This window comes from Methylotuvimicrobium sp., assembly GCF_050611805.1.
Lineage (GTDB): Bacteria > Pseudomonadota > Gammaproteobacteria > Methylococcales > Methylomonadaceae > Methylotuvimicrobium.
Map to the genome: position 1 here is coordinate 1 of NZ_JBNGHF010000017.1, position 91,291 is coordinate 91,291.

At 47.7% G+C, this 91,291-nt stretch carries 89 protein-coding genes; 58 read left to right on the forward strand and 31 right to left on the reverse strand.

The genetic code is table 11. The features are described 5' to 3' along the window. Positions 1-141: 141 nt before the first annotated feature. The 15 genes from ACRJJO_RS10225 to ACRJJO_RS10295 are packed head-to-tail and all read left to right on the forward strand — an operon-like array spanning position 142 to position 13,348. Complete coding sequence (locus ACRJJO_RS10225) at positions 142-888, forward strand: TIGR03747 family integrating conjugative element membrane protein (protein ID WP_431065659.1); 747 nt, start codon at positions 142-144, stop codon at positions 886-888. A gap of 20 nt (positions 889-908) precedes the next feature. After that, entirely contained in the window at positions 909-1,406 is a 498-nt protein-coding gene (locus tag ACRJJO_RS10230) for an RAQPRD family integrative conjugative element protein (RefSeq protein ID WP_431065660.1), read from the forward strand. A gap of 1 nt (position 1,407) precedes the next feature. Continuing rightward, a complete protein-coding gene (locus tag ACRJJO_RS10235) occupies positions 1,408-1,644 on the forward strand; it encodes a TIGR03758 family integrating conjugative element protein (RefSeq protein WP_431065661.1) in 237 nt (78 codons plus the stop codon). Between the two features lie 60 nt (positions 1,645-1,704). After that, on the forward strand, positions 1,705-2,073 hold the full coding sequence (locus tag ACRJJO_RS10240) for a TIGR03745 family integrating conjugative element membrane protein (RefSeq protein WP_431065662.1): 369 nt from the start codon (positions 1,705-1,707) through the stop codon (positions 2,071-2,073). Positions 2,074-2,076: 3 nt separating this feature from the next. Then, entirely contained in the window at positions 2,077-2,463 is a 387-nt protein-coding gene (locus ACRJJO_RS10245; RefSeq protein ID WP_431065663.1) for a TIGR03750 family conjugal transfer protein, read from the forward strand. A gap of 9 nt (positions 2,464-2,472) precedes the next feature. Continuing rightward, entirely contained in the window at positions 2,473-3,111 is a 639-nt protein-coding gene (locus tag ACRJJO_RS10250) for a PFL_4703 family integrating conjugative element protein (RefSeq protein WP_431065664.1), read from the forward strand. Further along, complete coding sequence (locus ACRJJO_RS10255; protein ID WP_431065665.1) at positions 3,111-3,986, forward strand: TIGR03749 family integrating conjugative element protein; 876 nt, start codon at positions 3,111-3,113, stop codon at positions 3,984-3,986. The genes ACRJJO_RS10250 and ACRJJO_RS10255 overlap by 1 nt, the downstream gene beginning before the upstream one ends. Continuing rightward, the gene (locus ACRJJO_RS10260) at positions 3,987-5,399 is read left to right on the forward strand and encodes a TIGR03752 family integrating conjugative element protein (protein ID WP_431065666.1); all 1,413 of its coding nucleotides are present in this window, start codon (positions 3,987-3,989) and stop codon (positions 5,397-5,399) included. Continuing rightward, positions 5,359-5,805 (forward strand): TIGR03751 family conjugal transfer lipoprotein, encoded by a 447-nt coding sequence (locus ACRJJO_RS10265; protein WP_431065667.1) that lies wholly within the window; start codon positions 5,359-5,361, stop codon positions 5,803-5,805. Before ACRJJO_RS10260 ends, ACRJJO_RS10265 begins: the two co-directional genes overlap by 41 nt. After that, positions 5,805-8,633 carry a conjugative transfer ATPase gene (locus ACRJJO_RS10270; protein ID WP_431065668.1) on the forward strand — a complete coding sequence of 943 codons (2,829 nt, stop codon included), beginning with the start codon at positions 5,805-5,807 and terminating at the stop codon, positions 8,631-8,633. The genes ACRJJO_RS10265 and ACRJJO_RS10270 overlap by 1 nt, the downstream gene beginning before the upstream one ends. Beyond that, positions 8,620-9,102 carry a TIGR03757 family integrating conjugative element protein gene (locus ACRJJO_RS10275; RefSeq protein WP_431065669.1) on the forward strand — a complete coding sequence of 161 codons (483 nt, stop codon included), beginning with the start codon at positions 8,620-8,622 and terminating at the stop codon, positions 9,100-9,102. Before ACRJJO_RS10270 ends, ACRJJO_RS10275 begins: the two co-directional genes overlap by 14 nt. Beyond that, positions 9,099-9,995 carry a TraU family protein gene (locus ACRJJO_RS10280; protein WP_431065670.1) on the forward strand — a complete coding sequence of 299 codons (897 nt, stop codon included), beginning with the start codon at positions 9,099-9,101 and terminating at the stop codon, positions 9,993-9,995. Before ACRJJO_RS10275 ends, ACRJJO_RS10280 begins: the two co-directional genes overlap by 4 nt. Positions 9,996-10,038: 43 nt before the next feature. Beyond that, positions 10,039-11,403 (forward strand): integrating conjugative element protein, encoded by a 1,365-nt coding sequence (locus ACRJJO_RS10285; protein ID WP_431065671.1) that lies wholly within the window; start codon positions 10,039-10,041, stop codon positions 11,401-11,403. Further along, complete coding sequence (locus ACRJJO_RS10290) at positions 11,400-11,825, forward strand: hypothetical protein (RefSeq protein ID WP_431065672.1); 426 nt, start codon at positions 11,400-11,402, stop codon at positions 11,823-11,825. Before ACRJJO_RS10285 ends, ACRJJO_RS10290 begins: the two co-directional genes overlap by 4 nt. An 8-nt stretch (positions 11,826-11,833) precedes the next feature. After that, positions 11,834-13,348 carry a conjugal transfer protein TraG N-terminal domain-containing protein gene (locus ACRJJO_RS10295; RefSeq protein WP_431065673.1) on the forward strand — a complete coding sequence of 505 codons (1,515 nt, stop codon included), beginning with the start codon at positions 11,834-11,836 and terminating at the stop codon, positions 13,346-13,348. 5 nt (positions 13,349-13,353) lie between these two features. Here ACRJJO_RS10295 and ACRJJO_RS10300 read toward each other — a convergent pair whose 3' ends face one another. From ACRJJO_RS10300 to ACRJJO_RS10310, 3 genes are all read right to left on the reverse strand, one after another. Continuing rightward, positions 13,354-13,989 carry a hypothetical protein gene (locus ACRJJO_RS10300; protein WP_431065674.1) on the reverse strand — a complete coding sequence of 212 codons (636 nt, stop codon included), beginning with the start codon at positions 13,987-13,989 and terminating at the stop codon, positions 13,354-13,356. Positions 13,990-14,265: 276 nt separating this feature from the next. Then, positions 14,266-14,442, reverse strand: a complete 177-nt coding sequence (locus ACRJJO_RS10305) for a hypothetical protein (RefSeq protein ID WP_431065675.1) — start codon at positions 14,440-14,442, stop codon at positions 14,266-14,268. 8 nt (positions 14,443-14,450) lie between these two features. Continuing rightward, positions 14,451-14,765, reverse strand: coding sequence for a hypothetical protein (locus tag ACRJJO_RS10310; RefSeq protein WP_431065676.1), 315 nt, complete (start codon positions 14,763-14,765; stop codon positions 14,451-14,453). 194 nt (positions 14,766-14,959) lie between these two features. On the opposite strand from ACRJJO_RS10310, the gene ACRJJO_RS10315 reads away from it, so the two are divergent. Beyond that, on the forward strand, positions 14,960-15,457 hold the full coding sequence (locus ACRJJO_RS10315) for a toll/interleukin-1 receptor domain-containing protein (protein WP_431065677.1): 498 nt from the start codon (positions 14,960-14,962) through the stop codon (positions 15,455-15,457). A gap of 308 nt (positions 15,458-15,765) precedes the next feature. Beyond that, positions 15,766-16,056 carry a hypothetical protein gene (locus ACRJJO_RS10320; RefSeq protein WP_431065678.1) on the forward strand — a complete coding sequence of 97 codons (291 nt, stop codon included), beginning with the start codon at positions 15,766-15,768 and terminating at the stop codon, positions 16,054-16,056. Positions 16,057-16,180: 124 nt separating this feature from the next. On the opposite strand, the gene ACRJJO_RS10325 is transcribed toward ACRJJO_RS10320, so the two are convergent. The 8 genes from ACRJJO_RS10325 to ACRJJO_RS10360 all read right to left on the reverse strand — a co-directional run bounded on the left by ACRJJO_RS10325 (position 16,181) and on the right by ACRJJO_RS10360 (position 18,878). Further along, on the reverse strand, positions 16,181-16,339 hold the full coding sequence (locus ACRJJO_RS10325; RefSeq protein WP_431065679.1) for a hypothetical protein: 159 nt from the start codon (positions 16,337-16,339) through the stop codon (positions 16,181-16,183). Between the two features lie 111 nt (positions 16,340-16,450). After that, complete coding sequence (locus ACRJJO_RS10330) at positions 16,451-16,639, reverse strand: hypothetical protein (protein ID WP_431065680.1); 189 nt, start codon at positions 16,637-16,639, stop codon at positions 16,451-16,453. A gap of 43 nt (positions 16,640-16,682) precedes the next feature. Beyond that, on the reverse strand, positions 16,683-17,111 hold the full coding sequence (locus ACRJJO_RS10335) for a lysozyme inhibitor LprI family protein (protein WP_431065681.1): 429 nt from the start codon (positions 17,109-17,111) through the stop codon (positions 16,683-16,685). An 8-nt stretch (positions 17,112-17,119) separates the two neighbouring features. Continuing rightward, positions 17,120-17,572 (reverse strand): retropepsin-like aspartic protease family protein, encoded by a 453-nt coding sequence (locus tag ACRJJO_RS10340; protein ID WP_431065741.1) that lies wholly within the window; start codon positions 17,570-17,572, stop codon positions 17,120-17,122. A gap of 9 nt (positions 17,573-17,581) precedes the next feature. Beyond that, positions 17,582-17,878, reverse strand: coding sequence for a hypothetical protein (locus ACRJJO_RS10345; protein WP_431065682.1), 297 nt, complete (start codon positions 17,876-17,878; stop codon positions 17,582-17,584). A 28-nt stretch (positions 17,879-17,906) separates the two neighbouring features. Further along, positions 17,907-18,119: a DUF6794 domain-containing protein gene (locus ACRJJO_RS10350; protein WP_431065683.1), complete on the reverse strand. Its 213-nt coding sequence runs from the start codon at positions 18,117-18,119 to the stop codon at positions 17,907-17,909. 188 nt (positions 18,120-18,307) lie between these two features. Next, on the reverse strand, positions 18,308-18,694 hold the full coding sequence (locus ACRJJO_RS10355; RefSeq protein ID WP_431065684.1) for a hypothetical protein: 387 nt from the start codon (positions 18,692-18,694) through the stop codon (positions 18,308-18,310). A 25-nt stretch (positions 18,695-18,719) separates the two neighbouring features. Next, positions 18,720-18,878, reverse strand: a complete 159-nt coding sequence (locus ACRJJO_RS10360) for a hypothetical protein (RefSeq protein ID WP_431065685.1) — start codon at positions 18,876-18,878, stop codon at positions 18,720-18,722. Positions 18,879-19,239: 361 nt separating this feature from the next. Between ACRJJO_RS10360 and ACRJJO_RS10365 the strand changes: the two genes are divergently transcribed. The 17 genes from ACRJJO_RS10365 to ACRJJO_RS10445 all read left to right on the forward strand — a co-directional run bounded on the left by ACRJJO_RS10365 (position 19,240) and on the right by ACRJJO_RS10445 (position 38,804). Beyond that, the gene (locus ACRJJO_RS10365) at positions 19,240-20,172 is read left to right on the forward strand and encodes a tyrosine-type recombinase/integrase (protein WP_431065686.1); all 933 of its coding nucleotides are present in this window, start codon (positions 19,240-19,242) and stop codon (positions 20,170-20,172) included. A 51-nt stretch (positions 20,173-20,223) separates the two neighbouring features. Then, a complete protein-coding gene (locus tag ACRJJO_RS10370; RefSeq protein WP_431065687.1) occupies positions 20,224-20,967 on the forward strand; it encodes a hypothetical protein in 744 nt (247 codons plus the stop codon). Positions 20,968-20,969: 2 nt separating this feature from the next. Next, positions 20,970-22,052 carry a tetratricopeptide repeat protein gene (locus ACRJJO_RS10375; RefSeq protein ID WP_431065688.1) on the forward strand — a complete coding sequence of 361 codons (1,083 nt, stop codon included), beginning with the start codon at positions 20,970-20,972 and terminating at the stop codon, positions 22,050-22,052. 103 nt (positions 22,053-22,155) lie between these two features. Continuing rightward, a complete protein-coding gene (locus ACRJJO_RS10380) occupies positions 22,156-22,554 on the forward strand; it encodes a hypothetical protein (protein ID WP_431065689.1) in 399 nt (132 codons plus the stop codon). A gap of 31 nt (positions 22,555-22,585) precedes the next feature. Next, positions 22,586-22,840, forward strand: coding sequence for a WGR domain-containing protein (locus ACRJJO_RS10385; RefSeq protein WP_431065690.1), 255 nt, complete (start codon positions 22,586-22,588; stop codon positions 22,838-22,840). 116 nt (positions 22,841-22,956) lie between these two features. After that, positions 22,957-23,154 (forward strand): CopG family transcriptional regulator, encoded by a 198-nt coding sequence (locus ACRJJO_RS10390; protein WP_431065691.1) that lies wholly within the window; start codon positions 22,957-22,959, stop codon positions 23,152-23,154. 18 nt (positions 23,155-23,172) lie between these two features. After that, positions 23,173-26,694, forward strand: a complete 3,522-nt coding sequence (locus tag ACRJJO_RS10395; RefSeq protein ID WP_431065692.1) for a helicase-related protein — start codon at positions 23,173-23,175, stop codon at positions 26,692-26,694. A gap of 15 nt (positions 26,695-26,709) precedes the next feature. Next, entirely contained in the window at positions 26,710-29,601 is a 2,892-nt protein-coding gene (locus ACRJJO_RS10400; RefSeq protein WP_431065693.1) for a DUF1156 domain-containing protein, read from the forward strand. Positions 29,602-29,619: 18 nt separating this feature from the next. Further along, positions 29,620-32,415, forward strand: coding sequence for an ATP-binding protein (locus ACRJJO_RS10405; protein ID WP_431065694.1), 2,796 nt, complete (start codon positions 29,620-29,622; stop codon positions 32,413-32,415). A gap of 24 nt (positions 32,416-32,439) precedes the next feature. After that, positions 32,440-33,369, forward strand: coding sequence for a hypothetical protein (locus ACRJJO_RS10410; protein WP_431065695.1), 930 nt, complete (start codon positions 32,440-32,442; stop codon positions 33,367-33,369). Positions 33,370-33,378: 9 nt separating this feature from the next. Next, positions 33,379-33,930: a hypothetical protein gene (locus tag ACRJJO_RS10415; RefSeq protein ID WP_431065696.1), complete on the forward strand. Its 552-nt coding sequence runs from the start codon at positions 33,379-33,381 to the stop codon at positions 33,928-33,930. Between the two features lie 120 nt (positions 33,931-34,050). After that, a complete protein-coding gene (locus ACRJJO_RS10420) occupies positions 34,051-35,121 on the forward strand; it encodes a CBASS cGAMP-activated phospholipase (RefSeq protein ID WP_431065697.1) in 1,071 nt (356 codons plus the stop codon). A 15-nt stretch (positions 35,122-35,136) separates the two neighbouring features. Then, positions 35,137-36,177: a cyclic GMP-AMP synthase DncV-like nucleotidyltransferase gene (locus ACRJJO_RS10425; RefSeq protein ID WP_431065698.1), complete on the forward strand. Its 1,041-nt coding sequence runs from the start codon at positions 35,137-35,139 to the stop codon at positions 36,175-36,177. Continuing rightward, the gene (locus tag ACRJJO_RS10430) at positions 36,170-37,111 is read left to right on the forward strand and encodes an E2/UBC family protein (protein WP_431065699.1); all 942 of its coding nucleotides are present in this window, start codon (positions 36,170-36,172) and stop codon (positions 37,109-37,111) included. The genes ACRJJO_RS10425 and ACRJJO_RS10430 overlap by 8 nt, the downstream gene beginning before the upstream one ends. 36 nt (positions 37,112-37,147) lie before the next feature. Continuing rightward, positions 37,148-37,945, forward strand: a complete 798-nt coding sequence (locus ACRJJO_RS10435) for a ThiF family adenylyltransferase (RefSeq protein WP_431065700.1) — start codon at positions 37,148-37,150, stop codon at positions 37,943-37,945. Next, positions 37,942-38,421 (forward strand): Mov34/MPN/PAD-1 family protein, encoded by a 480-nt coding sequence (locus ACRJJO_RS10440; protein WP_431065701.1) that lies wholly within the window; start codon positions 37,942-37,944, stop codon positions 38,419-38,421. Before ACRJJO_RS10435 ends, ACRJJO_RS10440 begins: the two co-directional genes overlap by 4 nt. A gap of 20 nt (positions 38,422-38,441) precedes the next feature. After that, positions 38,442-38,804 (forward strand): hypothetical protein, encoded by a 363-nt coding sequence (locus ACRJJO_RS10445; RefSeq protein WP_431065702.1) that lies wholly within the window; start codon positions 38,442-38,444, stop codon positions 38,802-38,804. Positions 38,805-38,987: 183 nt separating this feature from the next. Here the strand turns inward: ACRJJO_RS10445 and ACRJJO_RS10450 are convergent, their stop codons facing one another. Continuing rightward, on the reverse strand, positions 38,988-39,086 hold the full coding sequence (locus tag ACRJJO_RS10450) for an SOS response-associated peptidase family protein (protein ID WP_431065703.1): 99 nt from the start codon (positions 39,084-39,086) through the stop codon (positions 38,988-38,990). Positions 39,087-39,277: 191 nt separating this feature from the next. On the opposite strand from ACRJJO_RS10450, the gene ACRJJO_RS10455 reads away from it, so the two are divergent. Next, entirely contained in the window at positions 39,278-39,838 is a 561-nt protein-coding gene (locus tag ACRJJO_RS10455; protein WP_431065704.1) for a recombinase family protein, read from the forward strand. A gap of 300 nt (positions 39,839-40,138) precedes the next feature. Here ACRJJO_RS10455 and ACRJJO_RS10460 read toward each other — a convergent pair whose 3' ends face one another. The 3 genes from ACRJJO_RS10460 to ACRJJO_RS10470 form a co-directional block, all read right to left on the reverse strand. Beyond that, entirely contained in the window at positions 40,139-40,294 is a 156-nt protein-coding gene (locus tag ACRJJO_RS10460; RefSeq protein ID WP_431065705.1) for a hypothetical protein, read from the reverse strand. Positions 40,295-40,438: 144 nt separating this feature from the next. Then, positions 40,439-41,071: a hypothetical protein gene (locus ACRJJO_RS10465; protein ID WP_431065706.1), complete on the reverse strand. Its 633-nt coding sequence runs from the start codon at positions 41,069-41,071 to the stop codon at positions 40,439-40,441. A 195-nt stretch (positions 41,072-41,266) separates the two neighbouring features. Beyond that, positions 41,267-42,190, reverse strand: a complete 924-nt coding sequence (locus tag ACRJJO_RS10470; protein WP_431065707.1) for a hypothetical protein — start codon at positions 42,188-42,190, stop codon at positions 41,267-41,269. 574 nt (positions 42,191-42,764) lie between these two features. Between ACRJJO_RS10470 and ACRJJO_RS10475 the strand changes: the two genes are divergently transcribed. Next, positions 42,765-43,202, forward strand: coding sequence for a hypothetical protein (locus tag ACRJJO_RS10475; RefSeq protein WP_431065708.1), 438 nt, complete (start codon positions 42,765-42,767; stop codon positions 43,200-43,202). Positions 43,203-43,245: 43 nt separating this feature from the next. Here ACRJJO_RS10475 and ACRJJO_RS10480 read toward each other — a convergent pair whose 3' ends face one another. Further along, the gene (locus ACRJJO_RS10480) at positions 43,246-43,389 is read right to left on the reverse strand and encodes a hypothetical protein (protein WP_431065709.1); all 144 of its coding nucleotides are present in this window, start codon (positions 43,387-43,389) and stop codon (positions 43,246-43,248) included. Between the two features lie 119 nt (positions 43,390-43,508). Here ACRJJO_RS10480 and ACRJJO_RS10485 point away from each other — a divergent pair, with 119 nt between their 5' ends. The 5 genes from ACRJJO_RS10485 (at position 43,509) to mobH (ending at position 51,600) form a co-directional block, all read left to right on the forward strand. Further along, positions 43,509-43,943 (forward strand): LexA family protein, encoded by a 435-nt coding sequence (locus tag ACRJJO_RS10485; protein ID WP_431065710.1) that lies wholly within the window; start codon positions 43,509-43,511, stop codon positions 43,941-43,943. After that, complete coding sequence (locus tag ACRJJO_RS10490; protein ID WP_431065711.1) at positions 43,943-45,238, forward strand: Y-family DNA polymerase; 1,296 nt, start codon at positions 43,943-43,945, stop codon at positions 45,236-45,238. Before ACRJJO_RS10485 ends, ACRJJO_RS10490 begins: the two co-directional genes overlap by 1 nt. 284 nt (positions 45,239-45,522) lie before the next feature. Next, on the forward strand, positions 45,523-46,506 hold the full coding sequence (locus ACRJJO_RS10495; protein ID WP_431065712.1) for an AAA family ATPase: 984 nt from the start codon (positions 45,523-45,525) through the stop codon (positions 46,504-46,506). Between the two features lie 9 nt (positions 46,507-46,515). Further along, complete coding sequence (locus tag ACRJJO_RS10500) at positions 46,516-49,041, forward strand: S8 family peptidase (protein ID WP_431065713.1); 2,526 nt, start codon at positions 46,516-46,518, stop codon at positions 49,039-49,041. Between the two features lie 687 nt (positions 49,042-49,728). Then, complete coding sequence (gene mobH / locus ACRJJO_RS10505) at positions 49,729-51,600, forward strand: MobH family relaxase (RefSeq protein ID WP_431065714.1); 1,872 nt, start codon at positions 49,729-49,731, stop codon at positions 51,598-51,600. A gap of 605 nt (positions 51,601-52,205) precedes the next feature. On the opposite strand, the gene ACRJJO_RS10510 is transcribed toward mobH, so the two are convergent. Then, entirely contained in the window at positions 52,206-52,433 is a 228-nt protein-coding gene (locus ACRJJO_RS10510) for an antitoxin (protein ID WP_017839973.1), read from the reverse strand. Between the two features lie 219 nt (positions 52,434-52,652). Between ACRJJO_RS10510 and ACRJJO_RS10515 the strand changes: the two genes are divergently transcribed. Further along, entirely contained in the window at positions 52,653-52,961 is a 309-nt protein-coding gene (locus ACRJJO_RS10515; protein WP_017839972.1) for a type II toxin-antitoxin system HigB family toxin, read from the forward strand. Continuing rightward, positions 52,951-53,310, forward strand: a complete 360-nt coding sequence (locus ACRJJO_RS10520; protein WP_431065715.1) for a helix-turn-helix domain-containing protein — start codon at positions 52,951-52,953, stop codon at positions 53,308-53,310. Before ACRJJO_RS10515 ends, ACRJJO_RS10520 begins: the two co-directional genes overlap by 11 nt. Before the next feature lie 259 nt (positions 53,311-53,569). Here ACRJJO_RS10520 and ACRJJO_RS10525 read toward each other — a convergent pair whose 3' ends face one another. Next, complete coding sequence (locus tag ACRJJO_RS10525; RefSeq protein ID WP_431065716.1) at positions 53,570-54,775, reverse strand: tyrosine-type recombinase/integrase; 1,206 nt, start codon at positions 54,773-54,775, stop codon at positions 53,570-53,572. 402 nt (positions 54,776-55,177) lie between these two features. Here ACRJJO_RS10525 and ACRJJO_RS10530 point away from each other — a divergent pair, with 402 nt between their 5' ends. Then, the gene (locus ACRJJO_RS10530; protein ID WP_431065717.1) at positions 55,178-55,555 is read left to right on the forward strand and encodes a hypothetical protein; all 378 of its coding nucleotides are present in this window, start codon (positions 55,178-55,180) and stop codon (positions 55,553-55,555) included. A 6-nt stretch (positions 55,556-55,561) separates the two neighbouring features. Here the strand turns inward: ACRJJO_RS10530 and ACRJJO_RS10535 are convergent, their stop codons facing one another. Beyond that, entirely contained in the window at positions 55,562-55,894 is a 333-nt protein-coding gene (locus ACRJJO_RS10535) for a DUF5615 family PIN-like protein (RefSeq protein ID WP_125218732.1), read from the reverse strand. Further along, positions 55,891-56,124: a DUF433 domain-containing protein gene (locus ACRJJO_RS10540; RefSeq protein WP_017839967.1), complete on the reverse strand. Its 234-nt coding sequence runs from the start codon at positions 56,122-56,124 to the stop codon at positions 55,891-55,893. The genes ACRJJO_RS10535 and ACRJJO_RS10540 overlap by 4 nt, the downstream gene beginning before the upstream one ends. Position 56,125: 1 nt before the next feature. Between ACRJJO_RS10540 and ACRJJO_RS10545 the strand changes: the two genes are divergently transcribed. Further along, the gene (locus ACRJJO_RS10545; protein WP_431065718.1) at positions 56,126-56,287 is read left to right on the forward strand and encodes a hypothetical protein; all 162 of its coding nucleotides are present in this window, start codon (positions 56,126-56,128) and stop codon (positions 56,285-56,287) included. A gap of 213 nt (positions 56,288-56,500) precedes the next feature. Here ACRJJO_RS10545 and ACRJJO_RS10550 read toward each other — a convergent pair whose 3' ends face one another. Beyond that, positions 56,501-56,623 (reverse strand): hypothetical protein, encoded by a 123-nt coding sequence (locus ACRJJO_RS10550; RefSeq protein WP_256360087.1) that lies wholly within the window; start codon positions 56,621-56,623, stop codon positions 56,501-56,503. Positions 56,624-56,966: 343 nt separating this feature from the next. On the opposite strand from ACRJJO_RS10550, the gene ACRJJO_RS10555 reads away from it, so the two are divergent. The 6 genes from ACRJJO_RS10555 (at position 56,967) to ACRJJO_RS10580 (ending at position 65,367) form a co-directional block, all read left to right on the forward strand. Continuing rightward, positions 56,967-57,635 carry a hypothetical protein gene (locus ACRJJO_RS10555; RefSeq protein WP_431065719.1) on the forward strand — a complete coding sequence of 223 codons (669 nt, stop codon included), beginning with the start codon at positions 56,967-56,969 and terminating at the stop codon, positions 57,633-57,635. 577 nt (positions 57,636-58,212) lie between these two features. Further along, on the forward strand, positions 58,213-59,616 hold the full coding sequence (locus ACRJJO_RS10560; RefSeq protein WP_431065720.1) for a KAP family P-loop NTPase fold protein: 1,404 nt from the start codon (positions 58,213-58,215) through the stop codon (positions 59,614-59,616). A gap of 138 nt (positions 59,617-59,754) precedes the next feature. After that, positions 59,755-61,257 carry an N-6 DNA methylase gene (locus tag ACRJJO_RS10565; protein WP_431065721.1) on the forward strand — a complete coding sequence of 501 codons (1,503 nt, stop codon included), beginning with the start codon at positions 59,755-59,757 and terminating at the stop codon, positions 61,255-61,257. Next, complete coding sequence (locus ACRJJO_RS10570) at positions 61,254-62,423, forward strand: restriction endonuclease subunit S (protein WP_431065722.1); 1,170 nt, start codon at positions 61,254-61,256, stop codon at positions 62,421-62,423. The genes ACRJJO_RS10565 and ACRJJO_RS10570 overlap by 4 nt, the downstream gene beginning before the upstream one ends. Beyond that, positions 62,420-64,813 carry an EcoAI/FtnUII family type I restriction enzme subunit R gene (gene hsdR, locus ACRJJO_RS10575; protein WP_431065723.1) on the forward strand — a complete coding sequence of 798 codons (2,394 nt, stop codon included), beginning with the start codon at positions 62,420-62,422 and terminating at the stop codon, positions 64,811-64,813. Before ACRJJO_RS10570 ends, hsdR begins: the two co-directional genes overlap by 4 nt. A gap of 284 nt (positions 64,814-65,097) precedes the next feature. After that, positions 65,098-65,367 (forward strand): hypothetical protein, encoded by a 270-nt coding sequence (locus tag ACRJJO_RS10580; protein WP_431065724.1) that lies wholly within the window; start codon positions 65,098-65,100, stop codon positions 65,365-65,367. A gap of 466 nt (positions 65,368-65,833) precedes the next feature. Here ACRJJO_RS10580 and ACRJJO_RS10585 read toward each other — a convergent pair whose 3' ends face one another. The 4 genes from ACRJJO_RS10585 to ACRJJO_RS10600 form a co-directional block, all read right to left on the reverse strand. Beyond that, positions 65,834-67,552, reverse strand: coding sequence for a hypothetical protein (locus ACRJJO_RS10585; RefSeq protein WP_431065725.1), 1,719 nt, complete (start codon positions 67,550-67,552; stop codon positions 65,834-65,836). A 32-nt stretch (positions 67,553-67,584) separates the two neighbouring features. Next, positions 67,585-68,673: a DUF4297 domain-containing protein gene (locus ACRJJO_RS10590; protein WP_431065726.1), complete on the reverse strand. Its 1,089-nt coding sequence runs from the start codon at positions 68,671-68,673 to the stop codon at positions 67,585-67,587. Between the two features lie 775 nt (positions 68,674-69,448). After that, positions 69,449-70,906: a hypothetical protein gene (locus tag ACRJJO_RS10595; protein ID WP_431065727.1), complete on the reverse strand. Its 1,458-nt coding sequence runs from the start codon at positions 70,904-70,906 to the stop codon at positions 69,449-69,451. Then, positions 70,906-75,816 carry an AAA domain-containing protein gene (locus tag ACRJJO_RS10600; protein ID WP_431065728.1) on the reverse strand — a complete coding sequence of 1,637 codons (4,911 nt, stop codon included), beginning with the start codon at positions 75,814-75,816 and terminating at the stop codon, positions 70,906-70,908. Before ACRJJO_RS10600 ends, ACRJJO_RS10595 begins: the two co-directional genes overlap by 1 nt. A 793-nt stretch (positions 75,817-76,609) precedes the next feature. Between ACRJJO_RS10600 and ACRJJO_RS10605 the strand changes: the two genes are divergently transcribed. From ACRJJO_RS10605 to ACRJJO_RS10635, 7 genes are all read left to right on the forward strand, one after another. After that, the gene (locus ACRJJO_RS10605; RefSeq protein ID WP_431065729.1) at positions 76,610-76,996 is read left to right on the forward strand and encodes a hypothetical protein; all 387 of its coding nucleotides are present in this window, start codon (positions 76,610-76,612) and stop codon (positions 76,994-76,996) included. 18 nt (positions 76,997-77,014) lie between these two features. Continuing rightward, a complete protein-coding gene (locus tag ACRJJO_RS10610; RefSeq protein ID WP_431065730.1) occupies positions 77,015-77,209 on the forward strand; it encodes a hypothetical protein in 195 nt (64 codons plus the stop codon). Between the two features lie 52 nt (positions 77,210-77,261). After that, a complete protein-coding gene (locus ACRJJO_RS10615) occupies positions 77,262-77,711 on the forward strand; it encodes a hypothetical protein (protein WP_431065731.1) in 450 nt (149 codons plus the stop codon). Between the two features lie 131 nt (positions 77,712-77,842). Next, the gene (locus tag ACRJJO_RS10620) at positions 77,843-78,025 is read left to right on the forward strand and encodes a hypothetical protein (RefSeq protein WP_431065732.1); all 183 of its coding nucleotides are present in this window, start codon (positions 77,843-77,845) and stop codon (positions 78,023-78,025) included. Then, on the forward strand, positions 78,022-78,168 hold the full coding sequence (locus ACRJJO_RS10625) for a hypothetical protein (protein ID WP_431065733.1): 147 nt from the start codon (positions 78,022-78,024) through the stop codon (positions 78,166-78,168). Before ACRJJO_RS10620 ends, ACRJJO_RS10625 begins: the two co-directional genes overlap by 4 nt. 856 nt (positions 78,169-79,024) lie before the next feature. After that, on the forward strand, positions 79,025-79,705 hold the full coding sequence (locus ACRJJO_RS10630) for a response regulator (protein ID WP_404360540.1): 681 nt from the start codon (positions 79,025-79,027) through the stop codon (positions 79,703-79,705). After that, positions 79,692-81,077, forward strand: coding sequence for a sensor histidine kinase N-terminal domain-containing protein (locus tag ACRJJO_RS10635; RefSeq protein ID WP_431065734.1), 1,386 nt, complete (start codon positions 79,692-79,694; stop codon positions 81,075-81,077). The genes ACRJJO_RS10630 and ACRJJO_RS10635 overlap by 14 nt, the downstream gene beginning before the upstream one ends. 262 nt (positions 81,078-81,339) lie before the next feature. On the opposite strand, the gene ACRJJO_RS10640 is transcribed toward ACRJJO_RS10635, so the two are convergent. The 6 genes from ACRJJO_RS10640 to ACRJJO_RS10665 all read right to left on the reverse strand — a co-directional run bounded on the left by ACRJJO_RS10640 (position 81,340) and on the right by ACRJJO_RS10665 (position 90,743). Next, a complete protein-coding gene (locus tag ACRJJO_RS10640; RefSeq protein ID WP_431065735.1) occupies positions 81,340-83,103 on the reverse strand; it encodes a DUF3300 domain-containing protein in 1,764 nt (587 codons plus the stop codon). A 318-nt stretch (positions 83,104-83,421) separates the two neighbouring features. Continuing rightward, entirely contained in the window at positions 83,422-86,472 is a 3,051-nt protein-coding gene (locus ACRJJO_RS10645; RefSeq protein ID WP_431065736.1) for an efflux RND transporter permease subunit, read from the reverse strand. A gap of 11 nt (positions 86,473-86,483) precedes the next feature. Next, entirely contained in the window at positions 86,484-87,551 is a 1,068-nt protein-coding gene (locus tag ACRJJO_RS10650; protein WP_431065737.1) for an efflux RND transporter periplasmic adaptor subunit, read from the reverse strand. 68 nt (positions 87,552-87,619) lie between these two features. Beyond that, a complete protein-coding gene (locus tag ACRJJO_RS10655) occupies positions 87,620-88,897 on the reverse strand; it encodes a TolC family protein (RefSeq protein WP_431065738.1) in 1,278 nt (425 codons plus the stop codon). After that, positions 88,884-89,498: a TetR/AcrR family transcriptional regulator gene (locus tag ACRJJO_RS10660; RefSeq protein ID WP_431065739.1), complete on the reverse strand. Its 615-nt coding sequence runs from the start codon at positions 89,496-89,498 to the stop codon at positions 88,884-88,886. The genes ACRJJO_RS10655 and ACRJJO_RS10660 overlap by 14 nt, the downstream gene beginning before the upstream one ends. 597 nt (positions 89,499-90,095) lie before the next feature. Next, a complete protein-coding gene (locus tag ACRJJO_RS10665) occupies positions 90,096-90,743 on the reverse strand; it encodes a response regulator transcription factor (RefSeq protein ID WP_431065740.1) in 648 nt (215 codons plus the stop codon). Positions 90,744-91,291 lie beyond the last annotated feature (548 nt).

The following is a 91,291-nucleotide window of genomic DNA, read 5'->3' on the forward strand; positions in this document are numbered from 1 at the left end:
TCGAAGGCGGCAATCTGTGGAAAATCCGCATGCCGCTGCCCTCCAAAAGCGACGATGACATGATGCCCAAAAACCTGCGCGAAGTGGCCGCCGAAATGCAGCGCCGTTATTTGACCAGCGACCATTGGTGGGCCGGCTGACATGGCGGAGCAAACCAAACGGCGGCCGGCGTCGGCGCAGCAAACCGCAGAGCAAGGCATTATAGCGACGACGCTGATCCGCTTACTCCAGATCGTGATGTACCTAATCCTGACGCTGGTCTTTTCGATTGTGATCGAGTGGGTAGGCATGGCGATCGGCTGGTGGGACGAGCCGGGAGCGGAGCACAGCGAACGCATGCTGCAACAGGAATTGCAGTATTTGAACCGTGATTTTCGGCAAAGCGCGATCGTCGAGAGCCCGATGCGCTTTGCCGAGCGATTTTCCCAAAATTTCTACGATCTGACCTTCAAAAAAACGGGCATTCAAGCCGCCGTGATTTGGTTGGCCATCCCGACCCAAGCCGGTTCAGGAAAAGTTCGAAAAAGTTTGCATCGTCTGTTTCAAATGGTCGAGGCCTACGTTCTGGCCGCCATGACCGTGACGCAGATATTCGGGGTGCGTCTGGCGGTATTGACCTTGGCAATGCCGGCCTTCGTCCTGTTGGGCGCGACGGGCTTGGTCGATGGACTGGTGCAACGCGACATTCGCCGCTGGAGTGGCGGCAGAGAATCGTCGTTCGTCTATCACTGGGCTAAAAAAGCGCTCTATCCGTCATTGATTTTGCCCTGGATCGTGTATCTGGCGATTCCGGTGAGCGTGCATCCCAATCTGGTCGTGCTGCCGTTCGCCGTGCTGTTCGCGGTATCGATTTTGGTGATGTCGTCGACGTTTAAAAAATATTTGTAACTTTTCCGAGAAGTCTTGCCATGTTACCCAAAAGACCCAGGCAGTTAGAGGATGCGTATAACAAAAAAAGAAACGCCGGTCAATCGGCCAAAAAACCCATCGGGATTTTAGTTAGGGTTTTCTGTGGCTTTTTTGGCATTTTGGCGCAAACAATAGCCGTCAAGCAATCACTACTCCGATCGAATCGCGAAGAGAGCCACATGATCCTAAAAATACCCAGTATCGCATGTATTGTTCAGCTTTTGCTTCTACTTGCTTGTCCTTTTTCGGCCTTTGCCGACAGCGACGCCGAGCGTACCTCGTTAGCCAAAATCAAGCATGAGATTGAATCCTTGAAGCCGTTGATCGCCGAAGCGAAAGCCCAGGCCCAGGCAGACAGTGACGCCAGGGTGCAATTCCAATATGACTGGTTGGCATTAGACCTCGACCGCATGGTTTTGGGGATTCAAGAGCATTTATCGGCTCCCTCGACTCAGCCGCGCAGTTTTCCGCCCTTGAAAGGTGACTACCGGCACTGACATGACCCATCAGCAAGCAGCCGCTTTCACGCAGGCGACCGGCAATATCGCTAATCCCGGACAACTGTTGTTAGGGATCGCGGTGGTATTCGCAGTGATCTATTTGCTGTGGTTGGTCTGGATCACGAAATCGCAGTATCACGCCTGGCAAACCAGGAAAGGAGACTTTTATGACATGACATCTTCCGTGCTCAGAGCCATCGTTGTGATCTTGCTCGTGGGCTATTTCATTCGTTGACGCAACAATAGTTACCCAATTTAACTGTTCTCACTCTCTTATATAACGGAGACATCAAACATGAAGACACTATTCAATACGATAGGGCAATCCACCCATCAACTCACCACTTTCGTCGCCCTGTCATTGGCGATGGCAAGTAACATGGCGCAAGCGGCCTTACCGGCGCCGGTTGCTCCCAGTAACGCCCCGGCGGCGGGCAATTGGCTTGAGTTAATCAAGGGCTATGCCAAGGACGCCGGCCTCGTCATCGGACTGATTATCGCGGTCGTGGCGTTTTTATGGATCGGTTGGATTACGATCGCTAAATTCAACGAGGCCAGAGCGGGGCGGGCCGAATGGGGTGAGGTCGGATTAACCGCCGTCGTCGCAGCGGGGGTGATGATTTTTATCAGCTTCTTGCTGACCGAAGCGTCGAACGTCATTTAATCGATGGATGTGCAAGATATTAGCACGGAAACACTGGCTGACCGTCTCAACCAGGAGCCGGTCATCTTCCGTGGCAGCACCAATTCGGAGTTGGGGATGATTTTGTTATGCGCCATCGTGTTTTGGTTGCCCGCCGGACTCCTGCTCGCCGCGCTGTTCGGAGCCGCAGTGATGGGGCTGGGAATCGCCGCATTGGGCGTGCTGGCGACCATCTTTTTCGGATCGACGGGGTTCCAGCGGATCAAGCGCGGCCGTCCCGACTTTTACTACCAGCATTTTATGATACTCAAGCTGAACAAACTGGGCCTGCGCTCATCCTCGTTGATTGCCAGGCAAGGGGCGTGGGACTTGGGGTACACGCTTTCGCGTTCGTTTCACTCTCATCGATAAGGTTTCGTTATGCGCTATAGGGACGAAAACAGTACGCTCCAATCGCACATCCATTCATTGCGCATCGTGATCGGTTTCCAGCTGTTATTGATCGTGGGCCTGTGGTACGGCTGGCATCAGTCGAGAAACGATATCCGTTTTCACATACCCCCGGACCTGCGTTCCGGCGCGGTGTTAAAGCTCGATGAAGTCCCGCCGCCGAACGTCTATGCCTTCGCCCATTATATCTTTCAGCAACTCAACCACTGGGAGGAAAACGGCGAAACCGATTACGGCAAGCAAGTGTTCCGCATGGCGGCGTATCTGACCCCGGAATTTCGGCAGTTTTTAACCCATGATTTGGAACTGCGCGGCAAGCGGGGTGAACTGAGCGGACGGGTTCGGGGCATTCAGCTAATCCCCGGTCACGGCTATGAAGAGCGTCGGGTGGACGTGCTCGATCGCAATACCTGGCTGGTATGGCTCGATTTTCGTATCGAGGAAACGGTGCGCGGCATGGACGTAAAAAGCCTGGACATTCGCTATCCGATTCGCGTCGTGCGCTACGATGTCGATCCGGAAGTCAACCCGTGGGGCTTGGCTCTGGACGGCTTCGGAGGCGATGGGCCGCAGCGGTTGAGCAACGAAGAAAAAGCAGGAGGATCGTGATGAATCCAAGTAGTGAAAAAGCCGTTAGGATGGAAACAGCGTCCAACGCAAGGAGACCGGGTTTTTTCCAGGGTGGGTTTCTGGTGACACTATTGACACTAACGGTAGTTTATTGCCTGTTGCGGTCTGTGGCCGCATCGGCGGACATCGAACGTCTGTTTTGGGACAAAGTGCCGCTCAGTATTACCCTGCAGGTCGGCCGGGAGCGATGGGTAACCTTTCCGGGCGACGTGCGCGTGGGCATGCCGTCCGAGCTGTCCGGCAAGGTGCGAACGCAAAGCCATAACGGCACCGTATATTGGTTGGCGAATCAATCGTTCGAAGCGCAGCGCATCGAAATTCACGAGACCGACGGAAGCGGCATTTATTTGGTCGACCTGAGCGCAAGCCAGGAACAAGGCATACCGGTCAATCCGATCGAAGTGCTGAACAAGCGACCGCATGGCTTCGAAAAAGCCGAAAGCGACAGGAAACACCGCGATCCTCGTACACCCAACAAAGCACCGGGACTGGTCACCTTAACCCGCTTCGCGGCCCAACAGTTATATGCGCCGTCGCGGATGCTGAAAGCCTCGCCCAGTATTCACCGGGTCGTGGTAGCTCGGCGCGCGATGCACAATCTGATCCGGGGCGAGCCGATCGAAGCGTTGCCGGTCGCGAGCTGGCAGGGCGGCGAACTGTATGTCACCGCCGTGCAACTGCGCAATACCGGGAAAACGCCGGTGGAGCTCGATCCACGGCGCATTCGCGGACGCTGGAAAGCGGCGACGTTTCAACATGGCCGGCTGCACCCCTCCGGTTCCGAGGCGGATACCACGGCTGTCTATCTGGTTTCCGATCGTCCCTTTCATGAAATGATACGGGGGGTCATGTAGATGCCATCGAACAAATTATTGCCGATTATCGCAGGCTTGGTGTTAGTGATGCTGATATTTGTCGGTATCAAATCGATCGATAGCGGCGGCGAGAACATTCAACTCGACCAGGTGCCGGTCGCCGGCACTCCCGACGCGGATTCGCCGGCGGATACGATTCGCACCCTGACGGCACAAGTGGCCACGATCAAAAATGAATCCGAAAAGCTGCACATGCAAAATCAGGAACTGTTGCGGCAGCGCCAGGAGATTGAAAGCAAAGTCAGGGCGGAGTTGCTCACCGAAATGCGAAAAATGAAGGGTCAGGAGGATGCCACCGCATTCGGCCAACTGACTGAAAAACTGGATTTTTTCAAAAACCGGCTGGACGAATTGAGCGATGCGCAAAACGGCTCGTCACAACAAGGATCGGGCAGCGATATCCCGATCGGGTTCGGCATCGGTGCCGGCGACGGAATTACCTTGCCCAACACGAAAGAAATCGTTTGGATCGAACCGTTAGGCGCGAACAAAGACAAGCAGGGGAATGTAGTCTATCCCTCGTTAGCGAAAAGCGCCGGCGACCCGGGCGATGACACGGGCGGATTGCTTGGCAATAAGACCGAAAACTATTTGAACGCCAAACTGGAAGCCATAACCGAACCGGACGAGCCGGTCTATACGGTGCCGCGCAACGCCACATTAATAGGCTCGACCGGCATGACCGCACTGATCGGCCGGATACCCTTCAAGGGCGTGGTCGAAGACCCGTTTCCGTTCAAGGTCATCGTCGGCCGCGATAATCTGGCCGCCAACGGCATCGAGGTGCCGGGGCTTGACGGCATGGTGTTCAGCGGCAAAGCGACCGGCGATTGGACGCTCTCTTGCGTTCGGGGGGAAATCATCTCGGTGACTTACGTGTTTGCCGACGGCACCATCCGGGAGCTTTCTGCCGATACAACCAAGAACTTGCTGGCCTCGCAACAAGGTCAACAACAACAAGGCGGCCAACAACAGAAAATGGGCTGGATATCCGACCGGCGCGGCATTCCCTGCGTAACCGGTACCCGAATCAGTAATGCGCCGGACTATTTAGCGGGACGTATTCTGGCCTCCGCCGCCGAAGCTGCCGCCGGCGCATTCAGCCAGAGCCAAACCACGAATGCCGTCTCGCTCGGGCAAGGCGTGGCAACCTCGGTGATCACCGGCGATGCCGGCAAGTTTGCGGCCGGTCAAGCCATGGCCGGCGGCGCGAACGAGGTGAGTCAATACTTGCGCGAACGCGCGGCGCAATCGTTCGATGCAGTCTACGTGGACACCGGCGCCGAACTGGCCGTCCACGTCGATATCGAACTACCGATCGATTATGAACCGGACGGGAGAAAAACCTATTATGCCTCGACTCAAACGACTGACGACGAAGTGCTGGATTAACGCGCTGTGCGCCCTGAGCTTGGTCGTGATGACGGCGGGCTGCGCAACCGGCGACAAAGAATCGATCTTGCCCCTGGAAGGGCCGACCATGAAAGCGGTTTACCGCAGACACTTTTCCGGTACGGAACACGGCCCTGACGAACTCGACGCGCCGCGCGGCGAATTGCTTGAACGGGAAGCGCGACGCGAGCCGGAACCGACTTCGGAGCTGTCCGCTTATACGCGCGATGCCGGGTCAGAGATTCAGCAAGTCTTTCCACGGCTAATGAACAAGACCTTGATCATGTATGTGTTTCCGCATTTGAGCGGTGGCGAGCGTTATCCCGTGCCCGGTTATTCGACGGCGTTCCCATTCTACGAGAAACCCGAATATGCACTGCCGGGCGAGCGCGAGGAGGGTTATTGATGGCGTTTTTTTCCTTTACAACACATGCATTCGCTAAAACTAAACCGTCCGCTAAAACTCAAGCGCAGGACGATGCCACCCGGTTTCGGCGCAGGGCCACCGACAGGGCGCCGACCGAAACACGGATACGGCAGATGTATGAGCGGCCGGCTTCGTTTACCAATTTACTGCCGTGGCTGGAATATTGTCCGCAGACGCGCTGTTTTTTGCTCGATGACGGCTACAGTGTCGCTGCGTTGTTCGAGATCTGCGGCATCGGCACCGAAGGCCGAACGGCTCAATACATCGCCGAACTGCGCGACAAACTGCAAACCGTATTGACCTCGATCGCCGAGGAACTGGATTCGCCGTGGATTTTTCAATTGTTCCTGCAGGATGAACCCAGTCTGCTCGGCGTCGTCGACGAAGTCGAGCGTTATCTCGATCCCCGTGCTCAAAATAGCGCGTTGAGCGAACACTATCTGTCGATCTTGCGCGATCATCTGCAGACCATTTCCCAAACCGGCGGCGCATTCAACGACAAAATGGTTACCGGCGGACCGTGGCGTGGCCAGCGTCGACGCATTCGGGCGACGCTCTACCGCCGCCGGAAGCGTGGCAAGCAAGCCGGTACGCACGACTATTACCATTTGCCGCCCGAAGAGGAATTAAACGATGCAGCCGCCAAGTTGACCACCGCGCTGATAACGTCCGGTATTCGTTTGAATAGGCTGGGCGGCAAGGAATTGTATGAATGGATGTTCCGCTGGTTCAATCCGAAACCGGCGGTCGAGGAGGGCGATAGCGAAGCCATGCTTCGGAACGTTGCGCCGTACCCCGGCGATGACGAAATGCCTTTCGGCTACGCATACGCCGAAACCCTGATGTTGGGCATGCCGCATTCGGATGCGGAGCGCGGAATCTGGTGGTTCGACGGGATGCCGCACAAAACCGTCACCGTGCAGGGGCTTCGGAAGATTCCGGATATCGGTCTGTTTGGAGCCGAACGCAGTAGCGGCGATCACGTTTACGCGATGTTCGACCGCATGCCGGAGGACAACGTCCTGGCGATGACCATCGTCGTCGAGGCGCAGGATCTCGTGCGCAACCATCTTGGCCAGGTTCAGCACGGCGCGGTGGGCGATTATCCGGAAGCGAAACTGGCGGCGCAAGACGCCGAGAAAGCGGTGATGGAAATCGCCAAAGGCAACAAACTGTTTCCGGTCCAGTTGGCGGTTTATGTGCGCGGCGAGGACGAACCCGATTTACACCGCAAAATCAACAAGGTCAATTCCTTGCTGTTGTCGAACGGATTGCAACCCATCATGGAGCGTGACGATTTGATTCCGCTGGACAGTTATCTGCGCAACCTGCCGATGGGCTATCAATACGACCACGACAAGCGTGAAGCGCGGCGTTCCCGCTTGGTCTTTTCCAAACACTGCGCCAATCTCATGCCGGTTTACGGACGCTCCACCGGTTCCGGTCATCCCGGCTTGTTGTTCTTCAATCGCGGCGCCGAACCCTTGATGTTGGACCCGTTAAATCCGCAGGACCGCAAGAAGAACGCCCACGCCCTGATCATCGGGCCGACCGGGGCCGGTAAATCGGCCACCTTGGTGTATATGATCCTGCAAATGATGGCGGTGTACCGTCCTCGCATCTTCATCATCGAGGCCGGCAATTCGTTCGGCTTGCTGGGCCAGTATTTGGAAAGCCAGGGCGTCACGACCAATCGTGTGTCGATGCTGCCGGGCGCCGATGTCAGCTTGCCGCCGTTCAGCGAAGCCTTGAAACTGCTGGACCAGAAACGCCTGGATCTGGATTTCGATCTGCAAGAGGATAACGACCTCGACGACGATCCGTACAACGATTTCGATAACGAAGACATCGAGGACGACAACCGCGATTTACTCGGTGAAATGGAGATCGCCGCCCGTATCATGATCACCGGCGGCGACGTGCGCGAGGACAATCGCATGACCCGCGCGGACCGGCTGCTGATTCGCCGGGCGATTCACGAGGCCGCGAAGAACGTCCAGGAAGCCGGTCGCGGCCAGGTACTGACCGAGGATGTCGTGCAGGCGTTGCGCAATCTGGAGGGTTTGGCCGACCGCCGCCGGGAACGGGTGCAGGACATGGCCGACGGCATGGAGCTGTTTTGTTCCGGACTGGCCGGGCATTTTTTCAATCGCCCCGGCGTGCGCTGGCCGGATGTGGATTTTACCCTGGTCGATATGGGTATCCTGGCCAGGGAAGGCTATGAAGATCAATTGACCGTCGCCTACATCGGTTTGATGAACCATATTCACGATCTGGTGGAGCGACACCAGAACGATGCCAGGCCCACGATCGTGATCACCGACGAAGGGCATATCATCACCACCAATCCGCTGTTGGCTCCGTATGTCATCAAGATCGTCAAGATGTGGCGGAAACTGGGTGCCTGGTTTTGGATCGCGACACAAAACCTGGAAGATTTTCCCGATGCCAGTAAAAAGATGCTCAACATGTTGGAGTGGTGGTTTTGCCTGGTCATGCCGAAAGAGGAGGTCGAGCAAATCGCCCGCTTTCGCGACTTGCGCGACGAGGAAAAAAACATGCTGCTGGCGGCCAGAAAATCACCGAAGCAGTTTACCGAAGGCGTGGTGTTGACCGACGAACAAGCGTTGTTGTTCCGCATCGTGCCGCCGCCATTGGCGCTGGCCTTGGCGATGACCGAAAAAGACGAGAAGGCGAACCGGGCGCGAATCATGAAGCAGACCGGTTGCAGCGAGATCGAGGCGGTCGAGCAGGTGGCTAGAGAGATCAGTTTCAAGCGCCGGGGGGAAATCGATGACCAGCATTAAATCCATGATCATCATCCCCAAGATTATCATCCCTGGTTTGGCGGTGAGCGTCTTGACGGCAGTCATGCCGTTACCTGTGAGGGCCGACGAACAAGTACTCGTTGTCGAAGCGATTCACAGCGATGCATTTCCGTTGACCGGCGTCGACGCTTTGGCCGGGCAGGGTATCGAGGTAAAAACCTATAATTTAGACGATGCCGAACGACTGACGGCCCATCTGGCAACCGGGTTGCCGCCCAATCAAGAGCAGGCCAAAGCCGCATTGGAGCGGCGCTTCAAGGAGCAAGGCATGGATGCCGTCCAAATACACTTCACGCAGGCATTTCAAGGGCGAATCGTCGGAGTGCAATACGGGATCAGCCGCTATCCCGCCATCGTATTCGACCAGGGTAAGGCTTTGGTGTACGGCGTGACCGACCTGAATCGTGCGGTGGCGATCTACCGCCAATGGCGGAGAAACAATCCGTGAAAGCGACGATCCGTAGACTGTTGTTGGTTGTTTTTCTCTGCGCGAACCTGGTGGCCGCGCAAACGTCGGCCAAGCAGTACGAATGCATTCAACTCCGGGTCGTCGGTGTGTGTATCTGGATCGTCTGTACGCCGTTCGGTTGCGATATCGACGTGACGCTCAAGATCGGCCACTTCAATCCCGACGTGATGGTCACTGTGACTAATCCGCAAGGCGTGGATCGGGTCGAAGATCCCAAGCGCATCGATACGCACAATCGGAATCACAACAACCTGATTCATCAGGATGCGCTCGCGGTTGGTCATCCGCTGACCGGGCGTATCTATTGTCCGTCGAACACCACGGCTGCCAGTCCGTATTTTTCCGCGCAACTGGATATCCCGTCCTGGCGTTGGGGCGGCTTGGATGCCTTGCATCCGGCCTCCTGGGTGCCGGGCTTACGGGAAATCGGTCGTTGGCCGTTAAACAAATGGGGCAATATATATCCGCGAACCGGCTGGACCATTCAGCATGCGCAGCCGAAAGCCGCTGCCGTCGTTGCGCATCGGGTCGGCGACATCATCACCCGTGACGGTCAGCCGCATGTTTACCGGAGCATTCTGGGCGAGCCTGTTTTCGTCGAAGACAACAAGCTGACCTGGTCGCCGGGCAGTCTGATCGAAAACAGCAACGAAGAGGGTTGGTGGCAACCCACCTCGCCAAAAATGGAGCAATGTCTGCTGTTCGGCGAGAACGACACGCTGGCGCTCCGAGGCTGGGGCGGCGGACGAGTGTCGAAGACGGGCGATTACGTCCATGCCTTGTGGCGACCTTACACCTGTTGCGAAATCGATGACGGAGCATTGGTCGTCATCGATTTCATGCCGTTTCCGACACCGGTCATTACTCATTAAACACGCGATGACATGTTTAAAACGCGATGATACAGAGGGCGTTATGAACCAACGAATGTTTGCCATTACCGGCTTGCTGCTGTTACTGGGCGCTAACAAATGCCTGGCGATCCCCTGGTCGAACGGCGACAACAGCGAATTTTATTACAAAATCGGCGGTGCTCGATCCATATCGGTGCCGCCCAACGTCAATGTGCAAACCCATGCGCTCAATGGTTCGTTAGAGTACGGCCTCGGTTACAGTTGCGGCAATTTCGACCCCATGCTGGGACTGACCAATTTGATGAACGATCTGCAGAATACCGGCAATAATCTCGTCAACGGCGCGATCGGCGCAGTGCAAGCGGCGATCGGCGGGCTTCCGGCATTGATCATGCAACGTATCGATCCAGGGTTGTACGATTTGTTTCAGAATGCCTTGATCCGCGTGGAAGCGATCTTATCGCTGGCGAATAAATCGTGCGAGCAATATGAACAGGAAATCAAGCAAGGACTCAATCCCTATGCTGAATGGACCGACTTGTCGAAGATCGTCGACTGGAAAGTGCAAATGGGTTCGAACGGCTACGGCGGTTCCAATGTCGACGTGGTGCAGGCCAAGGAGAATGTCGAGCGCAGTAATGGAGACAACGGCGTGCCCTGGATTGGCGGCCATAAAGCCGGCGGCAGGAACATGGATGCCATCAAGGCGACCTACGACGTAGTGAAAGCGGGCTACAACATCACTCTGAACAGAGATGCGGACGACGATTCAGCCCCGAATAGCCCCAACAACGAAACGCCGCAGCGCCTGATCGAAGTCTTCGCACAGCCGAAAGACGCGTCGGAATGGGCGGTTGATGTGTTGGGAGACGCGCATATCTACACGCATGACAACCGGCCCGTCGAAACGGTGCCGGGACACGGGTTGCTGCCGAAAATCGCCGGCGAAATGACGGACGCGATGCAAAAATTGAGCGATCTGGTTACCGGCAACGCGCAAACCACCCTCGAGAATTTGGGCGACTTATCGAGCAATGCTGCTCTGATCAACCAGGATGTGATCAGCGCGATCCGGTCGCTCAAGCCGGGTGAGCAATCGATTGCGGTCAGCAAGTTGGCGTCCGAAGTGGCGATGGCTAAAGTCGTCGAAAAGGCATTGATTATCCGGCGCATGCTGATAACCGCCAGCCGCGAACCGAATATCGCCAACTCGCCGGCCCCGGCCCAAATCGAACAATCCATATCCCGCCTGGACCGTGAAATCAACGACATCATGTACGAGCGCCGGATTCATAACGAGTTGGCGTCGCAAACGCCGGCCGTGATCTTAGGATTGCAAGCGGAGCACGACAATCGCTCTCAATCAACCCCTCCCGCAGCAGGGGCCGAGGACTCACTCATAGAGGATGGAGCGATAAACCCATGAGGAGTCGAAAAAGTCGAAAACAAACGAACGGGAAACCTTCCGAACAGGATCAATTGGCATGGGCCAGAAAACGCGGCCGGCATGTCTTTACCGGGTCGTTATGGGTCACCGCGGTTCTTTCACTCGCCATTGCCATCGGGCTGATGGTCGCAAGCTTTTATTATCCGATCGAAACGATTAAGCGGGCGGTCGAGTCCGCCGAATGGCCCTTGGCGGTTTGGCGGATTGGCTTGTTTTTGGTGATTATCATCGGATGGCCGCGCTGGTCGGCAATCTATGCTGCCTGGACCGGTTTGAATAGCGAACAATTGGCGCTCATGTTGAGTTACCGGTGGCGCATGGCGTTGTGGCTGTTGATCATGGAAGCGGTGTTATCGCACGGTGTCGTCGTGCAATTTATCGACAATCTTTCTAGGTTATAGGCAGTGTCATGGGCGTTTCTTCGTATCTTGAAATCTATCTCACGCAATTCGGTTGGACGATGTACAACGGTTTATGGGATGTTCTCATCGATACCGGTCTGGCCTATCTGCCGTTCATCGGGATGTTTTTGCGCAATATCGTCGAACCGATTACCAGCCAGGAAGCCAAGGACGCGTCGTCTGTGTCGTTGCGCCGCATCGAAATCGATGCCACGACAATGTTCGCGGTGTTGGTGATCGCTGTCCAACCTTACATGACCGTCAGTTACAACAATTTGAGTTATACCAGAGCGTGTGATCCGAGCGGGAATGCGGTGGCTGGCGGCAATACCGGAAAAACCTACGATACAACGTTTACGGCGGCGGCGCTCGGCGGTAATAACGCCTTGGTTCCAATCTGGTGGTACGCCGTTCTGGCGGTGACCGGCGGCATTAACGATGCGGCGATCCTGGGTATTCCCTGTACCGCCAATATCCGCCTGATGTCGTTCAGCATCGATAACGCGCGTGTCAAAGACCCGCAGCTGCGCCGCCAGGTCCAGATGTTTTACAAGGATTGTTACCGGCATGCGATGGCGATGTTCCTGGACCATAACCAACCATATCCCAACATTTTGCCTAAAGAAGATTTGAACTGGCTGGGATCGCAATTTTTTCTGAACGGGACTTACCAGACCGCACGGGCCAGCGCCACGGTCCCCGGTTTTACTTACGACCCGAACCGTGACCTGGAATACGATCCGAATGTGTATATCCCCGTCGACGGCAAACCGACCTGCGCGCAATGGTGGACTGGAAACGGACACGCCAATGGCATCGGGCTGCGCGAAGCCTTAGCAGACCAGATCGATGCCGGAGCGTTGACGACGTTCAAGCAGCATGTCGCGAATACAACAGGCAAGCCACAAGACGAGGTTGAAAACATCGCGATCAAAACATTGATCAGCCGGGAAGAAACGGCTTTCAACGGACTGAGGAATCTGAATAGCTATAACGAAGCGAGCTTTGCCAACGCCGCCAGCTCGGCAGGCGCTACGCTGGGCTCCTTCATGGAAGCCATATCGTTTTATCCGGCGCTATACGCAATGAAAGCGGCGGCTCCGATCATCCAGGCCGTTGTCCTTATGCTGATTTACGCCTTGATGCCGTTTTACTTTTGGTTTTCGTCCTATAAGCCCGGCAAGATCATTTTCATGTCGATCATCGTTTTTTCGGTCAAGTTCTGGACCGTGCTATGGGCGATTGCCAATTGGCTGGACAACAACCTGATCGAGGCGATCAAACCGTCCTGGTACAACTTGCAATTGACGAACAACCTGCTCGTCGAAATGATCATTGATTTCGTGATCGGCGGGCTGTTCGTCGTGATGCCGTTGTTTTGGTCTGGGTTGTTGACTTGGGCGGGGTTTAGGGTTGGTGCATCTGTTAACGAAGTATCAAAGGGATTGGGCGATGCTCCTAAGTCTGCCGGAGCTTCAGGCGGTAACAAAGTAAAAGACTCTATAAGTAAAGGTAAAAAGTAAGATTCCTAGTCATCAGGATAAGTATTATAAAAATTGCCACTGTAAAAATCATAATTAGCACAATTTTCAGAGTAGTTATACATTTCTTCAAAGTAATTGTGAGATTTACCCTCCAATAACCCAATCCGTCCAGCGATAAACAGCAGCCAAGCATAACCCGCAAAGGCCAACAGATCGATGATCCAGGGCAGGAAAGCAATAACGACCGTAATAGCGGCCAGGTTCAGCCAGAAGGCTTTTTGGCGAGCCAGACTCAGACCTTTATCCAGGACGAAACGAGCGCCGCCGACGGCCAGGCGCTTGATCTGGATCGAATGGTTAATACCGTTGATCAGACCGGCCGGAACCAGTAATAATGCCGCCAGAACAAAAGCCAGGCAGCCGGCGAACCCGCTGGCAGAAACCCATTGGAAACCCGGAGCATTGGGCGCAAAGACCAACAACGCGACCAACGGCAGCGTGCCGATACCGCCGGCAACGGTCAGCCACTTGCCGGCAGAGACCATGAGGGAAGTGACTTTTCCGGACACAACGGCTGCCTTGTCGGCGGGCAGGGCGGCCAACAGTCTATTCGCACGGTAAAATACCACCAACGTGCAAAATGAGGCGACCAAAGCGGTCGCAAACAAAAATGCTTCCATATTTCCCTCCACACCGATTCGTTTAGGATTTCGGAATTAATTTATGCAGCATAATCAGGATTATGTACTCTGACAAAGTTCCGGAGCGAGTAAGTTATCCACAAAATCTGTGGAAAAGTCTGTGTTCAAACACCTTTCTTGGTGATCATATCAATGGTTAGGCAAAGGTGTCTATTTTTTAATCAATTTCCCCCCTATCAGCGGATTTCTCGGGTATGTCAGATTCGCCGCACGTAGATGCTCGATCCCAGAATCTCGTTGCGTGCTACGGCATACTTACACCACCCGCCTGCTGGAAAAGGGCGTGCAGCAAGGGAAATACATGCGTTGTTGGTCCATAAAAGTATTGCCGCTACGCAAATTTTTACGCATCCGGGGCAGGAGTGATTGAGCAAGTGGGTGGCGGATACCGGAAACGATTTTGATGCGGCCCATAAAATGAAGGGTAACCATGTGACGATTTAAGAGAGTTCGCCTTGCGCTAAAGCTTGCATCGTTTCGTCGAGATCGTGCTGAACCTCGTCAATCGCATCTAAAATAACTTGAGGTGCTTGCGATTGAAGGGCAATGTTCCGAACCAGGATAAACGTCGCTCTCATTCTGGCCAGATTCCGCACGAACTCCCAACTCATCGCCTCATCGATGTGAAATAGCAATTTGTCGGCATTCTCGAAATTGAAGTTGTTCACCACAGTTTCCCGCAATAAAGACCATGAGCCTTGAAGATCGGATAAAACGGTCTTGTGGTAATGCGTCGGTTCTTGAATAAATGCCATTGTAGGAAGTTATGATAGTTGGCTTATCGCTGTATATTTTACAGAACTAAGCGTTACCAGGCTCCCAAAAGCCGCTTCAAATTGAAAAAGGCGGCCGGTTTTAGTTGCGTTTGCCACCTATTATCCCATACTTCAAGTGAGCGGCAGTGAGTCACAATTTTAACGATTAAATGCGGGAGTCCTTTGAGATAAACATGGCCAACAAAGAAAGGATAAAGATAAGGTTTTTCGTTTCCTATGCGCATGACGACGAAGAATACGCCAGCGCTTTCATGGATGAGTTCAAGGAAATGACGGCGCCCTCCGAAAGATACGAGTATCTGTTTTGGCAAGATACCGAGATTCTGCCCGGCGAAAATTGGCGTGAGGAGATCAAGGAAGCGCTCGACAATTGCGATGTGGGCTTATTGCTAATCAGCCCGGCGTTTCTGGCTTCAAAGTTCATCGATGAGGAAGAACTGCCTCGGCTGGTCGGAGACAAGAAAAAACCCATCATTCCGGTCATGCTCAAAATGGTCAACCTGAAACGGCACAACCTCAAAGGACTGGACGGCAATCAAATCTTCCGCCTGAAAGTCGAAGGCGTCAAGCAATTGAAATCGTTTGCCCAATGCAGCGCGTCTCAGAGAAGCGATTTCGTTTACGAATTGTTCGACAAGGTTGAAAGCCGGCTCGACAAAATACATGGCTGAGAAAGCATCCATATCGCTTGGTACGCAAGGCCAGCGCCGTGCAGCTCGGGATGGCTCATGCTCGGGCGCTTCCGGCTAGAGGGTGTGAGCCATTCGGGAGGGCGTAGAGCAAAACAGGGACGTTTTGCGCTCGCCCGGACGATTGGCGGATTCACCGGACAATGTCCTCTCGATTCGCGGCCGGTGAATAAATCACACAAACGGCGTGATTCGATCACCGCCTTTTCTTCCGGAAATCGGGATACTGTACCCAAGTTCAACGAAACGCTTGAACGAACAACACCAACAAAAACCAAGGGGAAACCACCATGAAAACAGTATCTTTCGCAGCAGTCGTTTTAATGTCAGTCGTCGCCGGCACAGCCATGGCCGAAGGCTCGAAAATCGAAAAATCCACGATAATCAACGCTTCCAAAAACACGTTGACCAACACTCAGGCGATCGGTCGCAACAGCGCCGCTCACACAGGTTCTATCAGCATCGTCGGCTCGAAAGTCGAGAAATCGACTCTGATCAACGCCTCGAAAAACACGCTGACCAACACGCAAGCGATCGGCAGGGATTCGGTGGCGACAACCGGTACGATCGACATCCGCTAGGTCAGGGAAGGCTAATACCCGCGCACGATTGGAAAATGAAAGCTTGAGCCATTCGTTTTGCCATTGGGGCAATACAGGGACGAATTGCGCTTGGTCAAACGATTTGCGGGTTCAAAGCGACAAATCACAAGCGAGTCACCTTATCTCGATTTCTTTTGCGATAAATAAAAATGCCCATGCCAACTATGCCAGCGGTTACAGCCAGCATCAATACTGGATATTGATAAAACAGATCAAAAAAAGCGCCCACACCTTGCGATGAGCTGCGATAGTAAGGTCCCATGAATTCCTCTTTGTTTGACTATTTATTTGAGAGCTTACCTTCGGAATTAGCATTGTCTAGTTGCTGTTATTGCTGATTCAGAGAGGGTCACGACAAGAATAAAATAATTTCTCAAAAGCAATTGTATACCGCATCCAGAAGCTCGAAATCTTCGGCATACAGCAAATATTCGCCGTTTCCCAAATCGATCACCCAACGAGCCGGCTTTTTAAAAAGTTTACCGTGTTCACGCAATGTATCAGGCAGGCGAGGGTCGTTGATGTCGATTTCCTTATCTTCAACTGTTGGCTCTTCATTCATGTTATTTGCCTAGTATCAATATCGGCGGTTAAACGAGCTGCGGCTATTTCTCCGTTTCAGTCAAAAGCAAATAATCGCTAAAATTCTGCAACTCCTTGGCCCGGTTGCCTAGCACTCGCATTTTCTTTTCGGCGAACATAAAGGCGTCAACTTCTTCGCTGGCCTGCAACGCATTATAAAGAGCAAATTCGGCATCGTGGTATGCCTGCCACGCCTTTTGGGCCTTCTCCAATGTCGAATGGTCTTTCGGTTGTAACCGGCTTTGCAGTTTCCCATAGATCGAAGACATCTCTTTTTGCCATTCCGAATTGGCTATTTCAACGCAATTCATCATCGCCGGATAATCGGTTGTCTTTTCCAGGCAGGCCTCGTATTTGAGGTCGATCGGGTGAGGCACGGTTTCGATATCGGCCATTGACAGGCTTGTCAGGCCAAAGGCTATCAGGCTGAAAATGATTTTGAATGTTTTCATGCGTGTCCTTATCGGTCGCTGTAAGTCGTTTTGCAGTTGTTGTGTTTGTCGCAGGTTACCGTCTTTTTAATAGTCACTGGCTTTCTTATAAGCGGCTGTTGCGCTGGGGTACTATCAAAGCTAACAGCCGGTTGAGTGGCATTTTTGTTTGAAACCTGATTGTTTGCCACCAACGTCAAAGTATCGCCATGTTGTGTCATGTGGAAATATCTTAAGGTGTTCATTCCAATCAGCGCTTCATCCAAATGGCCATTGATATGAGCGTCGAGATTTCTTATTACCGCATTGCCGATTCTCAAGCTGCTTATCCGGGTTTCACGTTCAGATATTTTTCCGCCAGCCGTGCTTGCCTGGATGTAGCGGCCGAAAGGCAAGCCGGCCGAGGCTGCCATTTTTTCCGGAATCACGGTTTTTGTTGCGCCGGTGTCGATCAGAAATGGCATGGGAATGCCGTTAACCAGAGCTGTGCCTCAGAAATGCCCATGCCGATCGGTTTTCAAGACAATGCCGCCGGAAATGGGATTCATGCCATGTTTCTTTGCCGGTGTTGTTGGAGAAGAGGGGGCCGGAGAAGGCGAGAACAACCCCGGCGAAAAGGCATGGATCTTCCCGGAAGCTTGATATTTAAAAAAAGCATCGGCACCATACCAAAGCGAGGCCAGCATTAGTGCGGGAATAATAAGATATTTCAGGCTTCCTCCGCCTTTTTTGGGAGGTTTCTGATAACGGTATCTGTCCCTGTAGTAATCGCGATCCTGTATGCCCATTTTTCCCCCATGAAACCCGGTAGTTGTCCTAAGCCTGTAACGCACGCCATAATGCGCTAATTATCACACCGGAAGCATCGTTCGGGTGAGAAGTGCCGCACGAAGCCAGTAACTTACTCCCGGGTTCGTGCAAGCCAAACGCATTCCGGATCGCCAGGCCAAGGCTAAAGTGCAGATCGATCAGGTCATCTTCGGGCATTAACGCAATCATCAGCTTTTCCTCGCCGCTCAGTATTGCCATGAGTCGATCGACATCCTCCTCCGACTGTCATCGGGGGCTCAAAACCATGATCAAAAAGGGCTGTCCAATTTTTGTTCAATTCAATTCAATTCCAGTAGAAAAGGGGGCTTCGGAGGAAATATGACTGTTTATTGACAAGGTTATCCACAGATTTTGGGGATAACAGTTTTCGATAATATAGTTCTGCATTAATGCATTTTTTCGCCGGTCCATCGGTCTCGCCCTTTCCAAAACGTGCACACTTGGCACGTTTCGCCTTCGGGATAATCGATGCCTTCCTGATGAGGACAGCCAATAATGCGATCGGTCATCACGACGGATTTGATGCCATGTTCCGCCAAATAGTCCAGTAACATTTGACCGATCTCTTCATCACGCCTGACGTCATGCTCGGAATACCAGCTGGATAAGCGAACAGGCGGAGAGTCTTCATAAGGTATAATGCTAACCGTGACTTTAGTCGCTTGTTTATCGGTTGGTCCATAAAAAGCAATGGTCGCGGCAGGGTAGTCTTTAAAGCCCTTGCGCGCTTTCTTGGCAAGTTTTTTCCTATTACGTTCCGCTTTGAGGCTCATAGATCGCACCGGCTTGTCATGAGTATCATCGTTCGATTTTCGTCTCGTTGTTCAGATAGAGCGGGCCATACCGCACCATGTCTTTGGTCCCGGCCGGCGTCATTTCGATTTCCAACGTCTTCAGGGCCTCGCCGATCACGTCGGCATAGCCGGTTATCGTCGCCTCTCGATTTGAAATGGCCATGTTCCGTATTTAGGGTTATCGGTAACTAGGGAAGTGTTAGCGTTAACTTACTGTGCGGATAAATTTTAATGCTAGCTGACCCAATCAGTTTTGCCAATTTTGGGTGGGAATAGGGGAAACTGAGGGTAAAATTCCTAAAACAAAAATTTTAGTAATTCAAGATTTTTTATTCCCAGGCACTCCCGAAATTGTGTTTTCGTGTTCCCTAATAGGTTTTTTGCATGAAACCAGGAATTTTACGTTTTGGTATTTTAAGTATAATGCTACAAAATAGTCATTTTAGTAAATCGCAAATCGCCGCCGGGCCCAAAAAAAGGCCTAAATTTCTCCAACAGGTTTCGAAACGCGGCATGGAGGAGAGATGGACGATCAAAATGAAAAAACGTTCGGACAAATCCGAAAAGAGTTTTTGACCTATCTGAAATACACCAAGGGCCACTCCGATGCGACTTGCTACAACTACAATTCGGATTTAGGCATCTGGCAACGATGGCTGGAAGGCGAGGGTTTGGATTGGCGACGGTGCAAATACTTAGCGGCGGAAAACTTTGTTCAGCACCTGGCGAAAAACAAAGTCGGCCCCCATGCGATCGCTCGAAAGATTTCCTGTCTGGCCACTTTTTACAAATGGGGCAAACGCAATGATCTGGTGGAAGATGACCCTATCTACCAGATCGAGAAACCGAAACGGCCAAAACGGATGCAGGTTTGGCTGGAGCCGGAAGAACAGGACACTTTCAATCGCTCGACGCGCAACTATGACGATATTCCGGAGACGATATTTGGCCGAAGCCGGGCTTCGGCGATTAAAGTGCGACAGCGCTACGAATTGTTGTTCGAGCTCATCCAGAAGTCCGGCCTGCGCATCAGCGAAGCGTTGAGCCTGCAAGTACACCAGATCCGTGTGGTCGATGGCGTGGCCAAGTCGGTACGGGTGATAGGGAAGGGCAACAAGGAACGGCAAGTGCCGCTGCCGGAAAGTTTCGGCCGGGTGCTGGCTTTGACCATCGTCGGCAAAACGCCGGATGAATACCTGTTCGCCAAAAAACCGGGGCAAAAGCCGGCCAGTGCGCATGCCGCGCGAGCGTATTTAAAGAAGATGATCGACAAGGCCGGCATTGAAAAGAAAGTCACTCCGCACAAGCTCCTGCATACTTATGCGACTCGGCTGCTGGAAAAGGATGTACAATTGGTCGATATACAGGCGCTGTTAGGCCATGAAAGTATCGCCACCACTCAGATTTACACGCATGCGGGGCAGGAGCGATTGAGTAAATTGGTGGCGGACATCTAGCGTCATATAAATTTAAACTGTTTTGTTAAAATCAAATAAACCAATAGGAAAATGCCAGAAACTAACTACAAACAGGCTGAACTAATAATTAAAGCCGCCGAACAGATAAGCAAATTACCAGTACGTGTAACATGGGACGATACTTTGAATGTCGGGGCCGTGCTGCATTTAAGTGAAGCTCAATGGTCTAAGCAGTTGAGAATTTCAGTCAATCCTAAAAGACCGGATATTCCGTATCTTATCGGTGTGCAGTGCGCATTGGCGATTCGATTTTATGAACAACAGGAATCGAAGCATTTAACCACATCAAAAGCCAACATGGTTAAAACTGTAAATGAATTGTTAGCGCTCGGTTACGATGCGAAGAGTGCTAAAGCAACCGCAGACCAGATTATGGCAGGACTAGGCGGACAACTACGTAGCACAGCAACCATGATTAAGCTCTCTGCTCAAATTTACAGAGACTATCCTGAGTTGAGGGATAGCCAATTGACGCATTTCCTGTTTGAAAAAAATGAAGGCGAACGTTCGTTAAAAATTGACCCTACGAAATTCCCTGATTGGATATTGCATAGTCATCAAGCCATCAATGGTGCCGTTGCTCTGTCTGCAGACTACTTATTTGACCGCACCGATTTTTTTGAGCCCTATAAGCAATGCGGTTTTGAAGAAATTTGTACCGACCTGGTTGGCGACGTGACAGGCAGCAAGGCCGATGCAACCGATAGCGAACTGGTTGATGCTTGGCTTAATCGCCTGGATTTAATTGACCGCTTTGAATGGACAACCCTATAAATATGCAAACCCCTAGCACCGCTTTTATCAAAATCGCCGATTACGATTTGTCGGCTTTGCCGAAAGACTACCAAGACCCGAATACAGAAGGGTTTGAAGACTATCTAAAAAAACACATCATCGAAGAATACAGCGCCGATGGTTTATTTTCCAAGGTTAGCATTGAGCAAGATACACTGATTATTGCTGAAGACCTCGAAGCGAAAACAAAATCGGAGGAGGGCTTGGACGCCTTGCAGCGTGGGATTTACTCAAAAGGCAAAGCTATTTTTGAAGATCTATACGCCCAATATCCGGCTAATGTAATCGTGCTTTACAATCTGGGTATGGTCTACAGCGATGAAGACAAACTGAGCAAGGCTATCGAGTTATTATCAAAATTAACCCAAATCAAGCCGGATTACCCTCATGCCTGGGTAGCATTGGCGGTAGCCTACATGCGAAACAACCAAGTTATTGAAGCCGATCAAGCCGCGCAAACGGCTGTAAAACTGGCGCCGAATGACCAATATGCACTGCGTACTGCTGGTTATATTGCGTCAAAACTCAACGAACCGGATGCTTCGGCGTTACTAGAAAACGCAGTTAGGGCTGCACCCAAAGACCCGATCGCTTTATTGGCTTTAGCAGAAAACCTGCTGTCCACACACGAAGACGAAGCCATTAAAAATAGAGCATCAGCTTTATTGAAACAAGTGATTCATGCATCTCCAGGTTCCAAAATGGCAGAACGAGCGGAAGAAATTTTGCGCGACATTGCCTATGAGAAATTCCGCCAAACCGAAGGTCTTAATCAAAATGCCATTGACTATTGTCTTCAAGCCTTAGAGAAATTCAAAGGCATGTCACACCAAGAGATTGCCGGTGTAGCGCTCGAAACCGCAACACTAGGGCAAAGCGGATTGGATGTGAATAATCCGGATAAAACCTACCTGCTCAGATCAATACCTGGAAATTACACAGGACTTAATGTCGTCTGCATCATGTATGTTGCGATACAACAAATCGCGCCCGGGCAAGATGTCGGGTTTGATATCAAGGCAGAGTATGAAGAAGCTTTAAAAGCCTTTAATAAAAAAAGTTAAGCCTGTTTGGCCAGTTTGAGAAATCATTACTACCAAGCAGATTTACACGCATGCAGGACAGGAGCGGTTGAGTAAGCTGGTGGCGGATATTTAGGAAATAACGATGGGTAAAGCCAGACGCAACAAACACTTAAAAAGACAACAGGCCGCCAGTGCTGAGCAAAACGATGACGTTAAAATATCAGAAGCTCTGATTAAAATTAGCGAGCCTTTTCATTATGAAAATTTGGATTTAGCCGGCTATAGAAATCTGACCATGATGGCTATGGCCGCCTGGAATATAGCTAATCAACCCGAAGAGAAGCGTGACGAACAAATACTTGGATTTATAAAGGTCTTGCCCGAAGAGCAGGTTGCCATGCAAATGTTTACTACTTTAATAAAACGAAAACTGGAGCTCTATCCAAACGATAATCGAATAGTCAAGGATTTCAAACTGACAGAAGCTACTACCGAATGGCGTTTATCCGTAACATCTTTTATACCTGGCATCAGCCGGTAGACGCATTAACAAATCTGCGAAGCAATGAGTCATGAACCGCATCTACCAGGAACGCCACGATCCCGACCAAAACATGCACCGGTTCTATCAGATGTTTGTATCGCCGGGCCTATTCGGTGATTGGTCGTTGGTCCGGGAATGGGGCAGAGTGGGATCGCCCGGTACCGTCCGGAAGGATTGGTTCGATACCGAACCGGAAGCGTTGGAAGCCGCTGGGAAAGTTTTCGATGCCAAGAAGAAAAAGGGTTACCGCGTTCTCATCGAGAATCTGATATCACAACTATGAATGTATCTCGAATCTGAACAAATTTTACTTAACGGCTAAAACATATATCAAAGTGATGCATGTTTACGTTATAGTTGACGCCTCATTTGTGTTGTTCGCACAAGATCGAAGCCTCTATGACCAAGCACTATAAAGACAAACCTTTGAAACGCATTACCGTGAATCTCGACCAAGATGACTATCTGCAAATGGAGCAGATAGCCAAAAATGGTCGTGTGTCTACCGCCTGGTTAATCCGGAAAGCCATCAATGAATTCCTGGAACGGCAACAGGAAGACAAAAACATCAATATCACGATTAAAAGCGTGGATTAGTAAGGGACTAAACCTATTGTGCTGAAACTGGAAGACATCAAGAAAGACGCGGCCATTAGCGGAATCGTGACTGGCGAAGTGGTACGAGTCGTCACCATTGAGCCCGTTGGTGATCATGCGTTGACGGTATATTACCGCACATCAAGTGGCCAATTGGCCGAACGCTTGTTATTTCGTGCCGATGAGCTTCACTTGACGATTGCCGAAGTGGGCAAGCCCTGGGCGTTCGATGCGCCCGGAGCCGAGTTCAAATTGGGTTTGGAAGCCTATCGTATCCGCCTAGCATATTTGTTTGATCCAATGATGGCTGTGCATACCTCTAACGTTGAACCGCTACCTCACCAAATTTCCGCTGTTTACGAATCCATGCTGCCAAGACAGCCACTGCGCTATGTGTTGGCGGATGACCCCGGTGCCGGCAAAACCATCATGGCGGGCCTTTTTATTCGTGAACTGCTGATGCGGGCGGATGCCAAGCGCATTTTGATTGTGGCTCCGGGTAGCCTGGTCGAACAATGGCAAGATGAACTGTATGAAAAGTTCGGTGTGGAATTCAAGATTTTCAGTAAGGAACTGGATCAGACCGCACATTCCGGCAATGCTTTCGATGAACATCACTTACTGATAGCCCGTTTGGATCAACTATCCCGCAATGAAGATTTTCAAGCCAAACTGCAATCCACCGACTGGGATCTGATCGTTGTTGATGAAGCCCACAAAATGTCAGCCAATTACTTTGGCAGCAAAATTAACGAAACCAAGCGATTCAAACTGGGCAAATTACTCGGCTCGGTTTGCCGTCATTATCTGTTGATGACCGCGACACCGCATAACGGTAAGGAAGAAGACTTTCAGTTGTTCATGTCGCTACTGGATGGGGATCGCTTTTACGGCAAATTTCGGGAAGGGGCACATAAGGTCGATGTGTCCGATCTGATGCGGCGCATGGTCAAAGAGGAACTGCTGAAGTTCGACGGCACGCCGCTGTTTCCGGAACGCCGAGCCTATACCGCCAATTATGACTTATCGGATTTGGAATCAGCGCTCTATGCTGCCGTAACCGATTACGTCAAAGAAGAAATGAATCGGGCCGATAATCTGGACGGCAAGCGCAAAGGCACAGTAGGCTTCGCGCTTACTCAGCTGCAAAGGCGTTTGGCGTCTAGTCCAGAAGCGATTTATCAATCGCTTAAACGCCGTCGCAAGCGCCTAGAAAATCGCTTGCGAGAAGAGCAATTAATCCAGCGTGGTCATCATATGGCCGAAACTTTGGCCGAATATGACGTTTACAAAGATGTTCCGGATGATATTGATGAAGCGGCCGACGAAATGGCGGGGAAGGATTACGAAGATTGGGTCGAGAATGTCGTGGATCAGGCGACTGCTGCCCGAACCATCGAAGAATTGCAGGCTGAAATTTTCATTCTCCAGAAACTGGAAGAGCAGGCCAAGCAAGTGGTGCATTCCGGCCAGGATCGCAAATGGGAAGAACTTTCCGCCTTACTGCAAGATCGCCCCGAGATGTATACCTCTGGTGGAGCCCGGCGTAAGCTGATCATCTTCACCGAACATAAAGACACCTTAAATTACCTGAATGGGCGTATCAGCGGCCTGATAGGCAAGCCCGATGCAGTGGTGGTGATTCATGGGGCAGTCAATCGTGATGAGCGCAGAAAGATACAAGAACGCTTTCGCAACGATCCGGATGTCTTGGTGCTGCTGGCCACCGATGCAGCCGGGGAAGGCGTCAACCTTCAAAATGCCAATTTGATGGTCAATTATGACTTGCCATGGAATCCAAACCGTCTGGAACAGCGTTTCGGACGTATTCACAGGATTGGCCAAACCGAAGTCTGCCATCTTTGGAATTTGGTAGCCAATGAAACCCGCGAAGGCGAAGTGTTTCAACGTTTGTTAGACAAACTGGAAATCGAACGGGCGGCACTGGGTGGGCGGGTGTTCGATATTTTGGGCGAAGCGTTCGAAAACCATTCCTTGAAAGATTTGCTGATTGAAGCTATTCGCTATGGTGAGAGTCCGGAAATCAAAGCCAAACTCAATCAAGTCATTGAAGGGGCTTTGAACACGGAGCATCTCAAGACCATCATGGCCAGAAATGCTTTGTGTGAAGAGCATATGGGCCTGGAGCAGCTTTATGCCATTAAAGATGAAATGGACAAGGCTGAAGCGCGAAAACTCCAACCGTATTTCATTAGGGCTTTTTTCTCGGAAGGCTTCAAGTTGTTAGGTGGAGAGCTACGCCCGCGCGAATCCGGACGTTTCGAAATCCGCCATGTGCCTGCCACTATTCGCGAACGGGACCGGGTCATCGGTGAGACGCGAACACCGGTGTTATCCAAATATGAGCGGATTTGTTTTGAGAAACAGCATATCCGCATGGATGGCAAACCGATGGCCAGCTTAATCCATCCCGGACATCCCTTAATGCATGCCGTGATCGATTTAACCCTGGAAGCCCATCGTAATAAGCTGAAATCAGGTGCGGTGCTGGTGGATCCGAATGATGACAGCCTAGAACCGAAAGCGTTATTCATGCTCGATCATCGTATTCGCGAAAGCGCTATGGACGACCCCAAGGATGTCTCCCGGCGCTTACAGTTTGTCGAGATCCATGAAAATGGCCAAACCGTTCAAGCCGGTTGGGCTCCGCATTTGGATTTGCAGACCATAGCCGATGACGATATGAAATTGATTGCCGATGTGCTGAATGCGCCGTGGCTCAATCAAAATCTGGAAAGTCTGGCTCTGGCGCAAGCATCCGCTAAACTGGCTCCGGAACATTTTCAGGAAGTGCAGCAACGGCGAGAACGGCAAGTCGAAAAAATCCTGGCGGCTGTCAATGAACGCCTGGTCAAGGAAATCAATTATTGGTCGGATCGCTATATCAAACTCAGCGAGGACGTGGCTGCCGGTAAACAACCGCGTTTGCAGCCCGACAATGCCAAACGCAGGGTGGAAGAATTAACTGCTCGTCTTGAACAGCGCAAAAAAGAACTGGAAGCCATGCACCATGTGGTGTCCAGTACGCCGGTAGTCATTGGCGGAGCGCTGATTATTCCGCAAGGCTTATTGGCCCAACGCAAAGGCGAAACCACTTTTTGCGCCGATGCCCTAGCTCGTGCGCGTATCGAGCAAATCGCCATGAATGCCGTGATAGAAGCGGAACGGCAGTTAGGCCATGAAGTGATCGATGTTTCAGCGGAAAAATGCGGTTGGGATGTGACTGCCAGACCGGCCAAACAAAACAACAAACTGCCGGAAGATCGCCATATCGAGGTCAAAGGCCGGTCGAAAGGACAAAGCACGATTACTGTGAGCCGTAACGAAATCGTTTATGGCCTGAATCAGAAAGACAAGTTTCTACTGGCTATTGTCGTGATCGATGATAACGGCGCGATTGAAGGGCCGCATTACCTGCGCAACCCATTCCAGCATGAACCGGATTTTGGCGTGGCCAGCATTAACTACGATTTGAAAGATTTACTTTCCAAGGCGCTTGCCCCGGAACAAACCCTGTAAGGAAAACTAAGACACATGAGTTCAAACATCAAAGCGCCCAAAAAACTGATCGAAGTGGCGTTGCCATTGGATGACATTAATGTAGCGGCGGCACGGGAAAAATCGATTCGCCACGGTCATCCATCGACTCTGCATTTATGGTGGGCAAGGCGGCCTCTGGCGGCCGCACGGGCGGTGATCTTTGCGCAAATGGTCAACGATCCAGGCGGTGAGCGGGGCTATTTCTCCGGGAAAACCCGTAAGCAAGCCGATCAGGAACGGGAAAAACTGTTCGACATTATTCGCGACTTGGTGAAATGGGAAAACACCAATAACGAAACGGTATTGAACCGTGCCCGTGAAGCCATTCGCAAAAGCTGGCGGGAAACTTGTGAACTCAATAAAGGCAAACCGGGCTTTGATCCTGAAAAGTTGCCGGCCTTTCATGATCCTTTTGCCGGTGGTGGGGCATTACCGTTGGAAGCCCAGCGCCTCGGTCTGGAATCCTACGCCTCGGATTTGAATCCGGTTGCAGTAATGATCAACAAGGCGATGATCGAGATTCCGCCGAAGTTTGCTGGTCGTGCACCGGTTGGGCCTGTGATTAAGGGCGAGCATGTCAATCAGACCGACGATTGGGCGGGTGCACAAGGCTTAGCCGAAGATGTAAGACGTTACGGCCACTGGATGCGTGAAGAAGCTTTCAAGCGTATTGGCCATCTTTATCCGCAGGTTGAAATTACCGATGAACTGGCGAAAGAGCGGCCAGATTTAAAAGGACTTACTGGGCAGAAATTAACCGTTATTGCCTGGCTGTGGGCAAGAACTGTAAAGAGCTCGAATCCGGCATTTAGTCATGTGCATGTGCCTTTAGCATCCAGTTTTGTTTTATCGAGTAAGGCAGGAAAAGAGGCCTGGATTGAACCTATCGTTGAAGATGATAGTTACCGATTTTCTGTTCGAACCGGTAAGTTCCCCGCTTGGGCAAAAGACGGCACCAAGCTATCTCGTGGCGCTAACTTCAAATGTATCCTTTCCGATACGCCGATGACCGGGGAACATATCAAAGGTGAAGGCAAAGCCGGTCGAATGGGACAGCGACTGATAGCGATTGTCGCCGAAGGCAAAAATGGCCGGGTTTATTTGCCACCAACTACAGAAATGGAAGCGATTGCCGATCAAGCGCAACCGGAGTGGATGCCAGAAGCAGAAATTGCTCCCGATAAACGTTCTATGTTTACGCCTTTATATGGCATGACCCACTTCAAACATCTGTTCACCCCCCGCCAACTCGTCGCTCTAACGACCTTTTCCGATTTGGTGCAGGAAGCACGCGACCAAATCATTTTAGATGCCAAGAAAGCGGGAATGGAAGATGATGGCAAAGGATTGGATCAAGGCGGAAGCGGCGCTACAGCTTATGGGGAAGCTGTGGTTGTTTATTTGGGAATAGCTGTCAGTAAATTGAGTGATAGTTTAAATACTATTGTTACTTGGAAGCCATCGATGAATCAGGCTATTCATATGTTTACGAGACAAGCAATACCAATGACATGGGATTTTACAGAGCCAAATGTATTTGCAAATTCAATGGGGGATTATATTGTTACTTTGAACAATATGATGCGAATTTTAGACAAAGAAGCGATAAAACCTAAAAAAGCAAATGTGTTGCAACAAGACGCATCCACACAACGAATTTCTGAAGGAAAGGTTGTTTCTACAGATCCGCCGTATTATGACAACATCGGCTATGCTGATTTATCCGATTTCTTTTATGTCTGGATGCGGCGTTCATTAAAATCAATTTATCCTGATTTGTTTGCAACGTTAGCGGTTCCCAAAGCAGAAGAATTAGTCGCTACGCCCTATAGACACGGTTCAAAAGAGAAAGCCGAAAATTTCTTTATGGATGGCATGACGCGAGCTATTCATAATCTCGCAGAACAAGCTCATCCTGCATTCCCAGTTACAATCTATTATGCCTTCAAACAGGCAGAAACAAAGGAATCTGGGACATCCTCTACTGGATGGGAAACTTTCTTAGAGGCAGTTCTTCGAGCCGGTTTTGCCATTACTGGAACTTGGCCTATGCGAACTGAAATGGGTAATCGTATGATTGGTTCCGGTACGAATGCGCTGGCCTCTTCGATTGTTTTGGTTTGCCAAAAACGCGATCAAGATGCAGAAACCATTTCACGCCGCCAATTCCAAAAAGAACTCCGTGAAAAAATGCCGGAATCCCTGGAAACAATGATTGGCGGTGTTGAAGGATCAACACCAATTGCTCCAGTAGATTTGGCACAAGCCGCGATTGGCCCTGGTATGGGCATATTCTCGCAATATCAATCGGTTCTGAATCAGGATGGCACGCCAATGAGCGTACATGAAGCACTGATCCTGATTAACCGCGAAATCACCGATTACCTAAATCCCGATTCTGGAAACTTTGATAATGACACACTGTTTTGTTCGTCCTGGTTTGATCAATATGGCTGGAGTGCTGGGCCGTTTGGTGAAGCCGATACTTTGACTCGGGCTAAAGGGACGACGGTGGATGGTGTCAAAAAATCCGGCGTGATTGAGTCCGGCAGCGGCAAAGTGAAGCTGATGAAGTGGGAAGACTATCCGGGCGATTGGGATCCCAAGACCGATCACCGGATGCCTATTTGGGAAGCCTGTCATCACTTAATCAGAGCGTTGAACCAAAAAGGCGAAACCGAAGCAGGTCAATTACTCGCTCGTATACCGGATAAAGGCGAACAGATCCGCCAACTCGCTTATCACCTTTATACCCTGTGCGAACGCAAAAAATGGGCGGAAGAAGCCCGCGCCTATAACGAACTGATTACATCCTGGCATGGCATTGTCGGTGCATCGCATGATGCAGGTCATCGCGGTACGCAAACTAGCTGGATAGAAGAATAACTGTAAGGAAAAACTGTAATGACGATTAAACCTTGGCGTGAGATTGCAGTACCTCATCAGGATGTCTTGAAAGGCACGTTTCAAGAGTCCGAATTCGCTGCCGATATTTCGCAAGTTCATCAGGGTAAGGCTACGCCTGAATATCAAGATCCGGCGCAGTTCTTTGCCAGAACCTATATCACCGAAGGTATGGCATTGTTATTGGATAGCGTCGTTAAACGTTTGTCAGGACAAGGTGGCGATCCGGTTATTCAACTGCAAACCGCGTTTGGTGGGGGCAAAACCCATACTATGCTGGCTGTCTATCACCTGGCTAAAGGCGAACGGTCGGTTGGTGAGCTCAATGGCGTGTCGGTGATTGTCGATGCGGCCGGCATCACCGAATTACCCAAAGCCCGTATTGCCGTTATCGACGGCATCAACTTCAGCGTTTCAGAACCCAAAGCGCACGGCGCTATCCATTGCCATACCTTGTGGGGCGAATTAGCCTGGCAATTGGGCGGGGAGGAAGCTTATGAAAAGATTCGTAATGCTGATGAAAATGGCACGTCTCCGGATAAAGATACCGTTATAGAGCTGCTGTCTCAGGCGTCGCCTTGTGTCATTTTGATGGACGAGTTGGTGGCGTTCTATCGTCAGTTTCAGGAAGGCAGAAGTTATAAGGCCGGAACCTTCGAAACCAATATGACGTTTATCCAAGCATTAACCGAAGGGATTAAGTCGGTACCCCATGCGATTATGTTAGCATCACTGCCGGATTCTCATAATGCCGGTGAGGGCCGGGGGCAGGTAGTTCTCGCCGAATTGGAAAATTACTTTCGCCGTTTGCATAAAATCTGGAAGCCGGTTTCCAAGGATGAAGCGTTTAGCATTGTTCGGCGACGCTTGTTTGACCGCATTGATGATCAATTATCGATGGAAGATGTGTGCCGGTCGTTTGCGGAGTTTTATGTCGCCAATAAAATGGAATTGCCCAATGAAACACAGGAAGGCCGCTACTTTGATCGCATGAAACAAGCCTATCCGATTCATCCAGAAATCTTCGATAGGCTTTATGAAGACTGGTCTACGTTAGCCCGTTTCCAACGGACTCGCGGCGTGTTGCAGTTGATGGCGCAAATCGTTCATCGGCTTTGGAAAGATAACAATGCCGACTTGATGATCATGCCGGGTAACCTGCCCTTGTATGACGCTACAGTACGGAATAAATGTTTGGATTTTCTACCGCAAGGTTGGGATCCGGTAATTGATCAGGATATTGATGGCGAACACTCCCGTCCGGCCGAATTAGACCGACAACCCATATTTGGCAAAATCCAGGCTGGGCGCAGATTAGGCAGAACTTTATTCCTGGGTAGTGCGCCGGGTTCTGCTGGGAAAATGATTAAAGGCCTGGACCTGACGCATATTCTTTTAGGTGTCGCTCAGCCTGAGCAAACCATTGGCCACTATAAAGATGCCTTGAAGCATCTGTTAGACAAGCTCAACTACATCAATCATGAAAATAACCGCTTTTGGTTTGATATTACGCCGAACCTCCGGCGGGAAATGGAGACGCGCAAACAGCGTTTCAATGAAAACGATGATGTATTGCCGCTATTGAAAGATCGCATCAATCGCGTGATAGCAAAGGGTAATATTTTTTCCGGTATTCATATTTTTACGGCGTCTGCGGATGTTCCGGATGATTATGGTACCGGCCCACGTTTGGTGGTGTTGCCGCCGAATGCCGCTTTTAGCAAGGGCGCAACTAAAACTGCGTATTCTTCGGCCGATGCCATTTTGAGAAATCGCGGCGATCAACCCAGACAAAAGCAAAATCGCTTGATTTTTCTAGCGCCTGATTATGATGTGGTCAGCCGGTTGCGCGAGCAAGCCAAGAGTTTTCTGGCCTGGTTATCCATTGTTTCGGATATCGATTCTGAAAAATTAGTCCTGGATACCATACAGGTCAAACAAGCCAAAAAGCTCAAAGAGGATGCCGATAACACCTTATTAAGAATGGTGCGGGACACCTATAAGTGGCTGATTTGTCCATCCGAAGAAATCGTCAAAGGTAAGCCGACAGTGACTTGGGAAGCGCTTCCAGTTTCCACGGCCGCGCAAAATCTTATCCAAGAGATTGAAAACAAATTGCGGGAAGAAGACTGGTTAATAACCGCATGGTCTCCAAAGCATCTGCTAAATGTTTTGCAACAATATTATTTTAAGGACGGTGTTAAGGAAGTTAGCGCCTTAAAAGTTTGGCAGGATTTTAATTGCTACCTTTATTTTCCTCGGCTGGTGAATAGTCATGTGTTCGAGATGGCAATTTCACAAGGTTTGGAGACAGAGGACTTTTTCGGTTATGCCGCTGGCAAGGACGGCGACAAGTATCTAGGTTTCGCCTTTGGTCGTCCGGCATTGGTAACTATTGATGAAGATGCGCTTTTGATCGAGAAGGAATCTGCGTATCAATACAAAGAATTGACCAAGCCTAAGCCGCAACCAGAGCCAGAAACTAAAGGCGGCGGGGCTGGCGATGGCGTGAAAGAAACACCGCCAGTGGTACCGCCAACCGTGACACCAACGCCAACGCAGGCGACAAAAAAACAGTTCTACGGCACGCTTGATCTCGATCCTATCAAGGCAAAAATGGACTTTGCCACTATCGTCGATGAGGTCGTTCAGCAGTTTACGGCCAGAGTGGGAGTGGATGTCGAAATCTCAGTGGAAATTCGGGCGAAGTCGAAAGACGGCTTTGATGAATCCGTTCAAAGAACAGTCCGGGAAAATTGCCATGTTTTGAAGTTTGGAAATGCGGAGTTTGAGTAGGTCTGGATCTAAGGATTAGGAATTGTGATATGCGAAATTAGTTTCCCACCAAAATGGATTGATGCCTCTGTTTTGGAAAAATCCATTGAAGATGGGGGAAATCCTCATGGCATTGATGTTTATGAAGTAATTTTTCGCTTTCCAGCTGGTTGCAAGATCATGGTGGATAGCGCTGTTAGGCTTTTATCCCTATGTAATCAACTGAATCTTTCTACTCGTCGTGTTCGTATTGATTTTGAGGAAGGAGAGGCCGGAACGATGGGTTATCTTAATCGTATGGGCTTTTTTGACCATCTAGCCCAAGAAGTCGAAGTTTCTCCTTCGCGGCCATCATTTTCAGGGGCAGAAGTCTACGCCGGCACGAATTCAGCGCTTGTTGAAATTGCTGGCATTAGTCCAAATTCCAGGGACGATAATCTTCCAACGCGTCTTACTGAAGCAATGATGGGTTCATGCGCAAATCGACGTGATGCCATTGATTTGGTTAACTCGTGCTGGACTATTTTCGCTGAATTGATTGATAACATTTTTTCGCATAGTAGCACTCAACTCGATGGTTATGCCGCCTTGCAGGTTTACCCTCGCGGTGGCACTGTAAAAGTTGCTGTTTCTGATAGCGGTCTTGGCATTATGGAGACACTTAGGCCATCGCTAAAAACAGAATTTCCGGCATTAAAAGACTTATCTGACATTGATTTATTGGTTGAGATATTTAGGCAAGGAATATCTCGTCATGGAACCGATCGTGGGTGTGGGCTTAAAGGGAGTGCGGAGAAAGCAATGAAATACGCTGGAGAGCTCGATGTTAGACTCCCAAATATTCGAGTATTGCTTACACCAGGGATCGAGGGATATAAACCAAACATTGCACATTGTTATGAAAACCTTCCGTTAATATGGGGCACACATATTTGTTTTGCGTTCAAACTTGACAAATCCGCTAAATCTGATTAAATACGTTAAATGAACGAGAATTCAAAAACGATTATTTTACGTGATTTTATGGATTCGCCAGACGGTTGGGGGCGTGATCAAGGACGTAAGGTTTATCAGAGATTAATTGACTTTGTTGAATCTCGTCCTGGGAATTTGATTTTTAAAATTTCAACCGAAGGTGTCAGAAGAGTTGATATTTCTTTTGCGTCGGAAACGATAGTGGAACTGTGTCGTCGCTTTCGCGGCAAAAAAGGTTTTTACTTTTCCGATCTCAGTGATCAAGACATCTTAGAAAACTGGGATGCGGCTGCATCACGTAAAGAACAACCGATAATGGTATGGGAAGGGAAAAATCCCAAAGTAATTGGAATATCTCCAAAGCAAGGAAGTCTCGAAGCTTTTAATTATGCTTTGCAACGAGAGCGAACTAGGGCTGCGGAATTTGCAGCTTCTACTGATATTCCAATTGCAAATGCCAGTATGAAGTTTAAGCAGCTTTGGGATCAGGGATTTCTATTACGTCGAGAAGATATAGCCGAATCTGGCGGCGTTGAGTTCATATATTATCGAATCCGTTAATTTTATTGATTTCTGGTTAATGTGGTTAAGTTAATCAGAAAATTGGGATCAAGAACAATGGGAATAACTATTACATGGCAGCAGCTAAGTGTAAATTTCCGACCAAACGAGAATGTATAAATGGCATTTAGGGTTTTAAGTATTGATGGTGGGGGCATGAGGGGTATTTATACCTCGACGTATTTAGAATCATTAGAAAAGGCTTTCTCCGAACGTCGGCAATATCCACAAGGACTGGATATTGGGAAAGCCTTTCAACTTATCGTGGGCACCAGTACTGGTGCCATTATCGGTTGTGGGCTTGCCAAAGGTGTACGACCGACCGAGATGGTGCAGTTATATCGGGAACATGGCCCTAAAATTTTCCCAAAGAAAATGCCTTCTGGTTTTAGTTGGGATCTTATAGACCAAATGTGCAAACGCTCGAAATATTTAAAGAAAGGCGATGAAGCTTTACGACAAGCGCTAACGGAGGTGTTTCAGGGGACAACAGTTCGTCAAATCTGGGAGGAAAGGAGAATTGCCCTAGCGGTGCCGGCCGTAAACATGTCTACCTACCGAGCATGGGTTTTCAAAACACCACACGATACAAAATCCAATCACCGCGATGATAACTATACGCTGGCTAATATTTGTCTGGCTAGCAGCGCGGCACCTCTTTTTCGCTCCCTTGCCGCAATTGATCACACGACTGATGGCGGCTGCGATATTTTTGCCGATGGAGGCTTATGGGCTAATAACCCCGTCATCGTAGCCTTGGTTGAATCGTTGCGGATTTTAGGGGATCGTGAAGAGGAGATTGAAATTTATTCCCTTGGTAGTTGTGGTAAGCCAGAAGGTGAGGTCATCCAAAAGGATGAAGCGCACCGCGGCCTATTGGAATGGAAATTTGGTGGAGGTGCGGCAAATGTTTCAATCGCCGCTCAAGAGTTTGCCTTTGATATGGTCGCAAAACTTTTGTTGCCACATCTTAAACGAACAGTGAGGATTGTCCGATTTCCTGCCGAGAAAATACCGGGAGACTTGCTTCAATACCTCGATCTAGATGAGACCAGAGGAAAAGGGCTTGAAGCACTCATGCGACAGGCACGTCATGATGCTGATATGACCAACAGCGGTATCCAGCAAGGCACCGCCGAAGGCAAAATGATCGAAGCTTTGTTTAACGACATGCCACCATTGACAACCTGATTAAGGAGAACAGCAATGCACAACTGTGCAAACGATATTTTGGCTTTCCATAATGATAAAGTCACGCTCATTCAGTCGCAACGCACAGCGATGCGTGACCGCCGAAATGCCAACAGAGATCGGTTGAAAACCCGTTTGAAAGCAAATGAGAAACCTATTCCAGAGAAATTCATCAAGCAAGGTTCTTACGCTATGCTCACGATGGTGCAAGACCCAAAGAATGACTACGACATCGATGATGGGGTTTACTACCCCCAAGTATCACTTCGCGACGAGGATGGCAATGACATGGCGCCAGTGGATGTACGTCAAATGGTTTGTGATGCCCTCCAAGACGGACGTTTTAATAAACAGCCAGAAGTTAAAAAAACATGCGTACGTATCTTTTACAATGAAGGCTACCATGTGGACATGCCGATATACCGCACCCGGGAATCTGATGGGGAATACGAATTAGCTTGTGGCGATGAATGGGTAGTGTCCCGTGCTGCGGATGTTGAAACATGGTTCTATGACACGAATAGTTTGAAGAGTCCCGACGAAAATAACGGGCGCCAATTCCGCCGAATCGTACGCCTGCTAAAAAAATTCGCTCGTAGTCGAGAAGATTGGAAAGAACAAATCGCAAGCGGCTTCACTATCACGAAGCTTGCCGAAGAATGTTACATGGCCAATAAAGATCGCGAGGATAAATCGCTGCGTGACACCATGCGAAGCATCTATAATCGGCTTTTGAATGATTTAGAAGTCCAACACCCGGTCACTCCAGGGGCGATGTTGACTGCTGGGCCAAACGACAAAGGTACACAATTTCTTCGGGATAAACTGGAGCAGGCTTTGAAAGACCTAGAAAGTCTCGATAACCCGAACTGCACACGTAAAGACGCGCTTACTGCATGGGACAAGGTATATGACACGGATTTTTTCTCGGCTCGTTGTAAAGAAGAAACTGAAAAAGCATCCTCGACAACAAACGCGAGTATCCTTTCCAACTTAATTGCGACTCACAAGGATCCCCAAGCAGTCGACAAACGCGGTGGAGGTCGATTTGCTTGAAGCGCGCTATATACAAGCGATCGATCGCGTGGAGATATTACTCGGGCATCTAAACGATGTCCGTGTGCTCTCTGCTCAAGAACTCAGCGTATACAAAATGGGATTTAGTATTGGTTGGGAAATACCTAGTCTTTGCGAGGGTTCGGATTATCGGCTCCGACTGCTTTTATCCAAAGACTTTCCCTTCAAGCCGCCTCGCGTGGCGGTTGCGCCAGTACCGAAAATTTTGACTTGGCCGCACCTGGAGAATAAAGGGATTCTTTGTCTCCTCCCTGAATCGGCAGCCCATTCGCTTGAAGATATTGAGTCAGTGGTACTCACACTGCTTGAAAGCGCCCGTAAGTTGGTACTCGACAGCCTTTTAAGCGAAGGATTCGATGAATTCGAAGATGAATTTAATAGCTACTGGGAACGCTGGATAAAAAACGCACCAAAAATAAGTGTATTGTGCCAACCAGTGGGCCCATCCCGTTGGGTAAGCTCATGGCATAGCACTCTAGGTGCCATTATTGCAGAGGACGATACGACATTACGGCACTGGTTGCAGAACCTCTATGGACACAACAAGGAAAAGACAATATCGCCCCAGCCTATTCCATTGCTTTGGTTACCCCGTCCTCTACGACCGTCTGAATATCCAGCCACAGCCGGAGCCTTGATCGACCTTCTTGGAAACGATGAACATGCAAAAAGCATGCTTCAGCAATTGCTTCTTGACGAGAGCGCCAAGTATAAAACTATACTGCTGGGGTTCGCCGGACACCGCGGCGTAGGCTTTGCTGGACTTAGAATAGGTGAGATTGTTCAACATCGGCGTACAGGCAAAGCGCTTTACAACGGTTACCGTAAGCAACCACCAAAAGATATCATGCTTATGCGTTATCGTTCCGCGCCGATCAATGGCGCTTATACCAAGCGCTATGATGCGGCCTAGGTTCATGGTCGCGATCATAACCAGCAAATTGAGTTATTGCAGTGCAAGTCGATTATTATTTTTGGCATAGGCTCAATTGGCAGCTCAATTGCTGAACTTATGGCCAAATCCGGAGTGGGTAATATCACACTCGTTGACCCTGAACTAATCCAGCCCGAAAACACAAGCCGGCATGTGCTTGGGGCCGACGCAATCAACAATAACAAAGCCGTTGCTCTAGCAAAGTCCCTTCTCAAGCGCTTTCCACATCTAAACATCGAAGGCATCGCTCAAACTTGCGGAGAATTTTTCCATAAATACCAGGAAAAACTTCAATCCGCGGATCTTATTATTTCGACAATTGGTGATTGGGGTGCCGAAAGCCAACTGAACGCGATGGCTTTAGAATCAAGCGCTATTCCACCAATTCTTTATGGTTGGCTCGAGCCACACGCAGCCGCTGGGCACGCAGTAGCACTATTTCCAAAATCGTCTTGCTTGCGTTGTATCGTTGATAGCTTAGGTAAACCTCGTTTATCAGTAACTGATTGGCATGATCAAGAAACAACGTTGCCAGTACCATTATGCGGGGGACATTTTCAGCCTTATGGTGCCATTGAGCTTACTCACGCACATGCACTTATTGCCGATTTAGCGTTAGATGTATTGTTTCATCAGCTTACATGCTCTACGTATCGAGTATGGATAGGTTCAAGCAAGCTTCTTGACAGATCTGGTGGAAAATGGAGTGTTTCTTGGGTTGAAGCATATGGCGACCCTGGCGCTGGCGGAAGATTGGCTGAAATACCAATCCATAATGATACTAATTGTCCTGAGTGTGGAGGCAGTTGTTGAGCTTACGCTATGTGCTAACACCGGGTGGTTCTACGGTAGTTTTATCGGACGCTGCACTGAAGACAATGAATCACTATCGTCAAATCGCACCAAGAAGTAAAGAAGCGGGAGGCCAGCTTTTCGCTCAATTTGAAGGAGATGACACAATTATCGTTGAAGCAACACCTCCTAAATGGTGTGATCGACGTAATCGATACAATTTCCACCCAAGCAGATGGCTACAGCAGCAGGAAATTCGAAAACGATATTCATGCGGACTACACTTCGTTGGAGATTGGCATACCCATCCAGAAGCTGCCCCTCAACCATCGCAAGAGGATTATCGTAATATGCAGGATTGCTTCAATAAATCAATCCATGATTTAAACAGATTCATTATGATTATAGTTGGATATGCTGAAGCACCCGAAGGATTACATGTAACACTCATCGGACAAAATTCAGTGCAATTGATGTTTTGCGAAAATAACTTATAGATAAGCGGGAGAAAAAAACAATGTTAGATTTGTTCGGTCTAAGTCATCAAAACAAAATGCTTTTACGACTGTATGCGATGCCTTTATTGTTTTTGGTGGGCACATTTATCGTGCTGATAGCTGAAGATATTTTGCAAGCGGCGACGGCTACTCCCTATATGTTTAATGTTTTATATATGGCGCTATGGTGGGTAAGCCTGTTGCTGTTGGGGGTCGCCTGCATCACTTTTTTATATTCTACCTTTTTACTCTGGAAATGGGACAAAGGAGAAGCTGCGGAAATGTGCCACATTTGTGGAGGCATTGTTACCGATAGAAATGGAAAGTATGGACCGTATTACAAGTGTTTAGCTTGTGGAGCCAATCGCTCTATGTACCGGTAAATTTGTTATGCGGCGCGAAAGAAAGACCTCAAGACCAATGTTTCTGCGGCACTAATAGGTCACCGCCTCTACACACGCGGCTGTTGAAGCTTGGTACTGACCTGCCAGGGCCGTCATGCCTTCTTTCGGGTACGGCTTCAGCAGAAATTGCAGGCCTCTCACATCCTTGGCCTCCGCACCGAGCTAGGTCCCCCAATCCCCAGACGCCAGAATCACCGGCATCCGGTCGTGAATCGCCCGCATCAAATAGTTCGCGTCCTTCGCGATGATCGAACAGCTCACTAAATCATCTCTTCCCGGGCGCCGACATCACAACTATAAATCAGTATCTGCGCCCCTCTATACATTAACACTCTCAATAGACCTTGATCTAAAGATAGAGTCACAACCCCGCTTAAAAGCCTATCAATAGACCTTTATTTGCATTATGATAGGTACTCTATCACAGCATTTAATACTCTATTGAGAGAAACATGATTATCGGTTACGCCAGAACGTCGACCACTGAACAAATTGCAGGGCTTGAAGCACAGCTACGAGAACTCGAAGCGGCTCAGTGCAAAAAAATATTCCAGGAACAGGTTTCCTCGGTTGCCGTCCGGGCTCAGTTAGAAGCGGCCTTGGAATTTACCCGAGAAAGCGATGTCTTGGTCGTGACAAAGCTGGACCGGTTAGCCCGATCGGTGGCGGATCTCATGGCCATTATTCAGACGCTGGAACAAAAGCAGGCCGGCCTGCGTATTCTTAACCTGGGCATGGATACGCAGACGCCCACCGGCAAGCTGATGCTGACCGTCTTGGGCGGCGTCGCTCAATTCGAGCGGGAAATCATGCTGGAGAGGCAGCGGGAAGGCGTCGCCAAGGCAAAAGCCGCGGGCAAGTATAAAGGCCGAAAGCCCTTGGCCACCGGACTGCGCCAGGAAGTCGTTGATCTCGCGGCCAATGGCGTAACCAAAACGCAGATTGCCCGGCAGCTTAACATCGGTGAGGCCAGTGTTTACCGGATTTTGGCGGATAATAGAAAGCACCATTGATACGGAAAAAATAAGGGCATTGTATGAGAATGGTATTGGTGTCACCGATATTGAAATCCGGACTGGGAATTGGACTAAAATTGGGAAGCTCTAAATCGGTTCAAAGCTATGCCGAATGTGGCGTTGAAAAAATCCTATGGGACTTTGGTGTCGTTTGTTTAAATGCACCCAGTAATGACAAAAGAAGGAGTGAGAGTTTGGTTTTAGTTATCATATTTGGCTTTGCATCCTTTTTTTTGGGAGGGTTTTTTAGCACAATTTTTTATCTTTTGTCCCAAAAAAACGATGCACCTTTAGTACCTATGTTTTTTTATTAATACTTATTGCCGGTCTCGCGATACTTGGTAAATCATTAATCGCCTCCAATGCGCTCTCTATAGGCAAACTAATGATTTTATTTTTCATTACTTTTGTTACTGCTGCCATACTTGCATCGGTAGGTTTATCTAAATACAAAGCATCCAATCGAATGAGTTGAAAATAAAAAACCACCGGCTGTTAATTGCGCCTTAACATAGACTCTAACGTACGTTTCCGTACCACTGGACGTCAAACCCCCTAAATAAGCCGCGCGTTTTTTAGGTCGGCTTTATTTTCTTGTTAGCTGTTTTCTTTGAATAGATCATCTAATTTATCCATTAGATATTTTTTATTCCCAACTAATTTAGCTAGTTCAAACGATACTTTATTGTATAGAGTCATATCGCCGCCTAACCTTATTCCTCTATTCTCAGGAGCGCAAATCACCGAAAGTATAAGTGCTAATACTGTTGCGTTAGAAATAATGAATACACCTGGCACCAATTCACCACCATCGCCTTCGAATTTAAGTCTACCGATACCGAAATTTCTACCAAAGTCTATAAGATCATAATCAATTTCAGCATCATGAGTTTGAGCGCACCGTATATTGTGGTAGATGAAATCAGCTAATTCTCCTCCAACCCCTCCAACTGGCTCGTCAGTTTCCCAGTTAACCAGTTTTATTTTGACACCATCAGGCAAACGTATTTTTCCCTGGGTTGATATATAGTAAAGAAGATATTGTTCATCAAAAATAAAGGCCTTTATACGATCGCCAACCATTTTCTTGTCTTTATGTCTTTCTTTGGCCACCACATCAATGATTGGTGCAATATTAAATATTGCGTCTTCGGCATCACCTTCTTGTAAGCACTGAAGCGATCTTTTGATCCTTTTTTCAATTGCTTGTCTAGAGGTTTTCTTTGCCACAATAATCTCGTTACAAACAGCTAACGCTCAGCCTCACCGGATAGCGGAGCGTAGCGATTCCGTGTGCAGGCCATTGTTATGTGTTTTTTATTGAGATGGCACATAAAATGACGTTTGTTGATTGTGCTTACGAAACACCGCTGACATTTGAAAACTAAAAGCTATACCGTAGGATGTTTTTTGATTAGCAATCATTTAATGAAATTTAAGATTACTGCTTGCGTTGCGAGGTAAAAAACCTAAACCAACAATACCAGCAACGATTAGGGCGAGTACTGGAGGTTCTGGAACAGTAATGACAGGATCATCTGGCTCCACATATACAGTCAAATCAGAGCGCTCAAAACTCACAATTCTTCGATTGTTGTTTTGAATATAAAAACGCCCAGTAGCCTGATTAATATCGATAGCTAGGCTAGCACCGCTTACGCCAGGTAGAAGCGTAAGGTCAAATTGATTGATCAAATCATATCCACTTGTGTCAAGGGTGTACTCATTTAGGATGCCACCAAGAACCGTGTATAAATTAGAGTTAATGGCATTGTATGCGAGATCATAAGGGTAACGATCATCAACAAGTGAAAAGTAGCTCGATATCAATCCATCATTAGAAATCAGCACTGTTTCTTCTGGGTGCGCCCCACTCCCAAAGACACCTGATAAAGCCATTAAACTGCTCTCATCAGTATTGTATGTCAACCCAGCTGTATTACTCATGCTTGAATTGCTCACTACACTACCGTCGGTTGTTAGTTCAAGCAAAGAATGTGTAACCGTTCTAGTTGATACATCATAATATGTAGCGCTTGCAAACAAACTGCCTCCAATACCAAATACTAACTCACCAAGGTTGCCTGCTGTACCGTAATCATAATCCACTCTTGATGAATCAATTAATTCACCAGAGCTATTAAGCCTCCAAAAATTATCACCTCCTCTGTAGCTTAGCGAGGAGAAAAATATCTCGTTGTTTTCTGGGTTTACAGCAAGACCAAGAATATTTGAATTATACGTTTCGGAATAAAAACCCGATATGTCATACGAAATTACTGCTGACCATGAAGGCGAAGAAGCAGTAAAAATTAAACTAAATATGAAGTAGAGCTTAAACTTTTCCATGTTGTTTTCCTTATGAATAAATAAATCAAATCGTATCTTGATGAAGTTCCAGACGTGACACATTTTAACCGTTCTAGCGCACATAACGGGTCGAATAAGGAGCGCGTTTAGCGTCTGACTTGATTCGATTGATGGCGAGTTTACCTGATTGACGATTTTTTTTCATGTTGTACGCTCGTTATTCGACCCGATGGCTTCGCATTTTCGGAGCCATCAAATGATTATCTGGACCGAGATATCATATACCTGAAATGAGATAAATTTGGTAATTGTTGTCTAAAAGTTTGTGATGGTAAACGGGATAACATTCATTTCTGTATGATCGCCAAGTCTGGAAAATTTCAATGAAGAAATGATCTTCCTAAAGAATGTTATGAATGTCTAGTTTTCTGCAGTCTGCCGTCATACAAAAAATTTAGCTCAAAGGCCGATTAGTGTCGGTTTTTGACAGCTAACTCAACGGTTTTCTGCTCATTACACTGACGAATGTCGTTATCATTGCTGAATTCACGGATAAATCTCGTGAAACTTTAGAGCCTTTTGTTGATTAGCACCCAAAAAAGAATACCGGTTATTGCTCGATTTGATCCATATCGCCGATTGGGTCCTGCACGCACATAGCACAGATGATCGTGCCGATACCAAAGACTACAGAGATTTGATGCAAAAATTGATGTCTTACGACAAGGAGATGGGCTTCGAGGCTCTTGTCGATTTCGAAAAAGAACGCGGGGAGTACGTCACTTCAGGTGAGTTCGTAGGCGAATCCTTAGCTGAAGAGTATATTGAAGCGTTCGAAGAGGACACTTTTTGGACCCAGCTAATTGGCAGGTTATCGGACCGCGACGCGATGAGACAGGCCGGTGTCAATGATTTGATCGAGATTGAAATGAGCGAACGATTTAAAGCTATCGGGGAGGCCGAGGAAAAATGGATAACGGAAATCGATAACTTCGGCCTGAGCAGAATCCGTATCGATGACGATGAAGCAAAACCCAATGTAGTCCATTAAAACATCCTGTCCAACTTCACCGCCGTATTCCCGAACTTAGCCATCACCAAACCACCCCCACCAGCATAATCGCCGATACCACCAACACCTTCATCCCCAAGGCGGCCGCGCAATCCGACCGGCGATCGCCCATAATCTCGGCCACCCGGTTTCTGACTTGATCCTGCATGTGAATTTTGCGTTGCATGGCGATTCTCCTCATCGCTGGTTTGGAATTTTTTGACAGCATAGCAAAAACGGGTTTAAAAGAGAACAAAAAGAGAACATAATAAACGCCGCTCATATTCTTCTCACTCTCAACTCGCTATGATCATTATGCCAACGAATTTTTATTCCGCTGCTTCAAACCCCAAAACTGTGAACCTGCCGCTGTTTTCCGGCAAAGTCTCGGCCGGTTTCCCGTCGCCGGCCGACGATTACATCGAGAAAACCCTGGACCTGAACGAGCTGCTGGTGCAAAAGCCCGCCGCGACGTTCTTCGTCCGCGCGCAAGGCGAATCGATGCTCGGCGCCGGTATTCATCCGAACGATATTTTGGTCGTCGACCGTTCGCTGAAACCGGTGCCGGGCAGGGTCGTGATTTGCGCGCTGAACGACGAACTGGTCGTCAAGCGCTTGAAGCGCCGGGGCGGCCAGTGGCTGTTAGGTTCGGAAAACCCGGCCTACCGGGATATCATTCTTCTCGAAGAGCTGGAAATAGTGATATGGGGTGTGGTGACCAACGTGATTCACCCGCTGTAATGTCCCCGCAACGGCTGATCGCCCTGGTCGATTGCAACAACTTCTATGTAAGCTGCGAACGCGTGTTCAGGCCTGACCTGATCGGCAAGCCGGTTGCCGTACTCAGCAATAATGACGGCTGCGTCGTCGCCCGCAGTGCCGAAGTCAAGAAATTGGGCATCAAAATGGGTGTGCCGCTGTTCCAGATTCAGCAACTGGTCAACCAGCACCAAATCAAACTTTTCTCATCAAACTATGCGCTGTATGCCGATATGTCGGCGAGAGTCATGGCCACTTTGGAACAGTTCGCCCCCAATCTTGAGGTGTATTCCATTGATGAAGGCTTTCTGGACTTAACCGGCGTTTATCCTTGCGGCAAAGACCCGATTGCTTACGGCCAGCTGATCAGAAAAACGGTTGTTCGAGCCACCGGCATTCCGGTTTGCGTGGGGCTAGGACCGACCAAAACGCTCGCTAAACTGGCGAACTTCGCCGCCAAAAAATGGCCGCAAACCGGCGGTGTTCTGGATCTGTCCGACCCGGTGCGCCGGGAAAAGCTGATGCGCATTGTGCCGGTCGGCGAGGTGTGGGGCATAGGCCCGCGCACGGCGGCCAAGCTGAACCGGCTTGGCATTCATACCGTTTGGGATTTAGCGTCCCAATCCAGCAAGCGCATTCAAGCCCAGTTTAATGTTGTGGTGGCTAGAACCGTGATGGAGTTGAATGGCACGCCTTGCCTGGCATTGGAAGAAATCGCCCCGGATAAACAGCAAATTGTCTGCTCCAGAAGTTTTAGCCGCCGCTTAACCGAATACGCCGAGCTGTCGCAAGCCATGGCCGAGTTCTGCAGCCGGGCCGCCGAAAAACTCCGGAATCAAGACTCAGTGACCGGCTGCATTACAATCTTTATCCGGACCAGCCCATTCAATCCGGATGAGCCGCAATATCAACGGGCGGCGAGTAGTAAGCTGAATGCGGCTACGCAAGACACGCGATCAATCATTGCTACCGCTAACCGGATGCTCGAAGAGCTATACAGGCCAGGCTATAACTATCAGAAATGCGGCGTCCAGCTAAGCCATATCCAGCCGGAAACCACGCCAGGGCAAATGGATGTATTCGACTTGATGGTTGACGGCCTATCTACTGAAAACCGTCACTTGATGAAAGCCATTGATCGGATCAACCGACGCTTTCCGAGAGCTGTTTCTATCGCGGCAACTGGATTCGATAAAAGCTGGAAGCCGAAGGCGGAGCGGATTTCGCAGCGTTATACGACCGATTGGGGGGAGTTGGTGGGGGTGAAGTGTTTGTGATGTCCATGTCTGTTGACGACCCGTTGCAGTCATAGCTATGCTAATTTCGACCGTCAAATCATTGGCTCTGAACGGACACTCAAATTTATTCTCCAAAAGGAGTCGGCGTAACTATAATTTTTAAGACCAAACTTAAACAATTTATCAATTCATTGGATTAGTCATGGCAAAACTCAGTGAGAATATTAGCTTTGAGATTATTGAGTTGGAAACCAATAACATAATATTCCTTAAAGTTATGAGCTGGATCGTTTATCATGCATTAAGGAAATAAGGTTATACGAATGGCCACAGCAGAACAAATCAAATCATTATTGAGGAGTCACGTTGATCGGGATGATCAGCGTTTCTACTCTATTGCTTTGCAAATGGCGGCTCAGGAGGCGCGACAAGGGCACCATAAACTCGCCGGTGATATTAAAGCGATGGTCGAGAAATCCCAAAAAACTGCAACTCTTGGCCTTGCTACATCAAAACCAACCCCATTATTGCAGCAACCCAAAGGCGACCTTAAAGGGTTATTGGAGCTCACTAACTCACCAGTACGGAGTAGCGAATTAGTTTTAACTGGAGAGATTAGAGAACGTCTCGATCAAGTTCTTCTCGAACAACGGCAAAAGGACAAATTGGCACAGTTTGACCTTTTTCCACGGCGGAAGCTGCTATTCACTGGACCACCAGGAACCGGTAAAACAATGTCCGCTGCAGTGCTTGCAACAGAGCTAAAGCTCCCACTTTACACCATTGTTCTCGATAGCCTAATTACCAGGTTTATGGGCGAAACGGCAGCTAAGCTTCGGTTGGTATTCGATCATATCCAGCAGACACGTGCCGTCTATTTATTTGACGAGTTTGATGCCATAGGCACTCAACGCGGCGCGCAAAATGATGTTGGTGAGATTCGAAGAGTGCTTAACTCGTTTTTGCTATTTGTGGAACAGGATAACTCCGAGAGCGTTATTGTCGCTGCGACCAATCACCCTGAACTTCTCGATAAAGCACTATACCGCCGCTTTGACGACATCATTCGATTTGAAAAACCGGGTAAAGAACAAATTAGGGAGTTAATCCAGAATCGTTTGACACTCTTTGAAACCGCCCCTCTCGCATGGGATCAAATAAGTTCAGCAGCTGAGGGACTCAGTGCTGCAGAAGTAGCCCGAGCATCTGAGGATGCTGCTAAGGAAGCTGTTCTTCATCAGAAAGGCCACATTTCTTCATCACTTATCATCAAGGCGATTGAGCGGCGGCATGCCGGCAATAAATAAGGAGGTTCAATGCCCAAACGGAAACGACATATCCTGATTGATGGGTTTGTTTTAAATGAAGATTTTCGGTCCAAAAGGACAGGTCGAAACCCTATCATTCCTCTGCAAGATCGATTAGCACATGGACAACACCTGTCGCTCCGCTACGCAGAGCTTGTTAATCAATTTGAAATACATCGAACCCAGATTCAAAATTCCATAACAGAGGATATTGGGATCTATGTCGAGATAATGGGAGCCCCAGGTTGCGAGCTTCCGCTAGAAAGCCTAGACACAAGTCGTGATTTCAAGCTTCGTTCATGCCGTAAAGTAGATGATCACGAAGTTGCGTTGATTTACATACCAGAGTCCAAACGGGACGTTTTTCAGAAAAAGTTAAAGCAATACCTCGATCCTGAAAAAGATACCAAAAAAGGTAACCCGCGAAACCATAACCTTATCGACAGTATCGCCGAGATCAAACTAGCAGATTTGCGGTCGTTTTGGACCGATGATCCTGAATATTTTCCTGCGGATTTTGATCAAGCCGTATGGTGGGAGCTTTGGCTAAAAAAGCGGAGCGCTGATGAAAATCCACTCGATATAGCTCAACAGCTTGCCGCGCGCATCGATGGGCGCTTGGGAAACACCTCACTCAGCTTTTTCGATAGCGTTGTCGTCCTTGTTCGGGCCACTGCACGTCAACTTGAACGAGCTCCAGAATTGATTGCGTGCCTTGAAGAATTGCGTCGCGCCAAAGAAACGCCGAATGTTTTAATTGAATCTTCGCCAGTTGAGCAGCAGCAGTGGGCAAATGATTTGCTGCAACGAATCCAGCTTGATGACAATACGTCCACTGCCGTGACCATCCTTGATACCGGCGTCAATTTTCAGCACTCATTGCTTTCGAGTGTTTGTAACGCTGCACAGGCGGAGCGATGGAATCCAAACTGGCCCTTTTTCGACGCTTTCAACCCCGCTAACCTGCACGCACCATACTGCGATCATGGGTCCAGACAGGCTGGACTTGCCGCTTTTGGTGATTTGCACTCAGCATTAGTCAGTGACGAAGCTTTTGTCCTAAAGCATCGAATCGAGTCGGGACGTATTTTGCCGCCGACGGGTTCAAATGACCCAGAGCTATATGGGGCCATAACTATTGGCACTGCAGCAAAGCTTGAAATCGAGCGCCCGGATTGGAATCGTGTCTACTCGCTGGCTGTAACTGTTGATCCCGAGCGAGTGGGTGGACAGCCATCATCTTGGTCTGCCGAGATCGACCAAGCTGCTTCAGGAATCGAGGACGGAAAACAAAGACTTTTCGTTATTTCTGCTGGTAACAATCGCAACTTGGTGCCAGATATTGACCACTGGGAGCAATTGCATCTTGCTGAAATCGAAGATCCTGCCCAGTCCTGGAATGCATTGACTGTAGGCGCCTATACCGAAAAAACGACAAACGACGACCCGAGCTTTGGCGGGTGGTCACCGTTAGCGAGTGCCGGAGATGTTGCTCCCGCGTCCCGCTCCTCTGTAAATTGGCCGTGGCGTAAGCAAGCGCCCTATAAGCCTGATCTTGTCGCAGAAGGAGGCAATCGACTGTTATCGCCAAACCATACTGAAATATCTAATGCGGATGTTGTTTCCTTGCTGACTACATCGGGCCGCACAACTGGGCAGTTATTCGAAGTAACAGCAGATACCAGCGCAGCTTGTGCCTTGATATCTCGATATGCAGCAATACTCATGAGCGAGTATCCAGACTACTGGCCGGAAACTATTCGTGGTTTGCTGGTGCATTCGGCGGAGTGGACAGCACTTATGTGGCAGCGATTCGGACTCCTACTGAGCCAACATAGCATTAAGGTTGCCAAGCAAACGATGCTTAGATGCGTTGGTTACGGCGTTCCTAATCTGGAGCGAGCGGTTTACAGCGCGAATCATGCATTGACGTTGATCGCTCAAGACCATCTTCAGCCGTTCGCTAAAGATTCTGATGCAAGTAACTCTAGCGATCCAAAATTAAATGAAATGCAGCTTTATCAGCTACCTTGGCCGATAGAAGCATTACAACAGCTACCCTCGGAAACAGAGGTCAAACTTCGCGTCACCTTGTCATACTTCATCGAGCCGAATCCAGGACGTCGTGGATATCGACAACGTTTCAGCTATCAATCACATGGATTGCGGTTCGAGGTTATTAGACCTGGACAATCGTTGGAGAATTTTCGCGCATTCATCAACAAACTTGCTGATGTAGAAGACTATGATGGCCCTGAGGGCGATGCTGATGGCTGGCACTTGGGTCCGCAAATGCGTACACGCGGGTCTTTGCATTCCGACGTTTGGACCGGCTCGGCTGCGTCCCTTGCCGATATGCATACCCTCGCTGTATTTCCAGTTGGCGGTTGGTGGAAATACCGCACAGCCCAAGATCGGTGGAAAAACAAAATTCGCTATAGCCTTATCGTTAGCATTGATGTACCTGATGAAACAATAGATATATATTCAGCAGTCGAGAATTTGATAGAAACTAAAGTGGAAGTTGAGGTTTAATTAAAGAAACTAGCGAGTTATATTTGTCAGGTTACTGTCCTGACGACTCAATGCCCGCTTTACTATGTCCACCTGTCATTGAATGAATTTTAGTGAAGGTCCCATAATGGCCGTTCGATGAGGTCGCCAATGTCTTTATGGAACGCTTATGGAACGCTTATGGAGCGTTAAGTATGAAAACATCTATATCAAAGCCTGAATTACGCGGCACCACATGAAGTCTCGGCTAGTAGACATGCCGCGTGACAGGCCTATGGACAAAGCGTGAATGTCCTTCGGGCCGTGTTGATAAACTGATTCACCCTTTGCCCGCAGTCCGCCATGAACCGAAAGGTCTGCGGCGCAATAATGACAAGTGATATTTTCAGGCATCTACACATAACGCACCTCGCAGTCGAACCGGAAATTGTATCCACCACAAAGTCTTATAAAATAGAGAATACATTTATCTTGAGCGACACGACGACTCCAAAACCTGCATCGCTTTTAATCAGAGGTTTGTTGCCCCAGCGTTATTCGGCGATTGGTCGTTGGTATGCGGGAGTGGGGCGGGGCAAGTTCATTCGGAACCGTGCCCAAAAATGGGTTTGATACGGAGTCGCAGGCCATCGGCGCCGCATCGCTATGTCGCTCCGGGTGGGTTACTGCAAGACTACGGCAAGAAAGTTCTATGAGATGAATAAGCCCATGTTGCATTTTAACTGGCTAAAAAAAGACCGGAAAAAATCCGAAGCAGCCACGCCGGCTCCGCCCAAGATTCCCGGTATTCTGACCGTTCGGAAAGTAGACGATCTGTTGGCTCGCCACAAGGGACTGATTGTACAAATCAATGAATTGGCCGGTTTGTCGGAACGCAATTTCAACCGCTATTATCTCGACGCGCTGCGCAATTTCGCGCGATTCGTACAGCTGTTGCCGGCCTCGGAAGTGCATCATCACGCTGGACCTGGAGGCATGCTGACCCATACCCTGGAAGTTTGTGTCAATGCATTGAAGATTCGACGCTCGTATCTTTTATCGGAAACCGGCGGTGCCGAAGAAATTGCAGCCAAACAAGACTTATGGACCTACGCCGTTTTTTTGGCTGCGCTCTGTCATGACGTGGCCAAGGTCGCCGTCGACCAAACCGTGGCCGTTTACGATCTTAACCATCAATCAAAGTCGTGGTCGCCTTGGGAGTCGTTTTTGGACGAGCAGGGCGCGTGGTACCGCACTGAATTCCAGCAGGGCCGGCACTATCGCTTACACGAAAAAGCGTCATTATTATTGATCCATCGGATTATTCCTGCCTACGCATTAAATTGGATCGCAAGTGATCGATACATATTTACTCACTGGTTAGCCTGTGTATCGGGCGACATCGACAATGCGTCATCCATTGGGGAGATTGTCGGGATCGCAGATGGCAAATCGGTGGCCACCAATTTAGGTGCAGACGCCAGCCGGATGCCGGAGGTCAAGACTAAATCGATGCATGAAAAAATGCTGACGGCTTTACGCTATTTATTGAACGAAGGAGAATTGCCGTTAAACAGAAACGGAGCCGCCGGCTGGATCAGCGGAGATGACTGTTGGTTGGTGAGCAAGCGTACAGTGGATGCGATCAGAGATCAATTAATCCAAGAAGGCCATACCGGCGTACCCACGAAAAACGGCCGACTGTTCGACATTCTTCAAGAGCATGGCGTTTTAATCCCGTATGGCGACAAAGCCATCTGGCCCTGCATTGTCGAGGGGGAAGGGTGGAGCAACGAATTGACGATGATCCGCATTGCAATCGCGAAACTCTGGCCAAACTCCGACAGTCGACCGAAGGCATTTGAGGGGCGCATCATCCCGGCCGAATTCGAGGCATCAACGAATTTAGGCACATCGGCGGGCAACGAAAAAAGTCGGCCAGACCCTATAATAACGCCAATGAAGACCGGTTCGGATCAAACTGCTCATGAAGAATCGCAGCACAATCAAGAAAACGAACCGAGTTGGACCATGAAACCAGAAGACGAATCACCGGCTTCAAGTCGTCAACAATTTCGGCACGAATTCGATTTGCTGAATTTCTTACCCTCGAGCGATAGTACCCTCAATGAAAGTCGGCCAGCTAATTCCGATCCGGATACCATCAAAACAGAACCGAAAAACTATCCCAATGCACAATCGGAATCGGCTGTACCGGTCAATGAGGAAACGGACGACCCGGCCGAAACGTTTTTTGTATGGCTACGCAACGGCATAAAAAACGGCGAAATAAAAACCAATCGGCCCAAAGCGCGTGTGCATGTGGTCGACGAAGGTGTGGCGCTAATGACGCCCGGCATATTCCAAGATTATGCATCGGCACAAACCAACGGCCGCATAGACTGGGCGTCCATCCAGAAAAAAGTTTTGAAGAAAAATTGGCATGTTCGCGATGTCCATGGCTTGAATGTGATCAAATACCAAGTCGAAGGCGGCAACAAATCGGCCACGATCAATGTGATACTTTTTCATGACCTGTCGCTGGTATTCGGGGAAAAAGAGCCGCCAACGGCTAATCCGCATTTGACCCGAATTCGGTAAATGTCAACTACGTTGATATTTAACGCTTATTCCAGGGCTTGAGCTTCCGCACCCATAACAAGTGCTCATTCTGCGGGGTGCGCAATTCGCCGAGTAAAGGCAATTCCCGCTCGTCGTTGCCACTCAGCGGCTGCCGCGATGATAGGGTAAATCGAATATTTCTAACAGTTGGCTGATAACCGCGCGACCTTTGGCAACCCGTTCACTGGGTGGCTGCGGGCAGTGCAGGCTGTCAAGTTTTGGTTGAGTGTCTCCCGCACATGTTGGTTAGCCTGGTATAGACCAATCTTCCAGTCGGAGGCCAGGAACCCTTTGAAACTCTGATGTGTTATTGGTCACTAGCGTTGCTTTGATGGCTAGTGCATTTGCGGCAATTAAAAAATCCATGGGGCCAATCGGCGTCCCTTTTGCCTGTAAGATTGATCGAATAGGGCCGTAAGCTGCGGCCGATGCTGGTTAAAGTCGATTACTTCGAAATCGAGTAAAAAGCGTTCCAGCCGTTTGGCGTTATCGTTTTGTTTTTTACTGGCCGCGATACCAAATTCCGGTTCCGCCACGCTGATTGAGCAGGAGGATGCATATATTGGTATCGAGCAAATAAAAATTCATTCAACATCCCGTTCCTGAAGTTCGGCCGGCTGTTGACGCTCAATGTCCATTGGGCCAATTTCCTGTAACATGGCTAACAAGCTTTCTGCCCGGAAGCGTTTGGGTAACAGCACAACCATGTCGCCCAGCTTTTTGATGACAACTTCATCTTCATCAAACCGAAAATCCTTTGGTAATCTGACAGCTTGGCTGTTGCCGTTTGTAAAAATTCGCGTGGTTTGCATAGCACTCTCCACTGTTAACTAAAATTTACATCCTTAATATATACATCAAAACTCGGGATGACTACTTCTTTAATCAATCGTGCCGGTTTGAATAAAAGGAGGATTAAAGCGAAGCGTGATTGGTGCCCGTAATAGGAGTATTTTCTTTTCTGATGTTGAGCTTGATGTGTCGTGGGATTTTACTTATAATTACTCCCAATATGGGAGTAAGAAGGGCCTATGCGGGTCATTGCAAAAAGTACTTTAAAAAAGTTTTGGGAGCAACCCGCTTACCATGATGCCCAAGGTCCTCTTGAAAGCTGGTACGAGGAAGCCGTTAAAGCTAATTGGACTTCGCCGCAAGCGGTCAAATTACACTACGGTAATGCGAGTATCTGTAATAACAATCGCGTAGTTTTCAACATCGGCGGTAATAAATACCGATTAGTTGTAGAAATGCAGTATCGAGCGGGTATTGCCTGGGTAAAATTCATTGGCACACATGCTCAATACGACAAGATTAATGTTGAGAATATCAATGAATATTAAGCCTATCCGAAATGACGAAGATTTACATGAAGCCTTTGAACGTCTTGAACTGATTTTTCAAGCCGAAGAAGGGTCGCCGGAAGCCGATGAAATGGAAATTTTGGTAACTTTGATTGAAGCCTATGAAAACAAGCATTACCCGATTACTCCGCCAGACCCGATTGAAGCCATCAAATTCAGAATGGATCAGCAGGGCTTGACTCCTAAAGATCTACAAGTTTTTATTGGGAGCAGCGGAAGAGTTTCCGAAGTGCTCAATCATAAACGTCCATTGAGCTTGAAAATGATAAAGCGCTTGCATAATGGTCTTCATATTCCATACGAAAGTTTGTTAGCGGATATTGCTTAACTTGTACTATTGGATTTCACGGTTGATACACAGGTATGCATTGCTATCTCAATTATTTTTCCAGTATCTACAAATCCAGATAGTAGGTTCAGTAGATTGCCGTTGCCTCACGAAAGTTGAATAGTACCGGATTATTTGTGTGAAGATAAAACGGTAGGGCGCTCCGCTTCGGCATTTTTATGCGGATTTTGACTGGCATTTCTAGGTAACATTACGGATTTAATTGATAATAATCATGCGCTTTAGAGTGATGATTATTTTATTTCGGTAAATGATTCTCCAGGTGATAACACCATTTTTCAAGCGCTTCTCTTTTTTCCGGTAAATAATCCCAGCGGTCATAGTGTTTTGAACTCACATCGTTCATCGCATGATTTTGAATGATGTCGCGAATTGATTTATGGATGCCTATTTCACCCATCCGTGTCTTAACGGTTCGTCTTAAATCACGCGGGGTAAAAACAGGAAAGTGTGGGGAATTTTTTTGTATTTGTGCCAAGGTATGACCAAGAGATGTTTTGTTGATTGAAACTTCCGGATTGTATCGTCCCGGCATTAAAAAATTGGAGTTGCCGGAAAATAACATAAGCTCTTCTAATAGCTTTTGAGCCAATGGGACGATCGGTAGCAAATGCCAGCGCTTGTTTTTAATCCGTTCGGGTGGAATAGACCAGACTTGGCTTTTAAAATCGAATTCTGATTTTTTGGCTCCCGTTAATTCAATGGGACGAAGACCATAAATCAGGAGAAGTTTTATCGCCAATAGCGTTGGGGTAGGGATGTTAATGTTTTCAGGGTGCCAAACAACGGCAATTTCCTCAAAGGAAAGCGTGCGTTCCCCAACTTTTTCTGCGGCCGCATTTTTAGGGACGGCTGACACCGGATTGGCGGCAATATTAAAAACATAGTCGTCGCTCAAGCTTTTGGGATCGTTGTCGTGAAAAATTCCAAGTTCGAAAGCCCGATGAAGATAAGAGCGCACCCGATTTGCTTGAACGGTAGCTCCGCGTTGAATGATCGCGTGTAATACTTTTCGGATATGAGGCGGTTCAATGTCTTTGGCCGGCGTATTTTTATCGATCATCGTAAAGACGTTGTATTCGATGTCGGCTTGGACTTTTTCCCACGAGCGTTTACCTTGCTGACGCATCTGTTCAATATAATTGCTGATCAGATTCTCAAGGCTGCCATGAAGCACTTCGGGAGTTAGACTGGTATGCGAGCCCTGTAATAACTGTTCACGATTTATTCTGGCATTGTCGCGAGCCTCGGAAAGTCCAATTGACGGATAGCGCCCAAGGTTCAAGAATTTTCTTTTGCCATTGAGGGCATATTGAAGAAAAAATGACTTCGAACCGGAAGGCGTTACTTGGATACCAAAGCCTTTATCGGCCCCTTTCTCGTAAAGCCGATAAGGTTTGTTTTTGGGCTTCAACCCTTTGATGAGGTTGTCTGTAAATTTCATGATGCCATGCCGTTGTGTTTTACAATTTCAACAAAACGAAATTTTACGCAAACGATTGAAACAAAGAATGGTTTGTATCAAATTGACATTATCATTTCAGAGATCGCCAATAAAAACAGCAAAAAACCGTTAATCAATTTCGAAGGGTTTTTCCGCTTTAAAATGGCGCTCCCACATTAACCGTGGTTTTTTTCAAATATTCGGTGAAATCTTTAGCGTTCAAATGAAGCTCCAGAAGAAATGTCGGCGGGCATTCGATGGTAATGGTTTGTTGTACGGCGGCTTATTTTTTCAGTTAGCCATAAGCCTGTGCTTTATACTGGATTCGGCGCAGTTCAATTATTTGGCAAAGCTTACTGATAATCTCACGATGCTCAAAGGTAAGTGCCATTAACATATATAGTGATTCGCCTGATGGTTGGTCAAATTGTCTTTGGCGGGAATTCCATTTATATTCCGAACGTTATCGTTGAGTTGGATATTGGTCTCACCTTGATCGTTGAAACTAAAGGCCAATACAACGACAATACATATCTTAAGGCCAAAGCCGCTGAACGCTGGGGTGATGCACTTAATAAGGCCGGTAGTTTCGGGTTGTGGCAATATGTTGTGGCGAAAGATCCAACCGAATTGCCCAAAATCTTGAATGATTTTTGTGTTTCTCAATGGGATGCGTTCGATCTTTGGGATATCACTAACTTCAACTTGCTACATTTAAAACAAGCATTTATACGCTACTGGGTATTCTTAGTACTGGATGATTTTGTCCAGGAATTTTGAGGGAGCTTAGAGTATCTGCAAAAAGGAAAGCTCAGGATTGTCGTGAAATTCGCGTATGCCATCCACTTTGTTTCTCAGCAAAAGCTGAATATGTCGATTGCTACAATTTCCGCGCCTTATCCAAATGACTTTTGGCGGATAACCTAATAAAGTGCTTTTGTCGTAAAAGTCTGAATCTTTGCTTACCAGTGTGTAGCCGTGGTGCTTTGCATATTCCCAGACGACATGATCAGATTCGCCGCCTAAGCCGATTCGATCGACATGAGCGGAGCCGGGGAACGCGTCAATTAAAGCGGCTACCAGCTTGGGCGAAAGATTCTCATCAAACAACAGCTTCATGAATTGATAACCATCAAATGCTTTTCACGGTCAGCAGCATAAGCTAGGCAAGCTCGAATATCGGCTTGCGTCAAATAATCGAAATCCTCCAATATTTCCGCTTCGGTCATGCCGGAAGCCAAATATTCAAGAATGTCATAAACGGTGATTCTTAACCCTCGGATACACGGTTTGCCGCTCCGTTTGCCGGGTTCAATGGTAATAATCGAATGGTAATCTAAGTCTGTCATCGTGATGATCCTTAACGGGTGCCGCCTTCATGGTCTTGGCTTCAGGATTGATATAGCCGCCGGTTATGTCATTGTCGGTTTATTGTTCGCTAATGCCTTGAACAACGAAAAGGGTATCATGATCGCATCGCCGATTGTCAATAAAGTGCGTGTCAGGTCGTGACTACTAAACTCGATTCTGGTTTCTTTAAATACTTGCGCTATGGGTTTACACGAGGCATGTTATTCACGACGTCTTTGGTGTCGCCGGTCAATGGTTGCAAGTAATAACGTCAAGAACCAAATGAAATTCGCCGAATCTAAGCCATTATTGGTAATAATTCGAATGACTGGATGCTACTCAATGCAATGACCGGTGGGGTGTTGGAAAATGCGATCATAACAACGAGGTTTCTCGTGCAAAGTCATCAGCCGTATCTTCCAACAAGATCGCACCGGCATCAAAAGTGATTCGCCCGATTGATAGCAAATTGTCTTTGGCGAATATGGCAAATTCCATAGTGCTTTTTTAGTGCCTTTGGTAGTGCAATGAAATGAGAAAAATGGAACCTTGAAAACAACAAGAAAAATATTTTTCTTGTTTATATCAATAAGATCGAACTAAAATGAGCTAACGTAGCATGGCTTGAAAACAGTTGAATTGGGCATTTTATCGACTGTTAATCACTAGGTCGGCGGTTCGAGCCCGTCCGGGGGAGCCAAATAAATCAAGGGCTTACGTTACGCGTAGGCCCTTTTTTTTGACCAAAATTCCTATAGTCTCCCGGTGGGGGCGGTATCGGGTCGGAAAAATCTGCACGACCTGTTAAGAACAAACTTCGCATCATCATTCAACATAGCCCATGGCCGATTTTACCTTTACTCCAGCCGATTATCCCGAGATTCGTCATCGAATGATGGATTTGAACAGCAAGATTTTCAGAAAGCTCACGAAGGACGACATTAAAACCTGCGGCAAGCATTTGGGGATTTGGCATCAAAAGACATTGATGGTCCAAAACGAAACCGAAATGGACTTGTTTACCGATTATGCAATGTTCGCTTATCGCCCACACGGCTTCAACATGGCGGAGAAATTCTTGCGTCTATTCAGTAAAGAGGCCGATGCATATGAATTGGAATTGCTGCGCCGTATGAGCCAAGCGCATTATGCGATTTATCAGGTTGAAGAAACGAACGGCACCGATTCTTTGAAAGTTGTGGATGTATTCAGTAAGGTGATTTACCGGCTGGTCGATCATCAATTGGCTAAAACCGCTCGTCAGGGAATGATTCTGGCTGGGCATCTGATCGATTTTGATGGCTTTTGGATTCAAACAGGTGGAACCGTTTTACTCAGCAAAGAAATCTTCCAAGCGGAGCAGGTCAAACGGATAATTGACCGGATTGATGATAATGAGTTGAGTCATTTTCTGAGCAAGCCTGCAAACGGCGCTAAGATGGCGAAAGCAATCATCTCTGCGACTATTGGACTTGGCGAAACCTCCAATTTTGGGCATGTGCCGGTTTAAACAGTCAAAGATAGATACTATCCCGTCCAAAGCAAGGGCTTACGTTAGTGCGTAGGCCCTTTTTTATTGACCGAATTTCTGATGGTCTCCCGATCGGCATCGGGCGACAACAGCATTCCGCAAAGCGTGACAGGGGCTCAATCAATTGCATTGTGAAGCCTGGGTATCGAGTCGGTTGAGTTGTCAGTTGCGATAAAACCACACATAATTTTCAAAGAGACGAACTAACCAATCAAAACTTGGCAATTATTTGCCTTTTACATCTATGATTGGTGGCAGGTTCGAGCTAATGGTTTAAAATCCTAGGCCGACGGTATTATTCGCTAACTCCCAAAGAGAGTATCAAAAATGGTAAGTTGCAATAGTCAGCGTATTGAAAAATTTATAACAATAACGCCATAGACAGCAATTTTTGCACTCGAAGTGCTTGTTCTCTGATATGTGGTGTCTATAAGGGCGATTACAATTGTTACCATTAGAGACTAAAGATTAGGGATAGGCCTTATATTTTGCAACCGCTATATAATTAAAATGTAAGGCCTGTCAGCAATTTTTATAGCAATTCATAAGGACCATAATGATGCAGCTGAAAAGTCGAGAAGTGGAGATCGTCGAAGATGATCCCTTTCACAATGATGTACTGAATCGAAAAGACAGTGCCGAGGCGCTTACCGAGTTTGTGCTCTCCGCAGACGATTCGGTCGTAATTTGTATTGATGCACCTTGGGGGCAAGGAAAAACGACCTTCCTGAGGATGTGGGAGCAAGAGCTAAAGAACAAAAATGTTCCGACCATCTATTTCAATGCATGGGAAAACGACTTCTCTGATGATGCGCTTGTTTGTTTGATTGGAGAGGTTGCTGCTTCAATTGCCCAAATTTCAAAAAGTGGCGATGAATCAAAAGCCCGAGAGTACCTGGCTCAAGCAAAGGATGTGGGGGTAACGCTTCTAAAGCGCTCCATCCCCGTTGCTGCAAAGATTGCAACCGCTGGCGCACTTGATCTCGATAAAATCACCGAGCAAGCCCTTGCCGGCTTTGCTGAGACGCTGGCAAAGGAAGAGCTAGAGAAGTACGAAAAAGCTAAAGGGTCACTGAAGGCATTTCGGAAGGCTCTCGCGGGGCTGACTAACAGTATCACGGATGCCGAGAACCCTAGGCCGCTCATCTTTATTATTGATGAACTCGATCGCTGCAGACCAAACTTTTCTGTAGAAATACTCGAAAAGGCAAAGCACTTTTTTAGTGTGCCAAATATCGTATTCGTGCTAGGGGCCGACAAGAAACAGTTAGGGTCATCGATAAAGGCGCTCTATGGGGAAGGGTTAAATGTGAATGGGTATTTGCGGAGATTTATGGACTTTGATTACATTTTGCCTTCGCCAGACAAAGGTTTATTCGTTAAAGCGCTATTTCGCAAGCATTCGTTTGATGAGTATTTTAAAAAGAAAGCTGAATCCGGGTTGCGGTTCGAGGGGGAGCAGGCATTATCGATGTTTTCGGAGCTTTTTGAGCTGTATAAGCTTACGCTCAGAGAGCAGGAGCACTGCTGTTCAATCTTGAGCATTTCAATTAGAACCACGCCTCATGATTACAAGCTTTTCCCAATATTTTTGTGTTTCCTTATCGTGCTCAAAGTCAAAGATGTAGATCTATACGGCGGGCTAGTAAACGAAGAGCTGAGCCCTGCCGAACTGTTGAGTAGATTTAAAGCGATGCCTGGAGCAAAAGAAATTCTAGTGACAGACTATGGGACGGCTCTGGAAGCATACATTGTAATCTGCAAATCGTATCGCCACAGTCACGACGATATAGACAATCAGTATCAGGAAATCTCAGAATCTGAGACCGCGAGAGAAGAGGATAAACACCGCGCAAACAGCATTTTAAAGATAATTAATGATTTCGATAGGAACGGAGGCGTTGGGGCGCTAGGTTATCTATTGAAGAAAATTGAAGTGGCTTCACGATTTGAGGCATGATTTGCTAACAATCGCATGCGCGCGGACAGTAAAAGCGCCGCACATTCCTCGCTATGCTTCTTTCCGCCGATGAATCGAAGCGCGAGCCCTTCAACCATACACCCCGGCAAGACAAGCCAAAATAACAACAGGGACCCAATGTTCGAACAAACCTTCAAAAATATCGACGATGTACTCTGGAAAGAGGCCGGCTGTACCACTGAGCTGGATTACACCGAGCAGACCTCGTGGATGCTGTTTCTCAAATACCTGGACGATCTGGAGCAGGACAAGGCCATGCAGGCCGAGCTACAGGGGAAAAGCTACGAATTCATCATCGATGCACCGCACCGCTGGTCCAGCTGGGCGGCACCCAAGGACGACAAAGGCAATTTCGACCACAATAACGCCCTGACCGGCGATGACCTGATCGATTTCGTCAATCGCGATCTGTTTCCTTATCTGCAGGGCTTCAAGCAACGCGCCAGCGGCCCGGCTACCATCGAGTACAAAATCGGTGAAATCTTCGCCGAGATCAAAAACCGCTTCACCAGCGGCTACTCGCTGCGCGATGCGCTGGAATATATCGACGCGCTCCGGTTTCGCTCACAGAAAGAAAAGCACGAGCTGTCGCATATCTACGAATCCAAAATCAAGAACATGGGCAATGCCGGGCGCAATGGCGGCGAGTATTACACCCCACGACCACTGATCCGTGCCATGATTCAGGTGATTGACCCCAAAATCGGCGAACGCATTTACGATGGCGCCTGCGGTTCGGCGGGCTTTCTCTGCGAAGCCTACGACTACCTGCGTTATGGCGGGTTTGAGGCTGCGGGCAGTGCAGAGAGTAATGAAGGCGGCAAGGGTGCCAATCTCAGCACCGGCCAGCTCAACACGCTGCAAACCACTACCTTCTACGGCAAGGAAAAGAAAAGCCTGGCTTATGTGATTGCCATTATGAACATGATTCTGCATGGCATCGAAGCGCCGAATATTATTCACACCAACACCCTAGCTGAGAATATCAGCGATATTCAGGAAAAAGACCGTTTTGACGTGATTCTGGCCAATCCGCCCTTTGGTGGCAAAGAGCGCAAAGAAGTACAGCAGAACTTTCCCATCAAAACCGGTGAAACCGCTTTTCTGTTCTTGCAGCATTTTATTAAAAACCTCAAGGCCGGTGGCCGTGCGGCAGTGGTGATTAAAAACACCTTCCTCTCCAATTCCGATAACGCCTCCAAAGCGCTGCGTCAGGAATTACTGGAAAACTGCAATCTGCACAGCATTCTCGACTGTCCCGGCGGCACCTTCTTAGGCGCAGGCGTAAAAACCGTGGTGCTGTTTTTCGAGAAGGGCGCACCGACCCGCACTATCTGGTATTACCACCTCGACCCCGGCCGCAGTCTGGGCAAGACCAATCCGCTCAACGACAACGACCTGAAAGAGTTTGTGCAATTGCAAAAAACTTTTGCCGATTCCGACGAATCCTGGAGCGTGAGTATCAATGACATCGACCCGGCCAGCTTTGACCTGTCGGTGAAGAACCCCAATAAAGCAGAAGAAGACCCGCTGCGCGACCCGGAAGTGATCATCAACGAGATTGAAACGCTGGATGCGGAGAGCGTGGAGATACTGGAAGGGATTCGGGGGATGTTATGAGTTGGAAGCACGTAAAGATAGGGGATGTATGTAAAATGGGAGCTGGAGGTACGCCGTTGAAATCGAAAAACGAGTTTTACGAAGGCGGCACTATACCTTGGCTGCTTAGTGGAGAGGTTTCTCAAGGAGAGATATTTGCATCTAAACAATTTATTACTGATGAGGGGTTGCAAAATTCATCAGCCAAAATATTTCCAAAAAATACAGTGCTTGTGGCAATGTATGGTGCAACAGCTGGACAGGTCGGGATTCTAAGGTTTGAAGCATCAACTAATCAGGCTGTTTGCGGAATATATCCAAATGATAATTTTCTTCCCGAGTTTATTTACTACTCAATGTTGTATAAACAGAAAGAGTTAATAGGCAAAGCAACAGGAAACGCACAGCCAAATATTTCTCAAATAAAAGTCAAAAGTACCGATATTCCGTTTATTGATAAAGATGAACAAAAACGCATCGTCGCGATTCTCGATGAAGCCTTTGCCGGCATCGACACCGCGATAGCCAACACCGAAAAAAACCTCGCCAATGCCCGTGAGTTGTTTGAAAGTTATTTGAATTCGGTTTTTACCCAGCGAGGTGAAGGGTGGGAAAAGAAAAATCTGGGTGATATATGCGAGAATTTAGATAGTAAACGTATACCTATTACGAAATCAAAGCGTGAAAGTGGTTCAATTCCGTATTATGGTGCTTCAGGGGTAGTTGATTACGTGGCAGATTACCTGTTTAATGAAAATCTTCTGCTTGTATCAGAAGATGGGGCGAATCTGCTTGCAAGAACATATCCAATAGCATTTTCGATAAGCGGTAAAACATGGGTTAATAACCACGCTCATGTGTTGCGTTTTGAAACCATGTCGTCTCAGAAGTTTGTCGAGTATTACTTGAACTCTATATCACTTTCGCATTACATAAGTGGCATGGCTCAGCCAAAGCTTAATCAAAAATCATTGAACTCAATTAAGATTCCGTTTCCTGATGAAGATATAAAACATAACGTCGTCGAAAAGCTTGATGAACTTTCAGTAGAAACCAAAAGACTTCAAGATAGTTATAAAATAAAGCTCAGCTCCCTAAAGGAACTCAAACAATCCCTACTACAAAAAGCCTTCTCCGGCGAATTAACCTCAAAGCCTGACAAACTGATAGACGAGGCCGTGGCATGATCGAAGCAGGCCTTAATGAAGCAGAGACGCGCTCCGAACTGATCGACCCCGCGTTAAAAGTCGCCGGCTGGGGCGTGGTGGAAGGCAGCCGGGTGCGGCGTGAGGTGATTACCCTGGGGCGCTTGCAGGGCGCGGGCAAGCGCGGCAAGCAGGATATTGCCGATTATGTGTTGTTTTACAAAGGCCAGAAGCTTGGCGTTATCGAGGCGAAAAAGCAAAGCCTGGCCGATACCGAGGGCGTGGCACAGGCCAAACGTTATGCCGAGCGCCTGCAAACCCGTTTTACCTATTCCACCAATGGCGCCGGCATTTATCAGATTGACATGCACACCGGCAAGGAAGGCTATGTTGATCGCTACCCCACGCCCGATGAGCTATGGGCGCTGACCTTCGCCAAACCGAATCCCTGGCGTGAACGTTTCGGCGAAGTGCCGTTTGAAGACAAGGGCGGTTTCTGGCAGCCGCGTTATTACCAGCACAATGCGATCAATAACGCCCTGGAAGCCATCGCCGAGGGCGAGCAACGCATATTGCTGACGCTGGCCACCGGCACAGGTAAAACCGCGATTGCCTTTCAGCTGGCCTGGAAACTGTTTCACAGCCGCTGGAATTTAAGCCGCGAGCCCAATCGACGGCCGCGTATTCTGTTTCTGGCGGATCGCAATATACTGGCCGATCAGGCCTACAACAGCTTTTCCGCCTTTCCGGAAGATGCGCTGGTCCGCATTGATCCGGAAACCATTCGCAAGAAAGGCCAAGTGCCGAAAAACGGCAGCCTCTTTTTTACCATTTTCCAGACCTTTATGTCGGGCCAGGATAGCCAAGGCAATTCCCTGCCCAGTTTTGGCGAATATCCGCCGGACTTCTTTGATTTGATTATTATCGATGAATGTCACCGGGGCGGTGCCAATGACGAGAGCAACTGGCGCGGCATTCTGGAGTATTTCTCGCCCGCCGTGCAGCTGGGTTTAACCGCCACGCCCAAGCGCAAACACAATGCCGATACCTATGCCTATTTTGGCGAGCCGGTGTATGTCTATTCATTGAAAGAAGGCATTAACGACGGTTTCCTTACCCCGTTTCGGGTCCAGCAGATTGCCACCACGCTGGATGATTATGTGTACACACCGGATGACACTCTCATTGAAGGCGAAATAGAAGAAGGCCGGCGCTATACCGAAGATGACTTTAACCGGGTCATCGAGATTAAAGAGCGGGAAGCCTACCGGGTGAAACTGTTTATGGACATGATTGACCCGAACCAGAAGACGCTGGTGTTCTGCGCCACCCAGGAACATGCCCTGGCCGTGCGGGATTTGATTAACCAGTATAAAACCGGTAGCGATCCGAATTACTGCGTGCGGGTAACCGCCAATGACGGCGCCGAGGGCGAGCGTTTTCTGCGCCTGTTTCAGGATAATGAAAAAACCGTCCCCACCATTCTGACGACATCGCAGAAGCTCTCCACCGGAGTGGATGCGCGTAATATCCGCAATATTGTGCTGTTGCGCCCGATAAACTCGATGATCGAGTTCAAACAGATTATCGGTCGCGGCACGCGCCTGTTCGACGGCAAGGACTATTTCACCATTTATGATTTTGTAAAGGCTTATGAGCACTTCAACGACCCGGAGTGGGACGGCGAGCCGTTGGAGCCGGAAGTCTGCAAGCGCTGCGGCAATATTCCCTGTACCTGCGCGGTAACACCGCCCGAGCCCTGCAAAATATGCGGCCGGACCCCGTGTGAGTGCGATCGGCCGGAGCCGGAACCTTGTCCTGACTGCGGTGAATCTCCTTGTGTCTGTAAGAAGACGGTTAAAGTGAAGGTCAAGCTGGCCGATGGCAAAGAACGATTGATTCAATACATGAGTTCCACCAGCTTCTGGGGGCCGGATGGAAAACCCCTGTCAGCCGCGCAATTTGTCGAGCGACTGTTTGGCCAACTGCCGGAATTATTCAAAAACGAAGATGAACTACGCAGACTTTGGGGCCAGCCACAAACCCGCAAGAAACTGCTTGAAGGACTGCAAGAACGTGGCTACGGCATGGAGCAGTTGCGGGAAATCGGCAACATGATCCATGCCGAGAAAAGCGATCTCTATGATGTGCTCGCCTATATTGCGTTTAATCAGCCGCCGCTCAGCCGCGCCGAGCGTGTCGAATCGCATCGCGCGACTATCTTTAGCCATTACAAGGATTACCCGCAACAGGAATTCCTTCAGTTTGTGCTCGGCCACTATGTTGAACGCGGTGTCGGTGAATTGGATCTGGAAAAACTGCCGCAGCTGATCGAGCTGAAATACCACAGCCTCCACGATGCCGTTAACGAACTGGGCGAGGTGAAGCACATTCGGGAAGTGTTTGTGGGGTTTCAGCAGGATTTATACTGAAGGCGATGTTTGCTCGGTCAGGTTGGAGTTAACAAGGCGTTCCATTACCGCCGGTGAGCTTTGCGTTAACGTCGGCTATGGAAACTATGGATTACCAATGCTGAAGGTCAAATTATGGCCGTTACCCGCTACAAAAAAGCCGTCAGGTTTTTGATTTATGATAAACGCCCAGGTAAAGTTTTGTACGAACGGGGTCTATATTAGAAAGAAAGGGAGGCAGACCTGATCCACTTACGCAAATGGTCGCGAATCAACAACAATAGACTATTCACGGGAGATGGAGTATGCAGTTTTTAAAGATTTTTATTGCCGCTTTACTGATGAGCGCATTGTTACCCGTCAACGATGCTGTTGCAAGAGATAAAAGGATTGAGGCCTACGATGCAAAAGGCCGAAGGGATCCGGAGCGGGATCTCGTTATCAGACAGGGAAATGCTTATCGTTTGGATCGTCAGGGCAGAGTTCTTTATGAGAAAGGCTATATTCGCTTGAAGGACGGTGAGGAGCTCGATGATCAAGGACGCCGGACGGGAAGACGCTATAAACTGTACTGACTTAAACTCAATCTGAAATTGATACAAATTAATCGCAATCAAATCGGATACCGAAAGACCGCCATCGACCCAAACCCGTCATACGACTTTCTCCAAAGCGGTCGCATGCCCAAACATCGTTTTTCGGATTTCGCTTCTACGAAGCAGCCTTTCGTGGTCTCCGGCAGTCGGCCAGAAGCTGACAATGAGCAATGCCAAATCAATGTCTTAAGAGGCTTTCAGAGCAGTCAGTAATCACAAAGCAGATACGGTCTATCTTGCATTATGGACAATAAGCACTGTTTTTGTCTGGCCGATAACTATATTCCTGTCCTTAAGCTTCCTTTCGCTGTTTTCAATAACTGTCAATGCATCAAGAAAGAAGTGGTCTAAGTCTTTTTCTATTGGTGTCGTTGCGCCTATATTTCTATCGTAACATAACTGACTCCACGTGCATTAGCTGGTAATAAGCTCGACAATTCTTCCATTAGCTGCGTTCAAATATTAACCTAGCTTGTAGACGGTCTAATAGAGGGGCTACCTCATTATAGCTGTCTTCAAATTCATCTTTATCTAATAGTTTTAGTCTGTTCGTTGGAGAGATGATATGTCCATCGTATTCAATACCATGTAAATCAACAGTACCTAGAATTAATTGGTAGTCATCAGGTGTATTGTCAAAAATAAACTTGATGATTTTGTTTCTGTTTATAGCATCTTGATCCTGCTGGTTTGGAGAATCAATAACCAGAGGAAATAGTGGCAGAGATGTAAACTCTTTGGAGGTGAATAGAATAGCGTAGTAATAAGCCAGCAAAGCTCGTGGGGTATCGCTGCCTTGGGATTTTACTGATAAAGGAATGTCACTGAATTCATCAGAATTTATGGTGTGAACATTCAGCTTTATTAAAAAAAGATCAATGAGTGTATTAAACCTCCTGATAATTGAATGTTGACGCTCCTTGTTGTTCAATTTTGAACGATCATTTTCAAGACTATATTTCTGCTCTTCGATTTCACCTATTTGAATACTGTAGTTACTCTGACTTCGATTAAAAATTTCTTTAACCTGTTTTGAGCTTTCGTTTTGAATGAGATCTTTTAGACGAACCTTTCCCTTTTTCTCATTGAGTATGCTTGTGATTTCGCGAACCTTGGCAATCTGTAGATTAAGCTGATTTTCTAGTTTGGCGACTTCTTTTGCTATTTTTTTCTTTTCTTCTAAATAGTCGGAAAGAAGGCTGCGACATGTGTCGATGTCCTCTAAGAGCCCAAACCTTGATACCATTGAGTTTTCATAGATTGCATTACAAGTTGGGCAGGTAATTTCCCTTTCAAGGTCATTTAGCGAATGCTCATAATCTTTATTGATTTCACGAATAGATTTGCTGACAAGGGCAATCTCATTGTCGATAAATACTTCTTTATTCTTTTGCTTGATAAGGTTTTCGCGGCACTCATTTTCCTTGTTTTTCAGCGCTTCAAGCTTAACAAGAAGTCGGTCTATATCTTTCTTAAAGGCCTTGATGTCGATGTCGAACGTGGCCTTTGGCAAATGCTTTTCAACGGTTTTTTTTGCAGAGCTAAGTACAGATGATTCATTTCTAAGTGTAGTTAGTGTGGCTGAAAGTTGATCTATTCTCTCAGACAAAAGGAAATATTCGTTGGGACGTATACCGGTAACAAAGTTGATTAGGTCCCGTTTGAATGAGCTGAATACACCGAGGCCTTTAAATGAATCCCACGGCTTTGTCCAACTCTTATCCTGATCTATATAAAATGGTAGAAACTGAATAGCCGGTGAAGCAGGTATTCTTCGGTTTGTTTGTGACTGTTTGAGCTGTAATTTATTGTTAAATAGTTTTGCAAAGTGAGGTGAAAGGCCTTTGATAATACTGTCGAAAGATTGTAGTAGATTGTCGTGTATATCAAATAAGCCAAAATGATCTCTAGAACGCAATACCTTGTAATCTTTATTATCGTATGAAAATGTCAGCAGGCTAATAGCGTCAGCTTTTCCCCAAACATTATCGAATTGAACGTCAGCTCCGAGCGAGTGGTAGATAGACTTGATAATGGAGGATTTTCCTACATCATTCTTGCCTGTTATCAGGTTCCTTTTCGGGTGGAACGTCACTGTTTTTGCGGATTTTTCCGGTATCGATAGGATTGTTAGTTGCTTTATCAGTAGCTGGTTTCGTTCCATTTTTACGTAAATGCCTTACAAGTTTTTTAAAATTATAATTGTTCACAGTATTGCCACAGAATGATGGAGTCTACGTAGTGGCTATCAAAAATGCTCGCCACTTTTTCTAGCTTTTTTAAGATTCTTTTTCTAACGCTCGAAATCACATCTTTTAAGGCAGGAGTATCTCCTAATGAGATAGTGCTCACCACATTAGCAATGTCGCATTCAAGAGACCTTAGAGCTTTGTTTTCGTAATCTAGCCGGTCTGTGGTGTACTTTTTCCAGCTACGCTGAATTTTGATTAATTCTTGCAGCGCAGTACCTTCAGCTTGTAATTGAGACTTGATGATATCCCAATTATCACCACTATTACGTGAGCGACGTACTCGCCGAACAAAATCCTCTATTTCGGATTTTGTAATGCATTTATTGCGAATAAAATCGTCGAAGGATTTTATTCGATCAGACGGATAATTGTTTCTGACTCTAATTTGGTCAGATATTGATTGATACCAAGGTGATACAGGGATATTGTGTTCGCTTCCAAATAGCTCTTCAAAGAAGTTATGCAGAATTCCTCGAATATGATTTTCATGATCCTCAACGCTTAGGGCGCTTTGTTCCAGTTGGAGGCTGCTTAAATCGACTGTGATAGTTCCAAGCTGTACTTGAACCGCGTTGGTTATTTTGTCTTGGGTTTTCTTATCTAGTTGATCTGCGGTTGTAACAGGTGCAGGGTTAGTAAATGAAAAATAAGCATTGGTAACAAACCGTAATTGGCTACTGTGTCCGGTGAAATTTTTTTTATTTTCGTAAAGCTTACCGATTATTGAAAGCTTGTTCGGACTTCCATTCTTGCCCTTTTCAGACTTGGTGAGATCATGGATAGACCATTTTTGCCCGGTTGTTTTGGTTTTTACTTGAACGAATTGCAGGTTAGATGGAGCTTCCTCGGAATCTAGGATCAATATGTCGTCGTGGAACTCAAAGGCAAATACATAGTCCCTGCCTTCTAAGTGGTATTCAATCAGTTCCGCTAGCGCCCAGTTTCTTTGATATGCAAACCTTGCAGGACTTCGAGAACCTGCTATTTCAGTTTGAGAAACGGTAATAAGGTCAGATTGAATTGTACTGGGCATAATTGTAAGTCCAATTTTCAGTAAAATATTAACCGGCTTCTTGAAACGCAGCTTGTTGCATCGGTCAATTCAGTCTTTTCATTATTGCCGACTTTGGATAGAACGTGGACAATGACTCGATGCTGTTTCAGGTTCCGTATAAGCTGTTAACAGTATCCAAAAACCCGCTTTGATATACTAACTTTTTGATTAGCCGTGGATTTTCCTTCTGATTCTCATCTGTACCGGCTGGTAATGATCCATTGCCGACATTGAAGCATTATAGACGATAGGCAGCAACGGGTCGCCTGGCGACCGTCTGCTCCTCAGATTCATCGCCGAAAAGCGGTCAATGAAATTCCGATTCCTGAAAGCGGCCATTCGTCACTGAGTTCAACCGACCCACACCAGTTATTCACTCCGGATTACCGAATGTCAGTATACTCAGAGAAAGCGGAAAGTTAGTTCTAGTCGAACCAACTATAGTGTTCTCATTCAACAATTCTCAAACAATCAGGATTGCAAGAATTACAGTCTAGACATATCCACCAGCCACAGCTATCACATTGTTTTATGTCTGGATCCCGACTATCGACATAATTTACTTTACAGTTCCAACAGTGCATTGCATACCATTCGTCATCACAATCTAAGCATTTACGATTTCCCTCTCCACCATGGCCTGCATGCCCACTATTTGCACATCCACACCCCAAACAGATCACCTGCATTTCTAAGTTATTCCGAATACCTTGCGGATTCTCTTTATATTGTTTTGCCAGCTTTTCAATTAATGTTAGTTTTTTTGCCCTTTGTGTTTATTGCTCGTAGATATGTTTTCTAACGGCCCCAAATTATTTGGCTTTTCAAAGGATGCAATACCATCAATGTATTTATTAGCAATTTTTTCAATTTTTTGTACAAGTTTTAAGTCAGTCGACATAAAACCAACTGGCATTGTAACTGGCAAAGCCTCTTTCCAGGATATGTGATAGCAGACAACAACAAATTCTTCTGGTAACAGCATGATTTCAACATTACCATCAAGAAAGCCCTCAATAAGCCCATATGAATGAGAGTAATATTCACCTAAATCATTTTTCCACTGACTAACTGCTCGGTCATCATTTTCGCATAAAGGCAAAAATAACTTTGGCGTATAAGCTCGATAAGGTTGCTTTCCTGTTGTCGATGCTTCAGATATTAATTCACTCAAACAACTGTTTAACCGAATACTTTGCCCCCAAAAACCATCCGATGGAGCAATCCAGGTTAAATCCCTACCAGAAGATTTTTTCGTTTTACTTTGCTTCTTAACCGCAGCATCAATTTTTTCTGAAACTAATTTCCAATTTTGTGCAACATAAATCGGTCCAATAAAAGGTACAGGAAGAGCATCATCCTGCATTGTTGCTAATCTCGCATCTGTAAATGCATCAATATTAATAGAATTAGCATTAAAAAGTTTTCGAGTCCAATTGTCGCCTAAATCTGCCATTGCAAAGGCAACTTGAGAGATATTAGTTGGTTTTTGGGCCTCAAAAATCGCATTAGTAATCAGTTCATGTGCAGCAGATGAATCATCTAGCTTTTCAAAATTATCTCGCTCTATTGGCTTACCCTCGGCATCAATTGAAAAGTAATTAGTAAGCCGTAAAGGTTCATTTCCTCGTTTATTAACAGAGTTGATTGTATAAATATTTGGACGATGAGAATCCTCATCACGAAGATGTCGAAGATATCCTTTATCTAAAATTTCATAAAATTGACTTTGAAAATGTTTCTTAGCTAGATGTTCACTCATCGCAACCGACTCATTACTTACTTTTAACGCTATTCCAGGTCTCCATCGATCTTTTGTTCGATCTTGCCCAATACAATTAAAACTACTCAATTCAAATGCCAATGTAGTACCAGTCTCCAAAACAGCAGATAACTGAGGTGAATCACCCAACCTCACAAAATAAGCGCTTGATTGAGGTGTTAACATTGCTTGCCCAGACTCAGAGAATTGAAGATCACCTTTCTCCATCAAATCAGATATCGCCTCATCAAGCTCTAGCCTTGAGAAACCAAAATATGTGCCCAACTGAGAAGGCATCATTGGAGATATATGTAATAATCTTAGAAAAAATTCACGAATAAATGGCAAACCTTTCTTTGTTACATAAGAAAACCGTATATTAAAGCGATGGACAGGAACTATAAAATCAATCTCATGATAAATAGTATTAATGTCAGCTTTAGTATCCATTATTTTACTTCCTTGGCATTAATAAACTTATAACCTGAATTAGGTTCCTTATCGGACATAAACTTAAAGACTTTTCCAAGTGGTAGCTCTTTATTTCGGCTGCGCCACATATCAGAAGCCCCCACAATAAGTAACCGATCCATAGCTCTGGATAAGGCAACATTAATTCGATTTGAAGCTCTCAAAAATCCTGGCGTTTGATCTTTATCTGATCGAGTTACCGAAAGAATAATTATGCGATTCTCCTTCCCTTGGTAACTATCGACTGTACCAATTTTTACTAACTTTTTGAAATCATCGTTCCAATGTACTTCTTTAAACTTTTGCCTAATCAGCCGATTTTGCTCACCATACATACAAATCACACCTAAAGCAGGTTCACCTTCTTTAATAGTAGACTTCAACAAATCAACAAATTCCTGTATCTCAGAAACTTTTTTTAGAAGGTCAATAATTAAATCAGCTTCGCAACGATTATATATGCTGGTACCTCTGTCACTCTTATGATGACATTTTTTACCAAGAGATGATGTATCTAACCAAGTAGCGACTTGTCTTAATTCTTCTGGAGCGCAGTGATATATATCGGGTATGTTTCTATCCCCATTCTGGAGCTTTCCATGATAAAAAGTTTCAGAAACAATATCCCCTATTGGCGGTGCCATTCGATATTGTGTTAGCAGCGCGGCCCCTACTTGATGACCATAGGGCGATTCAAAAGCCCTGGCAAAATCACTTTGTAATACCGTATCTAAATCTGCTTCTTTAGCCGCTATACCTAGCTTTCTTGCCAGTGCTTTCTTATGTCCATCCGAATATAATGGAGGTAGCTGATGATGATCGCCAACCAGCAGGATACGACTTCCAGACTGCATTGCAATCGCTAACTCACTTGCAATTGACCGCGCTGCTTCATCAATGATTACCCAATCATATTGGTTACTTTGAATGCCAATGTGATGCTGTCCGATTCCAACACATGTTCCGGTAACCAATTGCCGAGACCTAGCAAAAAATTCGTCATAATTAACACGCTCAGTTTCTAACACATCGAGCATATCTCTAGACACTTTAGCTAAAGCAAGGGCTCTCGTGGCTTCATCAGGTCTAATACCATAATCGCTATTTAATTTATCAACAATCATTTGCTTTACTTTAGACAGATCAGAAGCACCAGAAATTTCTATGCCGTATTGATTAGCAAGTGTTTCCCTTATGGTGTAATCTAATTCGACAATAACTTCTTTTATCAGTTGTTTATCTTCTTCTATTTTTGACTGTGATAAAGCTTCCATTTCGAACCAAAAGTTATCAATTTGCTTAAATATTTTCAGTTCAGCGCTCACCAATTCAGATAAATAATCGGGTTGAAGCCCCAATGCCTGACTTAATGCTTGTACGCGGTATTTTACTTCAGCCCTAAACAACTCTCTTTTTTCACTGACTAAAGCACTAGAAAATACATCTTTTAGCCCTGACGATACAGCACCTTCACGGTTACTGAACCTGACTACATCCAATGAAGTATTTAATCGAGTACAATGCTTACGAATCCTCTCCGCGGCGGTGTTAACCGCCTCATGAGACTGACTAACCAGTAAAATTCTTTTTGCTTGTTTCTTTTCAATCAAAAAATGGACAAAGGCAGCGATAAACTCTGTTTTACCGGTACCTGGTGGACCTTGCAGTAGAGATAAAGGCCCATGTTGAAGTAACTTGGTAAAAGCATCACGCTGCGCTTTATTCAAACTTATTTGATTACCCTGATCATCATCGCGATCGTAACGAGAAAAATCAGAATCGGTGATCTCAATATTATATTCTGTAGCAAGAATTTCACTTGATGAGTCAAAATATTCAGCAAGATTACTAATTAGGCCTTCTCGATTTAGTAATCGTTCTAAAGCAGCCTTGCGTTTAGCGAATGAAGCTTGATCTTGCTTCGTTCTAAAAAATACCGTTTCCCCATCTTTGAGGTTACGGATTTGTTGTCTTATTTTTGTTACGCGGACTTCATTTAATGAAGACCGTTTTAAAACAACTTCACCAAGAAGAACCTCCCTATCTCCATCTTGTTTGAATACTTCAATACAATCAGACTTATCAAATTCACCCAAAACGTCAATATCCGAGTGATAGGGAATAATTAGTTCGTTATAGTTGTCTTGAACTTCGACTATATCTCCAGCGACTTCAATAGATGGGTGTGACTCTATCTCTGTATCTAATATCGCCCGCCAAAGTTTAGATACACTAATTTCGAGATCATTTGCTTGGTCAAAATCAGGCTTACTTTCTAATTCTGCAAATGCCTGCTTCAACTGCTCTGTTAGAGCATCAGACATTAATTTTTTCTCTGGATTAAGAACTAACTCCACCGCTCTGAAAAAAGCCTCATTTCCGACTAATTTATTTGATAAATCAGTTAAATTGCATATTGATCTTGGAGATATTTTTATCGGAAAATCCAGCTCTAGTTGGCTATTCTCTGCATCTCTAGCACTGACAGAGTCACGACTTCTTGGCTCAAATCCTACAATAAATCCTTTTTCAGAAGAGCTATAAATTAAATCAACACTTCCCCCGATACCTATTATTCGAACACGAACATCAGTCGCTTTTTTATTGCTTTTTTCAATTTGAAAATATAAATGCCCATTATCAGGATAAATAGTAATAGGCGCGAAATTGCCACGAATACCAATATCGACTGCGCATTTAGAGTCTATCTGGGGCTCTTTGAATGCTTGTCTAAACCTTATTAAATCTTTAAAGCCATACAATGTATCAGAAACCTCTTGTTGAACCGCTTCAGCAATAAGAGGGTAGTCTTGTGATGGCTTCCCCCACTCTATACCTAGTAATTCAATACTCAAGCGCATCACGGCAAAGATATCGCGCTCAATAGCAGTACAACTATCAATATTGTCTGGACTGTAACGATGATTTTTTACCTCGCCTAGATCAGCCGAAAAATCAGGTATATCTATCAGCGTAATGCGAAAATCATCATCTACTCGGCTGACAATAATATTTGCGGGGTGTATATCACCATGAGCCATTCCTAATCCATGCAAGTGCTCAATAACTGCAATAAGTCGTTCAATAAGTAGAAATTTTTCTTCAGCATTGAGTGACAAATGATCCCATTGATCTCCTTCTGCTTTATCTGTTACGAGAAATAAACTTGAAGACTTAGTCGCGATGCCAAATTCATGGATGTTAGGGAGGTAATCCGGGGCCACTGAACAGATTTTTTCGATCTGTCGCAAGAAATGCAGAACTTTATATCCTAAAGCAGGATCATCTTTTGATGGACTTACATTGAGCCATGCTTTTACTAATTGCCCATTTGATAAATAAACTTCTTTTTCATCTGTTTCGACAAGAAATTGCCCATCCTCCCTAAACTGTCGAGAATGATTGATAGTACGTTGATATGATTCAAGTTCAGCATCATCAAAAGCAAAAGCCCCATCTCTAGTGGGTTCTGCCTGCTTTAATGCGTCAAACATCTCACCAGCATTAGAATATAATTGCTTCTCGATCGCGCATAGTAGTACTGGTACATACCAAAGATCACATTTTCTCAACTGCTCAGTAACTGTATCCAAGCTTTTCCTTGAAATACGTTGATCAGAAAGTATGTGCCAAGAAATCAAACCTAAAGCACGAATATCTTCCTGGTAAGGAGTAACTTTTTCCTTAGGTTGTTGATGCTCTATTCCAAGTCCGTTATTAACAGATAGAAATTTACGATAATCACCCACCGTTCCAGCGGGTTGATGATAAGCTGAAATAAAGTTTGAAAGTGCCACTTCTTTGGCAGGAGAAATCCATAAGCTATGATCGCCAATATCCCTGTGTGCAACCTTTATTTCATGAAGATCTGCAAACTTAGCAATTAATAGTTTTATGAGATTGATCCTGTCAATATCAGAAAAATTTGGACCATATTTTCCGATAAACTCATTAAATCTGACATGACTTGGTGGAAGCTCATAGACCTCACTATATTCGACTGTTACATCATCTTTTTGCACACTCGTAAGGGAGCGAAGACAATGCTTATACAAATCATGATTGTGATGCTTTATAAATTGCAGGACTTCACGCTCACGAGAGACAATATCAAATCTCCCATCAGGAGTATTAGCCTTTACCCCCTCTAATTTATTGAAATTCCATATTCTGAGTAATGCTTCATCCTGTTTGGACACCTCAGAGACTGCTTGATACTCTTTATAAACCTTTTTCGGATGCTCAAAAATAAGCTCGTTAGCTTTGTATCCATCTACCCTAATTTGTTTAGGTGCGGTATATTTACCTAGAAATAACTCGTCAAATAGGTCAAAGTCTTGGTTAAGCACCTGTGCGTCAGGGTGAGGTTTAAATTTAGCGTTAAATTTATTTTTATCGGCAAGCTTAAGAAATTCATCTAAGCCCACAGTATGATGAAGTTCAGCCTCTGATAGCTTTTGAAAGTCTGAATTTCCAGTCATCACCACAAAAAAATGCACAAAAGGTGAATATCCCTTATTGGTAAACTTATGCTTTAATGGCTTTAGCTTATTTTCCAGTTGAAATTTTTTATTGCGCGTAACACTAACCGGTGATCGGCCCATTAAATAACTATTTTTATACCACTTGTCTCCTTCTGACCTCACCTCTCCATTATTCCAGTCCTTTAGCTCAATAATCAACACATTACAGTGCGTTACAATGACTAGGTCAAACTCCCCTTCATACCCTGTACTATCAACAAAACGAAAGCCTGCATAACCCTTCCAGGGAAACATTGATTTTCCTTTACTATTCGACGTTTGAGAAGGGGAAAATGTTTTCTTTATTTTTTCGATAGCATCTATTTCCTGGGCATGTAAGCCTCCATCCCAAATTTTAATTTCCAAATCCTTACTCCATTTTGTTTATTCGTGATACTTGAAATTACGCATTATAGTCAAAGCGTACAACACCGTTTGACAGAACAAAACCAAAATTCGCTCTCCCTCAAAAAATATCAATTTTAGTGTCCAAGTATTTCGGCAGAACCAAACCATTAACCACAGCTCCAAACCAACTATCCGGCTTTTTTTTTGAAAAAAACCAATCTTCAACAAACACAGTTAGCATAACTATCCAGCTGAATGCGCTGATACTATTCCCCTTCGATCGAGAGAACTTGTAACTCAAAAACGCCAAAAAGCCTTTAAACATTAGGTTCCTATGGATTGTAAGTAGACGGATTTTTAATCAAAAGGGCGTAAACTGCTGAACTTTTCGTTTCGATTCGAATGACGGCTTCATCAAGACAACCAGTCGTTCACCGCAAACCAATGTCTGTCTTTTCCTGGCCGTAGTAGCGCAGTGATAATGTAAATTTGCTCGCCGAATACCGGACAGTCGCCTGGGCAAAAGGATGCCTTAACTATTGAAATTGGATAGTTACCCCGACCGGCGGGTAATGGCCGAAACCGGATGTTCACCAAATTGTACGATTTGATTGTCATTACATTTTACAAATGTCAGGTCAGGTTTGAGCCAAACCAACTTCCCAGGAAACTCAACCTGTAAGTTATTTTGAAATAGTCCTGGTGACCTCAATTCAACACCCAGAGCCTCGAAGCGACCCTTCGGGGCTTTTTTTTGTCCATCACCCCCCTAAACCCCCATTAATCTACCACCCACCACAGGAGAGCACTCATGATCATTCTGCGAAGTCCCCACGACCTGCAGCGGGTCACCACGCCTGCATTGCAGGTCTTCCTACGGCAACGCTTCCGGGCCATCTGCGAGCCGGAGCCGTATGATCCGGACGAACACGGCTTTTTCATCGTGTTGGAGCCCGGCGATACCTCGGAACACATCGAAACGGCGACGGGATATGCCCCGTTGAAAAGCCTGTTCAGCGATGCGCATTACGGCGATCCGGAGTTCATGCCGGATTTCGAATACCTTGAAGATCACGGCGAATTTTTCGAGGCGGTGTACATCGTCAACGACGGCGGTTTTGCCGTGGTCCTGATCGTGCCAAAGCTCCAAGGAATCGACGAAGCGATCCTGGCTATGTGCACTGAGTTTTCCGAATAGAAAATCTGGAGTTCCATCATGTCCAAATCATCCCATCCAAAGCCGCTCAGTGCGGAAGTTAATCAGTTCGTCGAAAGCCTGGATGATGACGCACGCGAGTATTTCGAAGAAAGAGCAGGGATTGCCGAGTATGAAGCCGGTCTGACGCGAGAGGAGGCCGAACGCTTCGCGATGGAGCAAACGCGTGTCCGATTCAAGCTTTCGACATTTTGACCATCATATATGAAGGACAACCCTTCGCATAACGTAAAACTAGGAGCACACCATGAAAAATCCTACCGAGAAAAAAGACTTCCACAACCTGGTCGTTAATCAATGCCCGTCAGTGTCCGGTAAATCGACATTGACTTATCACGTCGGTATTGATGAAGACAACCGGCTTTATTTACGCGTGGCCGATAACAGCGCTGGCGGTCTGTTCAGTAAAGAATGGATCGCGCTGGCTGAAATTGAGAATATCCTGGGCAAGCTTATAGGACCGTTCACCTCACATGCACTTCGAGGCTTATTCCAGGGTAAATCCAATAATACGCCTGCGTTCCTGCTTGCGGTGATGCTGAAGGAAGGTTTGGCGGTTCGCTCGAAGGCGAGTAAACGTGGCTATGAACGCGGCGATTTCGAGCGCTTCACGACGCAGATGCAAGCCTTGATCGATGCCCAATCCGAAGGAAAACCAGTCAAGTCAGCGAAAGCCAAGAAAGAACCACAAGGGTAGTTGAATTCACTGGGTCTCTCATACCCGGCCAGCATCATCCCACGAACTACCAGGGTTCTTCGGTCACGTTCCGAAGCGGCGGAGCAATTCCGACCGAATACCGACCCTTTCGTACCCTCAAGGAAACTTCCATGACACTCACCACTTTGCTGGCTATCGGCTTGCTGTGCTTGGCCTTCGACTCGACCCGTTGGCTCGGCGTTTTGGGGTTTGGCTTACTGTTCTATTTCAAACCTTTGATACTGCTCGGCCTCCTGAGTCTTTTGGCCATCGGCTTACTACTACGTTTATATCACAGAGGAAAATCACTATGAATTTCATCGATCATTTGCTCGACGCGCTCGAAACTTGGGACCGTTCCCCAACTTGTATTGCTGAGACCGTCAAAAACCAAGCCTGTTTTAGGGCCGGAATCCACTGGGATGAACTCTCGGATGATTCCGGTGAATTGGACTGACACAGAGGGCATTATCTGAAAGGAGATAACCGGAAGCAGTAACGACAATCGTAGCGAAAAGCAAGGGGGAAGCCATGAGGACAGTCTGAAAGAAGCGCGTAGCAAAAACACGACTCTAGGAACACGAACAAGCAGCGAGACCGGGTGCGGGCGATGAGTGTGCAAGGGAGCACGAAATCCAACCGTTACCGAAAGACGCATCAGTTAGAGCTTGGTGGCACGGTCAGAAAGTTTTAGCAAGCAAAATCTAAGAAGATCTCCCGAATGAGAGTTTTGGAGAAGTCAGCAGAGGCCGTAGTAGCGAAGAAAGCTTGGAAACAAGCTGGATAGATTTTTGCTGCTGCAAAATCTGCATTCACGCCATCCCCGGCGTTCGAGCTGCCGGCAAGCCCCCATGGATGAGTTCATCCAACACCTAAATTCCATAGTCCATTGGCTATGATTAACTAATTGGGATAATTTAGGTGCCGGGTTCACGGCGGTCCTCGGTAGAAATATCCCATACTTTTTATTCTTAGACAGTTTTTCGGTCAAAAGGGAATACTTTTAGTAGTTATTATTTTGTGAGCATATTTCTAAGTTGATTGATTCATGATAGCTATAAGCTATAAAGAGTCGAATACGAAAATTTTCCGTATTTCATTATGAACTTTTCCTCGATAATTGTTTCAAGAATCTCTGCGGAGTTGCGTAGAGAAGGGTGAGCATGCCCGTCCAGTGTATAATCGTTGTATAGGAACTGTGGCGATGTTGTAGGTCGTTGTTATGTAATGGTAAAAAAGATTCTGGCTTATTTGGCTGTTTGATGGACTTTTTTTACGTTTTCGCTTTATCGTTTTGTTTATGCTTTAACTATATGAATATTTTATTGATTGAAGATGACTCAGTTCTTACCGACGGATTGATTCATACGCTTAAAAAAACCGGCTACGTTGTTACCGCTACCAAAAGCGGACGGTATGCCGAGCAATTAGTTGAAGCACAAGATTTCGATTTGATTGTGCTGGATTTGGGGTTGCCCGATATGGACGGTTTAGAATTATTGCGCAAATTTCGAAACAGTAGGATCTCATTGCCGATTTTGATTTTAACGGCACGGGAAAGTATGAACGACCGCATCGAAGGTATTCGTCAAGGTGCGGACGACTACATGACCAAACCTTTCGAACTAATGGAGTTGGAAGCGCGTATTCACGCATTGATCAGGCGTTGTTATGGAGGTTTCAGTCATACCATCGAAGTGGGTCGACTTTCGCTCGATACTCAAAATAATCAAGTTTCCGCTGATGGGCAGTTACTGGTTTTATCGGCTCGTGAAGCGGCGGTTCTCGAAATTTTGCTGTTACAAGCGGGCAAAGTGGTTTGCAAAGACCGTATCGCGCAGCGCTTGTCGGCGGACGGCGATGCATTGGCCGATAATGCGATCGAAGTATATGTGCACCGCGTTCGAAAACGCATCGAACCTTATGATGCCGTTATACGGACCGTACGGGGCTTAGGTTACTTGCTGGAGACGGGTAGCGATGGAGCAAAATAGAACGCTAAGAACCGAAATATTGATTCGGTTAATTACGCCGGTTTTGTTGTTTGTCGTATTTGAAGCCGTCAGTTCCTATTACGTTACGCGGCATTATGTCGATGAAGCTTACGATCGATGGCTATTGGATTCTGCAGGTTCTTTGGTGCAGGAAATCAAAGTTAGTGATAATCTGATTGTTGCTGAATTACCGCCAGCTGCGTTAACTATTTTTAAATGGGATGAATTAGACAAGACTTATTTTAAAATCATCGCTGAAAATCAAGGCATGATCGCTGGAGATAGCTTCGTTCCCGAACCTTTCGATGAATCGACCGATTGGTCGGCGCCGGTTTTTTTCAATGATACGGTTCGAGGCGAGTCGGTACGAGGAGTTTCTATCCTTGTCGCGCGGAAAGACCTTCCGGAAATCGTATTCGTGCATGTTGCCGAGACGCTTAATAAGCGCCGCAACATGATGATGGATATTTTATTGGCCGATTTGATACCGCCGATTTTTTTAGCGATTTTTATTGGTTTTTATATGCGCAAGGCCGTTTATCGAGGCTTGAACCCTTTACGCGAATTGGCCGATGAAATTGCCATGCGCTCCCCGAAAGACTTGAGTCCAATCCCTGAAGCACATGTTTTTGCCGAAGTGCGGATCTTGACCGATACCATTAATGGTTTGTTGAAGCGCTTGGACGGCGCGATCGCTTCTCAGCAACGCTTTATCGCCAATGCCGCGCATCAACTTCGTACGCCGCTAGCGGGGCTGAAATTGCAATCGGAAAGAGCGTTACGGGAAGATGACATGGCGGCAATGAAGCCGGCTTTACTGCAAATTCAAAGCAGTGCCGACAGGGTTTCTCATATCATCTCTCAGCTTTTGGCCTTAGCCAAATCGGGGGCCATTGAAAGCGGACTGCTATTGGCAAAGTTCGATCTATTGACGCTGGTGAGGGAAGTCAGTAGCGAATGGGTTCCTAAGGCTTTGCAAAATCATATCGAACTCAGTTTCGAAGGTCCTAAACAACCAGTTTATATCAATGGCAACGAAATTTTAATTCGCGAGTTGTTGGTCAACCTTCTCGATAACGCGGTCTGTTATGGACGAGAGAACGGTAACATAATCGTAAGGCTTAAGCCGGGGCCTTCGCCTACGTTGACTATCGAGGACGATGGGCCGGGTATACCGTCATCAGAAATGGATAAAATCTTCGAGCGCTTTTATCGAATTCCGGGAAGTCCTGGAGATGGTTGCGGGTTAGGGCTTCCTATTGTTAAGGAAATTGCCGACTTACATCAAGCGGAGCTGCTTCTCGGCACTTCGCCAGGCAAGGGTGGGACGAAAGCCGATGTGGTGTTTAAGCAAACGTCGACTGACAAGTAGGTTGATTTTTACGGATTAGGTTTATACCAAGCGATGAATTGTTTGGCATAAACCTAAATTCGGCAGTTTAACCATGAAGCACATGAAGTTCATGAAGTATTTTAAGAGATTGCCAAAACATTCCTGCTATCCTCTTAGGTGAACGAAAGTTCTATATAAACGAATAACAAGTTATTGAATTAACTTCTTATTCTTCATGATCTTCATGGTGAAATGCTTTTTTAGGATAAACCTAAATGCGAGATTTTACCCATGAAGTATATCAGCGTGAATTCGATGACTCTCTTCGTCTGGATGACCTGCCGGAGGAATAATTGCCTGAATTGCCGCGGCTATTGTTACTGTTTGAGGATTGATAACGCGCACCTGTCGATGCGCCGCCTCTATCGCGATTAACAGTCGTTGAGAAAGACGGACTCTGACGTCGGCTTTCGGATCTCGTTACGCGTCCGTTATTGAGGGTTCGTTGACGTTCTGGTGAAACAGCTGGAGACGATGGGCCGAATGAACTGCCACGTCTATTTTGAAGAGTTGTCCCACTAGACATTTGACGCCGGGAATCTTGGTTTCGATTCGCTTCACGGTTAGGGGCGCTAGAGCGACGTTGCGCAGGAAAATTCCCGGTTTTGCGGTTTGAAGAGATACCAGAGGTTGTTCGCCGCGAAGAAGATTCCCGGCGTCGCACATTGTCACGACTATAGCTACTGTTTTGTTTCCGGGTATTGCCTGGTGAAGCGCTTTGAGCGCTGGAGCCGGAATTGCGCGAACTTAAATCGCTTGCCAAGCTGTTTGGCGAAATGTTGCTGGATTGGCGCCAACGCTCTCTTGTTGACATTCTGTCGGTGTCGGATCGGTTATTTCTCCGTCCGGTGCTTTGGGGCGTTGCTCGATCGTCATGACTTTGCGTGGTTGCAAAACCGCTCCGATCTCGATTGCGCCGGTCGGATGGGGTCGGGTTTGTGCTATTAGTGCGCCAACGCTCTCTTGTTGATACTCTGTCGGTGTCGGAGCGGTTATTTCTCCGTCCGGTGCTTTGGGGCGTTGATCGATCGCCATGACTTTGAGTGTTTGCATAACTGTTCCAGCCATGGTTGCGCCGCCCGGATTGAGGCCGGTTTATGTTATCGGTGCGATCGAATTTATTTCGGCGGGTATCGGCATAGCCGTTACCGGAACGTCTGGATGTGCCGAATTGCCGCTGCAGCGAATCATGACGATAGGCAACGCCTCGGCGGTGATTCGAATTATGCCGCCATCTAGGATAGTCGGCGTAACGGATATGTCTTCCTGAAACGAAATGCGGCCTGTGATAGTAGTTATGCCGGCGGTGGACTACCACGGTCTGGCGTCGATACCAGTCGAAACTGCTGAAAAAAAATCCCGGCGATACGAAGATGCCGCGTCCCCAGCCCCAATTAAAACCTAGATTCAAATGAATGCCGGGCGGCGGCCCCCAATAAACAGGAGCGTAACCGGGCCACCACCATGAACCGTAAACGACCTGTGGATTATAATAAGGCACATAGACGACTTGAGGGTTGGCAGGTTCGATAACGATAACTTGATTTTCGCGTACGACTCGCGCATTGTTTGTTGAATTGAGATTGCCCGCCTCATAGGCTCGTTGCCGCAAGTTCTGAACGCTACCCATGACTTGCGCTTCTTGAAATAAAAAGGCGTCGCCGAGCGCTCGCGTCCAATTCAGGTCTTCATTCATTCGGTTTAGGACTCCCGGAAATGCAACCAAGGCTTTGACGCTAGGGTCCCAGGCTTGATGTTCGACGGCAGTCACAGCCTGTTCGCCTTCGAGGCCCGGATTGGCTGCCGACCAACGGGCCGCTTCGACGACTTCTAAAGGGTAGGTGGCCGCCACCAGTATTTGCGACAATAGTACGTCTGGATATAATGCGATCGGCGCCAGCATTTGATCGAGTTCGGCTTGACTGAAAGCCGGATTCTCTTGTTGAGCGGATGCGGTCGGCACGTAAGACATTAACGCGACAAGCAGCATGATAATCGTTTTCATCGTAAATACCTCCAGGCTTGCGCCTTGGCGGGTTAGGCAGGGAAGGTAAGTGATCGAAGGCGGTCGGTGTCGGTCAATTTCCCCGCGTTTGGGTAATTGTTACATTTGACGCTTAATCTCTGCTGAATAAGGGACGCAACCGAAGCCTCGATTTTTGTTCATTGACGGGACGGGATTTACAACTCCATTCCGCAAGAGAAAAATCTTTTGTGGGCGCGACGCCTTCGTCGTCCCTCACCTAACGCTAGGTGAGGGAAAGCCGGCGTCGTTCAAGTTGCCTTTGTCCTTTTTCGAAGTGTGCAACCGTCCCGCAGAGAGTTATTTCGCCGCCGCTTCGGCTTTTACCCCAAAAAACAACGCATACAACACCGGTACGGCGATCAGTGTCAGTACAGTCGCGAAGGCTAGGCCGCCCATGATCGTGACTGCCATGCTGGCAAAGAAGGCGTCGGTTAATAATGGGATCATGCCGAGTATCGTTGTGCCGGCGGCTAGGAATACCGGGCGAAGACGGCTAACGCCGGCGTCGACGATCGCGGTATGACCGTGTTTGCCTTCGTCGATTTGCGCGTCGATTTCGTCGACCAGTACGATCGCATTTTTCATTAGCATGCCGGACAAGCTCAACAGACCGAGTAGGGCCATGAAGCTGAACGGCTGATTGGAAATCAGCAAGCCGATCACGACGCCGCAGACCGACATCGGCACGACCAGCCAGATGATCAGCGGTTGACGCACTTTGCCGAACAACAAAATACTGATGATGAGCATGACGACGAAGCCGACCGGTATCTGAGCATTGAGCGCGGTTTGTGCGTCGGTCGAGCTTTCGTATTCGCCGCCCCATTCGAAACGATAACCGGACGGTAGCGGGATAGCTTCGATTTGCGCGCGGATGCCGCGGAAAGCTTGATCGGCGGTTAGTTCCAGTAGCGGGTCGGCCTGAGCGGTCAGTGTGCGCACCCGGTTGCGTCGGTGTATCAATGTATCCTCGCTGACCGTTTCGAAACGCTCGGCGATTTGCGCGATCGGAACATAGGATTGGTCGGCATTACTCCAAACGAGGCGATCGCGTAATTGTTTGGCATCCCGCCGCTCGGCATCCGGCGGGCGAACGACGATGGGGATTTGTTTGTCGTCCTCGCGGTAAGTGCCGGCCTGGACGCCGGTGCTGGCGAATTGCAAGGCCAGCGCCAAGTCGCTCAAACCGATGCCGGCGATGCGCGCGCGTTCTGGACTGTAGACCGGTTTCATCACCAGTTCTTTTTGCCGCCAATTTGTGCGTAGATCGATGAGATTGCCATCGGCGCGCATGATGTCCAAAGCTTCATTACCGAGCCTGCGCAGTACGGCGGAGTCGGGGCCTGAAAAACGCGCTTCGATTTTTGCGTCGCCGCCGGGGCCAAACATCAGTCGTTCGGTACGGATTTCGGCGTTGGGGTAGGCGGCGCTCAGTTCACTTTTCAATTCTGCGGCTAAGGCGGGAATGGGGTCGAGGTTTTCGGTACGGATAATCAATAGTCCATAGGCGCTGTTCGGTTGTTCCGGCGCGTAAGTCAGCATATAACGACTGGCGCCTCGTCCGATGAAACTTGCCACCGAAACGACGTCTGGTTTGGCGCGGATGATTGCGTTGATTTCGCCGATATCGCGCTCGGTCGAGCGGATATCGCTGCCTTGCGGCAATTGATAATGAATGTAAAACAGCGGGGTATTGGAATCGGGAAAAAAGGCTTGCTTGACCATGCCGAAACCGGCGAAGCAAGCCGCAGTCAACAGGATCATAATCAATGCGGTCAAGGCTCTGGTTTTTAAGGTGCCGGTCAGGATTTTTCGGTAGGCTTGATAAATCCATGCGCGATAAGGATCTTCGCCGGTTTGCTCGACCTTTAAGAACAAGTGCCCGAACAGCGGGGTGACCGTGATCGCCAAAACCCAGCTCAGCAGCAGCGACATCCCGATTACCGCAAACAGCGAAAACAAAAATTCGCCGGTGACGTCCGGCGACAATCCGATGCCGGAAAAGGCCATGATGCCGATCACGGTCGCGCCGAGCAAAGGCAGCTGCGTGCGTTTGACCGATACGGTTGCAGCATCCTTGCCGTTCATGCCGTGCTGCATATTGATAAGCATGCCTTCGGCAACCACGATCGCATTATCGACCAGCATGCCCATCGCGATAATCAACGCGCCAAGCGAAATGCGCTCCATATCGATATGAAAAACGCGCATCAGGAACACCGTGCCGAGCACGGTCAACAGCAGCGTCGCGCCGACGATCAAACCGACTCGCCAGCCCATCATCAGGCACAGCGACAGTATCACGATCGAAACCGATACAGCCAAGTTGACGATGAAGTCGTCGATCGATTCATCGACGACTTTGTGTTGCTCATAAATCGGATGTATCTCTATTCCTAATGGTATTCGCGGCGCCAGTTCCGCTAAGCGTGCTTCGACCGCTTGTCCAACCATGACGATATTGGCGTCGCGGACGCCCGATATTGCCAGCGTAAAGGCCGGCATGCCGTTAAAGTGTATGAGATGATCCGGTATTTCGGTCGGTTCGCGGCGGATTTCGGCTAGATCGATCAGGCTGATTTGTTCCGTGCTGCCGGGGCGACCGATGCGTAAGGCTTCTATCGCGTCGACCGAGTCGAAGCCGGCGGCTGTGGTAATGCGAATGCGCCGGTCATCGATCGTGACCGCGCCGGCGTCGGCGATTCTGTTTTCCGAGGAAATGGTATTCAAGACCTGAGCCATCGGAAGACCGAAACGTGCGAGCCTGGCATTCGATACTTCGACATAGATGGTTTCGGTGCGCATGCCGGCGGTTTCGACTTTGGCGACATTGGTCACGGTCAGCAGTTCGCGGCGTAAAAATTTGGCCAGATCCAAAATTTCTCGGTCGGAAAATCCGGGAGCGGTGATCGCATATAAAATTCCGAATACATCGCCGAAGTCGTCGTTGACGGTCGATGGATTCGCGCCTTCCGGCAAGGTTTGTTGAGCATCGCCGACTTTGCGCCTCAGCTCGTCCCAGACCTGCGGCATCGTTCGGCCGTCATAGGTATCCTTGATTTCGACTTCGATTTCGGAAATGCCGGGTTTGGATTTCGATTTGATATGCTTGATTTGTGGTAATTGTTGAATCGCCGACTCCAAGGGTTCGGTGACTTCCAGTTCAACCTCTTCGGCCGTCGCGCCCGGATAGGGTGTAATGACCAAGGCTTGTTTGATGGTAAAGGCCGGGTCTTCGAGGCGGCCGACCGTGGACAGGCCCCACAGACCTCCGATCAGGCAAGTCAGGATGATCAACCAGGTATTGACCGGGCGTTCGATGGCCGCGCGTGCGATATCGATAGACATGGCGATAGTCCTTAAAATCCGGTAAAACGGCGTACCTTCATGCCGTCATGCAGCAAATGGCCGCCGGCCGTGACGATGTGTTCGCCGCCGCTCAAGCCCGATAGTACCGGTATGCGGTTGGCGGCCACGGCTCCGATTTCGATAACGTGCGGCGAGACGGTTTCGGTTTGCGGGTTAAATAACCAAACCCGGGTCTTGCCATGTTCATCGGTATCGATCGCCGAGAGCGGGATCGTGATTTCGGTCGAGCCGTTGACGAAAGAGCTGCCGACCGAAACGCTGACGGTCATGCCCGGTAAAATCGTCATGTCGTTCGTGCGTTGCAGCTCCAGTGTCACCTCGTAGGTCTGCGCGACCGCATCGGCTTCGGTGGCATGTTCCAGATAGCGTAGCGGCAGGCGTTTACCGGGCTGTCCCGGAAACACCGCCTCGATATTCATTGCGTCGGCAAGGCCGATCAGTCTGATGAGATCTTCCGGCACATTGATCTTGACGTGCAAGGCGCTAACGTCCTGGACTCTGACCACGGCTTGGTGCGGCGCGACATGCGTGTGGATGTCGAGCAGGCGGCGCGTGACCAGCGCATCGAACGGCGCGGCGATCCGGGTATAAGAGAGATTGCGGCGGGCATTGTCCAGTGCCACTTGGCGCAGTTTAAAGGCGGTCTCGGCTTCGTCCAGCATGACCTTCGGTATCGTATCCGAGGCTGCGAGATTGCGTTTGCGACCGAGATCGAGTTGTGCGAAGGCGTATTGTGTTTTGGCTTCTTGTTCGTTCAGGCGAAAATCGGTCGGATCGAGCGCAGCAATCAAGCCGCCCTTGGCAACCACGGTACCTTGTTGTACCGGCAATTCGGCCAAGCGTCCGCCGACTTGAAACGAGAGATCGACCGTTTTTAACGCGTCCACGCGGCCGACGAAGCGGCGTTGCGCAAGTGCCTCGGTAATCTTGACCGTTTCGATACGCACGGTGCGGACGATTTCTTGTTCGGACTCCCCGTCGTTATTGCCGCAGGCGCTGAGCAGTGTCGTGATAGCAAGTAATAAAACAGCATGTCCGATGGGCTTGGATTTCCCCATGTTACGATTCCTTTGCAAATATTGGTAGAGTGTCAAGATAACGATGATTCTGAGATGCGATGGGCGGATTACAAAATCCCGAGCGCACGGCGCAAATTCAGTTTCGCCAACGCCGCATCGTAACGGGCATTATTGAAGTTGTTGTGCGTCGTGATTCTGAGTTCTTCGGCTTTCAACACTTCGGTCTGCGTGGATAAGCCCTGCCGATAACGTTCGCGGTTGACCCGCAAATTTTCATCGGCTTGGGCGATCGCTTGTTGGCTGACCTCGATACGCTTTTCGGTTTCCTGAATGTCCAGCCAGGCGCGCCGGACTTCAAGTCCGATCATGCTAGCCATGTCATCCCGCTGTGCCTGCAAGGCCAACGCCTGTCTATTGAGCGATTTGCTTTGGTGATGGGTGCCGCCGTCGAGTTTCCATTCCATGCCGACATTGACCATCCACATGCCTTCGAAGGCCATGTAACGGTTTTCCTGGTATTGATAGCCGCCGTTGACAGCAACTTGCGGTAATAGGCCGGCTTGAACGCTTCTGGCTTGTTCTTGCAAGGCGATGATTTGGCTGTTTAATGCGTTAAGTTCTGGGCGTTGGGCGAGTGCCTGGGTGGATAATTCGTCCGGTGCGCCGTCGGGGGAACTCGGAAAGTGTTCTTCCAGTTCGACAGGGTCGTCGAGTCGGCGATTCAGTAAGCGGTTGTATTGCGCTTTGGCGATATCAAGCCGATTGCCGTTTTGCACGACGAGTTGCCGGGCATTGACGTATTCGACTTCGGCGGCCAGTCGGTCGTTTTTCGAAACCATGCCTTGGCTATGCAAGCGCTCGACATCGACGGCGTTAGCTTTCAGCGTTTCGGCGTGACTTTCCGCTACTTGCAGCGCGCTTTGCGCACGCAATACGGAGAGGAAAGCTTCGGCGATCTGCAATTTAATCCTCAATGCGGTTGCGACTTCATTTTGTTGTGTCGCCGATAAGGCGGCTTCGGCCGCATCGATACCATGACTGATGCGCCCGCTAGTGAAGATCGGAACCGACGCAATCACTTCGGCTTGGCCGCTGCCGGCTTGTGACATCGGAAATTGAGCTGCTTGGCCTTCGATCTCGGTTTTCGCGGCGGGAGTTTCGCTCAATTGAGTATAGCCCCCTTTGATGTTGAGCGAGGGTAGGCGTTGATTTTGGGCCGAGTACAGTTGTTGTTCGGATGCCTCGGTATCGGCCTTGGCCGATTTAATTAGGTGGTTTTGGTTCAATGCCTGCTCGAAAGCTTCTTCTAGTGTTTCTGCTTGAGCGCAAAAAACCGGCAATATTGCCAACCATGCACTGTATTGTTTAATGCTAATCGGTCGCATTCAAAACACCTCGCAGGTAAAGCGCAATAACTTGGTCGATCAAGAGGCGCTTTTGTTCGGGGGAAGGCGGTGCACTGATGCCGAGCAAGCATTGAAAATGCAAATCACCTTTGAGCAGGCTGAAAAATGCATCGGCAGCAAATTCAATATCGGGAATATCAATGTGCCCGCTTGTTTTCAAATTATGGAGATAATGCTCTAATTGAGATAGTGCTATTTTAGGCGCGCTGTCGTATACGACTTGTCCAAGCTCAGGGAAGTCTCGGCATTCGGCAATTACGAGCCGGTAAATTGCCAGGGCCTCCTCGGTAAAAATCAAATCGATAAATGCTTGGGCGATTTCACGAAGATTTTTTTTGATATCGTTCGAATCGGGTGTGATTTCGGCCATGGTGTCCAGTAAGGATCGACACAATTCAAAAATGACCGCGGAAAAAAGCGCGTTTTTATTCTCGAAGTGTTGGTACAAAGTTGCTTTGGAAACCGGCGCTTCTTTGGCGATTCTGTCCATGCTGACTTGATGAAAGCCATATTTTAAAAACATGCGTGTCGCGCCTTCAATGATGGCTTCTCGTTTGGGATCGCAAGATTCCGATGACATAGGTAGACTGAAAGATGATTTGGTTGACGCAATACTAAACTAAACGGTTTAGTTTTTAAAGAGGAGATTATCATCCTTGGTGATGATTTTTAGTCCCCGATAGCCGTAGCGCCGGGTGTTTTGCCGGAGTCTGCGCGACTAGCGCAGGCGGAGGCAAAATACAAGGCATCGCGACACGGCGTCAAGCCATTTGTGGGAGTGCTACGGAGCCGCATCGAGTTGACGATGATGTGGCGTAGTGGCACGGACGCAGGGCGAATCGGGGCCGCCGAAGGCAATAATCGCCAAGTCATTTTTCGCTGCTGAAATCGGACGGACCCCATATCAGCTTTCGCGAAAAATCTTGGCGCGCTTGATCCATGCCTATGGGCACTGACCATAAATTAAGGACTTCCGTTCGTCCTGAGTCCTTCGGCTGCGCTTAAGAGAGCCTTGTTGAGGGGAAAATGGAAAAGTCTGACTCGATAAGTTAAGCCGCCCATGGTTCGACAGGGCTCTCCTGAGCTTAGCCGAAGGGCTCACCACGAACGGCTTAACTTAATGGCATTGACGCCAATAGGTACTTACGGCTAGGTTCTAATGGAGTTTCACGGTTTATTATGGCGAACTTATGTCTTTTAGAAATAATGCTAGATGCAACCGATCCGATATCTCTAATTTATTAAAAATAGAAGTTAAATGAGCTTTGACTGTTCTTTCGGATATGTTGAGCTTGGCTGCGATTGCTTTGTTGCTTTCGCCGGTTTTGATAAGCTCGGCAACATCTAATTCGCGTTTAGAAAGCAGGGTTAATTTATTTTCAATATCCTGTTGGTGATGTCGATTTTTTCTTATGTCTCCACTTAACTCTGACAGTGCATTGATTAAACGAGGAATTAAATGTCTTTGTATCCAGATATCTCCTGTCAGTAGGTGGTTTGCAGCTTTTAAGAGTAATTGGTCGACGGTATCCATTTCGCAATAACCGGAGCATCCGGAAGCCAGGGCTTCGATTTGATTGTCGTCGGGCCAATTTTGGCCAATAACAAGCACTTTAAGATTTAGTTGCGCTAGTGAAACTAAGGTGGAAAAACTCGAATCGAGAAGTTTCGCGTCGATAACGACCAAGTTAAAAGTTGCGTTAGCGGTATTTTCAGAAACTTTGTTCAGATCATGCAAAACTTTGGTTTTATGTTCCTTACTGAGGATGCTTGCCCAGCGTTCGGCTTGATTTGGAGCTTCGGATAAAATAATAATATGTGCCACTTTTGCCTGATTCCTTAATTAATCGCCGGCATAAGATTTGCCTATGTAATAGCTCGCGCGTTTAGGAGAGCTTGCGATCGGCTTGGATGCTTAGATTAATTTGTTTCGATTATACCGGCGAATGACGATATAGGGTACGAGTTGTGATTTCTTCATGCAATTCGATGGGTAAATTTTTACTTTAGAGTGAGAATAGGGTCGATAATGATTTCTCAAAATATAAAATACTATGCACCGAACAACTATTTCCATGGTCGAAAGTGAAACTTCCAACTTCATGAGCGTTAGAATAAGCCTACAAAAAGTATTTGCTGAAAGGTTTATGGAGCCAGTCTTATTACCTAATTTTTCGATATATATAACTCTGCTGCGGCAATGCCGCACCCTCCGCCACCAGAGAACTTTCATTAGCCGGGGTGATGGCTAGGCCTTCATGACCGTTACTATGAAGGTCATGAAAAATAAGAAGTTACTCCCTTTAGACTCAAAAAATGTGAGTATTCAGTTCCCCGGCCATTCTCGTTCCCACGCTCTGCGTGGGAATGCCT

What these genes read in the sequence shown, in the direction of transcription:
- ACRJJO_RS10250 (WP_431065664.1), top strand. Translation starts at nt 2,473, where the DNA reads ATGCGCTATAGGGACGAAAACAGTACGCTCCAATCGCACATCCATTCA.
- ACRJJO_RS10590 (WP_431065726.1), bottom strand. Translation starts at nt 68,673, where the DNA reads ATGCCCAGTACAATTCAATCTGACCTTATTACCGTTTCTCAAACTGAA.
- ACRJJO_RS10455 (WP_431065704.1), top strand. Translation starts at nt 39,278, where the DNA reads ATGATTATCGGTTACGCCAGAACGTCGACCACTGAACAAATTGCAGGG.
- ACRJJO_RS10425 (WP_431065698.1), top strand. Translation starts at nt 35,137, where the DNA reads ATGCACAACTGTGCAAACGATATTTTGGCTTTCCATAATGATAAAGTC.
- ACRJJO_RS10330 (WP_431065680.1), bottom strand. Translation starts at nt 16,639, where the DNA reads ATGAATGAAGAGCCAACAGTTGAAGATAAGGAAATCGACATCAACGAC.
- ACRJJO_RS10345 (WP_431065682.1), bottom strand. Translation starts at nt 17,878, where the DNA reads ATGGGCATACAGGATCGCGATTACTACAGGGACAGATACCGTTATCAG.
- ACRJJO_RS10570 (WP_431065722.1), top strand. Translation starts at nt 61,254, where the DNA reads ATGAGTTGGAAGCACGTAAAGATAGGGGATGTATGTAAAATGGGAGCT.
- ACRJJO_RS10655 (WP_431065738.1), bottom strand. Translation starts at nt 88,897, where the DNA reads ATGCGACCGATTAGCATTAAACAATACAGTGCATGGTTGGCAATATTG.
- ACRJJO_RS10275 (WP_431065669.1), top strand. Translation starts at nt 8,620, where the DNA reads ATGACCAGCATTAAATCCATGATCATCATCCCCAAGATTATCATCCCT.
- ACRJJO_RS10270 (WP_431065668.1), top strand. Translation starts at nt 5,805, where the DNA reads ATGGCGTTTTTTTCCTTTACAACACATGCATTCGCTAAAACTAAACCG.
- ACRJJO_RS10245 (WP_431065663.1), top strand. Translation starts at nt 2,077, where the DNA reads ATGGATGTGCAAGATATTAGCACGGAAACACTGGCTGACCGTCTCAAC.
- ACRJJO_RS10480 (WP_431065709.1), bottom strand. Translation starts at nt 43,389, where the DNA reads ATGCAACGCAAAATTCACATGCAGGATCAAGTCAGAAACCGGGTGGCC.
- ACRJJO_RS10580 (WP_431065724.1), top strand. Translation starts at nt 65,098, where the DNA reads ATGCAGTTTTTAAAGATTTTTATTGCCGCTTTACTGATGAGCGCATTG.
- ACRJJO_RS10290 (WP_431065672.1), top strand. Translation starts at nt 11,400, where the DNA reads ATGAGGAGTCGAAAAAGTCGAAAACAAACGAACGGGAAACCTTCCGAA.
- ACRJJO_RS10540 (WP_017839967.1), bottom strand. Translation starts at nt 56,124, where the DNA reads ATGACAGACTTAGATTACCATTCGATTATTACCATTGAACCCGGCAAA.
- ACRJJO_RS10510 (WP_017839973.1), bottom strand. Translation starts at nt 52,433, where the DNA reads ATGCAAACCACGCGAATTTTTACAAACGGCAACAGCCAAGCTGTCAGA.
- ACRJJO_RS10470 (WP_431065707.1), bottom strand. Translation starts at nt 42,190, where the DNA reads ATGGAAAAGTTTAAGCTCTACTTCATATTTAGTTTAATTTTTACTGCT.
- ACRJJO_RS10385 (WP_431065690.1), top strand. Translation starts at nt 22,586, where the DNA reads ATGAACCGCATCTACCAGGAACGCCACGATCCCGACCAAAACATGCAC.
- ACRJJO_RS10300 (WP_431065674.1), bottom strand. Translation starts at nt 13,989, where the DNA reads ATGGAAGCATTTTTGTTTGCGACCGCTTTGGTCGCCTCATTTTGCACG.
- ACRJJO_RS10585 (WP_431065725.1), bottom strand. Translation starts at nt 67,552, where the DNA reads ATGGAACGAAACCAGCTACTGATAAAGCAACTAACAATCCTATCGATA.
- ACRJJO_RS10610 (WP_431065730.1), top strand. Translation starts at nt 77,015, where the DNA reads ATGTCCAAATCATCCCATCCAAAGCCGCTCAGTGCGGAAGTTAATCAG.
- ACRJJO_RS10355 (WP_431065684.1), bottom strand. Translation starts at nt 18,694, where the DNA reads ATGAGCCTCAAAGCGGAACGTAATAGGAAAAAACTTGCCAAGAAAGCG.
- ACRJJO_RS10235 (WP_431065661.1), top strand. Translation starts at nt 1,408, where the DNA reads ATGACCCATCAGCAAGCAGCCGCTTTCACGCAGGCGACCGGCAATATC.
- ACRJJO_RS10295 (WP_431065673.1), top strand. Translation starts at nt 11,834, where the DNA reads ATGGGCGTTTCTTCGTATCTTGAAATCTATCTCACGCAATTCGGTTGG.
- ACRJJO_RS10640 (WP_431065735.1), bottom strand. Translation starts at nt 83,103, where the DNA reads ATGAAAACGATTATCATGCTGCTTGTCGCGTTAATGTCTTACGTGCCG.
- ACRJJO_RS10560 (WP_431065720.1), top strand. Translation starts at nt 58,213, where the DNA reads ATGATGCAGCTGAAAAGTCGAGAAGTGGAGATCGTCGAAGATGATCCC.
- ACRJJO_RS10260 (WP_431065666.1), top strand. Translation starts at nt 3,987, where the DNA reads ATGCCATCGAACAAATTATTGCCGATTATCGCAGGCTTGGTGTTAGTG.
- ACRJJO_RS10595 (WP_431065727.1), bottom strand. Translation starts at nt 70,906, where the DNA reads ATGGATACTAAAGCTGACATTAATACTATTTATCATGAGATTGATTTT.
- ACRJJO_RS10490 (WP_431065711.1), top strand. Translation starts at nt 43,943, where the DNA reads ATGTCCCCGCAACGGCTGATCGCCCTGGTCGATTGCAACAACTTCTAT.
- ACRJJO_RS10625 (WP_431065733.1), top strand. Translation starts at nt 78,022, where the DNA reads ATGAATTTCATCGATCATTTGCTCGACGCGCTCGAAACTTGGGACCGT.
- ACRJJO_RS10225 (WP_431065659.1), top strand. Translation starts at nt 142, where the DNA reads ATGGCGGAGCAAACCAAACGGCGGCCGGCGTCGGCGCAGCAAACCGCA.
- ACRJJO_RS10635 (WP_431065734.1), top strand. Translation starts at nt 79,692, where the DNA reads ATGGAGCAAAATAGAACGCTAAGAACCGAAATATTGATTCGGTTAATT.
- ACRJJO_RS10525 (WP_431065716.1), bottom strand. Translation starts at nt 54,775, where the DNA reads ATGAAATTTACAGACAACCTCATCAAAGGGTTGAAGCCCAAAAACAAA.
- ACRJJO_RS10515 (WP_017839972.1), top strand. Translation starts at nt 52,653, where the DNA reads ATGCGGGTCATTGCAAAAAGTACTTTAAAAAAGTTTTGGGAGCAACCC.
- ACRJJO_RS10565 (WP_431065721.1), top strand. Translation starts at nt 59,755, where the DNA reads ATGTTCGAACAAACCTTCAAAAATATCGACGATGTACTCTGGAAAGAG.
- ACRJJO_RS10645 (WP_431065736.1), bottom strand. Translation starts at nt 86,472, where the DNA reads ATGTCTATCGATATCGCACGCGCGGCCATCGAACGCCCGGTCAATACC.
- ACRJJO_RS10630 (WP_404360540.1), top strand. Translation starts at nt 79,025, where the DNA reads ATGAATATTTTATTGATTGAAGATGACTCAGTTCTTACCGACGGATTG.
- ACRJJO_RS10520 (WP_431065715.1), top strand. Translation starts at nt 52,951, where the DNA reads ATGAATATTAAGCCTATCCGAAATGACGAAGATTTACATGAAGCCTTT.
- ACRJJO_RS10320 (WP_431065678.1), top strand. Translation starts at nt 15,766, where the DNA reads ATGAAAACAGTATCTTTCGCAGCAGTCGTTTTAATGTCAGTCGTCGCC.
- hsdR (WP_431065723.1), top strand. Translation starts at nt 62,420, where the DNA reads ATGATCGAAGCAGGCCTTAATGAAGCAGAGACGCGCTCCGAACTGATC.
- ACRJJO_RS10535 (WP_125218732.1), bottom strand. Translation starts at nt 55,894, where the DNA reads ATGAAGCTGTTGTTTGATGAGAATCTTTCGCCCAAGCTGGTAGCCGCT.
- ACRJJO_RS10605 (WP_431065729.1), top strand. Translation starts at nt 76,610, where the DNA reads ATGATCATTCTGCGAAGTCCCCACGACCTGCAGCGGGTCACCACGCCT.
- ACRJJO_RS10365 (WP_431065686.1), top strand. Translation starts at nt 19,240, where the DNA reads ATGGACGATCAAAATGAAAAAACGTTCGGACAAATCCGAAAAGAGTTT.
- ACRJJO_RS10370 (WP_431065687.1), top strand. Translation starts at nt 20,224, where the DNA reads ATGCCAGAAACTAACTACAAACAGGCTGAACTAATAATTAAAGCCGCC.
- ACRJJO_RS10360 (WP_431065685.1), bottom strand. Translation starts at nt 18,878, where the DNA reads ATGGCCATTTCAAATCGAGAGGCGACGATAACCGGCTATGCCGACGTG.
- ACRJJO_RS10305 (WP_431065675.1), bottom strand. Translation starts at nt 14,442, where the DNA reads ATGGTTACCCTTCATTTTATGGGCCGCATCAAAATCGTTTCCGGTATC.
- ACRJJO_RS10315 (WP_431065677.1), top strand. Translation starts at nt 14,960, where the DNA reads ATGGCCAACAAAGAAAGGATAAAGATAAGGTTTTTCGTTTCCTATGCG.
- ACRJJO_RS10555 (WP_431065719.1), top strand. Translation starts at nt 56,967, where the DNA reads ATGGCCGATTTTACCTTTACTCCAGCCGATTATCCCGAGATTCGTCAT.
- ACRJJO_RS10265 (WP_431065667.1), top strand. Translation starts at nt 5,359, where the DNA reads ATGCCTCGACTCAAACGACTGACGACGAAGTGCTGGATTAACGCGCTG.
- ACRJJO_RS10495 (WP_431065712.1), top strand. Translation starts at nt 45,523, where the DNA reads ATGGCCACAGCAGAACAAATCAAATCATTATTGAGGAGTCACGTTGAT.
- mobH (WP_431065714.1), top strand. Translation starts at nt 49,729, where the DNA reads ATGTTGCATTTTAACTGGCTAAAAAAAGACCGGAAAAAATCCGAAGCA.
- ACRJJO_RS10325 (WP_431065679.1), bottom strand. Translation starts at nt 16,339, where the DNA reads ATGGGACCTTACTATCGCAGCTCATCGCAAGGTGTGGGCGCTTTTTTT.
- ACRJJO_RS10230 (WP_431065660.1), top strand. Translation starts at nt 909, where the DNA reads ATGTTACCCAAAAGACCCAGGCAGTTAGAGGATGCGTATAACAAAAAA.
- ACRJJO_RS10650 (WP_431065737.1), bottom strand. Translation starts at nt 87,551, where the DNA reads ATGGGGAAATCCAAGCCCATCGGACATGCTGTTTTATTACTTGCTATC.
- ACRJJO_RS10390 (WP_431065691.1), top strand. Translation starts at nt 22,957, where the DNA reads ATGACCAAGCACTATAAAGACAAACCTTTGAAACGCATTACCGTGAAT.
- ACRJJO_RS10615 (WP_431065731.1), top strand. Translation starts at nt 77,262, where the DNA reads ATGAAAAATCCTACCGAGAAAAAAGACTTCCACAACCTGGTCGTTAAT.
- ACRJJO_RS10375 (WP_431065688.1), top strand. Translation starts at nt 20,970, where the DNA reads ATGCAAACCCCTAGCACCGCTTTTATCAAAATCGCCGATTACGATTTG.
- ACRJJO_RS10285 (WP_431065671.1), top strand. Translation starts at nt 10,039, where the DNA reads ATGAACCAACGAATGTTTGCCATTACCGGCTTGCTGCTGTTACTGGGC.
- ACRJJO_RS10310 (WP_431065676.1), bottom strand. Translation starts at nt 14,765, where the DNA reads ATGGCATTTATTCAAGAACCGACGCATTACCACAAGACCGTTTTATCC.
- ACRJJO_RS10400 (WP_431065693.1), top strand. Translation starts at nt 26,710, where the DNA reads ATGAGTTCAAACATCAAAGCGCCCAAAAAACTGATCGAAGTGGCGTTG.
- ACRJJO_RS10485 (WP_431065710.1), top strand. Translation starts at nt 43,509, where the DNA reads ATGATCATTATGCCAACGAATTTTTATTCCGCTGCTTCAAACCCCAAA.
- ACRJJO_RS10620 (WP_431065732.1), top strand. Translation starts at nt 77,843, where the DNA reads ATGACACTCACCACTTTGCTGGCTATCGGCTTGCTGTGCTTGGCCTTC.
- ACRJJO_RS10405 (WP_431065694.1), top strand. Translation starts at nt 29,620, where the DNA reads ATGACGATTAAACCTTGGCGTGAGATTGCAGTACCTCATCAGGATGTC.
- ACRJJO_RS10445 (WP_431065702.1), top strand. Translation starts at nt 38,442, where the DNA reads ATGTTAGATTTGTTCGGTCTAAGTCATCAAAACAAAATGCTTTTACGA.
- ACRJJO_RS10335 (WP_431065681.1), bottom strand. Translation starts at nt 17,111, where the DNA reads ATGAAAACATTCAAAATCATTTTCAGCCTGATAGCCTTTGGCCTGACA.
- ACRJJO_RS10415 (WP_431065696.1), top strand. Translation starts at nt 33,379, where the DNA reads ATGAACGAGAATTCAAAAACGATTATTTTACGTGATTTTATGGATTCG.
- ACRJJO_RS10240 (WP_431065662.1), top strand. Translation starts at nt 1,705, where the DNA reads ATGAAGACACTATTCAATACGATAGGGCAATCCACCCATCAACTCACC.
- ACRJJO_RS10420 (WP_431065697.1), top strand. Translation starts at nt 34,051, where the DNA reads ATGGCATTTAGGGTTTTAAGTATTGATGGTGGGGGCATGAGGGGTATT.
- ACRJJO_RS10550 (WP_256360087.1), bottom strand. Translation starts at nt 56,623, where the DNA reads ATGGAATTTGCCATATTCGCCAAAGACAATTTGCTATCAATCGGGCGA.
- ACRJJO_RS10255 (WP_431065665.1), top strand. Translation starts at nt 3,111, where the DNA reads ATGAATCCAAGTAGTGAAAAAGCCGTTAGGATGGAAACAGCGTCCAAC.
- ACRJJO_RS10350 (WP_431065683.1), bottom strand. Translation starts at nt 18,119, where the DNA reads ATGGCAATACTGAGCGGCGAGGAAAAGCTGATGATTGCGTTAATGCCC.
- ACRJJO_RS10660 (WP_431065739.1), bottom strand. Translation starts at nt 89,498, where the DNA reads ATGTCATCGGAATCTTGCGATCCCAAACGAGAAGCCATCATTGAAGGC.
- ACRJJO_RS10380 (WP_431065689.1), top strand. Translation starts at nt 22,156, where the DNA reads ATGGGTAAAGCCAGACGCAACAAACACTTAAAAAGACAACAGGCCGCC.
- ACRJJO_RS10500 (WP_431065713.1), top strand. Translation starts at nt 46,516, where the DNA reads ATGCCCAAACGGAAACGACATATCCTGATTGATGGGTTTGTTTTAAAT.